Source organism: uncultured Cetobacterium sp. (assembly GCF_945952365.1).
Classification (GTDB): domain Bacteria; phylum Fusobacteriota; class Fusobacteriia; order Fusobacteriales; family Fusobacteriaceae; genus Cetobacterium_A.
This window is the reverse complement of sequence record NZ_CAMFHX010000007.1, coordinates 1-102,239: the sequence shown is the minus strand read 5'-3', so window position 1 is coordinate 102,239 and position 102,239 is coordinate 1. Positions and strand designations below refer to the sequence as shown.

At 30.4% G+C, this 102,239-nt stretch carries 97 protein-coding genes and 1 riboswitch; of the genes, 68 read left to right on the top strand and 29 right to left on the bottom strand.

Going from position 1 to position 102,239, the window contains the following annotated elements; translation table 11 throughout:
• Window positions 1-121: 121 nt before the first annotated feature.
• The 4 genes from Q0O83_RS03905 to Q0O83_RS03890 all read left to right on the top strand — a co-directional run bounded on the left by Q0O83_RS03905 (window position 122) and on the right by Q0O83_RS03890 (window position 3,231).
• Complete coding sequence (locus Q0O83_RS03905; RefSeq protein ID WP_294094341.1) at window positions 122-1,291, top strand: hypothetical protein; 1,170 nt, start codon at window positions 122-124, stop codon at window positions 1,289-1,291.
• Between the two features lie 129 nt (window positions 1,292-1,420).
• Window positions 1,421-2,311, top strand: a complete 891-nt coding sequence (rlmF, locus tag Q0O83_RS03900; protein WP_294094339.1) for a 23S rRNA (adenine(1618)-N(6))-methyltransferase RlmF — start codon at window positions 1,421-1,423, stop codon at window positions 2,309-2,311.
• Between the two features lie 18 nt (window positions 2,312-2,329).
• Window positions 2,330-2,731, top strand: a complete 402-nt coding sequence (locus tag Q0O83_RS03895) for a PhnA protein (RefSeq protein ID WP_294094337.1) — start codon at window positions 2,330-2,332, stop codon at window positions 2,729-2,731.
• Between the two features lie 68 nt (window positions 2,732-2,799).
• Window positions 2,800-3,231, top strand: a complete 432-nt coding sequence (locus Q0O83_RS03890; RefSeq protein WP_294094335.1) for a hypothetical protein — start codon at window positions 2,800-2,802, stop codon at window positions 3,229-3,231.
• Window positions 3,232-3,266: 35 nt separating this feature from the next.
• Here the strand turns inward: Q0O83_RS03890 and Q0O83_RS03885 are convergent, their stop codons facing one another.
• Entirely contained in the window at window positions 3,267-3,632 is a 366-nt protein-coding gene (locus tag Q0O83_RS03885; RefSeq protein ID WP_294094334.1) for a hypothetical protein, read from the bottom strand.
• 122 nt (window positions 3,633-3,754) lie between these two features.
• On the opposite strand from Q0O83_RS03885, the gene Q0O83_RS03880 reads away from it, so the two are divergent.
• From Q0O83_RS03880 to Q0O83_RS03855, 6 genes are all read left to right on the top strand, one after another.
• Window positions 3,755-4,561 carry an ATP-binding protein gene (locus Q0O83_RS03880; protein ID WP_294094333.1) on the top strand — a complete coding sequence of 269 codons (807 nt, stop codon included), beginning with the start codon at window positions 3,755-3,757 and terminating at the stop codon, window positions 4,559-4,561.
• Between the two features lie 3 nt (window positions 4,562-4,564).
• Window positions 4,565-5,509 carry an ATP-binding protein gene (locus Q0O83_RS03875; RefSeq protein ID WP_294094331.1) on the top strand — a complete coding sequence of 315 codons (945 nt, stop codon included), beginning with the start codon at window positions 4,565-4,567 and terminating at the stop codon, window positions 5,507-5,509.
• A 97-nt stretch (window positions 5,510-5,606) separates the two neighbouring features.
• Window positions 5,607-5,828, top strand: a complete 222-nt coding sequence (locus Q0O83_RS03870) for a FeoA family protein (protein WP_294094329.1) — start codon at window positions 5,607-5,609, stop codon at window positions 5,826-5,828.
• Between the two features lie 94 nt (window positions 5,829-5,922).
• Window positions 5,923-6,150 carry a ferrous iron transport protein A gene (locus Q0O83_RS03865; protein WP_047394623.1) on the top strand — a complete coding sequence of 76 codons (228 nt, stop codon included), beginning with the start codon at window positions 5,923-5,925 and terminating at the stop codon, window positions 6,148-6,150.
• Window positions 6,151-6,159: 9 nt separating this feature from the next.
• Window positions 6,160-8,361, top strand: coding sequence for a ferrous iron transport protein B (feoB, locus tag Q0O83_RS03860; protein ID WP_294094327.1), 2,202 nt, complete (start codon window positions 6,160-6,162; stop codon window positions 8,359-8,361).
• Window positions 8,362-8,383: 22 nt separating this feature from the next.
• Window positions 8,384-8,533 carry a FeoB-associated Cys-rich membrane protein gene (locus Q0O83_RS03855; RefSeq protein ID WP_294094326.1) on the top strand — a complete coding sequence of 50 codons (150 nt, stop codon included), beginning with the start codon at window positions 8,384-8,386 and terminating at the stop codon, window positions 8,531-8,533.
• A 52-nt stretch (window positions 8,534-8,585) separates the two neighbouring features.
• Here the strand turns inward: Q0O83_RS03855 and Q0O83_RS03850 are convergent, their stop codons facing one another.
• Complete coding sequence (locus Q0O83_RS03850; protein WP_294094324.1) at window positions 8,586-8,981, bottom strand: PG0541 family transporter-associated protein; 396 nt, start codon at window positions 8,979-8,981, stop codon at window positions 8,586-8,588.
• 209 nt (window positions 8,982-9,190) lie between these two features.
• On the opposite strand from Q0O83_RS03850, the gene Q0O83_RS03845 reads away from it, so the two are divergent.
• The 7 genes from Q0O83_RS03845 to Q0O83_RS03815 all read left to right on the top strand — a co-directional run bounded on the left by Q0O83_RS03845 (window position 9,191) and on the right by Q0O83_RS03815 (window position 18,618).
• Window positions 9,191-10,777 carry a DEAD/DEAH box helicase gene (locus Q0O83_RS03845; protein WP_294094322.1) on the top strand — a complete coding sequence of 529 codons (1,587 nt, stop codon included), beginning with the start codon at window positions 9,191-9,193 and terminating at the stop codon, window positions 10,775-10,777.
• Between the two features lie 76 nt (window positions 10,778-10,853).
• On the top strand, window positions 10,854-11,807 hold the full coding sequence (gene mltG, locus Q0O83_RS03840) for an endolytic transglycosylase MltG (RefSeq protein WP_294094321.1): 954 nt from the start codon (window positions 10,854-10,856) through the stop codon (window positions 11,805-11,807).
• 9 nt (window positions 11,808-11,816) lie between these two features.
• A complete protein-coding gene (locus Q0O83_RS03835) occupies window positions 11,817-13,475 on the top strand; it encodes a B12-binding domain-containing radical SAM protein (protein WP_294094319.1) in 1,659 nt (552 codons plus the stop codon).
• A 78-nt stretch (window positions 13,476-13,553) separates the two neighbouring features.
• Entirely contained in the window at window positions 13,554-14,894 is a 1,341-nt protein-coding gene (gene tilS, locus Q0O83_RS03830) for a tRNA lysidine(34) synthetase TilS (RefSeq protein WP_294094317.1), read from the top strand.
• Window positions 14,884-17,049, top strand: coding sequence for an ATP-dependent zinc metalloprotease FtsH (gene ftsH, locus Q0O83_RS03825; RefSeq protein ID WP_294094315.1), 2,166 nt, complete (start codon window positions 14,884-14,886; stop codon window positions 17,047-17,049). The genes tilS and ftsH overlap by 11 nt, the downstream gene beginning before the upstream one ends.
• 124 nt (window positions 17,050-17,173) lie before the next feature.
• Window positions 17,174-17,434 (top strand): 30S ribosomal protein S15, encoded by a 261-nt coding sequence (gene rpsO, locus Q0O83_RS03820; protein ID WP_047381572.1) that lies wholly within the window; start codon window positions 17,174-17,176, stop codon window positions 17,432-17,434.
• A 71-nt stretch (window positions 17,435-17,505) separates the two neighbouring features.
• Window positions 17,506-18,618: a YibE/F family protein gene (locus tag Q0O83_RS03815; RefSeq protein WP_294094313.1), complete on the top strand. Its 1,113-nt coding sequence runs from the start codon at window positions 17,506-17,508 to the stop codon at window positions 18,616-18,618.
• A gap of 16 nt (window positions 18,619-18,634) precedes the next feature.
• Here the strand turns inward: Q0O83_RS03815 and Q0O83_RS03810 are convergent, their stop codons facing one another.
• Window positions 18,635-19,141, bottom strand: a complete 507-nt coding sequence (locus Q0O83_RS03810) for an HAD-IIIA family hydrolase (protein WP_294094312.1) — start codon at window positions 19,139-19,141, stop codon at window positions 18,635-18,637.
• A 65-nt stretch (window positions 19,142-19,206) separates the two neighbouring features.
• Window positions 19,207-19,467: a 30S ribosomal protein S20 gene (rpsT, locus tag Q0O83_RS03805; protein WP_294094310.1), complete on the bottom strand. Its 261-nt coding sequence runs from the start codon at window positions 19,465-19,467 to the stop codon at window positions 19,207-19,209.
• Between the two features lie 265 nt (window positions 19,468-19,732).
• Here rpsT and Q0O83_RS03800 point away from each other — a divergent pair, with 265 nt between their 5' ends.
• The 10 genes from Q0O83_RS03800 (at window position 19,733) to Q0O83_RS03755 (ending at window position 34,076) form a co-directional block, all read left to right on the top strand.
• Entirely contained in the window at window positions 19,733-22,195 is a 2,463-nt protein-coding gene (locus tag Q0O83_RS03800) for a helicase C-terminal domain-containing protein (RefSeq protein ID WP_294094306.1), read from the top strand.
• Between the two features lie 14 nt (window positions 22,196-22,209).
• Window positions 22,210-24,279, top strand: a complete 2,070-nt coding sequence (locus Q0O83_RS03795) for an HDIG domain-containing metalloprotein (protein WP_294094304.1) — start codon at window positions 22,210-22,212, stop codon at window positions 24,277-24,279.
• 28 nt (window positions 24,280-24,307) lie between these two features.
• Window positions 24,308-24,772 (top strand): rRNA maturation RNase YbeY, encoded by a 465-nt coding sequence (gene ybeY / locus Q0O83_RS03790; RefSeq protein ID WP_294094302.1) that lies wholly within the window; start codon window positions 24,308-24,310, stop codon window positions 24,770-24,772.
• Window positions 24,773-24,783: 11 nt separating this feature from the next.
• On the top strand, window positions 24,784-25,494 hold the full coding sequence (locus Q0O83_RS03785; RefSeq protein ID WP_294094299.1) for a diacylglycerol kinase: 711 nt from the start codon (window positions 24,784-24,786) through the stop codon (window positions 25,492-25,494).
• A 21-nt stretch (window positions 25,495-25,515) separates the two neighbouring features.
• Window positions 25,516-27,036 (top strand): hypothetical protein, encoded by a 1,521-nt coding sequence (locus tag Q0O83_RS03780; protein ID WP_294094297.1) that lies wholly within the window; start codon window positions 25,516-25,518, stop codon window positions 27,034-27,036.
• 436 nt (window positions 27,037-27,472) lie between these two features.
• Window positions 27,473-28,849: a tyrosine phenol-lyase gene (locus Q0O83_RS03775; RefSeq protein WP_294094295.1), complete on the top strand. Its 1,377-nt coding sequence runs from the start codon at window positions 27,473-27,475 to the stop codon at window positions 28,847-28,849.
• Between the two features lie 119 nt (window positions 28,850-28,968).
• Window positions 28,969-30,201, top strand: a complete 1,233-nt coding sequence (locus Q0O83_RS03770) for a hypothetical protein (RefSeq protein ID WP_294094293.1) — start codon at window positions 28,969-28,971, stop codon at window positions 30,199-30,201.
• Between the two features lie 21 nt (window positions 30,202-30,222).
• Window positions 30,223-31,068, top strand: a complete 846-nt coding sequence (locus Q0O83_RS03765) for a S1-like domain-containing RNA-binding protein (RefSeq protein WP_294094291.1) — start codon at window positions 30,223-30,225, stop codon at window positions 31,066-31,068.
• Between the two features lie 14 nt (window positions 31,069-31,082).
• Entirely contained in the window at window positions 31,083-31,850 is a 768-nt protein-coding gene (locus Q0O83_RS03760) for an IclR family transcriptional regulator (RefSeq protein WP_294094289.1), read from the top strand.
• Between the two features lie 114 nt (window positions 31,851-31,964).
• Complete coding sequence (locus tag Q0O83_RS03755; protein ID WP_294094288.1) at window positions 31,965-34,076, top strand: glutamine synthetase III; 2,112 nt, start codon at window positions 31,965-31,967, stop codon at window positions 34,074-34,076.
• Between the two features lie 56 nt (window positions 34,077-34,132).
• Here Q0O83_RS03755 and Q0O83_RS03750 read toward each other — a convergent pair whose 3' ends face one another.
• The 4 genes from Q0O83_RS03750 to dcuC form a co-directional block, all read right to left on the bottom strand.
• Entirely contained in the window at window positions 34,133-35,077 is a 945-nt protein-coding gene (locus Q0O83_RS03750; RefSeq protein WP_294094286.1) for an NAD(P)/FAD-dependent oxidoreductase, read from the bottom strand.
• Between the two features lie 11 nt (window positions 35,078-35,088).
• On the bottom strand, window positions 35,089-35,715 hold the full coding sequence (locus Q0O83_RS03745; protein WP_294094284.1) for an MBL fold metallo-hydrolase: 627 nt from the start codon (window positions 35,713-35,715) through the stop codon (window positions 35,089-35,091).
• 106 nt (window positions 35,716-35,821) lie between these two features.
• On the bottom strand, window positions 35,822-36,916 hold the full coding sequence (locus Q0O83_RS03740) for a M20 family metallopeptidase (RefSeq protein ID WP_294094283.1): 1,095 nt from the start codon (window positions 36,914-36,916) through the stop codon (window positions 35,822-35,824).
• Window positions 36,917-36,938: 22 nt separating this feature from the next.
• Window positions 36,939-38,303 (bottom strand): C4-dicarboxylate transporter DcuC, encoded by a 1,365-nt coding sequence (gene dcuC, locus Q0O83_RS03735; RefSeq protein WP_294094281.1) that lies wholly within the window; start codon window positions 38,301-38,303, stop codon window positions 36,939-36,941.
• A gap of 348 nt (window positions 38,304-38,651) precedes the next feature.
• Here dcuC and Q0O83_RS03730 point away from each other — a divergent pair, with 348 nt between their 5' ends.
• Genes Q0O83_RS03730 through Q0O83_RS03685 form a run of 10 tightly spaced genes read left to right on the top strand, consistent with a single transcriptional unit; the run spans window position 38,652 to window position 47,809 of the window.
• A complete protein-coding gene (locus Q0O83_RS03730; RefSeq protein WP_294094279.1) occupies window positions 38,652-39,440 on the top strand; it encodes a CoB--CoM heterodisulfide reductase iron-sulfur subunit B family protein in 789 nt (262 codons plus the stop codon).
• On the top strand, window positions 39,440-39,850 hold the full coding sequence (locus tag Q0O83_RS03725; protein WP_052193900.1) for a 4Fe-4S dicluster domain-containing protein: 411 nt from the start codon (window positions 39,440-39,442) through the stop codon (window positions 39,848-39,850). Before Q0O83_RS03730 ends, Q0O83_RS03725 begins: the two co-directional genes overlap by 1 nt.
• 26 nt (window positions 39,851-39,876) lie before the next feature.
• Window positions 39,877-41,859 carry a CoB--CoM heterodisulfide reductase iron-sulfur subunit A family protein gene (locus Q0O83_RS03720; RefSeq protein ID WP_294094277.1) on the top strand — a complete coding sequence of 661 codons (1,983 nt, stop codon included), beginning with the start codon at window positions 39,877-39,879 and terminating at the stop codon, window positions 41,857-41,859.
• Window positions 41,850-42,299 carry a hydrogenase iron-sulfur subunit gene (locus tag Q0O83_RS03715; RefSeq protein WP_047381523.1) on the top strand — a complete coding sequence of 150 codons (450 nt, stop codon included), beginning with the start codon at window positions 41,850-41,852 and terminating at the stop codon, window positions 42,297-42,299. Before Q0O83_RS03720 ends, Q0O83_RS03715 begins: the two co-directional genes overlap by 10 nt.
• On the top strand, window positions 42,287-43,081 hold the full coding sequence (locus Q0O83_RS03710; RefSeq protein ID WP_294094275.1) for a 4Fe-4S dicluster domain-containing protein: 795 nt from the start codon (window positions 42,287-42,289) through the stop codon (window positions 43,079-43,081). The genes Q0O83_RS03715 and Q0O83_RS03710 overlap by 13 nt, the downstream gene beginning before the upstream one ends.
• Window positions 43,081-44,115, top strand: a complete 1,035-nt coding sequence (locus Q0O83_RS03705; RefSeq protein WP_294094274.1) for a 4Fe-4S dicluster domain-containing protein — start codon at window positions 43,081-43,083, stop codon at window positions 44,113-44,115. The genes Q0O83_RS03710 and Q0O83_RS03705 overlap by 1 nt, the downstream gene beginning before the upstream one ends.
• Entirely contained in the window at window positions 44,115-44,954 is an 840-nt protein-coding gene (locus tag Q0O83_RS03700) for an FAD/NAD(P)-binding protein (RefSeq protein WP_294094273.1), read from the top strand. The genes Q0O83_RS03705 and Q0O83_RS03700 overlap by 1 nt, the downstream gene beginning before the upstream one ends.
• Window positions 44,955-44,978: 24 nt before the next feature.
• Window positions 44,979-45,659, top strand: a complete 681-nt coding sequence (locus Q0O83_RS03695; protein ID WP_047381517.1) for a 4Fe-4S dicluster domain-containing protein — start codon at window positions 44,979-44,981, stop codon at window positions 45,657-45,659.
• Between the two features lie 18 nt (window positions 45,660-45,677).
• On the top strand, window positions 45,678-47,282 hold the full coding sequence (locus Q0O83_RS03690) for an FAD-dependent oxidoreductase (RefSeq protein ID WP_294094271.1): 1,605 nt from the start codon (window positions 45,678-45,680) through the stop codon (window positions 47,280-47,282).
• Between the two features lie 2 nt (window positions 47,283-47,284).
• The gene (locus Q0O83_RS03685) at window positions 47,285-47,809 is read left to right on the top strand and encodes an FUSC family protein (RefSeq protein ID WP_294094269.1); all 525 of its coding nucleotides are present in this window, start codon (window positions 47,285-47,287) and stop codon (window positions 47,807-47,809) included.
• A gap of 31 nt (window positions 47,810-47,840) precedes the next feature.
• Here the strand turns inward: Q0O83_RS03685 and Q0O83_RS03680 are convergent, their stop codons facing one another.
• The 4 genes from Q0O83_RS03680 to Q0O83_RS03665 form a co-directional block, all read right to left on the bottom strand.
• Window positions 47,841-48,470, bottom strand: a complete 630-nt coding sequence (locus Q0O83_RS03680; protein ID WP_294094267.1) for an O-methyltransferase — start codon at window positions 48,468-48,470, stop codon at window positions 47,841-47,843.
• The gene (rsmB, locus tag Q0O83_RS03675) at window positions 48,470-49,771 is read right to left on the bottom strand and encodes a 16S rRNA (cytosine(967)-C(5))-methyltransferase RsmB (RefSeq protein WP_294094265.1); all 1,302 of its coding nucleotides are present in this window, start codon (window positions 49,769-49,771) and stop codon (window positions 48,470-48,472) included. Before rsmB ends, Q0O83_RS03680 begins: the two co-directional genes overlap by 1 nt.
• A gap of 15 nt (window positions 49,772-49,786) precedes the next feature.
• Window positions 49,787-50,770, bottom strand: coding sequence for an AIR synthase family protein (locus tag Q0O83_RS03670; protein WP_294094263.1), 984 nt, complete (start codon window positions 50,768-50,770; stop codon window positions 49,787-49,789).
• A gap of 96 nt (window positions 50,771-50,866) precedes the next feature.
• Window positions 50,867-52,531: a formate--tetrahydrofolate ligase gene (locus Q0O83_RS03665; protein WP_294094262.1), complete on the bottom strand. Its 1,665-nt coding sequence runs from the start codon at window positions 52,529-52,531 to the stop codon at window positions 50,867-50,869.
• A gap of 222 nt (window positions 52,532-52,753) precedes the next feature.
• Here Q0O83_RS03665 and Q0O83_RS03660 point away from each other — a divergent pair, with 222 nt between their 5' ends.
• From Q0O83_RS03660 to Q0O83_RS03650, 3 genes are all read left to right on the top strand, one after another.
• Window positions 52,754-53,347 (top strand): sigma-70 family RNA polymerase sigma factor, encoded by a 594-nt coding sequence (locus Q0O83_RS03660; RefSeq protein ID WP_294094260.1) that lies wholly within the window; start codon window positions 52,754-52,756, stop codon window positions 53,345-53,347.
• A gap of 62 nt (window positions 53,348-53,409) precedes the next feature.
• Entirely contained in the window at window positions 53,410-54,897 is a 1,488-nt protein-coding gene (locus tag Q0O83_RS03655; RefSeq protein ID WP_294094259.1) for a YjjI family glycine radical enzyme, read from the top strand.
• A 1-nt stretch (window position 54,898) separates the two neighbouring features.
• Complete coding sequence (locus Q0O83_RS03650; protein WP_294094351.1) at window positions 54,899-55,747, top strand: YjjW family glycine radical enzyme activase; 849 nt, start codon at window positions 54,899-54,901, stop codon at window positions 55,745-55,747.
• Between the two features lie 26 nt (window positions 55,748-55,773).
• Here the strand turns inward: Q0O83_RS03650 and Q0O83_RS03645 are convergent, their stop codons facing one another.
• Together Q0O83_RS03645 and aroA are read right to left on the bottom strand one after the other, a co-directional pair.
• A complete protein-coding gene (locus Q0O83_RS03645; RefSeq protein WP_294094257.1) occupies window positions 55,774-58,050 on the bottom strand; it encodes a patatin-like phospholipase family protein in 2,277 nt (758 codons plus the stop codon).
• A 1-nt stretch (window position 58,051) separates the two neighbouring features.
• Entirely contained in the window at window positions 58,052-59,335 is a 1,284-nt protein-coding gene (aroA, locus tag Q0O83_RS03640; protein ID WP_294094255.1) for a 3-phosphoshikimate 1-carboxyvinyltransferase, read from the bottom strand.
• A 180-nt stretch (window positions 59,336-59,515) separates the two neighbouring features.
• Between aroA and Q0O83_RS03635 the strand changes: the two genes are divergently transcribed.
• The 4 genes from Q0O83_RS03635 to Q0O83_RS03620 are packed head-to-tail and all read left to right on the top strand — an operon-like array spanning window position 59,516 to window position 62,416.
• Entirely contained in the window at window positions 59,516-59,701 is a 186-nt protein-coding gene (locus Q0O83_RS03635; protein WP_047384160.1) for a DUF896 domain-containing protein, read from the top strand.
• A 10-nt stretch (window positions 59,702-59,711) separates the two neighbouring features.
• Window positions 59,712-61,100: an asparagine--tRNA ligase gene (gene asnS, locus Q0O83_RS03630; protein ID WP_294094254.1), complete on the top strand. Its 1,389-nt coding sequence runs from the start codon at window positions 59,712-59,714 to the stop codon at window positions 61,098-61,100.
• Between the two features lie 16 nt (window positions 61,101-61,116).
• Window positions 61,117-62,145 carry an alpha/beta hydrolase-fold protein gene (locus tag Q0O83_RS03625; protein ID WP_294094252.1) on the top strand — a complete coding sequence of 343 codons (1,029 nt, stop codon included), beginning with the start codon at window positions 61,117-61,119 and terminating at the stop codon, window positions 62,143-62,145.
• 4 nt (window positions 62,146-62,149) lie between these two features.
• Window positions 62,150-62,416: a hypothetical protein gene (locus Q0O83_RS03620; RefSeq protein ID WP_294094250.1), complete on the top strand. Its 267-nt coding sequence runs from the start codon at window positions 62,150-62,152 to the stop codon at window positions 62,414-62,416.
• 38 nt (window positions 62,417-62,454) lie between these two features.
• Here Q0O83_RS03620 and Q0O83_RS03615 read toward each other — a convergent pair whose 3' ends face one another.
• The 5 genes from Q0O83_RS03615 to Q0O83_RS03595 form a co-directional block, all read right to left on the bottom strand.
• A complete protein-coding gene (locus tag Q0O83_RS03615) occupies window positions 62,455-63,654 on the bottom strand; it encodes a bifunctional 3,4-dihydroxy-2-butanone-4-phosphate synthase/GTP cyclohydrolase II (protein ID WP_294094249.1) in 1,200 nt (399 codons plus the stop codon).
• Between the two features lie 21 nt (window positions 63,655-63,675).
• Window positions 63,676-64,332: a riboflavin synthase gene (locus Q0O83_RS03610; protein WP_047384169.1), complete on the bottom strand. Its 657-nt coding sequence runs from the start codon at window positions 64,330-64,332 to the stop codon at window positions 63,676-63,678.
• Window positions 64,317-65,399, bottom strand: coding sequence for a bifunctional diaminohydroxyphosphoribosylaminopyrimidine deaminase/5-amino-6-(5-phosphoribosylamino)uracil reductase RibD (gene ribD / locus Q0O83_RS03605; RefSeq protein ID WP_294094247.1), 1,083 nt, complete (start codon window positions 65,397-65,399; stop codon window positions 64,317-64,319). The genes Q0O83_RS03610 and ribD overlap by 16 nt, the downstream gene beginning before the upstream one ends.
• A 17-nt stretch (window positions 65,400-65,416) precedes the next feature.
• Complete coding sequence (gene ribE, locus Q0O83_RS03600) at window positions 65,417-65,890, bottom strand: 6,7-dimethyl-8-ribityllumazine synthase (protein WP_294094245.1); 474 nt, start codon at window positions 65,888-65,890, stop codon at window positions 65,417-65,419.
• An 88-nt stretch (window positions 65,891-65,978) separates the two neighbouring features.
• A riboswitch (FMN riboswitch) is annotated at window positions 65,979-66,107 on the bottom strand.
• A 60-nt stretch (window positions 66,108-66,167) separates the two neighbouring features.
• Window positions 66,168-66,998, bottom strand: coding sequence for an N-acetylmuramoyl-L-alanine amidase (locus Q0O83_RS03595; protein WP_294094244.1), 831 nt, complete (start codon window positions 66,996-66,998; stop codon window positions 66,168-66,170).
• 156 nt (window positions 66,999-67,154) lie between these two features.
• On the opposite strand from Q0O83_RS03595, the gene Q0O83_RS03590 reads away from it, so the two are divergent.
• Window positions 67,155-67,430 (top strand): HU family DNA-binding protein, encoded by a 276-nt coding sequence (locus Q0O83_RS03590; RefSeq protein ID WP_023049818.1) that lies wholly within the window; start codon window positions 67,155-67,157, stop codon window positions 67,428-67,430.
• Window positions 67,431-67,562: 132 nt separating this feature from the next.
• Window positions 67,563-69,623, top strand: a complete 2,061-nt coding sequence (gene fusA, locus Q0O83_RS03585; protein ID WP_294094243.1) for an elongation factor G — start codon at window positions 67,563-67,565, stop codon at window positions 69,621-69,623.
• Window positions 69,624-69,666: 43 nt separating this feature from the next.
• Here fusA and Q0O83_RS03580 read toward each other — a convergent pair whose 3' ends face one another.
• From Q0O83_RS03580 to Q0O83_RS03570, 3 genes are all read right to left on the bottom strand, one after another.
• Window positions 69,667-70,632: a magnesium transporter CorA family protein gene (locus Q0O83_RS03580; RefSeq protein ID WP_294094242.1), complete on the bottom strand. Its 966-nt coding sequence runs from the start codon at window positions 70,630-70,632 to the stop codon at window positions 69,667-69,669.
• Between the two features lie 23 nt (window positions 70,633-70,655).
• The gene (locus Q0O83_RS03575) at window positions 70,656-71,750 is read right to left on the bottom strand and encodes a DNA polymerase III subunit beta (RefSeq protein WP_294094241.1); all 1,095 of its coding nucleotides are present in this window, start codon (window positions 71,748-71,750) and stop codon (window positions 70,656-70,658) included.
• A gap of 103 nt (window positions 71,751-71,853) precedes the next feature.
• Complete coding sequence (locus Q0O83_RS03570) at window positions 71,854-72,882, bottom strand: extracellular solute-binding protein (RefSeq protein ID WP_294094240.1); 1,029 nt, start codon at window positions 72,880-72,882, stop codon at window positions 71,854-71,856.
• A 167-nt stretch (window positions 72,883-73,049) separates the two neighbouring features.
• On the opposite strand from Q0O83_RS03570, the gene Q0O83_RS03565 reads away from it, so the two are divergent.
• The 10 genes from Q0O83_RS03565 (at window position 73,050) to Q0O83_RS03520 (ending at window position 83,666) form a co-directional block, all read left to right on the top strand.
• Complete coding sequence (locus Q0O83_RS03565) at window positions 73,050-73,814, top strand: RNA methyltransferase (RefSeq protein ID WP_294094239.1); 765 nt, start codon at window positions 73,050-73,052, stop codon at window positions 73,812-73,814.
• Between the two features lie 21 nt (window positions 73,815-73,835).
• Window positions 73,836-74,615: an HAD family hydrolase gene (locus Q0O83_RS03560; protein ID WP_294094238.1), complete on the top strand. Its 780-nt coding sequence runs from the start codon at window positions 73,836-73,838 to the stop codon at window positions 74,613-74,615.
• Between the two features lie 24 nt (window positions 74,616-74,639).
• A complete protein-coding gene (locus tag Q0O83_RS03555; protein ID WP_294094237.1) occupies window positions 74,640-75,920 on the top strand; it encodes a serine/threonine protein kinase in 1,281 nt (426 codons plus the stop codon).
• Complete coding sequence (locus Q0O83_RS03550; RefSeq protein WP_294094236.1) at window positions 75,910-76,764, top strand: VacJ family lipoprotein; 855 nt, start codon at window positions 75,910-75,912, stop codon at window positions 76,762-76,764. Before Q0O83_RS03555 ends, Q0O83_RS03550 begins: the two co-directional genes overlap by 11 nt.
• A 25-nt stretch (window positions 76,765-76,789) precedes the next feature.
• On the top strand, window positions 76,790-78,181 hold the full coding sequence (gene pepV, locus Q0O83_RS03545) for a dipeptidase PepV (RefSeq protein ID WP_294094235.1): 1,392 nt from the start codon (window positions 76,790-76,792) through the stop codon (window positions 78,179-78,181).
• 216 nt (window positions 78,182-78,397) lie between these two features.
• Entirely contained in the window at window positions 78,398-79,576 is a 1,179-nt protein-coding gene (locus Q0O83_RS03540; protein ID WP_294094234.1) for a DUF3798 domain-containing protein, read from the top strand.
• A gap of 71 nt (window positions 79,577-79,647) precedes the next feature.
• Entirely contained in the window at window positions 79,648-81,249 is a 1,602-nt protein-coding gene (locus Q0O83_RS03535) for a sugar ABC transporter ATP-binding protein (protein ID WP_294094233.1), read from the top strand.
• Window positions 81,233-82,255 (top strand): ABC transporter permease, encoded by a 1,023-nt coding sequence (locus tag Q0O83_RS03530; protein WP_294094232.1) that lies wholly within the window; start codon window positions 81,233-81,235, stop codon window positions 82,253-82,255. The genes Q0O83_RS03535 and Q0O83_RS03530 overlap by 17 nt, the downstream gene beginning before the upstream one ends.
• A complete protein-coding gene (locus tag Q0O83_RS03525; RefSeq protein ID WP_294094231.1) occupies window positions 82,255-83,319 on the top strand; it encodes an ABC transporter permease in 1,065 nt (354 codons plus the stop codon). Before Q0O83_RS03530 ends, Q0O83_RS03525 begins: the two co-directional genes overlap by 1 nt.
• Window positions 83,316-83,666, top strand: a complete 351-nt coding sequence (locus Q0O83_RS03520) for a hypothetical protein (RefSeq protein WP_294094230.1) — start codon at window positions 83,316-83,318, stop codon at window positions 83,664-83,666. Before Q0O83_RS03525 ends, Q0O83_RS03520 begins: the two co-directional genes overlap by 4 nt.
• 49 nt (window positions 83,667-83,715) lie before the next feature.
• On the opposite strand, the gene Q0O83_RS03515 is transcribed toward Q0O83_RS03520, so the two are convergent.
• Genes Q0O83_RS03515 through Q0O83_RS03490 form a run of 6 tightly spaced genes read right to left on the bottom strand, consistent with a single transcriptional unit; the run spans window position 83,716 to window position 88,979 of the window.
• Window positions 83,716-84,348 carry a murein L,D-transpeptidase catalytic domain family protein gene (locus Q0O83_RS03515; RefSeq protein ID WP_294094229.1) on the bottom strand — a complete coding sequence of 211 codons (633 nt, stop codon included), beginning with the start codon at window positions 84,346-84,348 and terminating at the stop codon, window positions 83,716-83,718.
• Between the two features lie 31 nt (window positions 84,349-84,379).
• On the bottom strand, window positions 84,380-86,008 hold the full coding sequence (locus Q0O83_RS03510) for an NFACT family protein (RefSeq protein ID WP_294094228.1): 1,629 nt from the start codon (window positions 86,006-86,008) through the stop codon (window positions 84,380-84,382).
• A complete protein-coding gene (locus Q0O83_RS03505) occupies window positions 86,008-86,685 on the bottom strand; it encodes a MarR family transcriptional regulator (RefSeq protein WP_294094350.1) in 678 nt (225 codons plus the stop codon). Before Q0O83_RS03505 ends, Q0O83_RS03510 begins: the two co-directional genes overlap by 1 nt.
• Complete coding sequence (gene rpe, locus Q0O83_RS03500) at window positions 86,685-87,326, bottom strand: ribulose-phosphate 3-epimerase (protein WP_294094348.1); 642 nt, start codon at window positions 87,324-87,326, stop codon at window positions 86,685-86,687. The genes Q0O83_RS03505 and rpe overlap by 1 nt, the downstream gene beginning before the upstream one ends.
• A gap of 49 nt (window positions 87,327-87,375) precedes the next feature.
• Window positions 87,376-88,242: a ribosome small subunit-dependent GTPase A gene (gene rsgA / locus Q0O83_RS03495; protein ID WP_294094346.1), complete on the bottom strand. Its 867-nt coding sequence runs from the start codon at window positions 88,240-88,242 to the stop codon at window positions 87,376-87,378.
• 35 nt (window positions 88,243-88,277) lie between these two features.
• The gene (locus Q0O83_RS03490) at window positions 88,278-88,979 is read right to left on the bottom strand and encodes a PASTA domain-containing protein (RefSeq protein ID WP_294094226.1); all 702 of its coding nucleotides are present in this window, start codon (window positions 88,977-88,979) and stop codon (window positions 88,278-88,280) included.
• 161 nt (window positions 88,980-89,140) lie between these two features.
• Between Q0O83_RS03490 and hpt the strand changes: the two genes are divergently transcribed.
• From hpt to ilvA, 11 genes are all read left to right on the top strand, one after another.
• The gene (gene hpt, locus Q0O83_RS03485; RefSeq protein ID WP_294094224.1) at window positions 89,141-89,665 is read left to right on the top strand and encodes a hypoxanthine phosphoribosyltransferase; all 525 of its coding nucleotides are present in this window, start codon (window positions 89,141-89,143) and stop codon (window positions 89,663-89,665) included.
• 21 nt (window positions 89,666-89,686) lie between these two features.
• Window positions 89,687-90,478, top strand: a complete 792-nt coding sequence (gene rsmA / locus Q0O83_RS03480; protein WP_294094223.1) for a 16S rRNA (adenine(1518)-N(6)/adenine(1519)-N(6))-dimethyltransferase RsmA — start codon at window positions 89,687-89,689, stop codon at window positions 90,476-90,478.
• Between the two features lie 82 nt (window positions 90,479-90,560).
• On the top strand, window positions 90,561-90,800 hold the full coding sequence (locus Q0O83_RS03475) for a DUF4911 domain-containing protein (protein ID WP_047384033.1): 240 nt from the start codon (window positions 90,561-90,563) through the stop codon (window positions 90,798-90,800).
• Between the two features lie 30 nt (window positions 90,801-90,830).
• Window positions 90,831-91,070, top strand: a complete 240-nt coding sequence (locus Q0O83_RS03470; RefSeq protein ID WP_294094221.1) for a KH domain-containing protein — start codon at window positions 90,831-90,833, stop codon at window positions 91,068-91,070.
• Between the two features lie 25 nt (window positions 91,071-91,095).
• Complete coding sequence (rimM, locus tag Q0O83_RS03465) at window positions 91,096-91,611, top strand: ribosome maturation factor RimM (RefSeq protein WP_047384037.1); 516 nt, start codon at window positions 91,096-91,098, stop codon at window positions 91,609-91,611.
• A 10-nt stretch (window positions 91,612-91,621) separates the two neighbouring features.
• Window positions 91,622-92,347: a tRNA (guanosine(37)-N1)-methyltransferase TrmD gene (gene trmD / locus Q0O83_RS03460; protein WP_294094219.1), complete on the top strand. Its 726-nt coding sequence runs from the start codon at window positions 91,622-91,624 to the stop codon at window positions 92,345-92,347.
• Window positions 92,337-92,855, top strand: coding sequence for a gamma carbonic anhydrase family protein (locus Q0O83_RS03455; RefSeq protein ID WP_294094217.1), 519 nt, complete (start codon window positions 92,337-92,339; stop codon window positions 92,853-92,855). The genes trmD and Q0O83_RS03455 overlap by 11 nt, the downstream gene beginning before the upstream one ends.
• Before the next feature lie 8 nt (window positions 92,856-92,863).
• A complete protein-coding gene (locus Q0O83_RS03450; RefSeq protein ID WP_047384043.1) occupies window positions 92,864-93,427 on the top strand; it encodes an RNA methyltransferase in 564 nt (187 codons plus the stop codon).
• Window positions 93,428-93,475: 48 nt separating this feature from the next.
• Window positions 93,476-97,756, top strand: coding sequence for a PolC-type DNA polymerase III (locus tag Q0O83_RS03445; RefSeq protein WP_294094344.1), 4,281 nt, complete (start codon window positions 93,476-93,478; stop codon window positions 97,754-97,756).
• Window positions 97,757-97,774: 18 nt separating this feature from the next.
• Window positions 97,775-98,680 carry a DMT family transporter gene (locus tag Q0O83_RS03440; RefSeq protein ID WP_294094343.1) on the top strand — a complete coding sequence of 302 codons (906 nt, stop codon included), beginning with the start codon at window positions 97,775-97,777 and terminating at the stop codon, window positions 98,678-98,680.
• An 82-nt stretch (window positions 98,681-98,762) separates the two neighbouring features.
• Window positions 98,763-99,971: a threonine ammonia-lyase gene (ilvA, locus tag Q0O83_RS03435; RefSeq protein ID WP_294094215.1), complete on the top strand. Its 1,209-nt coding sequence runs from the start codon at window positions 98,763-98,765 to the stop codon at window positions 99,969-99,971.
• Between the two features lie 41 nt (window positions 99,972-100,012).
• On the opposite strand, the gene Q0O83_RS03430 is transcribed toward ilvA, so the two are convergent.
• On the bottom strand, window positions 100,013-100,591 hold the full coding sequence (locus Q0O83_RS03430; protein WP_294094213.1) for a DsbA family protein: 579 nt from the start codon (window positions 100,589-100,591) through the stop codon (window positions 100,013-100,015).
• Between the two features lie 332 nt (window positions 100,592-100,923).
• On the opposite strand from Q0O83_RS03430, the gene Q0O83_RS03425 reads away from it, so the two are divergent.
• Window positions 100,924-102,009, top strand: coding sequence for a succinylglutamate desuccinylase/aspartoacylase family protein (locus Q0O83_RS03425; protein WP_294094212.1), 1,086 nt, complete (start codon window positions 100,924-100,926; stop codon window positions 102,007-102,009).
• Window positions 102,010-102,239: the final 230 nt, after the last annotated feature.

Sequence of the window (102,239 nt, the reverse complement as noted above, 5' to 3'; positions counted from 1 at the left end):
CGGTGTGGAGCAGGGGAAAAGGTGGAGATAACTTCAAAGCCTTACCTATTGCTATGTAGGAACGGTAGCTTGTGCGATAGTTGCATCGATAAAAGGTGGAGGATTCTTTAATATTTTAAATATGGGACTTCCAACTAATAAAATAGTTGGTCCAGACATAAACTATGTTTGGTTGTTTGCAATCTGGTTTATAATGATTTTCTGTAAGCAGTTTTTTAGTGTGAGTAGTTTAACGGGTGGAGCATATAGATTCTTCTCTGCTAAAGATACTAAGAACGCAAAAAAAGGAGCATTATTAGCATTGGGACTTATGTTGATAGGGCCTTTAGTGTGGTTCTTACCAGTTTGGTATATGTCAGCATTTAATCCAGATGTAACAACTTGGGGATTGTCAACTCTAGGAAAATCTATAACAAATGGTGTTTACTTAGCATTTATAAAGAAAGAGATGCCTGCTGGAATGGCTGGAATTATGATGTCGGGAATCTTCGCAGCGACGATGTCGTCTATGGATTCAGCACTGAATAGAAACGCTGGAATAGTAATCAAAAGTTTCTACTGTCCAATTGTAAATAAAAATGCGACAGAAAAACAGATGATGTCAGTTAGTAAAGTTGTAACATTCTTCTTTGGAGTGATGATAATTTCAATCGCTTTAATATTAAATAAATTTAATAACTTGAGTTTATTTACAATAACTCTTATGATTGGAACACTATTAGATTTACCAATTTTAATCCCGGGATTATTAGGTTATGTTGTGAAGAAGACTCCAGATTGGGCTGGTTGGGCAACGGTATTAGTAGGATTTATGGTTTCATTTGCAGTTATGAAGTTATATAATCCAATTTGGGTAGCTAACACTCTTAATTTAGCAGTTCCGTTTACTGCTAGAGAAGCAAAAGACTTAGAGATTGTTATTGGGCTAGGGGCACAATTGACAATAACTTGTGGGTTCTTTATGTCAACAAAGTTATTCTTTAAAGGATTTAAGTCAAAAGAGAGAGAAGCATCTTATAATAAATTCTTTAATAATATTTCGACAGAGGTTATAGCACCTCAATCAGATGAAAATGAGTTAGATAACACTCAAAGAAGTATTTTAGGAAAATTGATATTTGCATTTGGAATAATACTATCAATGTTAGTGATTATACCTAATCCTACTTTTGGAAGAATAACCCTTCTATTGATTGGATTAACAAATTCGACAATAGGGTATTTCTTAAATAAAGCTAGCACACCAAAAATAAAAAATAAAGTTTCTGTGAGTGAAGTTAGTTCAATTTAAAATAAAAAATTAAGAGGTCTTATCAAAAAGAAGGGGAAAAAACTTTTTGATAGGACCTCTTTCATTGCTTATTAAAACTAAAAATGTTAAACTAATTTAAAATAAAAGTTAAAAAGGAGATTGTTACTGTTGAAAAAAAAGATAAAAAAAGGTGAATTACATCCAAATAATCCACATAAAGGAAGATATGACTTTAAAGTTTTAATAGAGAAACTTCCAGAGTTAAAATTATTTATAACAAAAAATCCTGTGGGAGAGGAAACAATTGATTTTAGTGACAATAGTGCAGTTGTTTGTCTTAATAAAGCTTTAATAAAAAACTATTATAATGTAGATAATTGGGATATACCTGAAGGGTTTTTATGTCCTCCTATTCCAGGAAGAGCTGATTATATTCACTACATAGCAGAGTTGTTATCAAAAAAGAAAAATGTAAAAGTATTAGATATAGGAACAGGTGCGAATTGTATATATCCTATAATCGGAAGTCAATCATATGATTGGAGCTATTTAGCTTCAGATATAGATCCGAAATCGATAGAAAATGCTCAAAAAATTGTTGATTTAAACGATAGTTTAAAAAATAAAATCACTTTAAAACTTCAAAAGGATAAAAATCATATCTTTGTAGGAGTTATTGAAAAAGAAGATAGGTTTGATTTAACAATGTGTAATCCGCCATTTCATTCGTCACTTGAGGAAGCGTTAAAGGCAAATAAAAGAAAAGTTGATAACTTAAATAAAGGCAATAAAGAGATAAAAAAAGGTTTGAACTTTGGTGGACAAAAAGCTGAATTATGGTGTCCTGGTGGAGAGCGTCTTTTCTTAAAAAAAATGGCAAAAGAGAGTGCAATGTTTGCATCTCAAGTATATTATTTTACATCTTTAGTATCAAATAAAGATAATTTAAAACCAACAATAAAAGTTCTTGAAAAATTAGGAGCTAAGTGTAAAGTTTTAGAGATGACTCAGGGTCAAAAGATAAGTAGAGTTTTAGCTTGGACTTTTAGAAAAAATTAAAATAGAAGGAGAAAAATTATGGCAAAAGGATTTGATAAACACCAAGAGAGATTAAATATAGTTTCTGGATTTGGAAAAAATTTAGCTAGAAGATCAAAATCAAAATGTGAACTATGTGAAGCAACAGGAGTTAAACTTTCAGTTTTTGAAGTTCCACCTTCAAAGGATGAACCAGATTATGATAGATGTATATTTTTATGTGAAAATTGCATAGAACTTTTAAAAAAAATAAAAAAATCTAAAGAAAATGATTTTAGATTTTTAAGTGGAGCTATGTGGAGTGAAACACCAATAGTAAAAGTAACGGCAATATATATATTAAATAGCATAAAAGAAAAATACTCATGGGCAGAAGAGTTATTAGAAAATGCATATTTAGATGAAGAGGAAAATGCTTTACTAGAGACTATAAATTTTTAGATTCTAAAAAAGAAACGGATGTTGAGAATAGTAAGAATAGGGTATAAAATTTAAAAGGAGTTAGACCTATGCTTACAGGATTCAAAGTTATTTTTATGTTTCTTTTAGTACCTATGAGTAAAATGAAAAAAATTAACGTAGTTAATTTTTTAAGAAATCCAGACAATAAAGATATAATATATCCAAACGAAACTCTTTATACAGCATACGATAATAAAATAAATTCGTTTTTAATAACAAATACTAGACTAATTGGAGTTTTTAAACTTAGAAATAGAATAAAAATATTTTCAATACCTCTTTTTCAATTGGGAACGTTAGACACATTTAGTTTTAAATTTTTAAAATTAAAAGCAATCTGTATAACTTCATCACCAGGTTATAATTTTTATTGGTTTTTTAATTACGATGTTTCTATGGAGGAGCTATCAAATGAAATTTCTAAAGTGGTAGCTGATGTTCAGATAAGTGGTGGGTCAAAATTAAATAAAATATTTTGAAATAAGGAGGACAATGAAGTATGTCCTCCTTATTTTTAATAGGAATAGATAAAAGCTTTTTCTGTTAAAACTTTAATTTTAGAGTAGTCAATATCTTCGTCTTTTGAAGAGCATCCACCAGAGCTACATCCACCAGAGCTACATCCACCTGAACTACACCCTCCAGAAGAGCATCCACCAGAGCTACATCCGCCACAAGAGTGTTCCTCTTCACCTTTTTCATAATCAGGATTTCTTTTTAAAAAATCCTCATAACTTTCTAAATATCCTTGTTTTGTAAGAGAGGCATAGATATTTTCTAATTCTAATTCATCGATACCAAGATTTTTCATAATAGCACCGTCACTATAAACCATTCCACTTTTTAGAAAATCTAAAACAGCAGTTTCTATTTTATTCATAAATTTTATTCACCTCATTGATTAAGATTAAGAACATTTTAACACAAAAAAAAAGAATTGTTAATTTTTTTGCAAGCATGATATAATTGAATGAAAACCTATAGAATTTAGTTGGAGGGAAAATGGAAGAAAAAGTTTTTGAAACAAAAAAAGATATGGTTGAGTATTCTATAAGAACAGCATATAGAAAAAAGATATGGTCTAAATTCATGAAGGCTATAAAAGATTTTGATTTAATTCAAGATGGGGATAAAATTGCAGTAGGTGTGTCTGGAGGAAAGGATAGCTTACTACTTTCAAAACTATTCCAAGAGTTAAAGAAAGATAGAAGTAAAAATTTTGAGGTAGCATTTATATCTATGAACCCTGGGTTTGGATCGATGGATTTAGAGCAATTTAAAGTAAATTTAGAAGAGTTAGGCATTCCATGTGAAATTTTTGATGCAAATGTATGGGAGATTGCATTCGAGTCATCTCCGGATAGTCCTTGTTTCTTATGTGCAAAGATGAGAAGAGGAGTTCTTTATAATAAAGTTGAGGAATTAGGATATAATAAGTTAGCTTTAGGACATCACTTTGATGATATGGTAGAGACAGCGATGATAAATATGTTTTATGCTGGAACGGTAAAAACGATGATACCTAAGGTAAAATCGACAAGTGGAAAGATGGAGTTAATAAGACCACTAATTTATATAAAAGAGCAAGATATCATTAACTTTACTAAGAAAAATGAAATAGCAGCAATGGCTTGTGGTTGTCCAATTGAATCTGGAAAAGTTGATTCAAAAAGAAAAGAGATTAAGAATCTTTTAGCAACATTAGAAAAAACTAACCCACAAATAAAGCAAAGTATATTTAATTCAATGAAAAATATAAATTTAGATTATGTATTAGGATATGTATCTGAAGAGAAAAAAGGAGAATAGTAAGTGTTAAAGATAGATAATATAAAGGATTTAAATGGATATGTCTTTCAAGCATACACATTTGAGGTACAAGAGGAAAAAGTTTTAGTAATCAATTCAAAAGAGGAAATCAAGATAGAGATTTCATATTCACAAAATAAAATAATAAAACTAATAGATAAGATATATAAACAAACAGGGTTGAAAATTTCATTGAATAGATTAGATGAAAAAGAAATTTTAGCTTTTATTCAAGATAAGGGATTTGAAAAAAGTCTATGGAGTCCAATAGGAAAAGCTATGCACGATTATAATATGATTGAAGAGGGAGATAGAGTAGCTATTGGTATTTCTGGAGGGAAAGATAGTTTAACTGTTTTAAATGCCTTAATAAGAATTCAAAAGATATCAGGAATAAAGTTTGAAATATTTCCAATTCATATCCACCCAGTTGAAGAGGGTGGAAAATATGAAGATATAAAAGAGTATTGTAGAAAATTAGGTACAGAGTTACAAGTTATTGAAACATCTATAGGAGAGAGTATCTTAACAAATGATGAGTTGAAAAATCCATGTTTTATGTGTGCTAGAGTAAGAAGAGGAATTTTATATAAAGCTATGAAAGAGCAAAATATAAATAAACTTGTTTTAGGACATCATAAGGATGATATTGTAGAGACATTCCTATTAAATGTATTATATCAAGGAAATATGGGAGTTATGAAACCAGCTTATGATTCTGAAGAGTATGGACTGAAAGTAATTAGACCCCTTGCATATGTTGAAGAGAAAGAAACTATTAGATATGCAAAGAAATTAGGGTTACCAATACTTCATAATGATTGTCCTTATGAAACGAGCGATAACTCAAAACGTTTAAAAGTTAAAAAAATGATTGAAGAGCTATCTAAAGATAGTCCAAATATAAGAAGTGTTATGCTTCACAGCATAAAAGATCTATTTGCATAAGTAAAGCTTTGATTATTAAAGTTTTATTCTTGACAAATGTTACGTCATAGAATATAATTCTGGTATAAATAGAAATTATTACTAGGAGGTTTATTCTATGACGCCATTAGTTTTTGCAGAACAAAATAGAGAGTTTGTTATAAAAGAGATCAAAGGTAGAGATAAAGATAAGAGTAGACTGACAGAAAAAGGTTTTTGTATTGGAAATAAGATATGTTTACTAAGAGATGATCAAAGTAACTATATCGTTAAAATAAATGAGACAAAGTACGTATTAAATTTTGGGTTGGCAAACAAAATAATAATTGGAAATGAGTAAGATTAAATCACGGGTTATGCCTGTGATTTAAATTTTTCCAAATATACTTTGTGTATCAAAATATATTTATGACTAAATGAGTTGGGAGGCTTGAATGAAGTTAACAGAATTAAAAAGAGGAGAATCAGCAAAAATCGTCAAGATTGGGAAAATTGGCGAATTGAAAAAGAGGTTAGTTGATATGGGAGTAACTAACGGAGAGATTATTAAATTAGAAAGAAATGCACCTTTAGGAGATCCACAAGAATTTATTGTTAAATCAACGAATATCGCTATAAGAAAGCAAGATGCACAAAATATTGAAATAGAGATAGATGGATAGGAGATAGACATGATAAAAATAGCATTTACAGGAAATCCTAATGTTGGGAAATCAGCATTAATAAACGCAATAGCAGGATCTAATTTAAAAGTTGGAAACTGGGCAGGTGTTACAGTAGAGAAAAAGGAAGCTGAGTTTGATTATAAAGGTGAGAGAATTCAGTGTATAGATTTACCAGGAGTATACAGTTTAAGTCCGTATACTTTAGAAGAAACAATTACAAGAGATTTTATAATAAATGAAAAACCAGATGTAATAATAAACATTGTAGATTCAACAAATTTAGAAAGAAATCTATATCTAACAATGCTTTTAAAAGAGTTAGAAAAACCTATGATTATGGCTTTAAATTTCTATGATGAGTTTGAAAAGTTAAATTATAAATTAGATATGAAAAAGTTTACTGATATGATTGAAATGGATGTAGTTATGACATCAGCAACAAAGAGAACAGGACTACAAGAGTTATTAGATAAAGCTTTAGAAGTTGCAAAAGCAAAAAAAGAAAATGTAAAATATAACCTTTTATTTGATAGTTGTTTACAAGAAGCGATAGAAGAGGTTAAGTGTAAAATAAATTGTAATGAAAAGTTAGGAGAAGCTTCTAAAAAATTAGGGGAAGACTTCTTGGCTATAAAATTATTAGAGCAAGATTCGCATGTAATAGAGATTTTAAAGTCAGAATATAGTTATGAATTAGATTCTGAAATAGTGAAAAAGACAAAGCAGTTAGAAGATGACCATGATGAAGATATTGAAACAATATTTGCAGAGGGTAGATACGGAACTGTAAAAGGTATTTTAGCAAAAACGTTTACAACGTCGATAAAATCTAGATTGGATTTTACAGATAAAGTAGATAGAGTTTTATTAAATAAATACTTAGGATTACCAATCTTCTTTTTAATTATAGTTGGCTTAATGGGAACAGTATTCAATGGATCGGCTCCATTAATTGATTGGGTAGATGGATTTGTAAGTGATTACATAGGAAAGTATGTAGGAATGTTAATAGATGAAAATACACCGGATTGGCTAGCATCACTAGTTATGGATGGAATTTTAGGTGGAGTAGGTGGAGTGGTTGTATTCGTTCCATTGATGCTTTATCTGTATTTCTTCTTAGCTATATTAGAAGAGAGTGGATATATGTCTAGAGTTGCTTTCTTAATGGATAAGATAATGACAAAATTAGGATTAAATGGTAAAGCCTTTGTTCCAATGGTTCTTGGATTTGGATGTACTGTACCAGCAATATATGCAACAAGAACTTTAGAAGATGATTCTTCAAGAAGGTTGACAGCTGCAATGGCTCCATTTATGTCTTGTGGAGCAAGACTTCCTGTATACGGACTATTCACAGCTGCATTCTTTGGAGCGAAAGCTGGATTGGTTGTAATGTCACTGTATGTATTAGGAATTGTTGTAGCAATATTAACAGGATTAGTTTTAAAGAATTTTGAGATGTTTAAAGCTGAAGGAAAAGCCTTACTTATAGAGTTACCGCCATATAGAGTACCAAGTTTAAGAGTTATATTAAAATCTACTTTAACTAGAACAGCTTCTTACTTAAAGAAAGCAACAACAATTATTATGGGTATGCTAATGATTTTATGGGCTCTAACGTATTTCCCGAATAATGGAGACACTGCAAACTCTTATATGGCTAAATTTGGAAAAACATTCCAACCTATTTTACAGCCAACAGGTTTTGCTAATAGATGGGAAACAGTAGCGGCTATACCTCCAAGCTTAGCAGCTAAAGAGATTGTTGTAGGATTTATGGCTCAAGTTTTAGTAGTTGATGATATTGCAGGTGAAATTGGAGATGAAGAAGTTGAAGAAACGACATTCTTACAAGATACAGTAGATCAAGTAGCAGGTTTAGGAGTGGCTATTAAGGATTCTGTTGTTGGAATTTTAAGTTTTGATATAGGTGGATTATTCTCAGTGCCGGATGCAGATGAAATCGAGGAAGAGGGAAGCGGAGTTGTGGCAGCAACGAGAGCTTTATGGACAGATGATTTAGCTCCTTTAAGAGCTTATTCATTTATGGTATATATCTTACTAGTGGTTCCTTGTGTAGTAACTTTAGGAGCTATAAAGCAAGAGTTCGGATATAAATTTACAGGATTTGTAGTTGGATTACTTTTAGTTGTACCTTATATAGCTTCAACATTAGTATTCCAAATAGGAAAACTGTTCTTTTAATTCTCTATAATAAGGAGGAAAAATGAAAACATTAATTTTAGTTGGAATAGTTATTGTTATTGGAGCAATAGCTTTAAAGAGTTTATATAAGATGTTTAAAGGTGAGAGTGGTTGTAACTGTTCAAAATCAAAGAATGGAAGTTGCAGCATAAAAGATAAATGTAAACATTAATAAAAAAGGAGTTGCTTATTACTAAAATAGCAGCTCCTTTTCAATTTTTCAATTAAACTTTTTCATTATCTTCTTTTAACCAGTGAACTTTATCAGTTGACGAATCAGGTTCTATATCTACAGTCATCATATTGTAAATAAAGTCATCTAACGGACAAACAAGAACTGCCATAACGACATTATCAGGTAAACCCATTCTAAAACTTTTTAATTTTTGTAGTAGTAAATCGACTTTTGTACCAGAAACAATTAAATGAAAAACAGCTTCTGAACCAGGCCAAACATGATTATTTAAATGTCTGATTCCATGTTCCCAGCTACCTTCAAGCTTAGATTGAATAGTATAATAGTGGAATCCGATAGAGTGTAAAAAGTTTTGAAGATTATTTTTTTGAGAATCATTAATATAGATAACAGTTCTTTTTGCATTTTTTCTATCAATAATCATAAAAAGCCTCCTGTAAAATATTATTAATACTCTATTTACTACATTTTTTAAAAAAAATCAATATCTTAAAATAGTAAAAATTCTTACAGAATAAGAACATGTAAAAAAACAACTCACAAATAAGAAATAAAAAGATAAAAAAAGTACACAAAATTATAAATGTATGTTATAATCTAATGAATGAATATAAAAATATTAAGGAAGTGAATATGGAAAGTATATTAACATTTAAAGATTTAGGTTTAACTGAAAAAACGTTAAAACCTTTAGAAGAAAAAGGGTTCGAAAGACCAAGCCCAATACAAGCATTAACTATACCTGCATTATTAAATGGAGATAAGGATATAATCGGACAAGCTCAAACAGGAACAGGAAAGACAGCTGCATTCTCATTACCTATTTTAGAGAAAATTGAGAAGAGTACAGGTCATGTACAAGCTATAATCTTAGCTCCAACTAGAGAGTTAGCAGTTCAAGTTGCTGAGGAGATGAACTCGCTTGCACACGGAAGAAGACTAAAGATAATTCCAGTTTATGGAGGACAATCATTAGAGCAACAAAAGAGACAACTTAACAGAGGTGTTGATATCGTTGTTGGAACTCCAGGAAGAGTTATGGATTTAATGAACAGACAAGTTTTAAAATTAAATAACATTGATTACTTCATATTAGATGAAGCTGATGAAATGTTAAACATGGGATTCGTAGAAGATATTGAGCAAATCTTAACTCAAACTAACGAAGATAAAAGAATGTTATTCTTCTCTGCTACAATGCCAGCAGAAATCTTAAAAATAGCTAAATCTCACATGGGAGATCATGAAGTATTAGCTGTTAAGAAAAAGGAATTAACTACAAACTTAACTGAGCAAATATATTTCGAAGTAAAAGAGAGAGATAAGTTTGAAGCTTTATGTAGAATAGTTGATATCGAAGCTGACTTCTATGGAATTGTTTTCTGTAGAACTAAAAACGACGTTAATGAATTAGTTGGAAAACTTCAAGATAGAGGATACGACGTTGAAGGTCTTCATGGAGATATCAGTCAAAATCATAGAGAAGTTACTTTAAAGAGATTTAAAAACAAAAACTTAAACATTCTAATAGCAACTGACGTTGCTGCAAGAGGAATTGACGTAAATGACCTTACTCATGTAATCAACTACGCAATACCACAAGAAGCAGAAAGTTATGTTCATAGAATCGGAAGAACTGGAAGAGCAGGAAAGCAAGGAACAGCTATAACGTTCATTACTCCTTCTGAGTACAGAAAACTACTTCAAATTCAAAGAATAACAAAAACTGAAATTAAAAAAGAGCAAGTTCCAGGAGTTAAAGATGTAATCTTAGCTAAGAAAACTAGATTATTCGATAACGTTACTAACTTAATATCAAATGGAGACGCTGAGTCTTACCACGATATGGCAAAAGAGTTATTAAACCAAGAAGCTACTCCAATTGAAATAATTGCAGCAATCTTAAAGAACTGTTACGAAGAGGAATTAGAAGAGACTAACTACTCTGATATCGAAAGTGTTTCTATCGATAAAACAGGTAAAACAAGATTATTCATCGCTCTTGGAAAGAAAGATAAAATGACTCCAAGAAAATTAGTTGATTTAATCTCTAAGAAATCTAAAGTACACGAATCAAAATTAAAAGGTGTAGAAATTTATGAGAACTTCTCATTCGTTTCAGTACCATTTGTTGAAGCTGAAACAATTGTAGATGTATTCCAAAAAGATAGAAAAGGAAGAAAGCCTTTAATCGAAAAAGCAAAGCAATCTAAAAGATAATTAAATAGATTAAAAAAAAGCTGTAACTAGGGAGACCAAGGTGCAGCTTTTTTCAGCATAAAATTGGGAGAGTGTTATGAAGAAAAAGTTTTTAATTTTTTTATTAATTATTTTAACAGGAGTTTTTTCTGTATTTAAATTTTATTCATTAAAAGTTGATGGAAAAAGAGATTATAATATTGCAGTAAATATTAGACCTGGAACTAGTTTGAATAGCGCTTTTAAACAGATAGGTATGGCAGATTCTATTTTTTTTAAAATATTTTTAAAATATGAAAAAAATTCAGGTAAAAATATAAAAGCGGGATTTTATGAATTAAATGGTAAGTACTCGTATAGAGAAATTTTACAAATGATGGAAGAGGGCAGAGTGAAGTATACTATACTGACTATTCCAGAAGGATATTCAATAAAAGAGATTGGAAATCTAATAAAAGAAAGAGGGATAGGCACAGAAGAGGGATTGAAAAAAGCTTTAGAAGGTGTAAAGGATTTTCCATATTTGACACCAAATGGAAACTTTGAAGGATATTTATATCCTGAAACATACTATTTATCTGTGGATACAAATGAAACTGAGTTGGTAAAAGCGATGTTGGGTCAGTTTTTAAAAATATTTCCAGCTGAGAACTATCCAGATAAAAAAGATTTCTATGAAAAATTGATTATGGCTTCAATAATTGAAAGAGAAGCACAGCTAAAAGATGAAAAACCTCTGATGTCTTCAGTTTTTTATAATCGTTTAAAAAAAGGGATGAAGTTGGGATCAGATGCTACAGTGAATTATCTGTATGATTACTCTAAAAGAAGAATGTATTATAAGGATTTAAAAATAGATTCGCCTTACAATACCTATATGTATAGAGGATTACCACCAGGTCCAATTTCAAATCCAGATTATAGTTCTGTGATGGCAGCAATAAATCCTGCAAAAACAGATTATCTATTTTTTGTTGTTACAAGTACAGGGAAACATACATTTACAAAAACATATAAAGAACATTTAGAGGTTCAAAAGAAAAATAAATAGGAGAAAATTATGAATAAGATAGTTTTAGTGGGTATAAATAGTCAATTTATACATACGAATTTAGCAATTAGATATTTAAAAAGTTATGTAGAAAAATATAGTGATTTAAGAATTGAACTTTATGAAAGTAATATAAATAATCAAGTTCACAGTATAATAACAGATTTATTTAACTTAAATGCAGATCATTATATATTCTCAACGTATATTTGGAATAAAGAGTATGTTTTTAGAGTTATTAAAGAGTTAAAAAAAGTTAGGCCAAATATAGTAATAACTCTTGGAGGACCAGAAGTAAGTTATAATGCAGAAGAGTCACTGAGAGAAAATAAAGCGATAGATTACGTTCTTGTTGGAGAGGGAGAAAAAGTACTTCATAACTTTTTAACTTCAGAGAACAAGATGCAAAGAGGAGTTGCTGCATTAGTAAATGATGAGTTTACATATCTAGGTGATGAGTTTCCAATAGAGAATTTAGATGTAATTCCATTTCCTTATACAGAGGAGGAGCTGAAAGAGAATATAAAGATACTTTACTATGAGTCAAGTAGAGGATGTCCTTTTAGTTGTTCATATTGTTTATCTTCTATTGATAAGGGTGTTAGATACTGGTCTTTAGAAAGAGTTAAAAGTGATTTAAAAAAATTCTTAGATTCAGGAGTTGAGTTAGTTAAATTTGTAGATAGAACTTATAATTTGAGAAAAGATAGATATTTAGGAATTTGGGAGTTTTTATTAGAAAACTATAAAGAAAATGTAACATTCCACTTTGAAATAAATGCAAATATATTTGATGATGAAATTATTGAATTTTTAAAAAAGGTTCCAGAGGGATATTTCCAATTTGAGATTGGAGTTCAAAGTATCAATAAAGAAACTATGAATAGCATCAATAGAAGAAATCTTCTTGAAAGATTGAGATATAATATCAAAGCGATTTCGAAAAATGTTCATTTGCATGTGGATCTAATTGCAGGACTTCCTCATGATACATATGAAACATTTAAGGATTCTTTCGATTATGTTTATGAGTTAGATGCTGAAATGATTCAATTAGGATTCTTAAAAATATTAAATGGAACAAAAATTTCAAAAGAGATTGAGGAATATGATTATAAATATATGGAGTTTCCACCTTATGAGATATTATCAAATTGCTTTATAGATTATAGTGAGTTAGTAAAACTTAAAAATCTTGAAAAAATGTTAGATTATTACTACAATTCTGAAAAGTTTAAAAACTCTGTAAAGTATATAATTGATAATCACTATAATAGAGCGTTCACTTTCTTTGAAGAGATTGCAGAATACTATGAAAAAAATGAACTTTTAGGTGTTGGTCATAAGATAGTAGCTATCTTCAATCATCTAGTGAAGTTCTATGAGGAAAAAAACTTTATAGGAAAAGATATTTTTATTGAGTACTTAAAGTTAGATTATCTACTTTTAGGAAAGCCAGGTGCGTATCCAGAGTGGTTTATTTCTAAAAAAGATAAAGATAAATATAATGAGATTGTTATAGAAAAGAATTTTACATCAACAAGAGAAGCGTATAAAAAAACAGAGTTTGAGAAATTTGAATATGATGTTTTAAATCATAAAAAAGATACGGTTGAAATCTTTTTCAATTATTCAAATAAAAAACCAAAACTTGAAACTTTTAGATAAAAATAAGAGGGAAAAGGTTTTGAAAAAGATTCTCTATATGGTATAATTCTATAAAATGCTGTCACAAAGGATAAAGCTATGTTAGAAAAGATTTTAAAAAAAATAAAAAGTGAAAATTTGATAGAAAACGGAGATAAAATTGTTCTTGGTTTCTCAGGAGGACCAGATTCAGTATTTTTATTAGAAGTTTTAAAAAAGTTAAAAAAAGAGCTTAATTTTGAATTTGTATTAGCTCATATTAATCATCTTTTTAGAGGGAAAAATTCAGATGGAGATGAAGAGTTTAGTCTTTTAAGTGGTGAAAAAATAGGAATACCAGTTTTTATAAAAAAAGCTTCTATGGAAGAGATTGCTAAAGAAAAAGGAATTGGCTTAGAAGAAGCAGGAAGAATAATACGATACGAATTTTTTTCTGAGGTTTTAGAAAAAACAAATGGTAATAAGATTGCAGTAGCTCACAATTTAGATGACCAAATCGAAAACTTTTTATTCAGGCTTATTAGAGGCTCATCTTTAGAAGGATTAGAAGGAATTCAAAATAGAGAAAATATAATTAGACCTATTAATGAGACGTATAAAAGTCAAATTTTAAACTATTTAGATGTGAATAAAATAGAGTATAGAGTGGATGAAACAAATTTTGAAAATGATTTTACTAGAAATAGTATTAGATTAGATTTGATACCTTTTATAGAGGAGAGATATAATACTAACTTTAAAGATAAAGTACATAATCTAATTGAAGAGATAAAAGAAGTAAATGAAATTTTGAAAATAGATTTAAAGAAATATAAAGTTTTAAAAAATGAAAAAGTTGTTTTAAATATTGACTTAATCCTGAAAGAGGAGGATTATATCCAGAGAAAAATAATAAATGAATACTTTAAAGAGTTTTCACTAGAATCATCTAGAGAAAAAATAATAAATGTTATAAAATTATTTCAAAGTTCAGGAAGCAAAAATATACACTTAGAAAAGAACTTTATTTTAAAGAAAGAATATAAAAATATCTGGATAGAGAAGGAAAATATAGATAAATTTGAAAGTATAAATATTGACCTACTACAAAAGATACCGTTTAAAATAAAAGTTAATGACTATATTTTAGAAACAGTTGAGGATCAAAAAAGTTTTGGTAAAAATGAATTTTTAACAAATTTAAAAATAGGTGACATTGTAGAGATTAGATGTCGAAAGGATGGGGATAGAATAAAACCTTTAGGAATGAGTTCTTATAAAAAAGTAAAAGATATACTGATAAATGAGAAAATTCCAAAGGAGATTAGGGGTACAATCCCATTGATAGTTAAAGAGAATGAGATTGTTTGGATTGCAGGAGTAAAAAAAAGCGAAAACTTTAAATGTGAAAAAAATGAAAAAGGAATTAAGCTAATCATAAGGAGGCAAGATGAAGAATAGAGAAGATAATGAAAAAATGGCATTGCATAACTTCATTGAAGAGGAGCCAAAAAAAGATGACGTGCATGATGATGAAGCTAAAAAAGAGAAAGAGGCTAAAGAAGAGGAAGAGAAAAGCCAATTAGAAGAGAGAAAAAGAAAGATTAAAGAGAAGTTAAAAGAGGGAATAGATAAAACTAAACAAGAAAAAGATTCAAACGAATCAAGAGAGATTGGTGGGAAATTCAATCTAAAAGGTTTTGTTATGTTATTATTTATAGTGACTATAATTTTATCGCTTCCAACGATGTTCTCTAAGTCAGATTCTTCAAATGTAAAGACTATTAGTTATACAGACTTTATAAAAGAATTAAAAGATGATAAGCTTGTTAGAGTAGATGAGAGAGAAGGATATGTTTATGGATATACTTCAGAAAAAGATACGACAGCAGTAAAAGCTAGAATGATAACAGATAGATTAGGTGGAGATGCACAACTTGTAAACCTAATTGATAGTAAAACTGTAAAAATAGAGTCATTACCACCACAAGAGTTACCATTCCTATTAAACATGTTAGCATCTTGGTTCCCTATGTTATTACTGATTGGAATCTGGATATTTATGCTTAATAAAATGAATAAAGGTGGAGGTGGAGGACCTCAAGTTTTCAATATGGGGAAATCTAAAGCTAAAGAGAATGGAGAGAATGTATCTCAAGTAACTTTTGCGGATGTTGCTGGAATAGATGAAGCGAAGGTAGAGTTAGAAGAGGTAGTTCAATTTTTAAAAGAGCCGGATAAGTTTAAAAATTTAGGGGCTAAAATTCCTAAGGGAGTTCTTTTACTAGGGTCACCTGGAACAGGTAAAACACTATTGGCAAAAGCTGTTGCAGGAGAAGCTGGAGTTCCATTCTTCAGTATGTCAGGATCAGAATTCGTAGAGATGTTCGTAGGTGTAGGAGCTTCAAGAGTAAGAGATTTATTCTCGAAAGCTAGAAAAAATTCACCTTGTATAATTTTTATAGATGAGATTGATGCTGTAGGTAGAAAAAGAGGAAGTGGTCAAGGCGGAGGAAACGACGAGAGAGAACAAACTCTTAACCAACTTCTAGTAGAGATGGATGGATTTGGAACTGAAGAAACAATTATTGTTTTAGCAGCAACAAATAGACCAGAGATTTTAGATAAAGCTTTAATGAGACCTGGAAGGTTTGACAGACAAGTTGTAGTGGATAGACCAGATATCAAAGGAAGAGAAGCAATTTTAAAGGTTCATTCTAGAAATAAAAAGTTTGCCTCGGATGTAGATTTTGAGATAATAGCAAGAAAAACACCTGGATTCGTAGGTGCAGATATAGCAAATATGCTTAATGAAGCTGCAATTTTAGCTGCAAGAGCCGGAAGATCAGAGATAAATATGGCTGATTTAGAAGAGGCTTCTGAGAAAGTTACTATTGGTCCTGAAAGAAAATCAAGAATGGCAGTACAAAAAGAAAGAATTATTGTAGCTTACCATGAGGTAGGACATGCGATGACTCAAAGATTATCGCCAAACACAGAACCAGTTCATAAAGTGACAATTATTCCAAGAGGAATGGCAGCTTTAGGTTATACTATGACACTACCAACAGAAGATAGATATCTAAAATCAAAAAATGAATTTTTATCTGAGCTTGTAACTTTATTGGGTGGAAGAGCAGCAGAAGAGATTGTATTTGGTGATATAACAACAGGAGCAAGTAACGATATTGAAAGAGCAACAGCAATAGCTCATGCTATGGTAACAAAGTATGGAATGAGTGATAAGTTTGGACCAATAATGTTAGATGCGACACGTGAAGGAGATATGTTCCAACAAAAGCTTTATGGAGAAACAACATCAAAAGAGATAGATGATGAGATCAGAAGATTAGTTTCTACAGCTTATTCTAAAGCTAAAGAGATTTTAACAGAAAATAGAGAGACATTAGAAAATATAACTCAAGCTCTTTTAAGATTAGAAACAATAAATGGTGAAGAGTTAGATCAGATGTTAGCAGGAAAAACTGTTGAAAGATTAGAGCAGGAAAATAGTATTGAAGAAAAAATTGTGGATTTAAAAGAGGAAGAAGAAAAGTTAAAAGAGGAGCTAAAACAAAAAGCATCTCAATCTGTTTTAGATGATTATCAAGGATAACTCTCTAGAAAATTAACTTTACTAAAAATAGAAATTATGTTATAATAATTTTAATCTTTGCTAGGATTTACGATTAAGCCCCGTAAACCTTGGCCTAGATATCAAATATTCAGGAGGAAATAAAATGGCTATAAACAAAGCAGAAATCATTGCAGCATACGGAAAAGATGGAAAAGATACAGGATCTACTGAGGTTCAAGTTGCTATATTAACAGCACAAATCAACCACTTAACAAACCACTTAAGAACTCACAAGAAGGACTTCCACTCAAGATTAGGATTATTAAAAATGGTTGGAAAGAGAAAGAGATTATTAAGCTACTTAATGAGCAAAGATATCGAAGGATACAGAGCACTTATCGCTAAGTTAGGAATCAGAAAGTAATTTTAAAACGAGGAAATTTCCTCGTTTTTTTTTATAACTTACACAGAAAATACAAAATATAGGAGAAGGACATGAAAAAATTTATTGTATTATTGTTATCTATACTTTCGTTGGTTATTTTTTCAGAAGAGATTGATAATTACAATGAAGGTACAGTAAAAGAGGAGTATATAAAGGGGAAAATCTTATACTTAGAAAATACTATAAAAAATAGTTTTAATGAACAAGATGGAATAAAAGAGATAGAGGAGTATAGAGTAAAAATTTTAGAGGGTGAAGATAAGAATAAAGAGGTTTTAGTTCAATCACCTATTTATATAGAAAAAGCTTATAATATCTTTATAAGGGAAGCACAAAATGTGGTTCTTTATAAAGAGAGCAGTGATGAAACCGGAAATACATATTATATAGTAGATATAGATAAAAGAAATTCAATTTTATTAATAATAGGAATTTTTATACTGCTAACTATCTTTATAGCAAAATTTAAAGGTGTAAAAGCTATACTTTCTTTAGTTATAGTCGTTGGAATAATATATAATATTTTTCTTCCGATGATAGCGGATGGGTATTCACCGATTTTGATATCGACTTTATGTGCATTACTTAGCTCGATAGTAACTATATTTTTAACTACTGGTTTTACTCAAAAAGGAGTTGTAGCAATTTTAGGTGCTGTAGTAGGTGTAATAATAGCAGGAAGTATGTCGATGTATTTTTCATATGAAATGGCGATGACAGGATTTGTATCAGTAGAAGCTTTGAACTATTCAACTTTACTTCAAGGAGTAAGGGTAAGAGAGATAATTTCAGCGGGAGTTATACTAGGAAGTATGGGAGCGGTAATGGACGTTTCAATGTCAATTTCATCAGCACTAACTGAACTTAAGACTGTAGCCTCTGATATAACGAAAAAAGAGATCTTTGATTCTGGAATGAGAATAGGTGCAGATATAATTGGAACGATGGTAAATACACTTATACTAGCTTATATAGGAAGCGGAATACTTTCAACACTATTTATATATTTGCAAAAAGAGCAGTTCCCGTTGATTAGGATTTTAAACTTTGAATCTATAGCAGCTGATATAGTTAGAGCCTTTGCAGGAAGTATAGGGATATTAGTAGCAGTTCCAATAACATCATATCTTTGTTGTATTATGTTTACAAAAAAAAATAGCTGAGTTTTCAGCTATTTTTTTATTGTTCTGTTGGAACAAAATTATTTACAACATTCTGCCATAAATTTTCTTTTTTTAATATATATTCAATAAATTCTCTAACAGCTCCATCTCCGCCATTTTTATTAGAGATAAAATTAGAGATAGCTAAAATCTCCTCTACAGAATCTTTTGGAGCAGCAGCAAGTTTGCATTTTTTCATAACAGCTAAATCGATCAAATCGTCACCCATATAAGCAACATTTTCATAAGATATATTGTGTTTTTCTAAAATAGAATTAAGTGTTGCAATTTTATTTTTAATTCCTTGATGAATCTCTTTTATTCCAAGCTCTTCACAACGTTTAGTTACAATATGTGATGTTTTTCCAGTTATAATTGCAATCTCTTTTCCTTGAGCAATAGCTTGAGTGATACCTAATCCATCTTTCACATTAAAAGCTTTCATTTCATCACCTGAGTTTGAAACATAAAGTTTTCCATCAGTAAGGGTACCATCTACATCTAAAACGATAAGTTTAATCATAAAACTCCTCCTCCAAAAATAAAATAAAACTGGAGATGTCTCCAGTTTTATTTCAATAGCATTGATTATAAAGCGTTAACTTTTGCAGTTAATCTAGCTTTCTTTCTAGAAACTGTGTTCTTCTTCATGATACCTTTGCTTACAGCTTTATCTAACTCTTTGTAAGCTACAGATAAAGCAGCCTTAGCAGCCTCAACCTCTTTAGTTTCTACTGCTACTAATACCTTCTTAACCATAGTTTTTACTCTAGATTTTACAGCTTGATTTCTCTCTCTGTTTCTCTCCGCTACGATAACTCTCTTTTTTGCTGATTTTGAATGTGCCAAATCAAAAACCTCCCTTTAATTTTAAATAAAATTTTCATATCATAATAACATAAATAACACTTTATGTCAATATGATTCTAATACCTAGTATGGTATTTCAATTTGACAGGTAAGCATAAAAAGAGACACAATTTGTACAATGGACCTAAGATATTTTATCATATTTTATACGAAAAAAGAAGATAATAAAAAAAATATTTTATATTTTCTCAAAAAAAGAGTATTATATTATAGAAAGAGTTTAGTAAATAAAGAAAGGATAAAAATGAATATAGATGAAAAAATATCTTTAGCTGCGTGTAAGAAAATGAAGTTAGAGATAGAAAAAGTTGATGGAAACGAAGTATTTTTCAGAGGTATTCCAGACGAAGAGGGCATAGTAACAGAGGTTGAGGTATTAGCTAGAGGAAATAGATATTCAGTGCCTGCAATATTAAAGGCAATGAGAAAAGGAGAAGTTATAATTCATAACCATCCTTCTGGTCATTTATATCCTTCAGATCCTGATGTTGAAATAGCTGCAATATATTCAAATAGATTAGATGGAGCTTCATATATTGTAAACAATGAAGTTACAGATATCTATGTGATAGTTGAATTAGTTCAAAGAAAGAATATAAAAATAGATATAAAACCTTACTTTGAAAAAAATGGACTTTTAGCAGGTGTATTTAAAGAGTTTGAATACAGAAATGAGCAGTTAGAGATGGCCGAGGTTATAGAACAGGGATTGAATACAGAAACAAAAGTAATTGTAGAAGCTGGAACAGGAACAGGAAAAACATTGGGGTATTTAATACCGGCTATCGAATGGAGTATAAAAAATAAGAAAAGAGTTGTAATAAGTACAAATACAATAAATTTACAAGAACAGCTTTTAAACAAAGATATTCCGATAGCTAAAAAGGTTATTGCAGGGGACTTTAATTATATGTTAGTTAAAGGAAGAGGAAACTATCTTTGTAATCGAAAGCTACATAATGTTGCAACAGGAGACATTGTAGATTTTGAAGAGTATAGCCAGAGTCAAAAATCTCAATTCAGAGAAGTTTTAAAATGGGGTGGAAAAACAGAGAGTGGAGATAAGGCAGAGTTACCATTTGAAGTAGACTACATAATATGGGAGCACTTCCAAAGTGAAAGTGATATGTGTGCTGGAAATAAATGTCCATTTAAAGCTGAGTGCTACTTTTTAAAGGCAAGAGATGAAAAGAAAAAAGCGGATATTTTAATAACAAATCATCATATGTATTTCTCTGACTTAGCAATAAGAAAAGAGATTGGATTTAATACAGAATATTCAATTCTACCAGAGTACGAGCTTGTTGTTTTTGATGAAGCTCATAATGTTGAAAAAGTAGCAAGAGATTATTTCTCTTATGAAATTTCAAAATATGGATTCACTAAAACTATGAATCAGATATATACAATGGAAAAATCCAAAAAAAGAGGAACAGGGAGTTTAGATGTTTTAATAAATTATTTAAAAACAGCAGATTATGATGGGAAAAAAGGAACGGAGTTAGATTTAGAGAATGATATTAAATTGAAACATCGTAATTTATTTACATCTGGAAGAGCTTATTTTAATTTCTTAATAGAGATTTTTTCAAAAGGACAAATGTCGAGTATAACTTATAGATTAAAGAAAAATGAGTTTGAAAGAGCTGTTTTTTATGAACAGTTGGATAATTTAAAAGATGAATTCATAGCAGATTTATCGGTATATTTAAAAAAGGTAAGAACTATTTTAGCTAGAATAAAAGATTTAGAAGATAAAGAGGGATATATAAGTGATTTTTCTAGATATATAGATAGATTAGATGGATTTTTTGAAAATTTAAAATTTATAAACGCTTTGGATGATGAAAAATTTATTTATTGGGCTGAGGTTAACGGAAAAAAAAGTAATTCAAAATTAGTAGCAACACCTTTAAAAATAGATGGAGAATTAGATAAAAACTTATACACTAATTTAAAACAGATGATTTTTACATCTGCAACGATAGCGATAGGAAATGATTTTTCATATTTTAAAGAAAGTATTGGTTTGAAAGAAAAAACTTTAGAGAAAGTTATTCATTCACCATTTGATTATGATAATCAGATGAAAGTGTACTTACCAAAAGATTTACTGAATCCAAGTGACCCTAAATTTATAGATAGTATCAGAGAGTTTTTAAAAAATTTGATATTGAAAACTTCAGGGAAATGTTTTATACTATTTACTTCTTATACGACATTAAACTATATATACTATATGATAAAAGATGAGTTAGAAGCAGCAGGACTTAACCTTTTAATTCAAGGACAAGCACCTAGGACTCAACTTGTAAATATGTATAAAAATATAAAAAATCCGGTTTTATTTGGAACAGATTCATTTTGGGAAGGGGTAGATATAAAAGGAGAACAATTAAGTTCTGTGATTATAATAAAACTACCTTTTAAAGTTCCAAGTGATCCAATAACTGAGGCTATTATTGAAAATATCGCTCAGCAAAATAAAAATGCTTTTGTGGAATATCAAATTCCAGAATCTGTTATAAAGTTTAAACAAGGTATTGGAAGATTAATAAGAAGTAAAAGTGATCGTGGAATTGTTACAATATTAGACAATAGAGTAATAACAAAAAGCTATGGAAAATACTTTAAAGATGCAATACCTACAAAAAATATAAAGATACTTAATAAAGAAGATGTCTTAAAAGATATTTCTAAAACTTAAAAGGAGTAATTGATATGAAAAAAATTGAGCTGTTTGGTTTGAGCTTAACTTTTAAGATTAACAAGAAAAATGCAGATGATGCTGAATTATATACGAAAGATAATCATTTAAAGGAGAAGATATTCTATCTAATTTTGATGGTTATGGTAATAGTTATTAGCTCAAAGAGTGGCTATATAGTAAATACACAGAAGTATGATATAGGAGATGTAGCAATAAACGATATATACTCTCCGAAGAGTATTCTTTTTAATGATAGGGATAAAAAGCAAGATATTATAAAAAATTTAATGGAAGGTTCAAAAAAAGAGTATATTTATGTCCCTCAAGCAGGCAATGTTTATATATCTGGAGCTGAATATTTATTTGATGAAATCTTGAAAAAAGATTTTAAAAAAAATAAACTCTATTTAGATAGGGTTGAAGATATAATAGGAAAACCATTGTCTCCAAAGCTGATAAATGAATTGACTCAATTAAATAAAAAAGATTTAGCGGATACAAAAGAAAGAATTATAGGTTTTTTAACAAAAGCTTATGCAACGGGAATTATAAGAGAAAAGGGAAGTTTAACAATTTCACCTCCAAATGACGAGTTGTTTTTAGAGTTATCTGATTTTGATAAAAAAATTGTAGAGAATTTTTTAACGGCAAACTATATCTATGATGAAACAAAAACTAAAAATTCGATAGCAGAGAAGATATCTCAGATAGATAATCAAATTTTAGATATAAAAGCTGGAACTTTACTTGTAAAAAAAGGAGATATAATAACAGATAGTAGGGCTAAATTGTTAGAGGCTGTAGGAATATATTCGTACAAAAAAAGTTTAGGGTTTTCAGTTGCAAACTTTTTATATACAATTATTTTAACTGTAATATTTTATCACTTATTAGCAAATAAATTTAAGAAAAATATATTGAATAAAAATGTTTATAGAAGTTTATTTTTAATATATACAATAGGATTTTTAGCATATAGATTTACTCAACCTGATCATATATATGTAGTACCATTTGAAATGATGTTTTTCTTGATGTCAATATTGTTTGCAAAAGATTTTGCATTTATAATGACACTAATGTCAATAACGTTCTTATTCCCGATAGTGGGATATGATCCTATTTTTATAATTGTAACATTCTTAGCTTGTTTAATGGGGTCGTATTTGATAGAAAAAGTTACAACAAGGCAAGAGTTGATAGCGTTAGGAATGAAACTAGCGGTTACAAAATTCTTCTTATATTTATTGTTAACATATTTTATAGGAAGAGAGAAGAATTTAATTGCTTTACAAAGTGGAGAGATAGTTATATCGGGATTGCTTTCAGGTATGTTAGCAATAGCTGTATTACCGTATTTTGAAAAAACTTTTAATATTTTAACTACATTTAGATTGTTAGAATTAGGAGATTTATCACATCCATTATTGAAGTTGTTATCGATGAAAGCACCAGGAACATTCCATCATTCGATGATGGTTGCAACACTATCAGAGGCAGCAGCAGAGGCTATAGGAGCAAATGCTATATTCGCAAGAGTTGCATCTTATTATCATGATATAGGAAAAATGAAAAGACCAAAGTTTTATGTAGAAAATCAAGAGGGGGGAGAGAATCCTCATTCTAAAATCTCTCCATTTTTAAGTACGTTAATAATAACGTCACACACAAAAGATGGAAATGAATTGGGAAGAGAGTATAAAATTCCAAGAGAGATTAGAGATGTTATGTTTGAACATCAAGGAACGACGATGTTAGCATATTTTTATAATAAGGCTAAGCAGTTAGATCCAACAGTATTAGAAGATGATTTCAAATATAGTGGTCCAATTCCTAGAAGTAAGGAATCAGCTATAATAATGCTTGCAGATTCAATAGAGGCAGCAGTGAGGTCATTAGATGAAAAAACACCGATAACGATTGAAAATATGCTAAGAAGAATTATAAACTCTAAGATAGAGGACAATCAGTTGTCAGAAGCAGCTTTAACATTTAAAGAGATAGAAATAATAATTAAAACTTTTACAAAGGTATTGATGAGTATTCATCACGTTAGAATAAAATACCCAGGACAAAAGTAGATAAAGAACAAGGATAAGAGGAGTAGCGATGGAAGTAGTTTTAGATTTTTCTCTAGAAATAGAGGGATATGAGGAGTATATAAAAGAGGATGAGGTGCAACAGTATATCTGTGAGGTTTTAAACGATGAGTTTGAATCAGAAAAACCAGTGTACTTATCAGTAGCTTTAGTAGGAAATGAAGATATTCAGAGAATAAATAGAGATTTTAGAGAAAAAGATAGTCCAACAGATGTAATCTCTTTTGCATATCATGAAACAGAGGATTATATGATTGGTCCATATGATACGTTAGGGGATATAATAATCTCTTTAGAAAGAGTGAAGGAGCAATGTAATGAGTATAATCACTCGTTTAGAAGAGAGTTTTTCTATGTTTTAACTCATGGGATGCTACATCTTTTAGGGTATGATCATATTGAAGAAGAGGATAAGAAAGAGATGAGAGCTAGAGAGGAAGAGATTCTAGGAAAGTTTGGGCATACTAGAGATTAGGGAGGATATTTATGAAAAAAGGGACAAAACAGGATATAACACAGAGCTTTAATGTTGCAATTGAGGGAATAATAGAAACGATTAGAACAGAGCGAAATATGAAGTTTCATGCATTTTGCACAATATTAGTTTTAATGATTTCAATATTTTTAGGTGTTAGTAGAATGGAACTAATTGTATTATCAATTAGTATGTCCCTAGTTTTAGCAGCAGAGCTATTAAATACAGCAATTGAAAGTTTTGTAGATTTAGTGTCACCAGATTATAATCTTTTAGCTAAAAGAGCTAAAGATGTAGGAGCAGGAGCGGTATTTATAGCAGCTACAAATGCCTTGATAGTTGGATATTTGGTATTTCATAAAAGAATAGCTGGTGAATTTGCCAGCTTCTTTGATTTATTAAAAGAATCATATGCAAATGTTATAGTTTTTCTTTTGATATTTTTAGTAATTTTAGTAATATCAATAAAAAGCTTTTTTAAAAAGGGAACTCCATTGAGAGGAGGAATTCCTAGTGGGCATAGTGCTCTTGGTGGAGCTCTATTTGTAGGGATTTTCTTTTTAACAGACGATGTAAGAATTTTTTATCTTTCACTTTTTCTTTTAATTTTAGTATTACAATCGAGAGTAGAAGGAAAGATTCATACTGTATTAGAAACTATAATTGGGGCAGTATTAGGAATGGGAGTTACATATATATTCCTATCAATATTAAAAATTTAGATTATTTGGGAGTGGTATAAAATGCAAAGAGCGAAAGATTATCTATTGCTTAGTGTACTCTCTTATTGTAATTTTTCACAAGAGGATTATAAGAAGAATTTAAATCAAATTTACAGAGAGAACGATTCATTAAAATTAGATAGTGATGGTTTTTATTTTTCAAATTCAAAGACAAGATATTTATTTTATGGTTTCTTTGAAGATATTCTTTCAAACTGGGAGATATTTTATGTAGAAAGTAAAAGAGCTTCAGATTTAGATAAGGATTCAACTGGATTTTATAGTGTCGTTTTTAGAAATGTAAAATATGATACATATGTTATTTCTTATAGAGGAAGTGAAAAATATCCTTTAGAGGATGCATATAAAGATTTTATAGAAAATGACTTAAAGATAGGTCTAGGTGTTAAACCAAAGCAGTTTTATGATGGTTTAGGAGTGTTTAATAAGCTTTATGATGAGTTTAAAATTCCTAAAGAGAAAATATCGATAACAGGGCATTCTTTAGGTGGAGGAATAGCTCAATTTGTAAGTATTATGGTAGATAAAGAAAGAGGTTTTATTCCATATACTTGTACTTGGAATGCAGTTGGTATAAATAGAGATGGGATTATAAATCTTTTAGATTTCTTTAATTATGATAAAATATTGGATAAGTTGCATTTAGATGATATTGAAAGACAATATTTTTTAGAGTTTAAAAATGAGTATTTATCATTTTTCTTGAAAGAGTTAAAAAAAGGGAAAGTTATAAAAGATAATAATACTTTATTATTAACTGGAAATATTGAAATAACACCACAAATAGATGATGGCTTTGTGAAAAGTTTTGTAAAAAGTACAAAATTTGAAAATCTATTGGGAAAAATATCTATCGATACTAAAGATAGATTGCTAGATAATAATAAAGTATTTAATGCTTTATTTAAAGTTGATAACTTAACAGAGGAGCTTTATCAAGCTGATTATTTTATAAGAAGAATAAAAACAAATAAAGTTTACGAGGAGAACATTGTTAATTTTTGTCATTCAGATGATTTAACGGTTTCTCTTTTCCCTCATATAGGAGCAGTTTATCAAGTTGATAAATCTTTCTTAAAAAAAGAGGTCAGAAAAAAAACTATATTTTCTAATTTCCTATTCTTTACAAAATCTGTACAAGAGTATCATTATCAAGATATATTTTTACCTTTTATTGAGGTTGAAGGTGAAAGAGTTGGAATGTTTAGTAAGAATTTATCAATTGGATATTTAGGAACGATAGTTAGAAAAATTTTAACTTTAGAACATTGTGTTGAAAGAGAGTTACTAGCAGATTATTATAGTTTAATATCAATAACAGATGAAAATTTTATAAAGATTAAATCAGGAATTCTAGCTGCGATGAAAAAATGTGGAGATGATATTCTATATAAAAATCAAGCATATAACCAACTTAAAGATATGGATAAGCAAAATTTTACAAGAGTTTGGGAGAATTTAAAGGCAAAATTACCAAGTCCTTATAGAATACAGGATATTTATGATTTAATACTATTTTAATAAAAAAGCCAAAAGATTAACAAAAATCTTTTGGCTTTTATTTTTTTTAAAATTTTTAAATTTAATTAAAAAATAAACTTAAATTTGGTTTTTTTAATTTCTAAATTTCGTTATATAGAAAAATTAGAAAAAATAAAGAGATGTTGTTAAAAATAAAATAAAAAAAATTTTAAAAAATTTTAGTTTTAAAACTTATTTAAAGAAAGTGGTAAAATAAAAAAAATTAAAATAAAGTTATAGAAAATCATTTTTTGTAAAAATAGAAATCAACTAGAAAAAGGTTGTTTTTTAATGGAAAATGAGTTAAAAAAGAAAAAAAGAGATTAATTGTTCTTGTAGTGTAGAAAAAATGTTTTGAAATAGAAGCTATTGACATAAAAAAGAATAAGAGGTATATATAGTCTTAACAATAAAATATATTGAGGAGGGATTGAAAATGTCAAAAGGATTTGCACCAGAACCATATAAAATAAAGATGGTTGAAAATATGGCTATTATGAGTAAAGAGGAAAGAAAAGTAGCATTAGAAAGAGCAGGGTATAATACGTTTTTATTAAGATCGGAAGAGTGTTATATAGATCTATTGACTGACTCAGGAACAAATGCAATGAGTGATGCTCAATGGGCAGGGTTGATGTTAGGAGATGAGGCATATGCAGGAAGTAAAAACTTTTATCATTTAGAAAAAACTGTTCAAGAACTTTTTGGATTTAAATATGTAGTTCCAACTCATCAGGGAAGAGGAGCTGAAAATATTTTATCAACACTGACAATAAAACCCGGAGATTATGTACCAGGAAATATGTATTTTACAACTACAAGATTCCACCAAGAAAGAAATGGAGCAACATTTAGAGATATTATAATCGATGAAGCTCATGATTCACAAATTGATTTGCCATTCAAAGGTAATGTTGATTTAAATAAATTAAAAGCATTGATAGAAGAGGTAGGAGCAGAAAAAATACCATATATTTGTTTGGCAGTAACAGTAAACTTAGCTGGTGGTCAACCAGTTTCAATGGCTAATATAAGAGCAGTTTCTGAGTTGGCTCATAGTCATGGAATAAAAATAATGTATGATGCAACACGTTGTATTGAGAATGCGTATTTTATAAAATCAAGAGAAGAGGGATATGCAGATGTTTCTATAAAAGATATTGTAAAAGAGATGTTCTCTTATGGCGATGGATGTACAATGAGTGGAAAAAAAGATTGTTTGACTAATATTGGTGGATTCTTATGTATGAATGACTATGAGTTATACTTACAAGCAACAGCAACTGTGGTTCAGTTTGAGGGAATGCCTAGTTATGGTGGATTAGCAGGACGAGACATGGAAGCTATGGCAATTGGATTGAGAGAAGCTGTTAATTATGAATATATTAGTCATAGAGTTAATCAAATTAGATACTTAGGAGAGAAATTAGATGCAGCTGGAGTACCAATGGTAAAACCGTATGGAGGACATGCAATATTCTTAGACGCAAGAGCGTTTTTACCACATTTAAGTCAAGATGATTTACCAGCTCAATCTTTAGCAGCAGCTATATATGCAACTTCTGGAGTTAGAACAATGGAGAGAGGAATAGTTTCAGCTGGAAGAGATATAAAAACAGGAAAAAATCATTATCCAAAATTAGAAACAGTTAGATTGACAATACCTAGAAGAGTTTACACATATGCACATTTAGATTATGTAGCTGATGCAATTATAGCTCTTTATAAAAATAAAGAGGAGATAAAAGGGTTGAAGTGGGAATATGAACCGGGTTGCTTAAGATTCTTTACAGGAAGATTTTCTCACAAATAGATAATAGAAATTAAAATACCTTAGATTAAAGATATTGATCTAAGGTATTTTTTATTGTAAAAATATGGAAAATTTGATACTCTATAATAAACAGCTTTTTTATTTTTAGGGGGAGATTTATGTTTTTATCGCCAGGGGAAAAGATATTAAGGTATAGAAAGCATTATAAAATAAAACAAGAGGAATTAACAAAAAATATTGTATCTAAAACTTATTTAGGAATGGTAGAAAATGGTAGAAAAGTTTTAAGTAACAAGATGGCTTTAATTTTTTACAAAAATCTAGAGGAAGCTTTAGAAAGTAAAGGGGAAAAAATAGATATAACTTACGAAGAGTTCGTTGAAAAATCAGAAGCTAAAGCTAAAAAGTACTTAGATGAGATTTTAAAAAAAGAAATTATAGAAAATAAATGGTTAATAGAAGAAGCTATTTTAAAATTAAATAGAGTTGATCAGAAAAAAATTATAATAGAGTTAAGTAATTTATATTTAAAATTAAAAGATGAAAATGAAGCTAGAAGAATGTATGCTAAATTATTTCAAATGGTTTCTGAAATAAAAAAATATGAGCAGGAATTTATAATTTTTTTAAATTTGTGTGAAAAATATGAAAAGTATGAGATAATACTATTACTCTTTAAAAAGTATGAAGAGGATATAAAAAAACTAAAAAAGTTTAATGAGATTTATTATCGATATATATATTCAGAGTATAAATTAAATGTTATTGATACAGAAAATTTAGAAAGTAAAATAAGGATAGCTTTAATAAATTTAAAAAATGGAGAGATAAAAAATAATTATCTGAAAATATTGATAGCAATTTCTAAAAAAGAGGATTTAGATAAATATATATTGATATCTAAAGAAGTTTTAAAACAAACTTCAAATTTAGAGTTTAAATTTGAACTATTGTGTGATTTAGCTCAAACCTCAGTAGTAAATTTAAAATATGATGATTTGAAATTTGTCCATTTAAAATTGAAAAAAATTTATGAGCAGAAGTTAGAGAAAGAGATTAGAAAAAATTTCACTCTTCTATATAATTTAGGAAAAGTTACAGAGATTTTAAATAGAAAAAATGAATCAAGAAAATATTTTATAGAGGCATTAATAATTGGAAAAGGAGTTGAGGTGCCTTTAAGCCAAGTAACAGAAATAATCGATAAGTTATTTGGTAGTTTTGAAAAAAGTGATTATTACTCTTTGTTAAGTATAGAGGAAGAGTATTTAAGAATATTAAAAAATTATGAGGATTATAAACCTGTAATAAAGTTATTACACTATTACAGTAAGAATTATCCTCAAAAATTGGATGAAAAATTTAATTTATTTAGAAACTATTTGGAGTAAAATAGTAAGGAGAGAGGGAAAATGGTAAGAGTAGGAAAAAGACAAACTTTAAAGATTAATAACTTCAGCAGCAAGGGAGCACATTTAGATGCAGGAACAGGAGATGCTAATGATAATATTCTTCTACCAAATAACGAATTAGAAGGAAAAGTATTAGATATTGGTGATGAGTTAGACGTTATGATATACAGAGATTCTGAGGATAGATTAATAGCTACATTTAGAAAAACAGCATTAACAGTTGGAACAATTGGAAAGTTATATGTAACAGATATGAATGAAAAACTAGGAGCATTTTTAGATTGGGGATTAAAAAAGGAACTTTTATTACCTCATGCTCAAATGGATGGAGATGTAAAACCAGGTGATGAAGTTTTAGTTGGAATATATGAAGATAGTAAAGGAAGACTATCTGCAACTATGAAGATATATAGTTTCTTAATGCCAAATAAAGATTATAAGAAAAATGACTTTGTAGAGGGAACTGTTTATAGAATAAATCCAGAGATTGGAATATTTGTAGCAGTAGATAATAGATACTTTGGTTTAATTCCAAATAGTGAATGTTTCAGAAAGTTCTCTGTAGGAGAGGAGATTCAAGCAAGAGTAATCAGAGTTAGAGAAGATGGGAAATTAGACTTAGCTATGAGAGAGTTAGCTTTTGTTCAAATGGATAAAGATGCTGAGGCTATAGTAAGTAAAATGAAAATTTTAAAGACTCACTTCAGATTCAATGATGATAGCTCACCAGAAGCGATAAAAGAGTACTTTGGAATAAGTAAAAAAGCTTTTAAAAGAGCAATGGGAAGACTTTTAAAAGAGGGTAAGATAGAAAAAACAGAGGAAGGTTACTTCAGACTGAAATAACAAAAGGGGATTTTATGGAAGGAAAAACTATACAATCTATCCAAAGAGCAATCGATATAATGAACTGCTTTAATGAGGAGGTTCATGAATTATCATTAAAAGAGATAAGTGAAAAGGTAGGTTTAAGTAAAAGTACTGTTCATGGAATCGTTTCAACTCTTTTAAAAAACTCTTATTTGGAGCAAAGTGAGAAAAATAGTAATTATTCATTGGGACCAGCTTTTATAGAGAAAAGTTTTATTGTGAATGAAGATGTGTTGATTAAAAATGTAGGGCATAAATACCTAGTAAATATATCAGAGGAGTTTTCTGTAACAATAAATCTGTTTATTTTCAAAAGGGAACATCTAAAATTAGTTGATAGAGTACAATCAGATTCGATGTATTATACAATAAGTACATCTGTAACTAAAATTCCATTGAATGCATCAGCTTCTGGAAAATTAGCCTTAGCTTATTCTAAAGATGTAAATATAGATGTTATATTTAATAAAGATTTATTATATAAATATACTAACAGTACAATAATAGATAGGGAAACACTTATTGAAGAGATATATAAAATCAGAAGAGATGGCTACTCTTTAGAAAAATCTGAAGTAGAGTTAGGAATATATTGTATATCAGTTCCTATATTTAAAGTTAATAACGAGTTTGTAGGAACAGCCTCAATAATGGCAACAAGAGAGAAGATGATGCATATTCTTCCACATTTAGCACCGAAAATGGTAGCTATGAGTAAAAAAATATCGTTCGAATTAGGAGCAAGAGAGGAGTTTTAACTCCTCTTTTTTATTTTTTGATTGACAAGAATATAAAAATAGTATATTGTAAATATAACAATTTTTTATTAAAGAACAACGTTCGACAATGTAGAACGAAATAGAGGAGGATTTATGAACAACATGCTAGAAATTTTTGGTCAATTCTGCTTTACAGAGGAAAAGTTGAAAAGTAGAATACCAGAATCGTATTTTAAAGAGTTTAAGAAAGTTCAAAACGGAGAAAAAGAGTTGTCTATTGAACTTGCAGACTCTATAGCTAATGCAGTTAAAAATTGGGCTACTGAAAATGGAGCAACACATTTTACACACTGGTTCCAACCACTAACAGAGTTAACAGCTGAAAAGCATGATTCATTTATTTCTATGTCTTCAGACGGTAGCTGTGTTTCACAGTTCTCAGGAAAAGAGCTTATAAAAGGAGAAGCTGATACATCATCATTCCCAAATGGAGGAGTAAGGTCAACTTTTGAAGCTAGAGGATATACTGCATGGGATTGTAAATCGCCAATGTTCTTAAGAGGAGAGGGATTATCTAAATCATTATATATTCCAACGGCATTCATAGGATATAATCAAATGGCATTAGATAAAAAAGTTCCGTTACTAAGATCGATTGATTTTATATCAGAACAAACATTAAGATTAAAAAGAATTTTAGATCCTAAATCAACTGTAACTTCAATTACGAATACATTAGGGTTAGAGCAAGAGTATTTTTTAATAGAGAAGAATTTCTGGGAAAAGCGTCAAGATTTAATGCTTTCTGGTAGAACAATATTTGGTTCGTTACCTCCAAAAGGTCAAGAGTTAAATGATCACTACTATGGAAGTATTAAAGAAAAAGTTGAAAAAGTAATGAATGAAATAGACGCAGAGCTATGGAAAATAGGAATTATGGCTAAAACAAAGCATAATGAGGTAGCTCCAAACCAGTTTGAGATAGCACTTATGTTTGCAACAGCAAATGTAGCAGTAGATCAAAATCAATTGACAATGGATATAATTAAGAAAGTTGCAGATAGACACAATTTAAGTGCTTTATTACACGAAAAGCCATTTAAAGGTGTAAACGGATCAGGAAAACATTGTAACTGGTCATTAGCAACAAATTTAGGTGAGAACCTATTAGATCCATCTTCTTTATCAAAAAATAATCTTCAGTTCTTAGTATTTTTAACAGCAGTATTAGAAGGTATTGATAGATATGCTGATGTTTTAAGAGCATCTTGTGCAACACCAGGAAATGATCACAGATTAGGAGGGCATGAAGCTCCACCAGCAATAATATCTGTTTTCATTGGAGATGAGTTAGATGAGATTTTAAAGAATATAGGAGAGATAGTTCCAACAAGTGATGTTAAAGAAAGTATGGAGTTTGGTGTTAAAAACTTTACAAAAATACCGAAAGATATCTCAGATAGAAATAGAACTTCTCCATTTGCATTTACAGGAAATAAATTTGAGTTTAGAATGCCAGGGTCGAGTGCATCAGCATCAACACCTACATTTATTATAAATACAATAATTGGAACAATTATAAAAGAGTATGCTGATTTATTGGAAACTAAAGATCCAAAAAATTTAAAGAAAGATATAATTGAATTAATTAAAGATAGATATGAGAAGCATAAAAGAATTGTTTTCAATGGAAATGGTTATGATGAAAGCTGGAAAGTTGAAGCTGAAAAAAGAGGATTAAAAAACTTAAGAAATACTTTAGAAGGATTGAAAGTATATAAGCAAGAAAATATAATTGAACTGTTTAAAAATGCTAAAGTTTTATCTCCTGAAGAGTTAGATGCTAGATATTCAGTTTATTGTGAGCGTTATATAAAGCAAGTGAATATTGAGGGAAGCTCGATGGTTAGAATTGCTAGAAATGAGATATATCCAGCTTTAATGGAATATGCTGGAAAGATATCAAATAGTATTATTGCCTTAAGAGAAGTTTTAGGAGATGATGAGTACTTATCTGCTGATAAAGCTCATTTAGTTAAGCTATTAGCTGGTAAGAATCGTCTAAAAGATTATTTAGCACAGCTAGAATCACAATTAGTTGTAGCTAATGAGATTGAAGGGTTATACGAGAAAGTTGAATATTTAAATAAAGAGATTATTCCTCTTTTAAGTTGCCTAAGAGATATAGTAGATCTTTTAGAGCATCAAGTTGAAAAGAAGGTTTGGCCAGTTCCAACTTATGAGGATATGTTATTTAGATTATAAGTAAAAAAAAGTCAGAGTTTTGAGGCTCTGACTTTTTTATATACATTTATAACTTTTTAACTATACTGAGCTCTTAAATTTTGTTTTTTAAGTACAAATTTTATGGCTTCAAGCGCTGCAATTGTTCCATCAGAAGTTGCTGTAGTTACTTGTCTAATCATTTTTGATCTAACATCTCCAGCAGCAAATATACCTTCGATAGAAGTATGCATAGCTTCATCTGTTATAAGATATCCGCTTTCATCTAGAGGTGCAATTTCTCCGTATAACTCTTTCAATGATTTAGTACCTAAGTATAAGAAAGCAAACTGAGTTTTACAATTGATTTTTTCTCCAGCTACTTCAGCGATAACCTCTTCTACAAACTCTTCACCTTTTATTTCTAAAAGTTTAGAAGAGTAATACATTTTGATTTTTTCGTTTGCTTTTAAAGTTTCCATAAGTGATTTGTCCTCTGATTCATCAGAATCCTCAGTTAAAAACATATGAATCTCTTTAGAGTATTTTGTTAAGAATAATGCTTCTTCAGCAATCTCTTTGCCCTTTCCAAAAAGTGAAACACTCATATTTCTAGTGAAAGCACCATCGCAAGTAGCACAGTAAGAAACTCCTTTACCTAAGTATTGCTCCTCACCAGGTAATTTTTTAGCACCATTTTTCGCCCAACCACTTGCAATAATAATAGTCTTAGCTGCAAAATTATCTTTATCAGTTTTAACTATTTTATTTTCACCAAGTAAATCAAAACCTAAAAATGTGGCGTCAACAAATTCTACATTAAATTTTAAAGTTTGTTCTTTCATTAAATTGTAGATATCTTTACCAGTAGGTGATCCTTGAATTCCTGGGTAGTTTTCAATTTTGTGAGCCATAAGAAGGCTTCCAACAGTTGGTTTTTCAATAACTAATACCGATAAATTTGATCTTCCAGCATAAAGTGCAGATGTTAAACCTGCAGGTCCAGCTCCAATAATAACAACGTCATAAATTTTATTTTCCATATTAAGTCCTCCTAAAACATTCCTTGGGATTTTAATACTCTTCTTTCCTCTCCTAAAAGTGTAGGTTCAGTATGGGCACTATACACTATAGTATCTTCTGGATAGTTCTCACAAATCTTTTTTAAACTTCTTTGTAGTTGTGATAGATTTCCAGTTGGTAGATCATATCTACCGTAGCTTCTTCTGAATAGTGTGTCGCCAGAGATCATAAAATTAGCTTCTTTGTTATAAAAACATTTCGAACCAATTGTATGACCAGGAGTATCAATAACTTCAAATCCAAAAATAGAATCTCCCTCTTGTAAAGGAGTAAAATCACCTGTATATATAAAGTCAAACCCTTGTATAGCATAAGATAGATTTAAAGAAGCGTCTGTTAGGAATTTTTCTTCCTCTTTTCCTATGAAAAGTTGTACCTCAGGAAAAATATTTTTAATTTCATTTATTCCACCGATATGGTCTCCGTGACCATGAGTTAAAATAACATTTTTTAAAGTTAAATTATGCTCTTTTATAAAAGAAACAATCCCTGCTAATCTAGTATCGCTACAATCAAAAAGAGAAGCCTCATTTTTATCATTCCAAACTAAATAACAGTTTGTCATATAGCTTCCTAAAGGAAAGGCTTTAATTTTCATTAAAATTACCTCCAAATATATTCTTTTTCCTAATTATACATTATTTTAGTATTTTTTTCTATGAAAATCTTTTTTATTAAAAAAGAGAGGAAAATCCTCTCTAAATTTATAAAAATGTTCTTAGTACTTTTTTTATCATTTCGATACGATCTTCAATTGATGAGATAACAAGATACTCAGATTCCTCGTGAGAGTTTCCACCGATTGGACCAATTCCATCTAAAACTCCAACTCCAAGAATTCCTAAGAAATTAGCATCAGATCCACCCCCAGTTTTTTCCCATTCCGCCTCAATTCCTAATTCTGCTTTAGCAGAATCAAATTTCTCTAAAAGAATTTTTGAAAGATTATTTAAAACAAGAGGAGGTCTATAACCAATCTCTTTTACTTCGATTTCAATTCCGTTCACATAAGGAGTTGATTTTAAAGTATCTAAGGTTTTAATAATATTCTCAAAATGTTTTATATCATGAGAACGACCTTCAAATTTTATAACAGCTTTATCAGGAACAGTATTAACTCCAAAGCCACCACTAATAACTCCAACGTTTATAGAGTTTCCAAGCTCTAAATTTTGGAGTTTTGAAATTTCTAAAACCCATCTTGAGGCTTCTATGATAGCATTGATTCCGTTTTGTGGTGCGATTCCAGCATGAGCCGCTTTGCCTTTGAAAGTAATCTCATATTTAACTAAACCTTTTCTTTCTGAAACCATATTACCATTTTTTCTAGCTGGTTCAAAAACTAACGCATATTTTGTTTTTTTACCCATTTCAGTAATTAAATCTCTAGAGATTAAAGAACTAATCTCTTCATCCGTATTTATAATAATACAGATATTTAATTTTGAATCTTTAAACTCTTTGGCAACTTCATACATAGAAAGTAATCCTGACTTCATATCATAAACACCAGGTCCAGTAGCAATATCTCCATCTATTTTAAATGGTCTTTTAGCTACAGTTCCCTCAGGGAAAACAGTGTCATTGTGTCCAATGAAAAGAAAATCAAAATTTTCGACATCTCTATTTTTTATAACAAGAACAGGATTATTTTTATTTAACTCGTGATACTCAACAATCCAATCACTATAAAGCTCTTCGAAAAACTTTGTTACAAATTTAAGTCCATCAGGTGTATTGCTTCCACAATCTACGTTAACTAAAGTTTCTAAATTTTTTAAATAGTTATTTAAATCCATATAATCCCCCATTTAATATAAGTTATCCAAATAAAATCATATTTGAAACTAATAAAACAACTAAACCAACAAGCATAGGTAAGAAAGTTCTTCTTACAACTAGGAAAGGTGAAACACCAGAGATACCACAAACAGCAACAATAACGGCAGTTATAGGAGAAACACTTCTAGCGATTCCAGATGCAAGTTGCATAGGCATAGCAATAACAACAGGATCTATATTTACAGACGCTGCAACAGTAGGAGCAAGAGCAGCAAAAGCGAAGAATGGAGCATTTCCAGATCCCATAATAACAGACGAAGCAGAGATAACTCCAGTCATAACAAGAATCATAGGTTGAACTCCAAGACCTGCATGTTTTGTCCATTCGATAATACTATCGATAACTCCAACTTTAGTAAGTCCATAAGCGAAGAATTGTCCTGCAACAATAAGAGTTATAACAGCAGAAAACTGTGATCCCATCGAATTAAAAACTATTTTTAAATCAGTGATTGTATTTTTAAAAGTACGTCTTCTTACTCCTTCAACAATCATACTAATAGTTATACTTAAAAGCATTGCAACTTCAACATTCATTTTTATACTACTTTTGAAAAGGGAGCTAAATCCTAAGATTATAACTAAAGGAATAATAGGAAATAATGCATAGAATCCAGGTGCTTCTTTTGAATCATCAGCTTTAGCTGTTTCTTTTTTTATTTCATTTTCATTGTAAGAGAGATTTTTATCTCCAATCTTTTGAACAAAATAGTGTGTTAAAGCTATAGCAGCGATAACAAAAATAGAAACAGGTAGTTGATATTTTACAAAGTAAAGAGCTGCATCAATATTTGCTGTTTTAGCTGCAAGAACTGAGTTTCCAGATGCAGGTCCTAAATCTAAGCAAGCAGTTGTTCCAATAACAGCGGTTGCTGAAAGTGGGCTAGCGCCAAGAGAAACTAAAATAGGATATACAGTTACCATAAGTAAAACTCCTAAACCAGAAGCACTTGGAATAAAGATATTTAAGATTTGTCCAAGTATGTAAGTTAAAGCTAAAACAAGATATGGAGAGTTAAGCTTTTTCATAGGCTTTGTTGTAATTTTAACAAGTGCCTTACTAGCTCCAATATGATCCATATACTTGGCAAATCCTCCAACAACCATAATAGTTAAACCTAAGCCAGCTGTTGTTTTAGAGAAAGTATCTTTTAAATATTGGAAAATATCTAAAAAATTAGAACCAAGAGAAGCTTTTTCACTTAACATAGGTGTACCGTTGAATAAAATTGCGGTACAAAGTAAAAGAAATCCTCCCACAAATAGGACTCCTTGAGGATAATATTTTTTAACTATAAAAAAACCAACAAAAAAGATAATAAAAAGTGTGATGAAAAAAATCATTGAGTAGTTTCCTCCTTAGAAATTTAATTTTATATTCTGAAATAAAAATAAAAACTGTATAAAAATAGTGTTTATAAAATTATTTAAGAACATTTTTCACTAATTATACATAGTTTGATCACTACTGTCAACAAATGAAAAATATATTTTATTAATGGTAACTATTAACCGTTTATTACTCGAGTTTTGGTTAAGTTTTCATAAAAACTAAAAAAAATAAAAAAAACAGTTGACGTGAATACTAGTGTAATATTATACTTTAAGTAAAAAGTGTTCTTTTAGTGAGATAATAGTCTAGTTTTCAGAACAGTAATTTTTGAAAAAATACTTTTAAAATGGAGGAATAAAATGAAGTATAGTTACTATCCAGGTTGTACCTTAAAAACTAAAGCAAAAGATTTAGAGAATTATGCTTTAGATGCAGCTGAAAAGCTAGGAATTTCAATGGAAGAGATTGAAAATTGGCAATGCTGTGGTGGGGTATATCCTCAGAGTGACGGAGAGGTAGCACATAAACTTTCATCAGTTAGAAGCTTAATTTCAGCAAGAGATAAAGGAGAAAAACTTTTGACTCTTTGTTCAGCTTGTCACAATGTTATAAAAAGAGTTAATAACGATATGAGAACAAAACCAAATGTTAGAAAAAAAGCAAATTTATACTTAGAGGTTGAGAATGAGTATGCTGGAGAAACGGAAGTTGTTCATTATTTAGAGATGTTAAAAAATGATGTTACTTTTGAAGAGTTGAAGAAAAAGGTGACAAATCCTTTAAATGAAAGAAAAATTGGAGCTTATTATGGTTGTTTATTGTTGAGACCACAAAAAGAGATGGCTTTTGATAATCCTGAAAATCCAAAAATAATGGAAGATTTTATAGAGGCTTTAGGTGCAAAGGCGATAAAATATCCTTATAGAACAGAGTGCTGTGGTGGGTATTTATCTGTAAATAATAAAGAACTAGCTGAGAATATGAGTGAAAAAATTCTAAAATCAGCAGAGTTAAATGGAATAGAGGAAATTATAACAGCTTGCCCTCTTTGTAAATATAACTTAGAGGAGAAAAGTTCTAAGATAAAAGTTACATATTTTACTGAGTTATTAGCAGAAGCTTTAGAAATTAAAGCAGAGGAGGAGTAATGTTTAAAGGAAAAATAAATCCTAAAAGAAACTCAGAAGTAGAAAAAGTACTTGAGTTAAGTAAAGAAAAAATAGATGACTGTATGCAGTGTGGAAAGTGTTCTGCGGGATGTCCAGCAAATGCAGGAATGGATGTTTTACCTCACCAAGTTATAAGATTTTTACAAATTGGAGATGTAGAGAAGTTAAGGGAATCTAAATCTATTTGGAACTGTGCAGCTTGTTTTACTTGTGAATCGAGATGTCCTAGAAATGTAAGTGTTTCAAAATTAATGGAAGCAGTTAGACAAACAGTTGTTAGAAAGCAAGGAGAGGATAGATTAACTCCTGAGTTTGTAGCAAAAATAATGCAAGATAGAAAAATGCCACAACAAGCAGTAGTAAGTGGATTCCGTAAATATACTAAGTAATTTTTTTAATTAAGGGAGGAAAATCAGTGCGTAGAGTAGGGGTGTTTGTTTGTTGGTGTGGAAGTAACATTGCTGGTACTGTAGATGTAGAAAAAGTAAGAGATGCAGTAAAAGATATGCCAGGAGTTGTACATTCAGTAGATTACCAATATATGTGCTCAGAGGTAGGGCAAAACTATTTAAAAGATGCAATAAAAGAGAAAAATTTAGATAGAATTGTTGTAGCGTCGTGTTCACCTAGAATGCATGAGGCAACATTTAGAAAAGCAGCTGAAACAGCGGGATTAAATCCGTATTTAGTTGAAATAGCAAATATAAGAGAACATTGTTCTTGGGTTCATAAAGATAAAGAGGTTGGAACAGAAAAAGCGATATCTTTAACAAAAGCAGCAATAGCTAAAGCGACATTAAATGAAGAGTTAGTAGCTGGAACAACTGCAGTTGAAAAAAGAGCTCTAGTTGTAGGAGGGGGAATTGCAGGTATTCAAGCAGCATTAGATATAGCTGATGCAGGATACTTAGTCGATATAGTTGAGCAAACACCAAGTATTGGTGGAAAAATGGCTCAAATAGATAAAACATTCCCAACGTTAGATTGTTCAGCTTGTATATTAACACCTAAAATGGTTGATGCAGCAGCTCATCCAAATATAACTTTGTATACTTATAGTGAGATTGAAAGTGTAAATGGATTTGTTGGAAACTTTAATGTTGCAATTAAAAAGAAGCCAAGATATGTAGATATGGATAAGTGTACAGGATGTGGAGTTTGTATAGAGAAATGTCCGTCGAAAAAAGGAAGAAGTGAATTTGAAGAGGGATTGGCGACGAGAACAGCAATATATACTCCTTTTGCTCAATCAGTTCCAAAGGTTCCAGTTATAGATAAAGAGCAATGCTTAAAGTTTAAAACAGGAAAGTGTGGAGTTTGTTCAATTGTGTGTGGAACAAAAGCTGTAAAGTTTGACCAAGAGGAAGAGATTGTAAATCAAAATTATGGAGCTATAGTTTTAGCAACAGGATTTGATCTTATAAAATTAGATAACTTTGGAGAGTATGCGTATGAGCATCCAGATGTAATAACAGGGTTAGAGTTTGAAAGATTGACAAATGCAGCAGGGCCAACAAAAGGAAAGTTTGTGAAACCATCAAATGGAGAAAGACCTAAGAAAGTTGTTTTTGTACAATGTGTGGGATCAAGAGATACAAGTGAGAGAGGAAAATCTTACTGTTCAAAGATCTGTTGTATGTATACAGCAAAACATGCAATGCTGATAAAAGATAAATATCCTGATACAGAAGTTTATGTATTCTATATAGATGTTCGTACACCAGGAAAAAACTTTGATGAGTTCCATAGAAGAGCAGTAGAAGAATATGGAGTTCACTACATAAAAGGAATGGTTGGAAAGGTTATTCCAGAAGGAGAAAAACTTATGGTTCAAGCTGTTGATTCTCTAGCAGGGGTTCCATTAGAGATAGATGCGGATATGGTAGTTCTATCATCGGCAACAGTAGCTAAGCCAGATGCAGTAGCATTGAAAAGAAAACTAAATATCAGTAGTGATTTAAATAATTTCTTTACAGAAGCCCATCCAAAATTAAAACCAGTTGAAACTGCTTCAGCAGGAATATATTTAGCAGGAGCTTGTCAAGGTCCAAAAGATATTCCAGAAACAGTAGCTCAAGCGAGTGCAGCAGCAGCAAAAACAATAATTCTTCTAAGTAAGAAAGAGTTAACTAATAATGCTTGTGTTTCAAGTGTAAATAAAAATATGTGTAGTGGATGTAAAGCTTGTTCTAAGATGTGTCCATATGATGCTATAAAAATAAAAATGGTAGATGTATATGATCATGGAAAAGTTATTAGAAAAGAGGTTGCTGAAGTAAATGAGGCACTTTGTCAAGGATGTGGAGGATGTACTGTTTCTTGCCGTCCAGGAGCTATAGATTTAAAAGGATTTACGAATAAACAGATAATGGCGGAGGTAGACGCAATATGTCTTTAGAGATAAATAAAAACGAAGAGTTCAAACCATTAATAGTTGCATTTTGTTGTAACTGGTGTAGTTATGCAGGAGCGGACTTAGCGGGAACAAGTAGACTAAATTATCCTGCAAATGTAAAGATAATTCGTGTTCCTTGCTCATGTAGAGTTAATCCTAACTTTGTACTTCGTGCATTTCAAAAAGGAGCAGATGGAGTTGTAATGGCAGGATGTCATCCAGGGGATTGTCATTACTCTACAGGAAACTATTATACAAGAAGACGTTTCTCGGTATTTACAAATCTTTTACAATTTATGGGAATAGAGAAAGAACGTTTTAAAGTTGATTGGATATCAGCAGCTGAAGCAAATAAGTTTTCTACAGTTATGAATGATATTTTAGAAAAAGTTCATACACTAGGACCTAATAGAAAGTTGAGGGATACGAGATGGGAAAGATAGAGATGATATTAAAAGCAAAAGAGGATTTTATATCAAAAAAAATTGATATGATAATTGGATGGAAAAAAGAGGATGATTCAATAGAGTCAATACCAGCATTTATAGATGAAGAGGCAGAACTAGATACACTGATTTTTGATGAATATTGTGTAAATAATTTAGCAAAATATTTAATAGAAGAGACTCATGGTGGAAAAAAAGTAGGAGTTTTCTTAAAAAAATGTGATAGAAAAGGTTTTGATCAAATTATAATAGATAATAGATTATCAAAAGAAAATGTAATAGTTTATGAAATCATCTGTGATGGAATGAAAGATTTTGTTACAGGAGAGATATTTAAAAAGTGTGAAACTTGTTTAGATGAAAATTTAGATAAATATGCTGAAGTAAAAGAGATTGAAAATATGAGTTACGATGAGAGATATGAGTATTGGATGGGAGAGTTATCAAAGTGTATTAGATGTAATGCTTGTAGAAATATCTGTCCTGCTTGTAACTGTGAAACTTGTGTTTTTGAAAATAAAGATGAGGACGTTTTAGGAAAAGCAAACAATGAAAGTGAAACAGGGTTCTATCAGATTATAAGAGCTTATCACGTAGCTGGGCGTTGCTCGGATTGTGGAGAGTGTGAAAGAATTTGTCCTGTAGGAATTCCTTTAGGAAAAATAAATAGAAAGATTATAAAAGATTTAGAGGAGCTTTATGGAGCTGAAGAGGATAGTCTTTCAAACTTTGATATAGAGGATAAAGATAGTTTTTCAGATAAAAAAGGAGGGAAGTAATGAAAAAATTATTTAAAAATAATTTAGATAATCTTTGGAAAAAAATAGATGAAGAGTATAATCTATTCCTTCCTAAAATGGATAAAGGAACTTTAAAGTTTAAAAATTTTCATGAAGATGGAGAGATAGATTTAAAAACTTTAAAAACAGCAGTTCCTTTAAAAAACTTTGTATTTCCTCAAAGTGAAACTTATTTGAAATTTAAAACAGAGAATAAAAAGATAAAATTCAATGTTGAAAGTGTATCAGAGGATAGATATGTAATTTTTGGAGCAAGACCTTGTGATATAAAATCATTAGAAATTTTAGATAATATATTTTTAAGAGAACCAGTAGATACTTATTATAAGGCTCATAGAGATAGAGGTATTGTTATATCTTTAGCTTGTAACAACATCGAAAGTAGTTGTTTTTGCGAAGTTTTTGGAGTAGAGCCAGCAGGAGTTTTAAAATCTACAGATGTAGCCCTAGTTGATTGTGGGGATTTCTATTATTGGAATGAAGTTAGTGAAAATGGTAAGAGATTAACTGAGTTACTTAAAGATATTTTAGTAGATGTAAAATTAGAAGATGAAATTTTATATAATGAAGCAAAAGAGAGAATTACAAAAATATCTGCAGAAAATACTTTAAATAATTTAGAAATTGATAAAATTGGAGATTTAAAAGAGGTATTTGAAAATGAAAAAGTTTGGAAAGATTTAGCAAGAAGATGTTTAGCTTGTGGGTCTTGTACTTATGTTTGTCCAACTTGCCATTGTTATGATGTAAAAGATTATGCTGGAAATAATGGTGGAGAGAGATTTAGATGTTGGGATTCGTGTATGTATTCAGATTTTACACTGATGGCTCATGGAAATCCTAGAACAACTCAGATGCAAAGAGTAAGACAAAGATTTATGCATAAGTTAGTTTATTATCCAGCTAATCATGATGGGGTATACTCATGTGTTGGATGTGGAAGATGTATAGAGAAATGTCCTGTACATTTAGATATAGTGAAAGTAATAAAAAAATTGGTGGTGAATAAATAATGGCTTGTACATGTCATGAGAAGGATCCTTTGGTTCCACAGTTAGCAAAGTTAGAGTTTGTAAGAAGAGATACTCCAGATGTAACAACATTTAGAATAGTATCAGAGGATGGTAAAGCACCATTTGAATTTATGCCAGGACAATGTGCTATGATATCTGTTCCTCCATTGGGAGAAGCTATATTTTCAATAACTTCATCACCAACGGAAGAGGGATACATAGAGTGTAGTATAAAAAAATGTGGAGTAGTAACAGACTACTTACATACATTAGAAGCTGGAGATGAAATAGGAATAAGAGGACCTTATGGAAATAATTTCCCAGTAGAACTTTTAAAAGGAAAGGACCTTTTATTTATTGGTGGAGGAATCGGATTAGCTCCTTTAAGATCGGTTATAAACTATGTTATGGATAAAAGAGATGAGTTTGGAAAAGTTGATATAGTTTACGGAGCAAGGACTCCAGAAGATTTAGTTCATCCAAAAGATATATTTGAAGTTTGGCCTAATTCAAAAGATACAGATGTACATTTAACAGTAGATAGAGAAGCTGAAAACTGGAATGGTCATGTTGGGTTTGTACCTAGTTATATAAAAGAACTTGGATTTGATACAAACAAAGTTGCTCTAGTTTGTGGACCACCAATTATGATTAAATATGTTCTTCAAGGATTGGAAGAGATTGGCTTTAAAAAAGAGCAGGTTTATACAACTTTAGAGTTAAAAATGAAGTGTGGTTTTGGAAAATGTGGTCGTTGCAATATAGGGGATAAATATGTTTGTAAAGATGGACCTGTATTCAGATGTGACGAGATAACAGAACTTCCAGATGAATATTAATACTTTGCTAGGAGGAATAAAAAAGTGACAGATAAAAAAATGGTAGATATATATATATTAGGTAAGAGATACTCTGTTCCTAATACATTAACAATAATGGAATCTATGGAGTATGCTGGATACCAACTGAAAAGAGGGTGTGGATGTAGATCAGGATTCTGTGGAGCATGTGCAACTGTTTATAGAGTAAAGGGAAACAAAGAGATGAAAGTTGTTTTAGCTTGCCAAAGTAAGGTTGAAGATGATATGTACTTAACTCAGATTCCATTTTTCCCAGGGGATAAGGGAAGTTATGATATAAATGAGTTAGATGCAACAGCAGATTCGATAGCGAAATATTACCCAGAGATATATAAGTGTATAGGATGTAACTCTTGTACAAAAGGATGCTCTCAAAGCTTAGAGGTAATGCAGTATATTGGATACGCTCAAAGAGGAGAGTTAGAGAAGTGTGCTCACGCATCATTTGATTGTGTATCTTGTGGAATTTGTGCAACAAGATGTCCAGCTGGAATAACTCACTATAATGTAGGACTGCTAGCTCGTAGATTGACAGGAAAATATATTGCAGCTGAAACAACTCACTTAAATGATAGAGTAAAAGAGATTGAAGCTGGAGAGCATAATTTAGCTTTAGAAGAGTTAATGAAAAAGGATATATCAGAATTAAAAGATCTATATAATAATAGAGACATAACAAAATAGAGAGTTGGAGGAGTGGTTATGTATACACCAGAGATGAGGGAGCTAATAAAAAAAGTTGAAGCGACACGTGCTGAAAGAATAGCTCAAGGGGATTACCCAAGAATGACAGCGGATGAGAAAACAGAGGTTTTAAGAGAGAATCATCCGGATTATATAGAATCTGGATTTATTCAAATAAAAGTAGGAAAAAATAAAGGAGAGAAAGTACCTAACGAGTTAGGAGCTTTACTTCATGGAAAAAGTAGATTAGAAAATATAGAGATAGATTTAAATAAAGTTGATTATGAAGCTGATGTTTTAATCATAGGAGGGGGAGGAGCTGGAGCTGCTGCTGCCTTAGAAGCACACAAAGCTGGAGCAAAAGTAATAATCACAACAAAATTACGTTTTGGTGATGCTAATACGATGATGGCAGAGGGTGGAATTCAAGCAGCAGATAAACCTGATGATTCACCAGCAAAGCACTATTTAGACGTTATGGGTGGAGGTCACTATTCAAATGTTCCAGAGTTAGCAGCAGCTTTAGTAAAAGATGCTCCTTTAGCTATAAAATGGTTAGATGATTTAGGAGTTATGTTTGATAAAGAGATTGATGGAACTATGGTTACAACTCATGGTGGAGGAACATCAAGAAAAAGAATGCATGCAGCAGCAGATTATTCTGGAGCTGAAATAATGCGTGTTCTTAGAGATGAGGTTCAAAACAAAGAGATTGAAGTGTTAGAGTTCTCACCAGCAGTAGAACTAATTTTAGATACAGATGGAAAAGTTGCAGGAGCAGTTTTATACAATATAGAAACTGAAGAGTACCATGTGGCAAAAGCTAAAACAGTTATCTTAGCAACAGGTGGAGCAGGAAGACTTCATTATCAAGGATTCCCAACATCGAATCACTATGGAGCAACAGCTGATGGATTAGTTTTAGGTTATAGAGCTGGAGCTAGATTAGCATTTGCTGATACAATTCAGTATCATCCAACAGGAGTTGCATTCCCAGCACAAATATTTGGGGCACTAGTAACAGAGAAAGTTCGTAGTTTAGGAGCTACACCTTTAAATATTGATGGAGAACAGTTTGTATATCATTTAGAAACAAGAGATGTTGAAGCATCAGCTATCATTAGAGAGTGTAACAAAGTTGGAAAAGGAATAGAAGCTCCAAATGGAGTAAAAGGTGTTTGGTTAGATACACCATTAATAGAGATTTTAAATGGACCTGGAACTATAGAGAAAAGAGTTCCTGCAATGATGAGAATGTATCAGAAGTTTGGAATCGATATGAGAAAAGAACCAATTTTAATCTATCCAACTTTACATTATCAAAATGGAGGGTTATTAATTAAAGAGGATGGATCAACAGAGATTGAAAATCTTTATGTAGCGGGAGAAGCAGCAGGAGGAATTCATGGTAGAAATAGACTTATGGGTAACTCACTTTTAGATATAATCGTATTTGGAAGAAGAGCTGGAGCATCTGCAGGAGAAGTTTCTAAGAGTATAGAATTAAAAGAGTTAACATTAAGTCATGTGAATTCATACCATGAGATGTTGAAATCTGAAAATTTAGAAGAGGCTAAGGCATCACCGATGTTATTACCTCATTATACACATAGAGGGAAGTAGACATGGGAAAAGAATACGATGAAACCTTAAATAAGAGTTTGAGAATATCTGTTTCAGTTTTCTGGTGTGTTTTTTTACTAAAAGTTTTATTGAATGCAAATCCATTTTATGCTGCTATAGCAGCAGTATCTTGCTTGCAAGGAACTGTTAAAGATTCTGTAAAAGTAGGTATAGAAAGAGTAATTGGAACAATGTTTGGAGGGCTAATGGGACTATTAGCCATCTATTTTATAACTACAGAAGCAAGTGACTTTAAAGGAAGCATTATTATGGCTCTTTCGATGGTTATAATTATATTTGGATGTACTTATGTATTAAAGAAACCATCGTCTAATACAATAGCTTGTATTGTTTTCTTAGGAATAGCAACAAATATGGAGGGGCGTGATCCTTACTTTTGGGCTGGGAAAAGAATTTTAACAACAATAGTTGGAGTTATAATAGCTTTAACTTGTAACTGGATATTAAATGGAGAGTACAAGTATTTAGAGAGATATAAAGATAGGTATAAAAAAAGTAGGATGTAAATCCTACTTTTTCTATTATTAAAATAGTTATTTATTTTTTTACAAGACCAATTCCATCTCCAAATGGAAGAAGAACGAAATCATGATTTTGAGAAAGATAAGTTATAAACTCATCAAGTCTTCTAACTATAGTTTTAAATCTTTTTGGATACTCTTTATACAGATATCCTCTGAACATGATGTTATCAATAAAAATCATACCATTTTCAGTAAGTCTTTCAAATGAGTCGTTGAAAAATTCCATATAGTGACCTTTTGAAGCATCAATAAAGATAAAATCAAATTTTTCATTTAATTTTTTAACCTCTTCAGTTCCGTCTCCTAAAATAAGATTAATAGAATCTAAAAGGTCTCCTTTTTTGAAATTTTCTAAAGCTTGATTGTATCTTACTTCATCAATTTCAATAGTAGTCAATTTACCACCATTTTTTTTAGCAACTCTTCCCATTATAGTTCCAGAGTATCCAATTGCAGTTCCAATCTCAAGTATATTTTTAAAATTGTGACTAGAAACTAAAAAATCTAGATACTTAGCAACTTCCTTTGTAACGATAGGCACGTTGTGCTCTAAAGCAAAAGCCTCCATCTCTAAAATTAAAGAGTCTGTTTCCTCTATTTTACTAACAACATAGCCGTTAGCTTCTTTTAATTCATCTAACATTATTCAAAATCCTTTCTTAGTTTAATAATATAGAAATTATCTAAAATTTCTTCTGTATAATCAATTAAAAATCCACCTATTTTATCAAAGTGTCCATTTACATTTTCAGGCATCTCAAATTTTTGAACTGAGAAGTTTTTGTGGTTGTTTAAAAACTTTTCAACATTATCACTGTTTTCTTCTGAGAATATAGTACAAGTACTGTAAACTAAATCTCCACCAACTTTTAATGTAGTTGCAGCAGATTCTAAAATCTCATATTGTAATCCAGCTAACTCGTTAACATTAGCCATGTTTTTATTGTAAAGAGCTTCGGGTTTCTTTCTTAAAACTCCGTATCCACTACAAGGAGCATCTACAAGAATTTTATCAAACTTTTGTCCTTGTTCTTTAAGTTTTCTAGCATCTAACTTGATAGCTTTAACATTTGTAAGACCTAATTTTTTTAGATTTTCTTCAATAATTTTTATTTTATGTTGATGGATATCTAAAGCATAAATCTCTCCAGTATTATTCATAAGCTCACCAAGAACAGCAGTTTTACTTCCAGGTGCACTACAAGTATCAACAACTTTTTCTCCAGCTATTGGATTTAAAATTTTAGCAGCAAGATAAGATGAACCATCTTGAGCTATAATTTTCCCATCTTTAAATTCATCAGTATGTAAAACAATACCTGAATCAATATAATATATAGTATCCACTTTTTTGATTATATCAATTTTTAAAGTTTTTAAAAGAGTTTCAAACTCCTCTTCAGAATATTTCAGAGTATTTACTCTAATACTCATATAAGGTACTTTTTTTAGTGAAATTAGAACTTGTTCTGTATTTTCTTTATACTCTTTTTTTATTTTATCATAGAACCATTTTGGATAAGAGTATAAAAGGTCTAATCTATCCTCTTCTTTAAGCTTTTGAATCTCTTCATCTTTTTCTCTTAAATAACTTCTGATAACTCCATTAACAAACTTACTAACAGGAACTCCAAATTTTTTCTTAGTTAATTCAGTTGCTTCCCAAGCTACTCCTTTATCATCACTTTCCATAAAAGTAGCTTGATAAATAGAAATCTTTAAAAGATTTTTAATCCAATTTTTTTTAACTGCTTTAGTTCTTTTTTCTAATTGATAGTTTAAATAGATGTCGTTTCTAATAACACCGTAAAAAACTTCGGTGATAAATCCACGTTCACCTTTACTTAAATTATTTTTTGAAAAATATTCATTTAAAAGAATGTTAGAATATTTTCCTTTTTCAAATTCACTTAATAACTCAATAACTCTTTGTTTTATATTCAATATAATCTCTCCTAACTATATAACTTTATATAACTCATCACTTTCAGGTGAAGAAATGTTTATTCTTTCACCATTTTTTATTAAAACCTTCTCGTTAGAATTTGTAAATACTCCAATATCAAAAGCTTCAACACCATTTTTTTTCAATTCATTAATTAATAATTCTGAATTTTCATTACCAACAACCATAAGCATAGTCCCACTTGAAATAAGCTTTAGAGGATCTATTTTAAAGTATTTACAAATCTCTTTTGTGCATTGATGAATAAATATTTTATCGTATGAAATCTCTAAACCTAGATTATAGAAGCAACTTGATTCCCAAAGAGCACCTAAAAGTCCACCTTCTGTTACATCGTGCATACCTTTAGCAAACTTATTAGCGATAACTCCATCTTTAACAACACTAGTAAAATCTAAAAGATTTTTTGCAAATTGGATAGTTTCTTTTGGAAAAATATCTAAAAGTTCAATCTCTTTTTCAAAAGCAATAATACCAGTTCCTTCAATTCCAACTCCTTTAGTAATGATTAACCTATCTCCAGCAACAATTGTTTCTCTTTTTTTGAAGTCAGATTTTTTTCCTATTCCAATAGATGTAGCAGATATGATTGTTTTATTGACTGCTGCTGTTATCTCTGTGTGTCCTCCAATAATAGAAACACCAAGTTTGTCAGCTTCCTCTTGGGCTTCTTTCATAATCAAAGCAATCTCTTCTTTTTGAGTGTGTGGAGGAGCTAAGATAGTAAGCATGATACCAGTTGGAGAAACGCCTTCTGTAGCAATATCGTTACAGTTGATATTGATTGCAAGTTTTCCAAGTCCAGTGCTAGTTCCAGTTATAGGATCTGTAGATAGATAAACAACTTCATCTCCAACTTCAATAGCTGCACAGTCACTTCCAACTTCACCAGCAGAAAGAATTCTTTCGTTACTATTTTTTATATTTTTAAAAATTAAATCATTTAAATCTGAAATAGTAAGTTTACCAATTTTCATATTTATCCCTCACATGCAGTAGAATTTTAATATATTATACTATATTTTACAAAAATAAAAAACCCTTACTTGTATTTAAGTAAGGGTCAAATTTGTTTAGAATAAACCTGTGATAGTACCGTTCTCATCAATATCGATAAGTTCAGCTGCTGGAACTTTAGGAAGCCCAGGCATATCAATGATACCCCCCGCCATAGCAATAATAAATCCAGCTCCTGCAGCGAGTTTAATTGTATCAATTTCAACAGTGAAATCAGTTGGTCTTCCAAGTAGATTTGCTTTGTCAGAGATTGATTTTTGAGTTTTTGACATACAGATAGGAAGATTTCCATACCCTAGCTCTTCAAGTTGCTTAATAGTTTTATTAGCAGCTGCAGAGAAAGAAACTCCGTTAGCTCCATAAATCTCTGTACAAATTTTAGAAATTTTATCTTTAATAGGTAACTCTAAATCGTAAAGAGGCTTATAGTTAGCAGTGTTTTCTTCAATTTTTTGAAGAACTAATTTAGCTAATTCCTCTCCACCTTCTCCACCTTTAGCCCATACTTCACATAGAGCTACAGGTGCGTCTTGAGAGTTGCAATGAGCTTTAATTAATTCAACTTCATTATCTGTATCAGTTACAAATTTATTTATAGCAACAACAACAGGAAGGTTAAATTTTTTCATATTTTCGATATGCTTATCAAGGTTAGCTAAACCTAACTTTAAAGCATCTAAGTTTTCTTCATTTAAAACTTTTGCTCCACCGTGATGTTTAAGAGCTCTAACAGTAGCAACAATAACAACACAGTTAGGGTTTAAATCTCCCTTTCTACATTTTATATCTAAGAACTTTTCAGCACCTAAATCAGCAGCAAATCCAGCTTCAGTTACAGCAACATCAGAAAGTTTTAAAGCTAACTTTGTAGCTAAAAGAGAGTTACATCCGTGGGCAATATTTGCAAATGGTCCTCCGTGGATAATAACAGGAGTGTTTTCTAAAGTTTGAACTAAGTTTGGTTTTATAGCTTCTTTTAAAAGAGCAGTAACCGCCCCAGAAATTTTTAAATCATTTATAGTTAAAGGTTTATCACTATAATCATAACCAAATACAATTTTTCCAATGTTTTCTTTAAGCTCTTTTAAAGAGTTTGAAAGACAAAGAGTTGCCATGATTTCAGATGCTACAGTTATTTGGAAAGAATCCTGTCTAGGATATCCATTTAATTTTCCACCAAGACCAATAACAATATTTCTTAAGTTTCTATCATTCATATCAACTACTCTTTTCCAAGTGATTTTAGTGTTGTCGATATTTAAAAGATTTCCTTGAGTGATATGGTTATCAATACATGCAGAAACAAGATTGTGAGCAACACCAATTGCGTGGAAATCACCAGTAAAGTGAAGATTGATATCTTCCATAGGGATAACTTGAGAGAATCCTCCACCAGTAGCGCCACCTTTCATTCCAAAAACAGGACCTAAAGATGGTTCTCTAAGAGCTGCAACAGATGATACACCGATTTTATTTAAAGCTTGAGTTAGACCAACAGTAACAGTAGATTTTCCTTCTCCTGCAGGTGTAGGTGTAATAGCAGTAACAAGAACTAATTTTCCATCTTTTTTAGTAGATAATTCATCTAATAGAGAAAGATTAAGTTTAGCTTTGTACTTTCCATAAGTATCATAATAATCCTCGTTAATGTTTAGCTTAGAAGCAATATCAGAAATTTTTAATAAGTTTGCTTCTTGTGCAATTTGTATATCAGTTTTCATAGCCCCTCCTAAATAAAATAAATGTTTTTTAAGTAATTAAATTGTACTTTGTCAATATAATTGTACCTTAAAAAAGTGAAAAAAGAAAGAGCAGATATGTTTAAAATAAAAAATTGATTTTTTTCAATATAAGAGGTATATAAAATAGGAAGGAGATACTGATATTGTTATGAATTAGATAAAAGTAAATAAATATTTCATTTTTAGGATAAGGGGGACCGAATGATCAAGAACGAAGATATTTTGTTAGCTAAACAAGGAGATGTTGAATCAATAGAAAAAATAGTCACAGAATATAAAAGTCTTATCTACATAAGAAATAGAACTTTATTTTTAAAAGGTGCAGAACGGGAAGATTTAGTTCAAGAGGGTATGATAGGATTGATGAAAGCTATTAGATCTTTTGATGAAAATAGAAGTGCTTGTTTCAGTACTTTTGCATCTTTATGTATAAAAAGACAGATAATAACAGCAGTTAAAAATTACAATTCAGAAAGAAATAGAAATTTGAATAGTGCGATGCAAGGAGAGGGATATTCTGAAATAGAGGAGTTAATAAGATATAACAATCCTTCCCTTAAGTATTATACTCCAGAACAAATAGTAATTGGAGAAGAGCTTATGAAAACGTTGAAAAAGTTTTTAAGAGTGAATTTAAGTGGTTTAGAAAAAGATGTCTTTTCATATATGGTTAAAGGTTATGGTTATCTAGAAATTGCAGAAAAATTAGAAAAAGAACCGAAAGCGATAGATAACTCTATTCAAAGAATAAAAAAGAAGGTCCTAATTTTTTTAGAAAAATATAATAAAAGTTGACAAAAGTAGTGGAAAATGAATATAATATGTGAAATTTATATTTTAATTAAAGGGAGAAAGTAATGATATTAGAAACAATAAAGAGTCAGAAAATAACTTTTGAACAAAAGGTTGTTACTCTAGCTAGATTAGCAGAAGGAAGTATAGAAGTTTTAAATAAAAGTGAAGCTTTAAAAAAATACATTGAAGATGGGATTATCTGTGATTTATTTGAAGGAAATGCTCCTTACAGACCAAGATATATAGTACCAGACTACGATGTATTTATGCAAAATGGAAGTAAATTTTTAAATCTAGATAAGCCAACAAATATTTGGGAAGCTGTTCATGGATTATTAATACTTTATAAGCATGTTCCTTCAATAACTACAATGCCTGTTTATTTAGGAAATATTGATTATTTACTAGAACCTTTTATTAAAGATGAAGCTGAAGCATATTTAGCTATAAAGCTATTTTTAAAGCATATAGATTCAACTATAACAGATTCGTTCTGTCATGCAAATATAGGACCAAAAGAGACAAAAGCTGGTTTGATAATTTTAAAGGTTATGAGAGAGCTAGAACTTCCAACACCAAACTTAACAATAAAATACACAGAGGAAACATCTGATAAAATAGCGGTTGAAGCGATTCAAACAGCTCTTGTGACAGCAAAACCAAGTTTTGCGAATGATAAGATATTTAGAGATGATTTCAAAGGTGAGTACGGAATTGTAAGTTGTTATAATGGATTAAAAGTTGGAGGTGGAGCAAATACTTTAGTTAGAGTAAGATTAGGAGCTCTTTCAAAGTTGGCTTCTTCAAAAGAGGAATTTTTAACTAAGGTTTTACCAGAAGTTTCAAAAGAGATGTTAGATTACATTGATGAAAGATCGAAGTTTGTAATTGAAGAGAGTGGATTCTACGAAAGTAGTTTCTTAGTTAAAGAGGGAATGCTAGAGAAAGAGAAATTTACGGGGCTATTTGGATTTGTAGGATTAGCAGAGTGTGTAAATAATCTTTTAGGAGCAACAGAGAAAAAAGATAGATTTGGATATTCAGAAGTAGCAGCAGATTTAGCTTTAGAGATAGTAAGAGCGATGAGTAGCTTAGTTCAAAATCATAAAACAAAATATGCAGGAGAGTTCTTTGGAAATACTCACCTATTACACTCACAAGTAGGAATTGATACAGATAGAAACGAAAGTCCAGGATGTAGAATTCCAGTTGGAGAGGAGCCAGAAATATTTGAGCACATAGTTCAATCGGCACCGTTCCACCAATATTGTCCGAGTGGTATCGGAGATATATTCGTATTCGACGAAACATATAAGAGTAATCCAGAGGCTATTTTAGATATAATAAAAGGAGCTTTTGAAACTGATATGAGATTCTTCTCACTTTATAGTGATAATTGTGATGTAGTGAGAGTAACAGGATATTTAGTAAAAAGATCAGAAATGGAAAAGTTAGATAAGGGAGAGCAGGTTCTAAGAGATACAACAATCTTAGGAAAAGGTGCTAGAGATAATGCAAAAGCTTTAGGAAGAAAATTAAGAAGTGAGTAGTATGGAATTATCTGCTAAAATAAATAAAATAATTAAATTTTCAAATGTTGATGGACCAGGAAATAGAATGGCAATATTTTTTCAAGGTTGTAATTTTAATTGTGAATATTGTCATAATCCAGAGACAATAAATGAATGTAAAAATTGTTATCAATGTGTAGAGGTGTGTCCAACATCAGCTCTTTACATAGATGAAAGCAGTGTGAAGTGGAAAGAGAATCTATGCTGTGAATGTGATAAATGTATAAAAATTTGTAAATTTGATGCTTCACCTAAAATTAAAGAATACACAATAAATGAATTGATAAAAGAGGTAACTAAGGTGAAACCTTTTATCAAAGGTGTAACTGTTAGTGGAGGCGAGAGCACACTTCAATATAGATTTATTACAGAGTTTTTTAAAGAGATAAAGAGAAAGTGGTCAAATTTAACTTGCTTTGTGGATACGAATGGAGGTTTAAATTTAAAGGATGAAATGTATAAAGAGTTTGTAGATATAACTGATTTCTTTATGTTGGATGTAAAAGCTTGGGATGAGCAAGAGCATATAGACTTAACAGCAGAAAAAGTTGAAAATGTAATAGAAAATCTTCAATTTTTAAAAAGTATAGAAAAGTTATTTGAGGTTAGAACAGTTGTTGTTAATCAAAAGTTAAACAATAGATTAACAATAAAAAAAGTTTCTGAGATTATATCTAAAACAGATATAAGATATAAAATAATTAGGTATAGACATTTTGGAGTTAGAGAGAAGTTACAAAAAAATCTTTTTTCACCTTCGGATATAGAGTTAAAAGAGCTAGAAGATTTAGCTCAGAGTTTAGAAGTAAAAAACACCCTAATAATTTAGGGTGTTTTTCTTATTATATTTCAATATTAATCAAATTTATATCCAAAACTAAATTGGAAAAGATAGTCATGGGACTCTTGTGCTTTTGATATATTGAACTTAATTGGACCAATAAGGCTTAGATAATTAAGACCAATACTTGCACCTTGAGAATAATCTTTCCAAAGAATAGACTTAGAGTTATCTGAGAAATCTTCATTTACATATTTATAAGTAGCCACATCCCAATGAGTACTAAAATAAAGATTCTCAATAATCTTTTGTTGAAGTCCCAAACTAATTCCAAAAAGAGATGATAGATATTTCTCTTGGAAATAGTATCCACTAAATGAGAATATATTTTGTGAAAGATCATCAGATAATCCTCCTAGCTTAATATATTTATCAGGAAGGATATCATCTCCACTTACATTTCCTCCAAAAAGCTTGGCAGTTAAACTAGTAGTTTCTGTAAGGGGAATATAGTTAGATGAAATATAGTTAGTAGATAAAAAATTAAGGTTATCCTTTCCTAAATTTCCACCCCATCTTTGAGAAGCCTCACCCTTAACTCCTTTAGTAGGAAAAGCTGTAGAGTTAGTTTTATCCCAGTTGATGTTAAAGAAGATATCTCCGTAACTTTTTGAGTATTCAACTGAGTCATCAAAAATATTTTTAATCTCAGACTCTAAACGACTATAGTTTAATGAAGCTCCGTAAGAGAATAAAAATAGATTTGAATATTGAGTTACAAAAGCACTTTCGAGTTTTGTAACTTGGCTTTTATAACTTCCAATTTTATCTTTGTTGTGATAGATAAAAAATGGATTTTCAGAGTAACTTACGCTACTAAGTATTCCAACTTTATTTGAAACACCATAATATGAGAAGTTTTTAAGATTAAGCCCTAAATAATCTCCAAAAGTTGTTTCAATTGTTGATAATGTTCCAATTTTTCCAAAAGAGCTAATATCGGTTCCAATTGAAAATGTAGTTCCATAATCAGTTTGGTAATCGACACCCAATCCTACTATATTAGTCGGCGTCTCTTCTACTTGAAGTTTTAAAGTAGTATCTTTAAAAGAGTAATATATTTTATTAACAAAATTAAGACTATATGTCTTTAGCATTAAATTTTCTAAAGTGTCAGGATTTACACTATTTCCAATTGAGTTTTTAAAAATAGATTGTATAATATCTTTGTGATTTTCATTTTCTGTTTCACTAATAATCTCTAGATTTTCTAATACAAAATTATTTTTAAATTGCAGTGAACTTTTTCTTTTATTTTGTTTAGGTCCAAAAGTTAAAATTTTATCAATTTGCTTCTTAGCAGCAACTTCTCCAAGATTTTTAATCGCTTTAAAATCGTTAAAATCTGTTGTTTTATACTTCGAAACATCAGGATCGATAAGAATTGTAGTTAAGTCACGTTGCTTTTTAGTAGAGCTTGTACTTTGAATAGCAACTATTTGATCAGCAACACTAAGAATGTCATAATCATCTTTTTTCTGTAGTGAACTTCCAACATCTACACCGATAACTATATCAGCTCCTAAATTAAAAGCATCCTCAACAGGGAAGTTTCGAGATAATAATCCATCAACATAATAATTTCCACCAATAACTACAGGATCAAAAATAGTAGGTATTGATATACTAGCTGTAATAACTTGAGCTAAATCTCCACTATTAAAAGCTTTGGCCTTACCTGTGTTTAAGTCAGTTGCAATAATCTCTAAAGGAATAGGAAGTTTTTTAAAGTCTCTTGTTTGCTCAACATTCCATAAAAGATTTTTTAAAGTGAGGTATATCTTCTGTGTATTTCTAATTCCTTTAGGTAATGCAAAGTTAAGTGAGTTATCATATTTTAAAGATAGATTGTAATTTTTCATCAAAGACCTTTGATCAATAGGGATATCTGCAAGATTAGGGCTATCGTTAAAAGTTTCTTGCCAATTGATATCTAAGACAAGTTTTTCAATCTGATCAGCAGTATAACCAGCAGAGTAAAGAGCACCAATAAGAGCTCCCATACTTGTTCCGGCAATATAATCTATTTTAATATTATTTTCCTCTAAAACTTTTAAAACACCAATATGTGCAAATCCTTTTGCACCACCACCACTTAAAACCAATCCTATCTTAGGTTGTTTTTCCTCTTCTTTAAACTTTTCTATTTTTTTAGCTTCTAAAACCTGAATCTCTTTTTGAAGTATTTTAATCTGTTCTTTTAATCTTTTGATTTCGATATCTTCAACTGTTTTAGAGAAGCTAAACGAAAAAGTAAATAAGAGTATAAAAAATAGATATTTCATTTTCATTTTATTCCCCCAAATAAATTTTATTAAACTCTTCGAAGAAGTTAGGGAAAGTTTTAGAAACACAATTAGGATCTAAAATTTTGATATTAGGAACTCTAAGACCGATTAAAGTTAAAGACATGGCCATTCTATGGTCATCGTATGTCTCTAAAAACTCACCTTCATATTCAGTAAAAGGTTTAGGGGTAATTAAAAATCCATCTTGAAACTCTTCGAAATTTCCATTTAATTTTAATATTTCATTTTTTAAAGCGGAAATTCTATCGGTTTCCTTTATTCTCATATTTTCTACATCCCATACTTTTGTAGGAGTCTCAGCAAATAGAGCAACAGCTGCAAGTGTTTGTGCAACATCTGGAATATCATTCATACTAAGTTCAATTCCATTGTAGTTTTCAACTCCTTGTACGGTGATATTTGTTTCGTTAAAAGAAAGGATTTTTAACCCTATTTTTGTTAAAACATTTAAAAATTGAGAATCTCCTTGAATACTATTTTTGAAAAAGTTATTTAATCTAACTGTAGAGTTAGATATAAGGGCCATAGCCAAGAAATAAGATGCTGAAGACATATCTCCTTCTATAAGGTATTCTGATGTAGAGTATTCTTGAGGCTGAATATAGATGCTATTATCTTTTTCTAAAAATTGAATTCCAAAATCTTTCATCATCTTAAGTGTCATATTTATATATGGTTTAGATACAACTCTTCCTATAGTTTTAATCTCAATAGGTGATTTAAAATTAGGAGAAGCCATTAATATAGATGAGATGTATTGACTACTTTTACTGCAATCAATTTCTACAGTTTTTGCAGAAACTCCATTTGCTGTAATTCTTATTGGTGGAAAACCAACTTCATTAAGATATTCAACTTTCACTCCAAGCTGAGTTAGAGAATCTACAAGATCTTTAATCGGTCTTACATTCATCCGAGCGTTTCCATAGAGAACAGCTGAGCCTGTTCCTGTTGCAAGATATGAACTTAAAAATCTCATCGCAGTTCCAGCATTTCCTATATAGATTTCAAGGTTTTCAAATTTTGGATTTTTATTTCCTTTAATTTTTAAAGTCTTGTTTTGTAAATCGAGTTCAATATCATTATTTAATGCTTTTAAAGCTTCAATCATATATTTGGTATCATCACTTAAAAGTATATTTCTCAAAGTTACATTTTTTCCAGAAAGAGCTGAAAGAATAAGTGCTCTATTAGTAATAGATTTTGAACCTGGAATATCAACAGTAACATTAAAATTTGTACTGGGTTTTGGTTGGAAATAGTTCATAGAAAACTTCAACTCCTTAAAATTTTTTTCATTTAAATTATAGCAATTTTTCCCCAAAAATAATACAACAAAAATATCTTTATCTAGAGTTACAAGCAAATTGACAAAAACTCAAATAAACGGTATAATTACAGAAAAGTTAAATAAGACTATATATAATATAGTTTGGAGGAAATGATTATGGAAATGAAAGATATCATAGAGATGGTTAATTACTTTTCTAATCAAGCTAAAAAAAGAGAGCTAACAGCAGAAGAAAAGCTTGAAAGAGAAAAGTATAGAAAGTTATATTTAGAACAGTTTAAAGCACAAGTAAGACAGAAATTAGACAGCATCGAAATTGTCGATGAAGCAAAAATGATATAGGGGGATAAAAATGAAGCAACTAGTAAAAACTCTTTATAGAGAAACAGAAAAATGTATCAACCAGGAGATAGAGATTTCAGGTTGGGTAAGAAAGATAAGATCACAAAAAAACTTTGGGTTTATAGAGATAAATGATGGAAGTTTCTTTAAAGGTGTTCAAATTGTATTTGACACAAATTTACCTAACTTTGATGAGGTATCAAGATTATCAATATCATCATCAATAATTGTAAAAGGTATTTTAGTAGCATCGCAAGGTGCAGGACAAACTTTTGAAATTCAAGCAAAAGAGATTGAAGTTTTCCAAAAAGCTGATTTAGAGTATCCATTACAAAATAAAAGACACTCATTTGAGTTTTTAAGAACAATAGCTCACTTAAGACCAAGAACAAATACATTCTCAGCAGTATTTAGAGTTAGATCGGTATTAGCTTATGCAATTCATAAGTTCTTCCAAGAAAATGGATTTGTATACACTCATACTCCAATCATAACAGGATCAGATTGTGAAGGTGCAGGAGAGATGTTTAGAGTTACAACTTTAGATTTAAATAACGCTCCTAAAACTGAAGCTGGAAAAATAGATTTCTCACAAGATTTCTTTGGAAAAGAGACTAACTTAACAGTAAGTGGACAACTAAATGGAGAAACTTATTGTTCAGCATTTAGAAATATCTATACATTTGGACCGACATTTAGAGCTGAGCAATCAAATACTTCAAGACATGCTGCAGAGTTCTGGATGATAGAGCCTGAAATTGCATTTGCTGATTTAGAAGCAAATATGGATTTAGCAGAGGATATGATCAAATATATCGTTAAATATGTAATGGATGAGTGTCCAGAAGAGATGGAGTTCTTTAACCAATTCATAGAAAAAGGGTTATTTGACAAGTTAAACAACGTATTAAACAGCAACTTCGGAAAAGTAACATACACTGAAGCTGTAGATATCTTAATAAATTCAGGAAAGAAATTTGATTACCCAGTTAAATGGGGAATCGACTTACAAAGTGAGCATGAAAGATTCTTATCTGAAGAGTACTTTAAGAGACCAGTGTTTGTAACTGATTATCCAAAAGATATAAAATCATTCTATATGAAATTAAATGCTGATGGAAAAACAGTAAGAGCTATGGATTTATTAGCACCTGGAATTGGAGAGATCATCGGTGGATCTCAAAGAGAGGATAGCTTAGAAATTTTAGAGGAAAGAATGGCTGAAGTAGGATTGAAATCAGAAGATTATGGATTCTATTTAGATTTAAGAAGATATGGAAGCTTCCCTCATTCAGGATATGGATTAGGATTTGAAAGAATGCTTATGTACATAACAGGAATTACAAACATAAGAGACGTAATTCCATTCCCAAGAACTCCAAATAACGCAGAGTTCTAATTCGGAGAATAAAATAATGATACTAAAAATACTGATTTTTCTAGTTGTAATTTCTTTGATTTTTTATATAGTAACATATCCTTATAATTTTAAATTAGATAGAAAACTAAAAAGAGTTCTTAGTTTTCCACAAGTTGAAAAAATTATAAATGTAAAACATAAGTATTCAGAATTTTCAAATGAAGAGTTCGAAGCTGAGTTTATCTTAGAGGAACATTTCTTGAAGAGTAGTTATACAGAAGAGAAAATGAGGTTTTTGATTTTAAAACCGAAAAAATTAAAAGCTAATCCTTTATGTCTAGTTTTATTACATGGAATAAGAGATAGATGTGAAGATTGGCTTTATAAAGCTAAGATAAGAGAAAATTATTTAACATTAAAGAAAAAAGGAAGAATAGATGATGTGATATTTATTCTTCCAGATTCTGGATATAAGGGTGAGAGTTGGTATAGTAACTTTTATAAAGATGATATTCATCAATATGAAGAGTTTTTTTCTAAAGATTTGACTAAGTTTATAGAGGACAGATATCCTGAATCTATTAAAGGGATAGGTGGATTTTCTATGGGAGGCTACGGTTCTTTAAAGATAGGTCTTAAAAATTTAGATTCATACCATGTTATAGCTAGTTTTTCAGGTGCTATTAGTTTAATTAGAATGAGTATTAATCGAAGAGTAATGAGGATATTTAGATATCTATATGTACCGAGATTTTTATTTAATGATGTTAATAAAGCTCATTTTGTAAAAGTTTTTAGTCCTTGGGGCTATAAAATTTTAAAAAATGATCCATATAGTATTATAAAAATAACTGAACCAGAAAAATTTAGAGATAAAAAGTTCTACTTGAGTGTTGGATCTGAGGATAAAAAACCATATTTAATGTTCCAGCAATGGCTTGATGTAATTGGCAGAGCTAAGAAATATAATTTAGATTTTAAAGGAAAGATATATGAAAATGAATATCATACTTGGGATTATATCTCTAAAGATATTTATAATTTTTTGAAATTTTTTACAGATGAAACAAAAAAGGGGAAGTAAAAATATGAAAAACTTATTAATTTTAAGTATAGGATTGCTTTTTACTGGATGTTTTTCTGTGGGGTTAAGAGGAGATTATAGAAGTTATCAAAATGATTTTTACAATTTAGTTTCTAAACCGATAAAAGAAAAGGACAGAAAAGAGTTAGAGAATCAATTCAAAGAATTAAAAACTAGAATTTCTGTAGGAGATTTTTCTAAAAAAGACAAAGAAAATCTTTTGAAAGATATAGATTATTATTTAATGGTATTAGAGGATTTAAAAGATTAAGGCTTGAAAATATTTCAAGCCTTTTTTGTTAGAATTTTTTAATTTATTTTGAAAAGATGATTCATTTTTTCTCTTTTAGTTTTTAAATAGTGTGAGTTACAAGCGTTAGATGGAAACTCAATTTGAGTTCTATTAGTGATTTTAATTCCATATCTCTCTAAATCATCAATTTTTTTAGGATTGTTTGTCATAAGATTTATAGTTTTAATATCTAGAAGTTTTATCATCTGAGCTGCAACAGCAAAATCTCTAAGGTCTGGAGCAAAACCTAATAAAGTGTTAGCTTCAACAGTATCTTTTCCTTGAGCTTGAAGTTCGTATGCTTTAATTTTATTAAGTAAGCCGATTCCTCTTCCCTCTTGTCTCATATAAAGCAGAGCACCAGAACCATGTTCAACTATACTCTGTAAAGATCTATCAAGTTGACTACCACAATCACATTTTAAAGAACCAAAAGCATCTCCAGTTAAACATTCCGAATGAACACGAATAAGAACGTCATCTTTATCTTTGATATCTCCGAAAACAAGAGCTACATGCTCTTTAAAGTCAATTGTATTAGAGAATCCAATAAGTCTAAATGTTCCATGTTTTGTAGGAAGAGGAGCTTCACAAACAAGTTCAGTTTGAAGTTCATGAGTTTTTCTATATTGAATTAAATCTTCAATAGTAATCATTTTTAAATCATGAATTTTACAGAATTCGATTAAATCCGGAACTCTAGCCATTTCACCATCTTCTTTTATAATTTCACAGATAACACCACATCCATTAAAACCTGCTAATTTGGCTAAATCAACAGAAGCTTCAGTATGCCCGGGTCTTTCTATTACACCGCCATTTTTAGCTATCAGAGGGAATATATGCCCGGGTTTTTTGAACTCTTTTCCAGAAGTGGCTTTAAAACTAAGATCTTTGATAGTATTGTATCTATCTTCAACAGAGATTCCAGTTGTTGTTCCATTAAGAGAATCCACAGAAACTGTAAATGCTGTTCCATGAGAATCGCTATTATTATAAACCATAGGAAGTAATTCTAATTCAGAGGCTCTTTTCTCTTCAATAGGAACACAAACTAGACCTCTTCCATATTTAATCATAAAATTTATATTTTCTTTAGAGATTATATCTCCAATACCAACAAGGTCACCCTCATTTTCTCTATTTTCATTATCTACAACAACGATAAGTTTACCATTTTTTAAATCGTTGATTGCATCTTCTATTTTATTGAACATAATTTGTTCCTCCTTTAATAATTAGAAAAAACCATTTTCAGCTAAAAAATTTTTAGAGAGATTTGATTTAGGTTTTTCATCATTTTGTTCTCTACTCAGGAGCAATTTTTCAAGATGTTTACCAATAAGATCTGTTTCAACATTTATATTTTGCCCAATGTTTTTAAATCCAAGAGTAATAGATTTTTGAGTATGTGGTATTAAAGAAACGGTAAAGGTTGTATCAGTTAGAGATGCAACAGTTAAAGAGGCTCCATCTAAAGTCACTCTACCTTTATAAACAACATATTTCATAAATTCTTTTGGAATTTCAACAGTATATTTTTTTGCAAATCCATCACTACAGATATCAGTAATTTTTCCAGTACAGTCAACATCACCAGTTACTAGATGTCCGCCCAAATAGGATTGCAAAGTAAGAGATTTCTCTAAATTTACAAGTGAACCAATTTTAAGTTCGTTTAATCCCGAAACTCTAAGAGATTCATTCATAACATTTGCTGTAAAAGAGCTTGAAGTAGTTTCTACTACTGTTAGACAAACTCCATTTGTTGCAATGCTATCACCTAGCTTTACATTGGTTAAAACCTTATTACAAGAAACGGTGATGTTAGCTCCTGCAGAAGTTTTTTCAATAGAAATTATTTTTCCAAGTTCTTCAACTAAACCGGTAAACATCCTTCCTCCTTATAAAACTCAAACCCAATATTATTATCATAAAGATTTATTTTAATATTGTCTAAATTGAAAGCACTATTGATGTTTAGAGGTGAAAAATCCGATATGAATGGAACTGCAGAGTTGTCGCCTAAAATTTTGGGTGCAATCATAATCTCTCCTCCATCAAATAGATTTTCTTTAAAAAATGAACTGATAACTCCACTTCCACCTTCGACAAGAATAGAATCAATATTATATGAGCTTATTTTTTTTAAAATATCTTTTAGATTTTCATCATCTGAAAATGTAATAAATTTAATAAAGAAATCTTTTTCTAATTTTTGAAAAAGTTCTTTATCCATATTTTTTTTATTAGTGATGATAAATGTTTTTTTGTCAGAATTATTTTGAATAATTTTATAATCTTCATTAATAATCAGATCTTTGTCTAGAATTAATCTATATGGATTTCGATTTCCAGAAGTTTTACATGTAAGAGAAGGATTGTCTTGAATTACAGTATTAGCTCCAACTAAAATTCCAGAAAAGAAATTTCTATATTTTTCAACTTTTTCTCTAGCTAGAGAGTTTGTTATCCATTGAGAAGAGTAATTTCTAGTAGCGATTTTACCATCTAATGTAATTCCAACTTTTAAGAAGATATAGGGGATTTTTTCTTTGATAAACTTAAAAAAAACTTTGTTTAAATTTATAGCTTCTTTTTCTAAAATACCTATAATAACTTCAATACCCGCATCTTTAAGTTGTTTAATTCCTCGCCCGCTAACAAGAGGATTGGGATCAAGAGTAGCGATAACACATTTTTTTATATTAGATTTTATAATAAGTTCTGTACACGGTGGAGTTTTTCCATAGTGAGAACAAGGTTCTAATGTAACGTATAGAGTAGCTCCTTCAGTGATAGTAGCATTTGAGATAGCATTTACCTCAGCATGCGGACCACCGAAAATTTGATGATAACCTGTAGATAAAATCTCATCATTTTTTACAAGAACAGCTCCAACAAGGGGATTTGGATTAACAAATCCAAATCCTTTCTTAGCTTCTTCTATAGCTATTTTCATAAAATATTCATGCATAATTATGCCTCAGATATAGTTCTAATAAGATTAACAGTTTCAATAGCAGAGATTCCAGCGTCGAATCCTTTGTTTCCAGCTTTAGTACCTGCTCTCTCAATAGCTTCTTCAATAGAGTTTACTGTTAGAACTCCAAATATTACTGGAATTCCAGAATCTAGAGATACTGATGCAACTCCTTTTGATACTTCAGAACAAACATAATCAAAGTGAGGTGTAGCTCCTCTAATAACAGCTCCAAGAGTGATAACAACATCAAACTTATTTGTTTCTACCATTTTCTTTGCGATAAGAGGAATCTCAAAAGCTCCAGGCACCCAAGAAACATGTATATTTTCTTCGTTAACAGAGTGTCTTTTAAGAGCATCAACTGCTCCTCCTAAAAGCTTAGAAACAATAAATTCATTGAATCTAGCACAAACGATTCCCACCTTTAAATTTTCTCCTACAAAATTACCTTCATAAATTTTTACCATTTTAGTCCTCCTCAAATTTTTTATAAAAAAAAACCGAAGATAGACTTCGGGCTAAAAAAGCGATAGCTTAGAAAAATTGTGCATAAAAAAAACACTTCTTCCATCCAGACTATACTGTCGGTTTTGGAGTTTCACCAAATCAAACCCGAAGGTTTCGCGGACTATAACCGCCGGTCGGGAATTGCCAAAATTGGCTCACCCTGCCCTGAAGTTTATCTATCATATTTTAATATTGTTGATTTGATTATAAAACATATTTTCTTGTTTTGTCAATAAATTATTTATACTTTCTATTTAGAGCCTTTAAAATAGCAAAAGTTTCAAGGTCAAAAACTCCATCTACTTTTCGAGGTCTAAAGTGCATTTGGAAAGCTGCAATAACTTTTTTACTTTCTAAATCCCATACGTCAGTTGAGTTAACTGTGTATCCGTATTTTTCAAGTTCTTTTTTTAATGCTACAACTGAATATGAATCAAAAAGTTTTTGTGAATAGTAGTGATTAAAATCTTTTGAGTTATACCAAGCACCAACTCCATAATTATCGTAAAGATGTTTCCAAGGGAATTTTGGTCCAGGATCAAACTTTCTTGTTGGAGCGATATCTGAATGCCCTAAAACATATTTAGGATTAATTTTATACTTTGCAGTAAGCTCTTTAAGTAGCATTCCAATCTTGAAGATTTGTGCATCATTATACGGATAAAACATTGTGATATCAACCATACCCTCTTTTAAGTCTGAAGTTTTTTGTTTGCTAGCATTTGAATAGCCTAAGTTAGAGATTTCAATACCAATTGAATTATCATTTAGGTTTTTATAGCCATCAAAAGAACTTACTCCAGCATGCCATGCTCTTTTAGTGTCTGGAACTAAAGAATAAACGGAATCCTCTCTTTTTTGTGTAACTAAATAGTGTGAGCTGACATTATTTTTTGTTAAAGCAGTTATAGAACGCTCATCGTTTAAGGCTGTGTAGTGTAAAATAACAAATCTAACTCTTTCGTTATATGATTTTGATTTGTATTTAGACGAATTCACGCTGTATTTTAGCGATGTGCACGAAGATAAAACAAGGGTAAAAAGTAAAAAAATCATTTTTTTTAGCATCAAAAAGAACCTCCTCATCTTTAGTATAAATTGATTATATAACAAAATGTCAAAAAAATCCAAAAAAACCTAAAAAACATTTGAAATTAATTGGTTTATATGATATAAATGACTGTACTTAATTACAATAATGAAGCATTTTAGGAGGAAAATATAATGACAAAAAAAGAGTTTGCGAAAGTATTATTTGAGAAAGGTGTATTCTCTTCAAAAGCTGAAGCGGAAAGAAAATTAGATTCAGTTCTAGTTACAATAGAGGAAACTTTACAAGCTGGAGAAGAAATTAACTTCATCGGATGGGGAAAATTTGAAGTAGTTGAAAGACCAGAAAGAACAGGAAGAAATCCTAAAACTGGAGAAGAAATTAAAATAGAAGCTAAGAAAACTGTAAAGTTCAAAGCAGGAAAGTCTTTAGTAGACAAAATGAACTAATAGTTCTTTGTAAAACCGAGAAAAATCTCGGTTTTTTTTTATTTCTTTTATAATCCCTATTGACTTATTGAAAAATATTAGCTATATAAGTATTAATGTAAAAAATCTCTTAAAAAATAGGAGGAGTAATATATGATTAGTTATGAAATGAGTGAGATTAGGAATATAACTCTGTTAGGGCATCGTGGAAGTGGAAAAAGTAGTTTAGTAGAGGCCATGCTATACATATCTAATACAACCTCTAAAATGGGAAGTGTAGACTTAGGAAACAGTATATCAGATTTTGATAAAGAGGAAATGAAACAAGGTTTTTCAATAAACACATCAATTATACCTTTGGAGTATTTAGGCTATAAGTATAATATATTGGATACGCCAGGATATTCAGATTTTACAGGAGAAGTATCGTCAGCTTTAGCAGTTTCAGGAGGAGCAGTTTTAGTAGTAAATGGGGCTGCAGGAGTAGAGGTTGGAACAGAAAGAGCTTGGAGAATGTTAGAAGAAGCAGGAATACCTAGAGTTATTTTTATAAATAAAATGAATAAAGGTGTGCATAATTATGAAAAGTTACTTTATGATATGAAAGAGAAATTTGGAAAAAAAGTAGCACCATTTTGTATTCCAATAGGATTTGAAGAGGAGTTTAAAGGCTTTGTAAACGTTATTGATTTAAAGGGAAGAATATTTAATGGTGAAACATGTGTAGATGCTCCTATTCCTGAAGATATAGATATTTCTGAAGTTAGAGGCTTATTATTAGAAGCTATTGCAGAAACAGATGAAAACTTGTTGAATAAATATTTTTCAGGTGAGGACTTCACAGAAGAGGAGATAAGAAAAGGGTTGCATGACGGAGTTGTATCAGGAGAGATTGTTCCAGTGATAATAGGTTCAGCAAGCAATGGAATAGGAGTTAGAACACTATTTCAGATGATGTATAATTATCTACCTACTCCACAAGAGGTAAACGGTGGAACAAAGAGTGGATATATGGTAAATAGTGATGAAAAAATAGAGAGAGAAGTTAATATAAATGAACCTTTCTCAGCTATTGTTTTTAAAACAATAGTTGATCCGTATATAGGGAAAATATCTTTATTTAAAGTTAATTCGGGAAAAGTAAAAAAAGATGATGAGGTTTTAATTTCAAATAAAAATATAAAAGTCCGAATAGGAAATATCTCATTTTTTAGAGGTGCTAAACAAATACCTGCTGATGAAGTTAGTGCAGGGGATATAGGAGCTGTAACAAAGCTTCAAGAGGTTCAAACAGGAGATACACTATGTGATAAGGAAGATGCTATTGTGTATAGTGTTATTGATTTTCCAAAGCCTTGTTTATATATGTCAATTGTTCCAAAAGAAAAAAGTGATGATGATAAACTAAGTGGGGCGATTCAAAGATTATTGGATGAAGATCCATCGTTTTCTATAGAAAGAAACTTTGAAACGAAGGAGTTTATAATAGGTGGACAAGGTGAAAAGCATTTAAATATATTATTGAACAAACTTCAAAATAAATTTGGTGTGAACGCTTTGCTGAAAGAGCCTGAAGTCTCTTATAGAGAAACTATAAAAAATAGTATCGAAGCTCAAGGGCGTCATAAGAAGCAATCTGGAGGAGCAGGGCAGTTTGGAGAGGTATTTATAAAGTTTGAACCACATATAGATGAGTTTGATTTTAAAGATGAAATTCGTGGAGGTGTTGTTCCTAAAACTTATATTCCAGCAGTGGAAAAGGGATTGATAGAAGCAAAAGTAAAAGGAAAATTAGCAGGTTATCCTGTTATAAATATAAAAGCAACGTTATATGACGGATCATATCATCCCGTAGATTCAAATGAGATATCTTTTAAACAAGCCGCTATTTTAGCTTTTAGAAAAGGTATGGAAACTGCAAAATGTGTTTTGTTAGAGCCGATAGTGAAGATGCAGATAGTAGCTCCTGATGAGTATATAGGGGATATAATGGGGGATATGAATAAAAGAAGAGGGAAGATCTTAGGTATGGAACCTAAAGCTTATTCAGAGCAACTATTAACGGTTGAAGTACCAGAAAGTGAGATTTTAAAATATGCAATAGATTTAAAATCTTTGACACAGGGGAAAGGAAGATTTGAGTATAATTTCTTGAAGTATGAAGAGCTTCAAGATAACTTAGCACAAAAGATAATTGAAATTAGAAAAGGATAAAAAAAGCTCTGAACTTTGATTGAAGTTCAGAGCTTTTTCAGTATTAAAATAACTCTTTTTTGAATAGAATCCAAGTTATGAAGATACCACATGCAATTGCAACTAAGACAACCCATAGGAAACCATAGGTGTCACTAGCAAAAGGCACTCCACCAACGTTCATTCCCCATAGACCAGAAACAACAGTCGGAATAGCAAAGACTATTGTTATAGATGTAAGCTTTTTCATAACAATATTCAAGTTGTTTGACATAACTGTAGAGAAAGCATCTCTAGTACTACTTAAAATACTTGAATAGATATTAGCCATCTCAATAGCTTGTTTCGTTTCTATAATTACATCTTCTAAGAGTTCTAAATCATCTGGATATCTTTTAACTATTTCAGTTCTCATCATTCTTTCTAAAACTGCTTCATTAGATTTTAAAGAGGTTGTAAAATAAACCAAACTTTTTTCTAATTCTAGAAGTAACATAAGTTCTTGGTTTCTAAGATTATTTTTTAGTTGTCTTTCAATATTGTCACTAATTCTACCAATCTGCTTTAGGTAAAGTAGGAAATATGTAGAGTTTCTAAATAACATTTGTAGAATGAATCTAGTTTTTTTAAAGGTAAAGAAACTTTTAATTCTTCCTTGAACAAACTCCTCTATAAGAGATAATTTAACAGTTGAGACTGTCAATATGTGATCTTTCAGTAGAATAATCCCTAAAGGAACCGTTGTGAAAGAGCAACGGTTATTTTCATCATGAATAGGGACATCTATTATAACTAAGATGATATCGTCATCAATTTCTAAACGGGCTTTCTCCTCTTCATCTAGAGCTGCTCGAATATGTTCTTCAGGAATATCAAAACTATTAGTAACGACTTTAATCTCTTCTTCAGTTGGATTTGAAAGATGAATCCAAGTATTTTTTTCAGTAAGTTTTTCAACTTCTAAAGTTTCAGAAATTGAAAAAAGTTTTTTTTCTAAAATATCATTGTGACTTTTATAAATTTTTATCATAGAACCACCTAACTTTAATTTTTTTAGTCTCTTAAAGCCAGAGGCATTAAAATATATTTATAAGAGCTATTATCTCTTTCTGTAATTTCAAACATTGCTGATGATGAATTTCCTTTTATAAAAACATTATTGTTTAAGTTTTCAACAAACTCAAAAAGGAATTTAACATTAAGAGAGCATTTGAAATCATCTCCTAATTTTATCATATCAACTTTTTGATTAATCTTAGCTTTTCCAGAAGATGCTGAGATTGAAAGTTTTTTACCTTTAAATTCCAAGATAGCACCATTTTTTGATTCGTTACTTGTTCTAGCAACAGTTAAAACTTTTTTTAAAGCACTTTTAAAATCATTATAATTAAACTCCATCTCTTTACTGAAACTATTTCCACAAAGAATAGCATCAAAGTTAGGGAATGGAAGAGTCGTTATCTTAGTTAGGAAATATGTATTTTCCCATAAGAAGATTAAGTTATCTCCACTAGCTCCGATAAGAATATCTTCGTTTAAATCTTTTATAAGTTTACATAAAATATTTACAGATTCAAGTGGAATAGAGAAATCTCTATCTAATAAAGCGTTAGTATCTGTTTTTAAATATGTCAATCTATATGAATCTGTTGAAACAAACGAAATACGGTCTTGTCTAAAAAGTACTTTTATACAGTTGATAGCTAAATTTTCTGCAGAAGGTGCAACAGAGAATTTAGTTTTTTCTAAACTTTTGAACAGTTCTTGTGGTGATATCTTAGCAACTTCGTCTATAACGGGTAACTTTAAATTTTCAGGAAAATTATCGTTATAAAGCAGAGTGAATTCAGCTAAATGAATTGAAAGAATATCATTTTTAGATGAAAGAGAGATTATTTCATCATCTAAAAGCTTTATATACTCTAAAGCTAGATTCGGTTTAAATATAACTACTCCATCTTCGATTGTTTCACAATGAATAGTTTTTATATAGTTAATATCTAAATTTGTTCCAGTAAAAGTTACTTTACCGTTATTAGATTCTATTTTTAAACCTGAAATAATAGGTTTGATTGGATTATCTTTTAAGATATTAATAAATTCAGAGAAAATTTCAATTAAGTCATTTCTTCTAATATTAAAATTCATGAGGTGCCTCCTAAAATTATTCTTTTTTAAAATTATACACTATAAATAAGAGCCTTACAAGAAATAAAAAAAGCCTAACTTATTTTGAGTTAGGCTTTAAAAACTAATCGATTAAAACTTCTTGCCAGTATTTACTTTGAAGATCTAATGTATTTTTAATATCTCTTAAAATCTCTGTATGAGATAAATCTTCGATAGAATATAAAGGTTCTACAGTTATTAATTCTCTAGCAGGAACGTTTATAGATGGAACTCTTAAATGCTCTGCAATTAATTTATAGTTCTCAGGTCTATGAATGAAATCTAAGAACTTATATGCAGCTTCTTTATTAGGAGCAGTTTTAGGAATAACAAATGAATCTATATAAGCTGTTCCACCTTTTTCAGGGATAACAAACTCAGTTCTTGCTAATTGCTCTTCAGTTAATTCATTTAAAACATTATCAGGATAGCAATGAACAATCCAGAAATCTCCATTAGCAAAACCTTTTCCAAATGATTCAGAATCAAATTTAGCAATGTTTTTTTTCCATCCTTTAACTAACTCAGCAGCAGCAGCGATTGCAGCTTCATCCTCTGTTGTTTGAGGGTATCCTAAAGTACCTAAAGCTGATGTCATAACCTCTCTCATATCATCAAGTAGAGTCATCTTTCCTTTATATTCAGGATTGTTATAGATAGTAAAGTCTCTTGGGAAATCCTTAACATATTCTGTATTAACAGCTATAGTTGTAGCACCCATAGCAAATGGAAATGCGTAGTCATTGTTAGCATCAAAATATTGTAATTTTTCAAAAACCATAGAGTCTATATTTTTTAACGATGGTAGCTTTGTTTTGTCAAGTTTATCAATCATTCCATCATTCATTAAAATCTCAGCGTAGTCAGTTGAAGGAGTTAAAATATCATAACCAGTTCCTCCAGCTTTAATTTTAGCGAACATCTCCTCGTTTGATGAATAGATATCCTCAACTACTTTAATACCTGTCTCTTTTTGGAAATCGTCATAAATCTTAGCAGGGATATAATCAGCCCATCCATAAAGATATAAAACATTCTCATTTTTTTGTTTTTCTTTTCCACAAGAAAGTAGTAGAAAAACTAAAGATAGTAAAGTTAATATTTTTTTCACTTAAACCTCCCTAAAAATTTAAATTTTATAATCAATGAAAATTGTATTATATTTTGTAAGTATAGTCAAGCTAGAAATGAAGTATAGGGGATTATTTAACTAGAAAATAATACAGAATTCATGTATAATCATATATAAAAGATATCAGAGTTTTAGGAGAGAGAAAAGTGGATATAATAACAAGTAAAGATAATGAAGTTTATAAAAATTTGAAAAAATTAAAAACAAAAAAATATAGAGATTTAGAAGGAATGTTTTTAGCAGAGGGAAGAAAATTTTTAGAGTTTAAAGAAACACCAAAAATTATTATTTTCAAAGAGGGAGTCTCAGAAGAGATAATAGAGATGGCAAAAGACCATGATTGTAGAAAAATTATATTAACTGAAAAACTATTTAAAGAGTTGACGTCTCAAGAAAATTCTCAAGGGGTAATTATTTGTTATAACTCAAAGATAAATGAGTTAGAGAACTTAGAAGATAACATAGTTATTTTGAATAGAGTTGCTGACCCAGGAAACTTAGGAACAATAATAAGAGTTGCAGATGCAGCAGGATTTAAAGATATTATTCTAACAAAAGGAAGTGTTGATTGTTATAATGATAAAACAGTAAGAAGTAGTATGGGTTCAATTTTAAGTATGAATATATCTTATATTGATGAAAATGAAGTTGTAGAGTTTCTAAAAGAGAAAGGATATAAAATAGTTGTAACAGCTTTGGAGAAAGATTCTGTTCCGTATACAAAAATGAAGTTAGAGGAAAAAAATGCGTTTGTTTTTGGAAATGAAGGAGAGGGTGTATCTCAGGATATAATAAAATCGAGTGACGAAAAAGTTATAATACCGATATATGGAAGTGCTGAGTCATTAAATGTTGCGATGGCAACTGGAATAATTTTATATGATGTAAGAAATAGATTGGAAAATAGATAGATAATTGGGGGAGAGGTTGAAATGATTAAATTGGTTGTAACAGATATGGATGGAACATTTTTAAATGATAGAAAAGAGTTCTCAGAAGAGTTTTGGGATATTTTTGAAAAAATGGCAGAGAAAAATATAAAATTTGTTGTTGCAAGTGGAAGACAGTATCAAAATTTAAGAAAGAATTTTGATAAAATAAAAGATAGAATTGTTTTTATTGCTGAAAACGGAAGCTATGTTGTCCAAAAAGAAGAGGAGATATATTCAAGAGTTCTAACATCAGAGATAATTGAAAAATATGTTCAAATTGGAAGAAAGATACCGACAACAGATATAGTTCTTTGTGGAAAAAAATCAGCGTATATAGAATCAAAAAATCCAGAATTTTTAAAAGAAGTTGAAAAATATTACGAAAAAAGAGAGATAGTTGAAAATATTTTAGATATAAAACATGATGAGATTATAAAAATTGCTTTTTGTGATTTGAGTGGAACAGAGGAGCATGTATATCCACATATAAGAAATGAAGTAGATTGTCAAGTTGTTGTATCTGGTGAGATTTGGTTAGATGTAAGTCATCTAGAGTCAAACAAAGGAATTGCATTAGAAGCCTTACAATTAGAGCTAGGAATCACATATGATGAAACAATGATATTTGGAGATTATTTGAATGATTATGATATGATGAAAAAAGGAAAGTATAGTTATGCTATGGGAAACGCTCATGAAGAAGTAAAGAAAATAGCTAATTTTATAGCGAAAACTAATAATGAAAATGGAGTGTTAGAAGAGTTAAAAAAGATTATTTAAATGACTAGTAAAGGAGGATTTTAAATGAGAAGATACTTAAAAGTTATGTTGATGTTAATTTTAACTGTTGAGATTTTTGCAGAATATAAGTTTCCAATGAAAAATCCATATGTAGCAACGATTGTAGGAAGTTCAAAAATAATGACAGAGGGTATTCCAAATGAGGTTCCTACAAAAGAGTATGAAATTTTAATGGAGAGAAGTAAAAAAATACCTGATAATTTATGGTATGATAAAGGCTTTAAGTTTTCGTTGAGTAAACAGAAAGGACAAGCACCATTAATATTTGTGTTATCTGGAACAGGGTCAGCATATAATTCAACTAGAACTAAAAACTTTCAAAAGATATTTTATAATGCAGGATATCATGTTTTAACAGTTACATCAGTTTTTAATTCAAATTTTATTTTAAATGTGTCTAATAGTAGAGTTCCTGGAGTTTTAATTCAAGATGGATTAGATTTATATAATGTCATGGGTGATATGCTAGACAAGGTGAAACAAGAGGAGAATTTACAGATAACGGATACCTACTTAATGGGATACAGTATGGGAGCTACACATTCAGCCGTACTATCATATTTAGATTCAGTAGGAAAAGATTTTAACTTTAAAAGAGTTTATATGGTCAATCCAGCTATAAATCTTTATCATTCAGCCACTGTATTAGATGATATGCTTATAAAAAATATAAAAAATAAAGGTGAAATTTCAAAAATAGTAGACGAAGTTATGGATGCAGTAAAAAGAAATATATCGCCTAGTGATCTACAAATTACAGAAGAAAGTATCTATTCAATCTTTGAAAAACAAAAATTGTCAGACAAAGAGATGGAACGTTTAATTGGATTGGCATTTAATCTGACTTCAATAGATTTAAACTATGTCGTAGATCAAATAAATGGAACACATGTTTATTCTAAAACAAGACCTGAAAAATTTGATAGTATGTTTAAATATTTTGAAGCGATTAATTTTGCTAATTTCAGTGATTATTTAAATAATTTAGCTTATCCATACTATTTAAAAATTTTAGGTGGAGATTTAAAATTTAATGATGTAATTAAGTATGGAGATTTAAGAATAATAAGAAATTATTTGAAAAATGAGAGTAAAATTGTTGCTGTAACAAATGAAGACGATTTTATTTTAGCAGAAAGAGATAAACAGTTTATAAAAGATGTATTTAAGGAGCAATCGTTAATCTATCCTGTTGGTGGCCATTGTGGGAATATGTTTTATCAAACAAATGTTGATAAAATGTTAGAATTTTTAAAAACGGGGGTGTTTAACAATGAGCTGTAAAAAAATAGTATTAATTTTAAGTTGTTTGTTTGTTGTTAGATGTTCAGCAGTAAAGAAAAATTCAGATATATCTGAACCAAAAGCTGAGAGAAGAAGTATAAATGAAAAGGTTCATTTGCAGGAGAAAGAGTATCTGAAATTATCTGATGGTAAAGAGATTATACAAGGACCAGAAGTTTTTAATTCAGAGATTGTTGAATATACAGAGATTAATGGAACTAAGTTCATAGAGGTTTATGATCCGTTAGAGCCTTTGAATAGAAGAGTATATTACTTTAATTACTATCTAGATAAATATGTTTTGATTCCAGCTGTAAATACTTATGAGTATATAACACCTACTTTTGTCCAAAAAGGTGTGTCAAATTTCTTCTCAAATCTGCAAGAGATAAACACTTTTTTAAATTCTCTCTTACAATTTGAAGGGAAAAAGGCTACAATAACATTAGCAAGATTTGGAATAAACTCGACATTTGGAGTTTTAGGTCTGTTTGATGTAGCTTCTGCTTTAGAGTTGCCAAAAACTTATGAAGATTTTGGTTTAACACTTGCAAAATATGGAGTTGGAAATGGTCCATATCTAGTTTTACCAGGGTTTGGTCCATCAAATTTAAGAGATACAACAGGAAAAGCTGCTGGAATTTTAACAGTTGCAGAAATTAACCCATACGATAATCCTGTTGGTGTAGATGTAAGGCATCCAGCTGTGAGTGGAATGAGTAGTATAAACGCGAGACAAGAGAATAAAAACTTTAGATACTATGGAACAGGAAGTCCATTTGAATATGAGTATGTAAGATATTTCTATACAAAATATAGGGATACATTAGTAGATATAAAGTAACGAATCAATGGGAGAGGTGGAAAAATTGAATTTACAAGAGTTAGTATTGAATTACAAAGAAGAGGTTGTAAAATCGATTCAAGAGTCAGTTAGAATTAAAAGTGTTCAAGAGGAACCGTTAGAAGGAATGCCTTTTGGTGAGGGGCCAGCAAAGGCGTTACAACATATGCTTAATTTAGGAAAAGAGTTAGGATTTGAAGTTGAAAACTTTGATAACTATGCAGGTCATATTGATTTTGGAACTGGATCAGATGAAGAGATGATAGGAGTTTTAGGACATGTAGATGTTGTTCCTGAAGGAAAAGGTTGGGATCATCCTCCTTATGAAGCAAAGATAGTAGATGGAAAAATGTATGGAAGAGGAGTTTTAGATGATAAAGGTCCTACAATAGCAGCTCTATATGCTTTAAAGGCTATAAAAGACTCTGGCTTAAAATTAAATAGAAAAGTTAGAGTTATAATAGGAGCAAACGAAGAAACTGGATGGGGATGTATGAATCATTACTTTGGTAAGTTAAATATGCCACAACCAGCAATGGCCTTTACTCCAGACTCATCTTTCCCTGTTACATATGCAGAAAAAGGGATATTACATTTAATGTTAAGCCAAGAGTATAATGAGGAGTTAAACTTCTCAATAAAAGGTGGAGTAGCATTTAACTCAGTTCCAGATTCAGTTGTAGCAGAGTTCCCAGTTTCAATGAGAGATAGTATCTTTGCAAATTTAGATATATATAATGAAGGAAAAGAGTTTAAAATATCAGCAACAGAAAAAGATGGAAAAGTAGAGGTTGTTTCTTTAGGAAAAGCTTCGCATGGAGCTAGACCATCAAATGGTTATAACGCTATATCAGCACTATTCTCATTCTTAACAAAAGTAGAGATAGAGGATTCAAAGTTAAAAAACTTAGTTAATTTCTTTAATGAATACATTAAAATGGAATACTCAGGAGAGGGATTAGGAATCAATTTTGAAGATGAGCCTTCTGGTGTTTTAACATTAACAATTGGAAAAATAGAGTGTGAAAATAAAAATGTAATGTTTGGTTTTGATATTAGATACCCAGTTACATTTACTAAAGAAGCGGTTATAGAAGAAGTAGAAAAAAGAGCTAAAAATATGGATTTAAATGTGACAGTAAGATCTGAAAAAAATCCATTATATGTTCCTAAAGATAGCTTCTTAGTTACAACTTTAATGGATATTTATAAAGATATCACTGGTGATGTAGATGCTGAGCCTGTATCAATTGGTGGAGGAACATATGCAAGAGCTGTAACTAACGGAGTTGCATTTGGAGCTTTATTAAAAGATCAAGAGGATAATATGCATCAAAAGAATGAGTATTTAGAGTTAAATAAATTAGATACTTGGTTAAAAATATATGTTCAAGCAATATACGATTTAGCAAAATAAAGTGTATGAAAAAACTGCAGTGATGCAGTTTTTTTATTTTTTGAAGCTGAAAATAAATACAAAAGTCATAAAAAAATAGTATAGATAAAAAAGCAATTTCTATATATCTACTAACTATATACCTTATCAATAGCAATATAACAAAAATATATTTTTAAAAAACTTTAAATTGAAATATATTTATTCAAAGAAAAAAATATAGGGAGGGAGAGATAAATGAAAAAAATATTTGTATTATTAATGAGTTTTTTATTTTCTTTAGTTGGATTTGCACAAGAGGCATATCACATAGGAGTAATAACAGGAACGGTATCACAGTCTGAAGATGGATTAAGAGGAGCAGAAGAAGCTATAAAACTTTACGGAGCAGCTGATAAAGGTGGAGAGATTGTACATGTGACATATCCAGATAACTTTATGCAAGAGATGGAAACTACAATTTCTCAAATGGTTAGCTTAGCAGATGATCCTAAAATGAAAGCTGTAGTTGTAGGAGAAGCTATCCCTGGAACAGTTGAAGCTTTTAGAAGAATAAGAGAAAAAAGACCAGATATATTATTACTGGCAAACTCACCACACGAAGACCCAGAGATGATAGGAGAGGTGTCTGATTTAGTTGTAAATCCAGATAGTATAGCTAGAGGGTATCTAATTGTAAAAGCAGCTAAAGAGATGGGGGCAGAAAAGTTTATGCATATATCTTTCCCTAGACATATGAGTTATGAGCTGTTATCAAAAAGAAGAAATATTATGAAAGTTGCAGCAGCAGATTTAGGGATGGAATTTATTGAGATGACAGCTCCAGATCCAGTGAGTGATGTTGGAGTAGCAGGAGCTCAACAATATATATTAGAGCAGGTGCCAAATTGGATTCAAAGATATGGAGATAAGACAGCATTCTTCGCGACTAATGACGCACATACAGAGCCACTATTAAAAAGAGTAGCTGAATTAGGTGGATATTTTGTTGAAGCAGATTTACCATCACCTACAATGGGATATCCTGGAGCTTTAGGAATCCAATTCAGTGAAGATGAAAAAGGGAATTGGCCAAAAATATTAGAAAAAGTTGAAAAGTCAGTTGCAGATAAGGGTGCAGCTGGAAGAATGGGAACATGGGCTTACTCATATAACTTCTCAGTGACACTATCTTTAGTTGATTTAGCAAAAGAGGTTATTGAAGGGAAAGCTGAAATTGATAATTTTGATGCTTTAAAATCAGTTTTAGATAAAAATACTCCAGGAGCAGAGTGGAATGGAAGTAACTATGTGGATGTTAGAGGAGTAGAAAAAGAGAATTTCTATTTACTATATCAAGATACGTATGTATTAGGAAAAGGATATTTAAAGATGACAGAGCTAGAAGTTCCGGAAAAATATTTTTCAATAAAATAATTGAAGCTATTGACCACTAGTATCTAAATCTAGTGGTCAATTTTTTTAGTAGTTTAAAGGAGTGTGAAAAAATGGGAAATGAGTTACTTAAAATATCAGGTGTTTCTAAAAGTTTTGGAGAGAATACAGTATTAAAAGATATAAATTTTACAATAAAAGAGGGTGAGATTGTAGGATTAGTAGGAGAGAATGGAGCTGGAAAATCAACTTTAATGAAAATAATATTTGGAATGTCTGTGATTTCAGAAACGGGTGGTTATAATGGTGATATGTTTTTTCAAGGGAGAAAGGTTAGCTTTAAAAATTCTCTTGATGCCTTAAATGCCGGAATAGGAATGGTTCACCAAGAGTTTTCTTTAATTCCAGGATTTAAGGCTTCAGAAAATATTGTTTTGAACAGAGAAAGTTTGGAGAAGTCATATTTAAAAGAGATTTTTGGAGAAAGAATAAGCAAAATAAATTTTGAAAAAGACAGTGAAAGAGCTAAAGTTGCGATTTCTCATTTGGGAATAGATTTAGATGTAAATACGAAAGTAGAAGAGATGCCTGTAGCACACATGCAGTTTACTGAGATAGCAAGGGAGATAGAAAGAGAAAATACTAAACTATTAGTTTTAGATGAACCAACAGCTGTTTTGACAGAGAAAGAAGCTGAAATACTATTAGAAACTATGAAAATACTTTCTAGCGAAGGAATTGCAATAATCTTTATAACTCATAGATTAGATGAGATAATGAAGGTTTCAGATAGAGTTATAGTATTGAGAGATGGAGTTATGATGAGTGAGGTTGAAACTTCAAAGACTGATGTAGATGAGATTACCAAACTTATGATAGGTAGAGAGATTGGAGGTAGAGAAAAAAAAGAGATAAAAAGTATTATAGATTCGGAAATAATTTTAGATATAAAAAATTTATGGGTAGATATGCCAGGAGAAAAGGTTAAAAATTTAAATCTAAAAGTTAGAAAAGGAGAGATTTTAGGTCTTGGTGGAATGGCAGGGCAAGGAAAAGTGGGAATTGCAAATGGTGTCATGGGATTGTATGAAGCACGGGGGGAGATTAGATATAAAGGTGAAGTTTTAAATTTAAAGAATCCAAAATCAATTTTAGAGAAAGGACTATATTTTGTTTCAGAGGATAGAAAAGAGGTCGGATTGATACTCGATGAAAATATTAATTTAAATATAGCGTATCCTTCTATATATATAAAAGAGAAGTTTTTAAAAAATAAAATTTTTGGATTGCTAAAAAGTATAAATGATGAAGAGATTGAGAAAAATGCAAAAGAATATATAGATAAATTAGAGATTAAATGTGTTGGAGGATATCAGAAGGTTGGTGAACTGAGTGGAGGAAATCAGCAAAAGGTATGCTTGGCTAAGGCATTTACAATGAATCCTGAACTTTTATTTATTTCAGAGCCGACACGTGGAATTGATATAGGTGCTAAGAAAATAGTTTTAGAAACTTTGAAAGAATATAATAAAAATAGTGGAATGACAATTGTGTTAACTTCATCAGAGTTAGAAGAGTTAAGATTGGTATGTGATAGAGTAGCTATTGTAACAGAGGGAGAGATTGCAGGGATACTTTCATCAGAGGACGATATACTTCAGTTTGGAAAACTTATGACAGGAGTAAAGGGAGGAAAAGATGATAAAAAAAATTAGTGAAATTGGATTGCCGAGGATAATTATAGCATTGTTTCTATCATCATTATATATTCTAGCTCCATTTGTTGGCGTAAATTTAAAATCAGCATTTCAAGATACTTTTATAAGAGTTGGAATGAATATAATTTTAGTTTTATCTTTGATTCCTATGATTCAAGGAGGTACTGGATTAAATTTTGGTATGCCACTGGGAATAGAAGCCGGTTTACTAGGTGCAGTTATAAGTATTGAATTAGGATTGACAGGTATTCTAGGTTTTATAGGAGCTATTGCAATCTCTATTCCAATATCGATAATCTTTGGTTATGGTTATGGAGTTATATTGAATAGAGTGAAGGGTGGAGAGATGATGATAGCAACTTATGTTGGTTTTTCATCAGTTGCATTTATGTGTATTATGTGGTTGATACTTCCTTTTAAAAAATCAGATATGATTTGGGCTTATGGTGGAGAGGGACTTAGAACGACAATAAGTGTAGAAGGGTATTGGAGTAAAATTTTAGGGAAGATATTTCCATATGTTGGAAACTATAGTTATATAGGTGAATTGATATTCTTTTTACTTTTAGCTGTGTTAGTTAGAGAGTTTTTTAAAACTAGAAATGGTTTGGCTATGAAAGCTGTTGGTGTAAATGAAAAGTTTGCTAAATCAATTGGTGTGGATATAGATAAAACAAGAATAAACTCTGTAATTATGTCGACTGTTATAGCGGCGATAGGAATAGTTGTTTATCAACAAAGTTTTGGATTTATTCAGCTTTATTTAGCACCTTTTTACATGGCGTTTCCAGCGATAGCAGCAATATTGATAGGTGGAGCATCAATAAAAAAAGCAAGTGTAATAAACGTTTTGGTTGGAACGATTCTGTTTCAAGGAGTAATAACCATGACTCCTGTAGTTATTAGCGGCTTAATAAAAACAGATATGTCTGAAACGATAAGAGTTATTATTTCTAATGGAATGATAATTTATGCTTTGACGAGAAAAGGGGGGGCTAATTAATGGATAGAATGCAAAAATTTCTTCAAAAAAATATTGTACCACTATTTATACTATTTTTTTTAATTTTAATAGTTCCTATTTCAAAATTGACTTTAAATTATCTTCTGCAAGAGATGATTTTAAGATTAAATAGAAATCTATTTTTAGTATTATCATTACTTATTCCTATAATAGCTGGAATGGGATTGAACTTTGGAATTGTCTTAGGTGCAATGGCAGGGCAGATAGCTTTGATTTTTATAACAGAGTGGAGAATTGTAGGTTATCAGGGGGTATTTTTAGCTATGATTTTATCAGCACCTATTGCAATGTTACTGGGGTATTTTAGTGGAAATATATTGAATAAAGCTAAGGGAAAAGAGATGATAACTTCAATGATATTAGCACTGTTTATGAATGGAGTATATCAACTTGTAGTTTTATATGGAATGGGAAGTGTTATAAAAATTTCAAATCCAAAATTGATACTCTCAAGAGGAAGTGGAATTAGAAATGCTATAGATTTACAGGGTGTTAGAAGGGGATTAGATGCTCTTTTAGAGATAAATATATTTGGACAGAAAATACCAGTATCAACTTTTCTACTTGTTATTCTATTGTGTTTTTTTATCGTTTGGTTTAGAAAAACAAAATTAGGTCAAGATATGAGGGCTGTTGGACAAAATATAGATATAGCAAGAGCAGCAGGAATAAATGTTGAGAGAACAAGAGTTTTAGCTATTGTAATCTCTACTGTTTTAGCTGGATTTGGTCAGATAATATATCTTCAAAATATTGGAACGATGAATACTTATAATAGTCATGAGCAGATTGGAATGTTTTCTATAGCGGCTCTTTTAATAGGTGGAGCTTCAGCTGTAAAAGCAAGTATTCCAAATGCAATAACTGGTATAGTTCTTTTTCACTTGATGTTTATAATCTCTCCTGTGGCAGGAAAAGAGTTGATGGGCTCAGCACAAATTGGAGAGTATTTCAGAGTGTTTATATCTTATGGAATAATCGCTTTGGTTTTAGTTATGCATGAGTGGAGAAGAGAAAGAGAGAAAAGAGGTGGAAATATATGAGAAAAACTGTAGGGTTGATATCTTTTTTCTTTGCTTTAGTAGCTGTAAGTTATTTTTTATATACGACAGGACAAGAGCATACTTTGATTTTTAATAATATTTATAATGATAAAACAGAAAGTAAAAACTTAGTGTTGAAAATTTCGGGAGAAAAGGATAGAAAGATAAATAAAAATAGAAAAGTAGTAGTTGAACTAAAAGGGAAAAATCAGAAATTTATAATTGAAAATGGCGAACAGATTAAAGAGGCAGCAGTAAACTTTTCGTTGAACAGAGGGGTTGAAGTTGAAATTGAGAAGTTTTTAAACTCTGAAGAGAATTGGATGAAAGAGATAGGGCAGTATTAGAAAATAAAAACAGAGAAAATCTTCAGTCGATTTTCTCTGTTTTCTTTATTTAGTTAATAAAACGACTTTCTCTTTGATATTTAGAGTCGTTTCCTGCAATGAACACAACAGAGTTATCAGATAAAAGATCAATAACTTCTTTTGAAAGTTCTGTAGGGATAGCGGGACAACCCAAAGTTCGCCCTAAAAATCCCATTTGATCAATATATGTTTTAGAAGCATAGTCTGCTCCATGTATAACGATAGCTCTATCGTATGCATTTGAATTAAATCTGTTTTCTAAGCCTTTTAACCTCAATGAGTATCCGAAGTTTCCAACATAAGGTTTTGTGTCGGTCATAAAAAATCCCAATGAACTTTGAAAAGAGTTTGGTGCATTAGAAAACTTTGTAGCTAAAACTTTCCCACTATTTTTTCCGTGTGAAACATATGTATAATAAAGAAGTTTTTTCTTTTTTAAATCCATAACAAAAAATCTAGGTTCAGTAGATGGTTTAGTAAAATCGATAACTGTTAAATATTGGGATTTATTTCCTTTAATTTTAGAAGCACCTTTTACGGCATTTTTAAAAACATCATATGTCATTTTATCTTTAAGTTTTAACGACTTATAAAGTGAAGAAGTAGAAGCTAAAGATGTAATATAAAATATGAAAAATAAAGCTATTAATTTTTGTTTCATAAACCACCCCAGAAATAATTTTGATTCGTGTTTATATTGTTACAATGATAGATTTAAATACTTTATATGTAACAAAACCAGGTTTAGCACCTTTAGGTTTGTTTAAATATTTTATTGGAGTATAATCAACAGTTAGTTTAGTTCCTTTTGGAAGTTTTGATTGCTGTCCACAGAAAACAGCGATATTGTAGATAACCTCTTCAGTTAAAACTTCAGAGTGATTCACAACAGCATGAGTTCCAGGCATATCTTTACAATGGAACCAGATGTCATCTCTATTAGAGTATTTAGTTGTTAAAGCATCATTTTCTAGGTTGTTTCTACCATATCGAACTAAGATGTTATCAATAGTAATCTCACCAAAATTAAAAGTTCTAGTAACTATTTTTTTAGGTACTTTTTTCTTTTTTATTTTAGATGAAACTTTTAAGTATCCACCGTTTAAAAGTTCTTCTTCAATCAATTTTAGATTTTCTTTAGAGTCACTATTTTGGATAAACGTTTCAACACTTAGGAAATATTTTAAATTTTCAGAGATTTCAACAAATCTCTTTCCATTAAACTCCATTCCTTTTTTCAATTTATTGTATCTCTTATAAATTTTTTCTAGATTAATTTGTGGAGAAACTAAAGGATCTAGAGGTATTGTACACATTGTATCGTTATAAAAGTCATATAACTCAACTTCTTTCATACCTTTTTTTAATGAGTAAAGAGAAGCAGCTAGAATATCACCAAGCTCTCTATACCTATCAAAATCTTTTTTATCCTCTAAATCTTTTTTTATTGAAATAATAATCTTTTCAGATTTTTTTATCTCTTTTTTTACACAAGCAGTTAATTTATCTTTTAATATTTTAAAAGTGTTTGATAGATTTTTATTTTCTAAATAGAAATTTATTAAATCGTTAAAGCTATCATAATTTTTAACTGTTGAATACTCTTTAGGTTCTATATTTAAGACCGTAGCTAAAATAATCTCATCGTGCTCATTGAAAAATATTTTAGGAGATATTTTATCGTTTAAAATCTCTTTTAAGTTTTCAAAAGAATCTAGTGAGTTTGCAAGAGATTTTCCAAGACCTTCAACATTTCTTAATAAAGTTTTAGATTCTCTTTCAGAATCAAAGAACTCTTTGGTAATAGTACTAGGATTCATTTTTTTCTCTAGAGATGGAGTAGAGTACTCAATTCCTGGGAAAAGAACTCTGCTTGGGTTCTCTTCAATTGAAAAACGTTTTATAGAATCTAAAACTTTATTATCTTTATCTGTTAAGATTAAATTTGAATGTTTTCCCATCATCTCAAAATATAGGTTATAAATCTTAATCTCTCCAAGTTCATTTAATTTTGAAAATGTAAATACTAAGATTCTATCAAAGTCAATCTGTTTAATAGATAATAAAGTTGCTCCAACTATATGTTTTTTTAAATTTAAAGAGAACGAGCTGTTTTCCTCTAAAAGATTATCCTCTTTTGTATTAGATAAGTAGCACAGAGAAAGTGCTGGGAAACATGAAAGAACAAATCTTAGTTTCCCAAAGTTTATAGTCACAGCTAAAGAGCTTGTTTGAACTATTTTATTTACACTTTTTCCTTTTAAAGATGCTTCTAATTCATCTTTAATCTTATTTAAAGAGATACCATCAAGATATAACATTACTCTTCAACCTTGATAGCGATAAGATTTTTTGCATCTAAAAGATTTACTTTAAGTATAGAACCATCTTCTTTTTCAAGAGCTACTTTATCTTTATCTTCTGATTCTATGATTTTTACAGCTGAGTAGTGCTCGATTCCATTGTTAGCAAAATAGTCTTGAACAATTGGAGTTCCTTTAACTTCAGTTATAGAAACAAGTGATCCAACAGCAAACTCTGTAACTGAATGAGGTTTGAAAAACTCAGTTTTATCTTTTAAATTTTTTAAAATTAATTCAAAAGTTTCAGTAAAGTGATTCAGATCAGCAGTTGGAATATTTTCTGTGATTGTAGAAATAATATTCTTGTGGTAGTTGTTGTGATAGTTTAAAGCTTCAATTCCTTTTTTAGAAAGAGAAACGTAAACTTTTCTTCTATCCGCATCCGAACGAACTCTGTCAATAAATCCTTTTTCTCTCAATTTAGTGATAGCAACAGTAGCAGTTCCCATAGTGATTCCAAGTCTATCAGATAATTCATTCATACTTAAAGACTCTTTTCCAATAGCTTCGATTATATGTAACTCAGTATGAGTGATACATTTTATTCCTCTTTTTAATGCAAGATCTTCAGTTTCATAGAAAAGTTTATAGAAATTTTCTAAAACGTCATTTACTTTATTTATATTATTCATAATTATCTCTCCTTTAAAGACTTTATTCTCTCTTTGTAATCTCCTGAGAAAACATATGATCCAGCAACAAATACATTTGCTCCAGCCTCAATACATCTTCCGATTGTTTCATCAGTGATTCCACCATCAACTTGAATGTCAACAGTTTCATTTAAATTACGAACTTCAGCGATTTTTTTAACTGAACTTTCAATAAATTTTTGTCCCCCAAAACCAGGGTTAACAGACATAACTAAAACCATATCTAGCTCATCGATAACATATTTAATAGCTTCCACAGGAGTTGCAGGATTTAAAGATACTCCAGCTTTAACTCCGAAAGATTTTATAAGTTGTATTGTTCTATGAAGATGTTTTGTAGCTTCAGCATGAACAACTATAATGTCAGCTCCAGCTTTTACAAAGTCTTCAATATATCTTTCAGGTGATTCAATCATAAGATGAACATCAAAAACTAATTTAGTTTTAGTTCTAATTGATTTTACAACAGGTGCACCAAAAGTAATATTAGGAACAAACATTCCGTCCATAACATCAATATGTATGTAGTCAGCTCCAGCTGCGTCGATAGCCATAACTTCATTACCAAGTTGGCTAAAATCAGCTGAAAGTATAGATGGTGCTATTTTAATCTCTTTTTGTATCATTTAAATTCACTCCCTTATAGTGTTAAATACATTTTTAAATAGATAATTATTTATATCTGTTCCAAATTTCGTTTTTAGATTTCTCGTAACAACGTTTGAAGAATTCGTATCTTTCTTTTGGAATAATTCCATCTTCAACAGCTTTTTTTATTCCGCATTGTGGTTCATTGATATGAACACAGTTGTTAAATTTACAACCTTCTCCTAAGTTAAATTCAGGGAAAAGAGAGATTAACTCTTGAGCATCCTCAGTTGGAGGAAGATCCACAGATGAGAATCCAGGTGTGTCGATAACGAAACCTCCACTTGGAAGAGTAAGAAGTCTACTGTCTCTAGTTGTATGTTTACCAGCTCTTAATCTTTTACTAGTTTCTCCAGTTTTTAACTCTCTTGAATCTTGTAAAAGATTCAAAATACTTGATTTTCCAACTCCCGAAGGACCTCCAAAAGCAGTAACATTATCTTTTAAGAAGTCTTTAAGCTCTTCCATACCAATATTTTCATATGTAGATATATAGAAAACAGGGATTTTGATTTTAGAAAGATATTCTAAGTTGCTTTTAATCTCATTTAATTCATCTTGAGATAATAGATCAACTTTATTGATAATTAAAACTGGATTTATTTTATTGTATAAACTATTTAAAATAAGAATGTTTATTTTTTCATAATCTATAGCTGGATCCTTTGCGGCAAACTGAATAACTCCAAAATCAATGTTAGCAACTAAGGGTCTTCTTAAAAGGTTTTTTCTAGGTTTAACCTCTGTAATAAAACCATCTTCGTCGAAAACTACGTAATCTCCAACAGTACAATTTTCTCTTTTATCAGATCTTTTTAAAATACCTCTTAATTTACAAAGATACTCTTTGCCATTACTTTCGATATTATAGAATCCTTGAATTTTATTAATAACAATACCTTCGATAATAATTCACACTCCTTAAGTTAATAACTGACAATTATATCAATAATTGTTCCAGCAGGAACAGTTTCACCGATATTTGTAGTTTCGATAACAATTCCTTTTTCAAAATCTGGAATTGCTTTTTCTTGAACAGTTCCTATGATAAGTCCTTTTGAAATCAACTCATTAGTTGCCTCTTCAAAGGTAAAACCGATAGTATCAGGAACTTCTACAGATGCTACAGAGTTAGAGTTACTTAAAAGAAGAGATATCCCCTTATTCTTTTGCGTACTCTGTCCTAGAGAAGGAGTTGTAGCTAATACTGTGTTATATGGTAAATTTGAAGACGTATAAGAAACTTTACTTATTTTTACTCCATCCTCTTGTAATTTTGCAGAAACCTCAATTAAGTTTTTATTGGTAAAATCTGGCATGATATAGTTATCCTTACCTTTACTCAACCAAACTCTAACAGTTCTCCCCTCTTTCACAGTTTTTTCAGGAGAAGGGTTTTGCCTAAAAACAGTTCCAGCAGGAAGTTCAGAAAAGTCACTTCCAGCAACAATAACATTAACCTTGTCGATAGAATCAATTCTTTTAATTGTAGCTAAATTCATTCCAATTAAATTGGGTAACGAATAGAAACTTTTATTAAAAGATAGTTTTAAAAATATATTAAAACTAAAAAAACAAATAAAAATAACAAGTATAAAAGATAGCAAGTATGCTAAATATTTTTTCATTTTTCCTCCTAAATTGGTACTGTGAAATTAAATAATAAAATACTTTAAATACTTCTAAAATAATATCATAGTGGCACTAAAATATCAATAATTACTTGATAAATAGTAGCTTAAATGATAGAATATTTTGTAAACTATTATTTGAAATTTAGGAGGGAAAAATGGATTACACAATAGAGAAAATGATTTCTGAGGACGATTTACAAGCTAGAGTAAGAGAAGTGGCAAAAGAGATTGAAAAGGATTACAAAGGTAAGGATCTTATTTGCGTAGGTTTACTAAAGGGATCAATCATGTTCATGGCAGATTTATTAAAAAATGTTGAAATGGATTTAGCGATGGATTTCATGAAAGTCTCTAGTTACCATGGAGGAACTGACAGTACAGGTGTAGTAAAAATCTTAAAAGATGTTGATGCAGACTTAACAGGTAAAGATGTTTTAATTATAGAGGATATAATAGATACAGGATTAACTTTAGAATCTGTTAAAAAGTTCTTAATGACAAAGCAACCAAACAGTTTAAAAGTTTGTTCTTTATTAGATAAGCCAAGCAGAAGAAAAGTTGAAATGGTTGGAGAGTATATCGGATTCGAAATTCCAGATGAGTTTGTTGTTGGATACGGATTAGATTATGATGAGTTATACAGAAACCTTCCTTATATCGGAAAAGTAGTTAGAAAATAAATAGAAATCAAAGGAGGTAAAATGTCCTTTAAACATAAGAAAAAATTTGGACAAAACTTCTTAACAGATCAAAACGATGTTTTGAATAAGATAATGGAAGTTTCAAATGTTGAAAAAGATGAGCATATAATTGAGATTGGACCAGGAGAGGGAGCTTTAACAGCTTTACTTTTAGAGAGTGCTGAGAAAGTAACTTGTATAGAGATTGATACTGACTTAGAAAAAATCTTAACAAAAAAGTATTCATCAAATCCAAAATTTAATCTAATAATGCAAGACGTTTTAACAGTAGATTTAAAAGAGGTAACAGAAAAAGCAAGAGTTGTTGCAAATATACCTTATTACATAACTTCACCAATTATAAATAAAATAATTGATCACAGAGATAGAATCAGTGAAATGTTTATAATGGTGCAAAAGGAAGTGGCAGAAAGAGTTTGCTCAAAATCAGGAAAAGAGAGAAGTGTTTTAACTTTAGCTGTAGAATATTATGGTGAAGCAGAATACCTATTTACAATTCCAAAAGCATTCTTTACCCCACCACCTAAAGTTGATTCAGCTTTTATGTCGATAAAGTTCTATAAGGATGAAAGATATGAAAGTAGAATTTCAGAAGAACTATTTTTTAAATATGTAAAAGCAGCGTTCTCTAACAAAAGAAAAAATATCATAAATAACCTAACAACTTTAGGATATTCTAAAGATTCTATTAGAGAAAAGTTAGCTAAATTAGATATACCAGAGACAGAGAGAGCAGAGAATTTAACGATAGAGCAGTTTATAGAGTTAGCTGAGGTATTTGAAGAAGAATAAAACTTTTAATAAGTGAGGCGTTGATAAAAGAGGGGTTACCTAATTTTTGAAAGCCTCCTTTTAGCTTAAAAAAGGAGTAAGAATGGATAGTTATGAATTTAAAATAAAAACGAAGCGTGAGGATATAGATTTCATAAATAAAATAATGGAAGCTTATGAAGGTGTTGGAGTAGTAAGAACAAAAAATGCTGACGCAGGAGATTTATCGATTGTTTCAACAACCGATTTCAAAGAGGATGTAAGAATGATTGTTGAAGATTTAAATAGAAAATGGGTTAAAGCAGAAATTGTTTCAGAAGGACCTTGGTCTGGAGAGTTATAAAAATAATATAAGAACTTAGGAGGATATATCGTGGAAAAATTAGAGCAATTAATTAACTATATAATCGGAGAGTTAGTTGAAACAAAAGAGGGAATAAGAATAAGCTATGATTTAATAGATGATACAGTAACATTTAAGGTTAGTGTAGCTCAAGGTGAAATGGGAAGAGTTATAGGAAAAAATGGACTTACAGCTAATGCAATAAGAGGAGTTATGCAAGCTGCAGGAGTAAAAGATAGATTAAATGTAAATGTTGAATTTGTAGACTAAGAACTAATTTTGAAGGAGAATTAAAATGGATTTATTATCAGTTGGAAGAGTTTCAGGAACACATCACTTAAAAGGAGCTATAAAAGTAACGTCAAATTTAGATGATTTAGAGCCTTTAAATGGAAGTAAAGTAATGGTAGAGTTACCTTCAGGTGATGTAAAAATATTAACAGTAAAAAAAGCCTCAAATATGGTAGATAAAAAATGGATTCTTGAATTTGAAGAGTTAACTAATAAAACAGATGCTAACTCAATTCAAAATGGAGTTATAAAAGTAAGAAGAGATATCTTAGGAATCGAAGAGGATGAGTTTTTAGCAAACGATGTTTTAGGAATGAAAGCTATAACAGAGGATGGAGAAAATATTGGAGAGGTTGTAGATGTTTATGAAACTGCAGCTCATGATATATATGTTATAGAGGATGATGAGTATGAGACTATGATTCCTGATGTAGAAGTTTTCATAAAAAAAATAGATTTTGAAAAAAGAGAGATTCTAGTTTCATTAATTGATGGAATGAGAGAAAAAAAGAAAGACTAAGGAGAAAGTTGTGAGAATAAATATATTAACACTATTTCCAGAGTTTTTTGACTCGTTTAAAGAGCATAGTATAGTTAAAAGAGCTGTGGAAAAAGAGCAAGTAGAGATTAATATAGTTAATATAAGAGACTTTGCTGAGGGAAAACAAAGACAGTGTGATGATATGCCTTTTGGTGGAGGAGCTGGAATGGTTATGAAGCCAGAACCGCTACTTAAAGCCTTAGAGCAAAATGGTGGAAAGGTAATTTACACTTCTCCTCAAGGAGTTAGATTAAATCAGAAGTTAGCTTGTGATTTAGCTCAAGAAAAGGAGATAACAATAATAGCAGGTCACTACGAAGGAATAGATGAAAGAGTTATTGATAGCAAAGTTGATTTAGAGATCTCGTTAGGAGATTTCGTTTTAACAGGTGGAGAGTTACCTGCAATGGTAATATCAGATTCAATAATAAGATTGATTCCCGGAGTTATAAAAAAAGAGTCTTATGAAAATGATTCTTTTTATAATGGACTTTTAGATTACCCACATTATACAAGACCAGCTGAATATGAAGGACTAAAGGTGCCAGATGTTCTTATGTCGGGTCATCATAAAAATATAGATGAGTGGAGATTAAAGCAAAGTTTAAAAAGAACTTTGGAAAGAAGACCAGAACTATTAAAAGATCGTGAATTCTCAAAGTTAGAGATTAAGCTTTTAAAAGAGATAAAAGGAAGTAAAAAAAATGATATATAAATTAGGAGATTTAGTTCCAAAAATTGGTGAGAATAATCTTATAGTTGAAAGTAGTACAATAATTGGTAACGTTGAAACTGGAAAAAATGTAAGTATCTGGTTTTCAGCAGTTTTAAGAGCTGATATGAGTAAAATTACAGTTGGAGATAATTCAAATATTCAAGACAATACAACAGTTCATGGGGATACACCATTTCCAGTAATCATTGGAAAGAACGTAACAATAGGTCATAACTGTGTAATACATGGTTGTGAAATAGGAGAAAATGTTATTGTTGGAATGGGATCAATTTTATTAAACGGATCTAAAATTCCTAAAAATTGTATTGTTGGAGCTGGAAGTTTAGTAACAGATAAGTTAGTTGCAGAGGAGGGGGATCTAATTGTGGGTTCTCCAGCAAAAGTTGTGAAAAAACTTTCTGATAAAAATGTAGATTATTTGCAATATGCAAATCAGGTTTACTTAGACAAGATAGAGATGTATAAAAAATTAGAGAGAATAGGGTAGGTAAAGAAATGAGAAAAGCAATATATTTAGGACTAGTTCACTCGCCTGTATACAATAAAAGAGGGGACGTAGTATGTACATCAGTAACAAATTTTGATATTCATGATATATCAAGAACTTGTAGAACTTATGATGTTAATCAATATCACATAATAGTATCTGTGGATGCACAAAAACAATTGACAGAAAGAATTATTGGTTACTGGCAAGATGGATTTGGAACAGGATACAATAGAGATAGAGAGGAAGCTTTCGGAAGAACTAGAGTTTATGAATCTATCGAAAGAAGTATCGCTGAGATAGAAGCTAGAGAAGGAAAGAAGCCTTTAATAATAACAACATCAGCAAAAACATTCCCAAACTCAATAAGCTATAAAAATTTATCTGAAAAGATGATAAATGATGACCAACCATACTTAATTTTATTTGGAACAGGATGGGGGCTAATCGACGAGGTTATGAATATGTCAGATTACATCTTAGAACCAATTAGAGGAGCAGCAGACTATAACCATCTATCAGTTAGATCGGCAGTTTCGATTATTTTAGATAGATTACTAGGTGAAAACTAATTGAGAAGAGAAATTAGAATAAGACCTCAAAGAAATATTTTTAAAGAGATGGGGATTGAAAATATTGAAATTACAGAGATCGTTTTTAGTGAAAGAAATAAAAAGATGGATCTGATATGTGTGGTTTCTACTCCGCAAGATTTAAAAGGATTGGATAAGGCTTATGAAAATTTAAAAAAGAAGTTTGGAACTGAGCTAGATATAGATTTTAAAATAGAGTATATGTCTAAAGAGATAAGCAAGGAAAGTTTTTTAGAGATTGTTGAGAGGGTTATTGAAAAACTTAAAAAAACAAATGCTATTTCAAAATCATTTTTATATCTTTATAGAGTTTCTATTAAAGAAAATAGTGTCAATATTGAGTTAAAAAATGAGATGGCAGTTGAAACACTTTATAGTTCAAATTTAGATGTAAAGTTACAATCTCTTTTAGAGAACTATGGAATAAAAGGGTTTAAAGTTAATTTCGTTTCGGGAGACTTTAATTCAGAGATAAAATCTATAGAAACTGAGATTGAAAATCAAATAATAACTTTAAGTGCTAAAGAAGATGATAAAGAGAATATTCCTAAAGTAGCAACACCACCTGTTGAAATTAAATCAGCTGTTCCAACAGGAAGAGGTGGCTTCAGTAAAAAGAAAGATATAAAAAGTCCAAGCATGCCATTATCAGAGTTTAAAGAACTTATAGAGAATGAGATTGCAGTTATAGAAGGGGAACTTTTTGCAACTGATGGAAGAGAGTTAAGAACTGGAAAAATTCTTCAAATTTTGAGAATCACAGATGGTGAAGATTCAATAACTGCAAAAATTTTCTTAAATAGTCCAGAAGATTTTGATGTTAAAGTTGGAGATTTTGTAAAAATTAGTGGAAAAAAACAGATAGACACTTTTGAAAATAACGAAGAGATAATATTAGTTAATATTTTAAATAAATTAGACAAACAAAAATCTAAAAAACAAGATTTAGCTGAAGAGAAAATGGTAGAACTACATACACATACTAAGATGAGTGAGATGTGTGGAGTAGAGGATGTGAAGGGGATAGTAGGAAGAGCTTTAGATTACGGTCATAAAGCAGTTGCAATAACAGACTATGGTGTTGTTCATGCTTTCCCATTTGCATATAAAGCAGCTAAAGGAAAAGATATAAAAATTATTTTTGGATGTGACATGTATATGGTTGATGATACTCAACCGATGGTACAAAATGCAAAAGATGTTTTGATAGATGAAGAAACGTATGTTGTATTTGACTTAGAGACTTTAGGTCTTAACTCACACAAAAATGAGATTATTGAGATAGGGGCTGTTAAACTTCAAGGAAGAAGAATTGTAGATAGATATTCTCAGCTTATAAATCCAGGAAAGCCAATTCCTAAAAAGATTCAAGAGATAACAGGGATTGACGATGCTTTAGTAGCAGGTATGCCTTCGATAGAAGAGGTATTACCTAAATTTATGGAATTTTTAGGAGATGCCACTTTAGTAGCTCATAACGCACCTTTCGATATGGGATTCTTGAAAAGAGATATAAAAAAATATCTAGATGTAGATTACAATCCAGCAGTTATAGATACACTACAAATGGCAAGAGATTTGTATCCTAATCAAAAAGGGTATGGATTAAAACCTATGACAAAATTCTTAAAAGTTGCCTTAGAAAATCACCATAGAGCTGTTGACGATTCACAAGCTACAGCTGCTATGTTTGCAATATTCTTAGAGAGATACTTAGAGATTGGAGTAACAAATCAACTTAATATGACAGGAGCCTTTCCTTTAAACTTCAGAAAACAGGATATCAGAAATGTTATGGTTTTAGTAAAAGACTTAACGGGATTAAAAAATCTTTATAAGTTAATTTCAGAAGCTCACATTGATTACTTTGGAAACAAAAAACCAAGAATTTTAAAAACTGTATTAAATGAAAATAGAGAGGGGCTTATATTAGGAGCACCGACGTCAGTTCATTTTGCAAATAGTGGAGAGCTTTCAGAAGCATATTTCAGAAATGATTTGGAAAAAGTAAAAAGATGTTTAGACTTCTATGATTATGTTGAATTACAACCAAGAATCGCCTTTTCAGAATTTTTAGACAGTGATGAAACAGGAGCAATAGCTTCGTTTAAAGATGTAGAGAAGATGAATAGATATATGTATAATTTAGCTAAAGAGAATGGAAAGTTAGTAACGGCTTCATCAAATGTTCATTACTTAGAGAAAGAGGATCATAAAATAAGATCAATTCTGCTTTATGGTAGTGGAAGTGTATTTAGAGAAAATCAATATAGAGTTGATAATGGATTCTACTTTAGAACTACAGGAGAGCTTTTAGAAGAGTTTAATTATTTAGGTGAAGATATTGCAAAAGAGATTGTTATAGAAGCAACAAATGAGATAAACAATAAAATCGAAAAAGTTCAACCTATTCCAAGTGGATTCTATCCACCAAAAATAGATAATGCTGAAAATATTGTAAGAGATATGACATATACGAAAGCTTATGAACTATATGGAAATCCTTTACCTGAAAATGTTGAAGCTAGAATCGAAAGAGAACTGAAGGCTATTATAGGAAATGGATTCTCTGTATTATATCTATCAGCACAAAAGTTAGTAAAAAAATCTCTTGATAATGGATATCTAGTAGGTTCAAGAGGATCGGTTGGATCTTCAATAGTAGCTTATATGATGGAAATAACAGAGGTTAATGCTTTATATCCACATTATCTATGTACAAATCCCGAGTGTAAACATTCAGAGTTTATCGAAAGAGAGGGAGCTGGAGTCGATTTACCAGATAAGGATTGTCCGAAGTGTGGTCAAAGATTAAAAAAGGATGGTCATTCAATTCCGTTTGAAGTTTTCATGGGATTTGATGGAGATAAGGTTCCAGATATAGACCTTAACTTCTCAGGAGAGTATCAATCTGAAATTCACAGATATTGTGAAGAGTTATTTGGAAAAAGTAATGTATTTAAGGCTGGAACTATATCAACTTTAGCAGAAAAAAATGCAGAAGGTTATGTAAGAAAATTCTTTGAAGATCATAATGTAATTTCTGGTAGAGCAGAAGTTATGAGAATGGCTCAAAAGTGTGAAGGAGCAAAGAAAACAACAGGACAGCATCCAGGTGGTATGATAGTTGTACCTCAAGGAAATTCAATATATGAGTTTTGTCCAGTTCAAAGACCTGCAAATGATCAAAATAGTGATTCGACAACAACGCATTATGATTATCACGTAATGGATGAGCAGTTAGTAAAATTAGATATACTTGGTCATGATGATCCTACAACTATAAAAATGCTTCAAGAATATACTGGAGTAAATGTTTATGATATCCCTTTAGCTGATCCAGAGACTATAAAAATATTCTCAGGAACAGAATCTCTAGGAGTAACTAAAGAGGAGATTGGATCAATAGTAGGAACTTATGGTGTTCCAGAGTTTGGAACAGGATTTGTAAGACAGATGCTAGTTGATACGATGCCAACTACCTTTGCTGAGCTTGTAAGAATCTCAGGACTTTCTCATGGTACAGATGTTTGGTTGAATAACGCCCAAGAGTTTGTAAGAGAAGGAAAAGCAACACTGTCACAAATAATATCGGTTAGAGACGATATTATGAACTTCTTAATAGATCAAGGTCTTGAAAAAGGAACAGCATTTAAAATAATGGAGTTTGTAAGAAAAGGACAGCCAAGTAAAAATGTGAACCAATGGAAAGACTATTCTGATTTAATGAAAGAGCATGGAGTTCCTGAATGGTATATAGAATCTTGTAGAAGAATAAAGTATATGTTCCCGAAAGGACATGCTGTTGCCTATGTTATGATGGCAATGAGAATAGCATACTTTAAAGTGCATTATCCACTAGCTTTCTATGCAGCATATTTAAGTAGAAAAGTAGAGGATTTTGATTTTGAACTTATGAAAGATTTAACGAGTGTAAGAGAAAAAATACAAGAGTTAAACAGAGAACCTAAGCTAGATGTAAAGAAGAAGGCTCAACTTGCAGTATGTGAAATAATAGTAGAGATGCATGCAAGAGGATTTGAATTTTTAAACTTAGATATTTATAAATCTCATGGATACAGATTCACGATAGAGGATGGAAAAATAAGAGTTCCATTGATGGCTTTAAATGGATTAGGAGCCTCTGTTATGGAGAATATCATAAGAGAAAGAGAGTTAGGAAGATTTATCTCTTACGAAGATTTAAAAAGAAGAACAAAAACATCTCAAACGACAGTTGATAAATTAAAAGAGTTGAATTGTATTGAAGCTTTAAGTGAAACAAATCAGACAACTTTATTTTTCTAGGAGGAAAAAGTGTTTAATATAAAAAAACAATATTTAGGAGCAGGACTAATATGTTTAGCTGCAACTATGTGGGGATTTGACGGGATAGTATTAACACCAAGATTGTTTAAGCTAGATGTAGCTTATGTTGTATTTGTATTACATCTGCTTCCATTATTAGGAATGAGTTTAATATTTGGAAAGTCAGAGATAGCTAATATAAAAAAATTAAATAAAGAGGATCTATTCTTTTATTTTTTAATAGCATTATTTGGAGGAGCGTTAGGGACGCTATCGATAGTTAAAGCGTTATTTTTAGTTAATTTTAATCATTTAACTGTTGTAACTTTACTTCAAAAATTACAACCAGTATTTGCTATTGTTTTAGCAAGAGTTTTGCTAGGTGAAAAGGTTGGAAAGAATTTTATATTCTGGGCAATAGCAGCTTTAATAAGTGGATATTTATTGACATTCCAATTTACATTGCCACACTTTGAAGCTGGGGATAAAGTTGGAATAGCTAGTTTATACGCTATGCTAGCAGCTTTTTCTTTTGGAAGTTCAACAGTGTTTGGTAAAAAAATATTAGCGAACTCTTCATTTAGAACGGCACTGTATACTAGGTATCTATTTACCTCTATAATTACAGGAGCAATAGTTTTATTTAATGGTAATATGGGTTGGTTCTTAAAAACAACTCCAGATCAATGGCTAATATTTGTAATTATTGGTTTAACTACAGGAAGTGGAGCAGTGTTACTTTATTATTTAGGACTTAGACATATAAGAGCTAATATAGCGACAATGTGTGAGCTATGTTTTCCTGTATCCTCAATAGTTTTTGATTATATATTTAACAAAAAAATATTGTCACCAATTCAGTTTGTAAGTGCAGGAATATTACTATTTACAATATATAAGATCACTAAAAATCAAAAAAACTAAAAAAAGCTTGAAAAAGTTGTCCTAAAAATATATAATAAACCTATTAAAAGTTATGTAATAATGAATTTTGGAGGGTTGAACCGTGGATTGCAATTTTACCTTAGAGGATATATTAAAAGCTAATGAAACTATAAAAGATTCATTAAAGAGAACACCTGTAGTGGAGTGTCCAACATTGAGAGAGTTAACAGGAAACTCAGTTTTCTTTAAACTAGAAAATTTACAAAAGACAGGATCTTTTAAATTAAGGGGAGCTTTAAATAAAATAGCTAGTCTGTCAGCTGAAGAGAAAGCAGCAGGAGTTATAGCTTCATCGGCAGGAAATCATGCACAAGGAGTTGCACTAGGAGCAGCCGCAGCAGGAATAAAAGCAACAATAGTTATGCCTGCAACAGCACCTTTAGCAAAAATCGCAGCAACTAAATCTTATGGAGCTGAAGTAGTTTTAGAGGGAGAAGTTTACGACGACGCGTATAGAAAAGCTTGTGAAATTCAAAAAGAAACAGGAGCTACTTTCTTACACCCTTTTGATGATAAATTTGTAATGGCAGGACAAGGAACAATCGGTTTAGAAATATTAGAGGATATTCCAGATGTAGATGTTGTTTTAGTGCCAATCGGTGGAGGAGGAATTATTGGTGGAATAGCTAAAGCTATAAAATCATTAAGACCAGAAGCAAAAGTAATTGGAATAGAAGCTGCAAATGCTGCATCAATGATGGAAGCTGTAGCAATGAAAGAGGTTTGTGAGATTTCAACAAAGCCAACTATAGCAGATGGAATAGCTGTTAGAAAAGCAGGATGTGAACCATTTAAAATAGTTCAAGAGTGCGTTGATGAAATTGTAGCAGTGACTGAGGATGAAATAGCTAAGGCAATTTTATTCCTAATGGAAAAAAGTAAAGTTGTTGCTGAAGGAGCAGGAGCTACAACAGTAGCTGCAATTTTAGCAGGAAAAATAAATGTAGAAAACAAAAAAGTTTGTGCAGTTATATCAGGTGGAAATATAGATATAAATCTAGTTGAAAGAGTATTGAATAAAGCCTTAATCTTAGAAGGAAGAAGATTTGCTTTCTCAGTAGAGTTATCTGATAAAGTTGGAGAGATGGCTAAAGTAGTTGCGGCAATCTGTGAGATGAATGCAAATATTTTAAGTGTTAATCAAACTATGTATAGTCCAAACTTAGGAATTACTTCTCAAGAGGCAAGTTTTGTTTTAGAATGCTTTGACAAAGAGCATCAAGAGAGAGTAAAAGAAAAATTAACATCTATGGGTTATAGAATGTATTAATAAAAAATGAGAGGATTTCCTCTCATTTTTTATTATCTTAGTTAATTTAAAATTTCTAACCACTTTTCAATTCTTCTAGGGAAATTGTCTAGTTGAACTTCATCTATATAAAATGTAGGAACTACATCAAAATCATAATCTGAAACTTCTAAATTTAATTTGTAGTGCTCCTCTTTAAACTTTCTAGAGTTTAATGCTTCAGAGAACTCATTTTCTGGAATATTTAAATTTTTAGCAATCTCTGTTAACACTTCAATGCTTCCAATGTTTTTATTAGAAATCCAGTAGGCATCTAAAACAGCACGGATATATTCAATTCCTTTATTGTATTTTTCTGCTGTATATAATCCTTCAAAGGCTAAAGCTGTTCGAGGTTTAGGATTTACAGTTGGGAAATTAATTAAAATATTCTCAGACTCTGCCCACTCGACAATATTTTTCTGAAAATATGCTTTTCCAGCTTCATTCACAACGGCTTGTGGTTTTGGTTCTGGAGAAAGTTCATACGGTAAAAATTTAAATTCCGAAGTAATATTTTTTTCTTTAAGTGCTTTTTCAAGAATTTTTTCTCCTACAAAACAATACGGGCATATAAAATCTAAAATTATAGTTATTTTCATGTTTTCCTCCTAATATTTTCAATAAAGTTACTATGAATAATATTACACTATATTTTCAAATTATCCTTTAAAAAATAAAAAAACTCAAAAAAATGGTTGCAGAAAAATTATTTTTATAGTATACTCCTGCTAACAATAGAAGAGAGGTTAGTTCACTTCCACAAAGGGAGCCTAAGGCCGAGGGCTATGATCTTGTGATCCTGTGAATTAAGTATTGTGACGCTGCCATAACAATACGCTTATTAAGATTTTAATTAAGTTCTCAAAGGCATACCATTTTTTGGTATGCCTTTTCTTTTGGGGTAGATACTAAAAAAATCGGGAGGACAAAAATGTCAAAAACTTTATTATTAACTTTTTTATCGTTATCAGCACTTACTTTAGCTAAAACAGAGTATACTGGGGGAAAATATTTAGGAAGAGATATAATAACAAATCTTGATGTAACTGATTTAGAAGTTGGGAAAACTCATGAGTTCTTTTTCCAAGGAACAGAAAATAGTTTAGGTAGCCCTTGGTATATTCCAGTTACTGTTGTAAAGGGAGAAAAATCAGGTGGAAAATTTTTAGTAAACTCTGGAGTTCATGGAAACGAGTTGAACCCTATTTTAGCAACATATAAAGTAAAAGAAAAGTTAAATCCTAAGAATGTTAAGGGAACAGTTACTATAGTTCATGGAATGAATATTCCTGGATTGTTAAACAATACTAGAGGATATAAGTTCGGAGGAAATTCAGAGAATACATCAGATTTGAATAGACAGATGGATTCTGGAAAGGTAACTACTGTTGATCAAAAATACTCAACATTACTATGGCAAAATTTATTATCTAAAAATGCGGATAAGGTAATTGATCTACATACAAGTGGAAAAGGAAGCCAATTCCCACTATTTGTATACGCTGATTTTAGAAATACAGAGATAAAGAAGATGGCTGAATTAACGGGATCAGATATAGTAAAGATGGACAATGGTGAGAATGGATCAGTGGAAACTTCTTTTGTTCAATTGGGAATTCCTAGTATTACATTTGAATTAGGTTCTTCAGAAACTCAAGAGGCAGAGATAGTAGCTAGAGCAACAGATGGGGTACTAAATAATCTTATTCATTGGAACTATTTAGATGCTAAGGAGACGAACTCAAAAGTAGAAACGTTCTATGGAAATACGTGGAGTCGTATTCGAGCTGAAAAAGGTGGGTTTGTAGAGGCTAAGGTAAAGGTAATGGATAAAGTTAAAAAAGATGATGTTTTATTTGTTCAATATGATGCTTTTGGAAATGTGGTTATGGAATATAAATCACCAAACACAGGAGTTGTAGCAAGTGTAAAAGATTATCCTTATAGTGAGCCAGGAGATTCTTTAGGAAGAGTTATAGAGTACAATTCAAATGATAAAGATCAAGTTTTAAAATAAATTTTTAGGAGCTGTAAAGCTCCTTTTTTTTGTAAAAAACACATAAAATATAGGGTATTACACATAAAATACACATAACAAAAATAGAATGTTTTGGGATAAAAAACTCTAAACTCAGCGAGAGTTTTAAAATGATTTATAAGGAGGAAGTCGATGAGAAAATTATTAGGGCTATTGGTATTACTTTCGACAGCAGCCTTTTCTAGAGAGTTGACGTTAGAGAGTGCAAT

Excerpts from the sequence above, each read along its gene's own strand:
- feoB (WP_294094327.1), top strand. The coding sequence starts at position 6,160 with ATGATAAAAATAGCATTTACAGGAAATCCTAATGTTGGGAAATCAGCA.
- Q0O83_RS03525 (WP_294094231.1), top strand. The coding sequence starts at position 82,255 with ATGGATAGAATGCAAAAATTTCTTCAAAAAAATATTGTACCACTATTT.
- Q0O83_RS03560 (WP_294094238.1), top strand. The coding sequence starts at position 73,836 with ATGATTAAATTGGTTGTAACAGATATGGATGGAACATTTTTAAATGAT.
- fusA (WP_294094243.1), top strand. The coding sequence starts at position 67,563 with ATGATTAGTTATGAAATGAGTGAGATTAGGAATATAACTCTGTTAGGG.
- Q0O83_RS03850 (WP_294094324.1), bottom strand. The coding sequence starts at position 8,981 with ATGATTATTGATAGAAAAAATGCAAAAAGAACTGTTATCTATATTAAT.
- Q0O83_RS03690 (WP_294094271.1), top strand. The coding sequence starts at position 45,678 with ATGTATACACCAGAGATGAGGGAGCTAATAAAAAAAGTTGAAGCGACA.
- Q0O83_RS03770 (WP_294094293.1), top strand. The coding sequence starts at position 28,969 with ATGTTTTTATCGCCAGGGGAAAAGATATTAAGGTATAGAAAGCATTAT.
- Q0O83_RS03870 (WP_294094329.1), top strand. The coding sequence starts at position 5,607 with ATGACGCCATTAGTTTTTGCAGAACAAAATAGAGAGTTTGTTATAAAA.
- tilS (WP_294094317.1), top strand. The coding sequence starts at position 13,554 with ATGTTAGAAAAGATTTTAAAAAAAATAAAAAGTGAAAATTTGATAGAA.
- ribD (WP_294094247.1), bottom strand. The coding sequence starts at position 65,399 with ATGAAAATAGCTATAGAAGAAGCTAAGAAAGGATTTGGATTTGTTAAT.
- Q0O83_RS03610 (WP_047384169.1), bottom strand. The coding sequence starts at position 64,332 with ATGTTTACCGGTTTAGTTGAAGAACTTGGAAAAATAATTTCTATTGAA.
- Q0O83_RS03425 (WP_294094212.1), top strand. The coding sequence starts at position 100,924 with ATGTCAAAAACTTTATTATTAACTTTTTTATCGTTATCAGCACTTACT.
- Q0O83_RS03745 (WP_294094284.1), bottom strand. The coding sequence starts at position 35,715 with ATGAAAATTAAAGCCTTTCCTTTAGGAAGCTATATGACAAACTGTTAT.
- Q0O83_RS03710 (WP_294094275.1), top strand. The coding sequence starts at position 42,287 with ATGGGAAAGATAGAGATGATATTAAAAGCAAAAGAGGATTTTATATCA.
- Q0O83_RS03885 (WP_294094334.1), bottom strand. The coding sequence starts at position 3,632 with ATGAATAAAATAGAAACTGCTGTTTTAGATTTTCTAAAAAGTGGAATG.
- Q0O83_RS03815 (WP_294094313.1), top strand. The coding sequence starts at position 17,506 with ATGAAAAAATTTATTGTATTATTGTTATCTATACTTTCGTTGGTTATT.
- rsmA (WP_294094223.1), top strand. The coding sequence starts at position 89,687 with ATGTCCTTTAAACATAAGAAAAAATTTGGACAAAACTTCTTAACAGAT.
- Q0O83_RS03835 (WP_294094319.1), top strand. The coding sequence starts at position 11,817 with ATGAATAAGATAGTTTTAGTGGGTATAAATAGTCAATTTATACATACG.
- Q0O83_RS03795 (WP_294094304.1), top strand. The coding sequence starts at position 22,210 with ATGAAAAAAATTGAGCTGTTTGGTTTGAGCTTAACTTTTAAGATTAAC.
- rpsO (WP_047381572.1), top strand. The coding sequence starts at position 17,174 with ATGGCTATAAACAAAGCAGAAATCATTGCAGCATACGGAAAAGATGGA.
- Q0O83_RS03595 (WP_294094244.1), bottom strand. The coding sequence starts at position 66,998 with ATGCTAAAAAAAATGATTTTTTTACTTTTTACCCTTGTTTTATCTTCG.
- Q0O83_RS03655 (WP_294094259.1), top strand. The coding sequence starts at position 53,410 with ATGATATTAGAAACAATAAAGAGTCAGAAAATAACTTTTGAACAAAAG.
- Q0O83_RS03510 (WP_294094228.1), bottom strand. The coding sequence starts at position 86,008 with ATGTTATATCTTGATGGTATCTCTTTAAATAAGATTAAAGATGAATTA.
- Q0O83_RS03845 (WP_294094322.1), top strand. The coding sequence starts at position 9,191 with ATGGAAAGTATATTAACATTTAAAGATTTAGGTTTAACTGAAAAAACG.
- Q0O83_RS03855 (WP_294094326.1), top strand. The coding sequence starts at position 8,384 with ATGAAAACATTAATTTTAGTTGGAATAGTTATTGTTATTGGAGCAATA.
- Q0O83_RS03780 (WP_294094297.1), top strand. The coding sequence starts at position 25,516 with ATGCAAAGAGCGAAAGATTATCTATTGCTTAGTGTACTCTCTTATTGT.
- Q0O83_RS03445 (WP_294094344.1), top strand. The coding sequence starts at position 93,476 with ATGGGGATTGAAAATATTGAAATTACAGAGATCGTTTTTAGTGAAAGA.
- Q0O83_RS03755 (WP_294094288.1), top strand. The coding sequence starts at position 31,965 with ATGAACAACATGCTAGAAATTTTTGGTCAATTCTGCTTTACAGAGGAA.
- Q0O83_RS03760 (WP_294094289.1), top strand. The coding sequence starts at position 31,083 with ATGGAAGGAAAAACTATACAATCTATCCAAAGAGCAATCGATATAATG.
- Q0O83_RS03540 (WP_294094234.1), top strand. The coding sequence starts at position 78,398 with ATGAAAAAAATATTTGTATTATTAATGAGTTTTTTATTTTCTTTAGTT.
- Q0O83_RS03725 (WP_052193900.1), top strand. The coding sequence starts at position 39,440 with ATGTTTAAAGGAAAAATAAATCCTAAAAGAAACTCAGAAGTAGAAAAA.
- dcuC (WP_294094281.1), bottom strand. The coding sequence starts at position 38,303 with ATGATTTTTTTCATCACACTTTTTATTATCTTTTTTGTTGGTTTTTTT.
- Q0O83_RS03645 (WP_294094257.1), bottom strand. The coding sequence starts at position 58,050 with ATGAAAATGAAATATCTATTTTTTATACTCTTATTTACTTTTTCGTTT.
- Q0O83_RS03785 (WP_294094299.1), top strand. The coding sequence starts at position 24,784 with ATGAAAAAAGGGACAAAACAGGATATAACACAGAGCTTTAATGTTGCA.
- Q0O83_RS03575 (WP_294094241.1), bottom strand. The coding sequence starts at position 71,750 with ATGAATTTTAATATTAGAAGAAATGACTTAATTGAAATTTTCTCTGAA.
- Q0O83_RS03650 (WP_294094351.1), top strand. The coding sequence starts at position 54,899 with ATGGAATTATCTGCTAAAATAAATAAAATAATTAAATTTTCAAATGTT.
- Q0O83_RS03555 (WP_294094237.1), top strand. The coding sequence starts at position 74,640 with ATGAGAAGATACTTAAAAGTTATGTTGATGTTAATTTTAACTGTTGAG.
- Q0O83_RS03715 (WP_047381523.1), top strand. The coding sequence starts at position 41,850 with ATGTCTTTAGAGATAAATAAAAACGAAGAGTTCAAACCATTAATAGTT.
- Q0O83_RS03625 (WP_294094252.1), top strand. The coding sequence starts at position 61,117 with ATGATACTAAAAATACTGATTTTTCTAGTTGTAATTTCTTTGATTTTT.
- Q0O83_RS03580 (WP_294094242.1), bottom strand. The coding sequence starts at position 70,632 with ATGATAAAAATTTATAAAAGTCACAATGATATTTTAGAAAAAAAACTT.
- Q0O83_RS03430 (WP_294094213.1), bottom strand. The coding sequence starts at position 100,591 with ATGAAAATAACTATAATTTTAGATTTTATATGCCCGTATTGTTTTGTA.
- Q0O83_RS03865 (WP_047394623.1), top strand. The coding sequence starts at position 5,923 with ATGAAGTTAACAGAATTAAAAAGAGGAGAATCAGCAAAAATCGTCAAG.
- mltG (WP_294094321.1), top strand. The coding sequence starts at position 10,854 with ATGAAGAAAAAGTTTTTAATTTTTTTATTAATTATTTTAACAGGAGTT.
- Q0O83_RS03475 (WP_047384033.1), top strand. The coding sequence starts at position 90,561 with ATGGATAGTTATGAATTTAAAATAAAAACGAAGCGTGAGGATATAGAT.
- Q0O83_RS03700 (WP_294094273.1), top strand. The coding sequence starts at position 44,115 with ATGGCTTGTACATGTCATGAGAAGGATCCTTTGGTTCCACAGTTAGCA.
- Q0O83_RS03620 (WP_294094250.1), top strand. The coding sequence starts at position 62,150 with ATGAAAAACTTATTAATTTTAAGTATAGGATTGCTTTTTACTGGATGT.
- Q0O83_RS03450 (WP_047384043.1), top strand. The coding sequence starts at position 92,864 with ATGAGAAAAGCAATATATTTAGGACTAGTTCACTCGCCTGTATACAAT.
- Q0O83_RS03740 (WP_294094283.1), bottom strand. The coding sequence starts at position 36,916 with ATGGATTTAAATAACTATTTAAAAAATTTAGAAACTTTAGTTAACGTA.
- Q0O83_RS03490 (WP_294094226.1), bottom strand. The coding sequence starts at position 88,979 with ATGAAAAAATATTTAGCATACTTGCTATCTTTTATACTTGTTATTTTT.
- Q0O83_RS03550 (WP_294094236.1), top strand. The coding sequence starts at position 75,910 with ATGAGCTGTAAAAAAATAGTATTAATTTTAAGTTGTTTGTTTGTTGTT.
- Q0O83_RS03680 (WP_294094267.1), bottom strand. The coding sequence starts at position 48,470 with ATGTTAGATGAATTAAAAGAAGCTAACGGCTATGTTGTTAGTAAAATA.
- ribE (WP_294094245.1), bottom strand. The coding sequence starts at position 65,890 with ATGGTAAAAATTTATGAAGGTAATTTTGTAGGAGAAAATTTAAAGGTG.
- Q0O83_RS03590 (WP_023049818.1), top strand. The coding sequence starts at position 67,155 with ATGACAAAAAAAGAGTTTGCGAAAGTATTATTTGAGAAAGGTGTATTC.
- asnS (WP_294094254.1), top strand. The coding sequence starts at position 59,712 with ATGAAGCAACTAGTAAAAACTCTTTATAGAGAAACAGAAAAATGTATC.
- hpt (WP_294094224.1), top strand. The coding sequence starts at position 89,141 with ATGGATTACACAATAGAGAAAATGATTTCTGAGGACGATTTACAAGCT.
- Q0O83_RS03520 (WP_294094230.1), top strand. The coding sequence starts at position 83,316 with ATGAGAAAAACTGTAGGGTTGATATCTTTTTTCTTTGCTTTAGTAGCT.
- Q0O83_RS03670 (WP_294094263.1), bottom strand. The coding sequence starts at position 50,770 with ATGAAAATTGGTAAACTTACTATTTCAGATTTAAATGATTTAATTTTT.
- Q0O83_RS03685 (WP_294094269.1), top strand. The coding sequence starts at position 47,285 with ATGGGAAAAGAATACGATGAAACCTTAAATAAGAGTTTGAGAATATCT.
- Q0O83_RS03615 (WP_294094249.1), bottom strand. The coding sequence starts at position 63,654 with ATGTTCAATAAAATAGAAGATGCAATCAACGATTTAAAAAATGGTAAA.
- Q0O83_RS03535 (WP_294094233.1), top strand. The coding sequence starts at position 79,648 with ATGGGAAATGAGTTACTTAAAATATCAGGTGTTTCTAAAAGTTTTGGA.
- rimM (WP_047384037.1), top strand. The coding sequence starts at position 91,096 with ATGGATTTATTATCAGTTGGAAGAGTTTCAGGAACACATCACTTAAAA.
- Q0O83_RS03665 (WP_294094262.1), bottom strand. The coding sequence starts at position 52,531 with ATGAAAACTGATATACAAATTGCACAAGAAGCAAACTTATTAAAAATT.
- Q0O83_RS03750 (WP_294094286.1), bottom strand. The coding sequence starts at position 35,077 with ATGGAAAATAAAATTTATGACGTTGTTATTATTGGAGCTGGACCTGCA.
- Q0O83_RS03895 (WP_294094337.1), top strand. The coding sequence starts at position 2,330 with ATGGCAAAAGGATTTGATAAACACCAAGAGAGATTAAATATAGTTTCT.
- Q0O83_RS03660 (WP_294094260.1), top strand. The coding sequence starts at position 52,754 with ATGATCAAGAACGAAGATATTTTGTTAGCTAAACAAGGAGATGTTGAA.
- Q0O83_RS03530 (WP_294094232.1), top strand. The coding sequence starts at position 81,233 with ATGATAAAAAAAATTAGTGAAATTGGATTGCCGAGGATAATTATAGCA.
- Q0O83_RS03775 (WP_294094295.1), top strand. The coding sequence starts at position 27,473 with ATGTCAAAAGGATTTGCACCAGAACCATATAAAATAAAGATGGTTGAA.
- aroA (WP_294094255.1), bottom strand. The coding sequence starts at position 59,335 with ATGAACTATTTCCAACCAAAACCCAGTACAAATTTTAATGTTACTGTT.
- ftsH (WP_294094315.1), top strand. The coding sequence starts at position 14,884 with ATGAAGAATAGAGAAGATAATGAAAAAATGGCATTGCATAACTTCATT.
- Q0O83_RS03515 (WP_294094229.1), bottom strand. The coding sequence starts at position 84,348 with ATGAAACAAAAATTAATAGCTTTATTTTTCATATTTTATATTACATCT.
- Q0O83_RS03730 (WP_294094279.1), top strand. The coding sequence starts at position 38,652 with ATGAAGTATAGTTACTATCCAGGTTGTACCTTAAAAACTAAAGCAAAA.
- Q0O83_RS03810 (WP_294094312.1), bottom strand. The coding sequence starts at position 19,141 with ATGATTAAACTTATCGTTTTAGATGTAGATGGTACCCTTACTGATGGA.
- Q0O83_RS03455 (WP_294094217.1), top strand. The coding sequence starts at position 92,337 with ATGATATATAAATTAGGAGATTTAGTTCCAAAAATTGGTGAGAATAAT.
- Q0O83_RS03635 (WP_047384160.1), top strand. The coding sequence starts at position 59,516 with ATGGAAATGAAAGATATCATAGAGATGGTTAATTACTTTTCTAATCAA.
- Q0O83_RS03765 (WP_294094291.1), top strand. The coding sequence starts at position 30,223 with ATGGTAAGAGTAGGAAAAAGACAAACTTTAAAGATTAATAACTTCAGC.
- Q0O83_RS03880 (WP_294094333.1), top strand. The coding sequence starts at position 3,755 with ATGGAAGAAAAAGTTTTTGAAACAAAAAAAGATATGGTTGAGTATTCT.
- Q0O83_RS03705 (WP_294094274.1), top strand. The coding sequence starts at position 43,081 with ATGAAAAAATTATTTAAAAATAATTTAGATAATCTTTGGAAAAAAATA.
- Q0O83_RS03905 (WP_294094341.1), top strand. The coding sequence starts at position 122 with ATGGGACTTCCAACTAATAAAATAGTTGGTCCAGACATAAACTATGTT.
- ybeY (WP_294094302.1), top strand. The coding sequence starts at position 24,308 with ATGGAAGTAGTTTTAGATTTTTCTCTAGAAATAGAGGGATATGAGGAG.
- Q0O83_RS03890 (WP_294094335.1), top strand. The coding sequence starts at position 2,800 with ATGCTTACAGGATTCAAAGTTATTTTTATGTTTCTTTTAGTACCTATG.
- Q0O83_RS03800 (WP_294094306.1), top strand. The coding sequence starts at position 19,733 with ATGAATATAGATGAAAAAATATCTTTAGCTGCGTGTAAGAAAATGAAG.